At 67.4% G+C, this 112963-nt stretch carries 106 protein-coding genes (2 of these 106 cut by a window edge); 43 read left to right on the top strand and 63 right to left on the bottom strand.

The window, feature by feature from the left end; genetic code table 11:
- The 3 genes from QPR87_RS04705 to QPR87_RS04695 all read left to right on the top strand — a co-directional run.
- On the top strand, positions 1-733 hold the 3' end of the coding sequence (locus tag QPR87_RS04705) for an NnrS family protein (protein WP_502921597.1). The gene continues 1004 nt to the left of window position 1, outside the view; 733 of the gene's 1737 nt are visible here — the last part of the coding sequence; its start codon lies off the left edge, out of view; its stop codon occupies positions 731-733.
- A 156-nt stretch (positions 734-889) separates the two neighbouring features.
- On the top strand, positions 890-2107 hold the full coding sequence (gene chrA, locus QPR87_RS04700; protein WP_285048585.1) for a chromate efflux transporter: 1218 nt from the start codon (positions 890-892) through the stop codon (positions 2105-2107).
- Positions 2108-2289: 182 nt separating this feature from the next.
- Positions 2290-2559, top strand: a complete 270-nt coding sequence (locus QPR87_RS04695; protein ID WP_199766593.1) for a hypothetical protein — start codon at positions 2290-2292, stop codon at positions 2557-2559.
- 70 nt (positions 2560-2629) lie between these two features.
- Here the strand turns inward: QPR87_RS04695 and QPR87_RS04690 are convergent, their stop codons facing one another.
- The 6 genes from QPR87_RS04690 to QPR87_RS04665 form a co-directional block, all read right to left on the bottom strand.
- A complete protein-coding gene (locus QPR87_RS04690; RefSeq protein WP_285048582.1) occupies positions 2630-4069 on the bottom strand; it encodes an NAD(P)(+) transhydrogenase (Re/Si-specific) subunit beta in 1440 nt (479 codons plus the stop codon).
- Positions 4070-4082: 13 nt separating this feature from the next.
- Positions 4083-5657 (bottom strand): Re/Si-specific NAD(P)(+) transhydrogenase subunit alpha, encoded by a 1575-nt coding sequence (locus QPR87_RS04685; protein ID WP_285048681.1) that lies wholly within the window; start codon positions 5655-5657, stop codon positions 4083-4085.
- Positions 5658-5752: 95 nt separating this feature from the next.
- Complete coding sequence (locus QPR87_RS04680; protein ID WP_011750283.1) at positions 5753-6433, bottom strand: D-lyxose/D-mannose family sugar isomerase; 681 nt, start codon at positions 6431-6433, stop codon at positions 5753-5755.
- A gap of 10 nt (positions 6434-6443) precedes the next feature.
- Positions 6444-6890, bottom strand: coding sequence for a methyltransferase family protein (locus tag QPR87_RS04675; RefSeq protein ID WP_285048580.1), 447 nt, complete (start codon positions 6888-6890; stop codon positions 6444-6446).
- A complete protein-coding gene (locus tag QPR87_RS04670; RefSeq protein ID WP_285048579.1) occupies positions 6887-9034 on the bottom strand; it encodes a malate synthase G in 2148 nt (715 codons plus the stop codon). The genes QPR87_RS04675 and QPR87_RS04670 overlap by 4 nt, the downstream gene beginning before the upstream one ends.
- A 169-nt stretch (positions 9035-9203) precedes the next feature.
- Positions 9204-9908: a hypothetical protein gene (locus QPR87_RS04665; protein WP_104491011.1), complete on the bottom strand. Its 705-nt coding sequence runs from the start codon at positions 9906-9908 to the stop codon at positions 9204-9206.
- 167 nt (positions 9909-10075) lie between these two features.
- Between QPR87_RS04665 and pepN the strand changes: the two genes are divergently transcribed.
- On the top strand, positions 10076-12619 hold the full coding sequence (gene pepN, locus QPR87_RS04660) for an aminopeptidase N (RefSeq protein WP_285048578.1): 2544 nt from the start codon (positions 10076-10078) through the stop codon (positions 12617-12619).
- A gap of 71 nt (positions 12620-12690) precedes the next feature.
- Positions 12691-13578, top strand: coding sequence for a 1-acyl-sn-glycerol-3-phosphate acyltransferase (locus QPR87_RS04655; protein ID WP_502921596.1), 888 nt, complete (start codon positions 12691-12693; stop codon positions 13576-13578).
- A 152-nt stretch (positions 13579-13730) separates the two neighbouring features.
- On the opposite strand, the gene proB is transcribed toward QPR87_RS04655, so the two are convergent.
- Together proB and obgE are read right to left on the bottom strand one after the other, a co-directional pair.
- Positions 13731-14843, bottom strand: coding sequence for a glutamate 5-kinase (proB, locus tag QPR87_RS04650; RefSeq protein ID WP_285048576.1), 1113 nt, complete (start codon positions 14841-14843; stop codon positions 13731-13733).
- Positions 14831-15862: a GTPase ObgE gene (gene obgE, locus QPR87_RS04645; protein WP_230999817.1), complete on the bottom strand. Its 1032-nt coding sequence runs from the start codon at positions 15860-15862 to the stop codon at positions 14831-14833. The genes proB and obgE overlap by 13 nt, the downstream gene beginning before the upstream one ends.
- Before the next feature lie 144 nt (positions 15863-16006).
- On the opposite strand from obgE, the gene QPR87_RS04640 reads away from it, so the two are divergent.
- The 4 genes from QPR87_RS04640 (at position 16007) to eno (ending at position 19968) form a co-directional block, all read left to right on the top strand.
- Complete coding sequence (locus tag QPR87_RS04640) at positions 16007-16345, top strand: DMT family transporter (RefSeq protein ID WP_011750291.1); 339 nt, start codon at positions 16007-16009, stop codon at positions 16343-16345.
- A 62-nt stretch (positions 16346-16407) separates the two neighbouring features.
- Entirely contained in the window at positions 16408-17823 is a 1416-nt protein-coding gene (locus QPR87_RS04635; protein ID WP_285048575.1) for a protein adenylyltransferase SelO, read from the top strand.
- 18 nt (positions 17824-17841) lie between these two features.
- Complete coding sequence (locus tag QPR87_RS04630; RefSeq protein ID WP_011750293.1) at positions 17842-18624, top strand: endonuclease/exonuclease/phosphatase family protein; 783 nt, start codon at positions 17842-17844, stop codon at positions 18622-18624.
- Positions 18625-18690: 66 nt separating this feature from the next.
- The gene (eno, locus tag QPR87_RS04625) at positions 18691-19968 is read left to right on the top strand and encodes a phosphopyruvate hydratase (protein ID WP_011750294.1); all 1278 of its coding nucleotides are present in this window, start codon (positions 18691-18693) and stop codon (positions 19966-19968) included.
- 48 nt (positions 19969-20016) lie between these two features.
- Here eno and QPR87_RS04620 read toward each other — a convergent pair whose 3' ends face one another.
- Genes QPR87_RS04620 through cysS form a run of 3 tightly spaced genes read right to left on the bottom strand, consistent with a single transcriptional unit; the run spans position 20017 to position 23872 of the window.
- Complete coding sequence (locus QPR87_RS04620) at positions 20017-20832, bottom strand: squalene/phytoene synthase family protein (RefSeq protein ID WP_285048574.1); 816 nt, start codon at positions 20830-20832, stop codon at positions 20017-20019.
- Entirely contained in the window at positions 20829-22451 is a 1623-nt protein-coding gene (cimA, locus tag QPR87_RS04615; protein ID WP_285048573.1) for a citramalate synthase, read from the bottom strand. The genes QPR87_RS04620 and cimA overlap by 4 nt, the downstream gene beginning before the upstream one ends.
- 32 nt (positions 22452-22483) lie before the next feature.
- Positions 22484-23872 (bottom strand): cysteine--tRNA ligase, encoded by a 1389-nt coding sequence (cysS, locus tag QPR87_RS04610; RefSeq protein WP_011750297.1) that lies wholly within the window; start codon positions 23870-23872, stop codon positions 22484-22486.
- Between the two features lie 155 nt (positions 23873-24027).
- Here cysS and QPR87_RS04605 point away from each other — a divergent pair, with 155 nt between their 5' ends.
- Positions 24028-24369 (top strand): MmcQ/YjbR family DNA-binding protein, encoded by a 342-nt coding sequence (locus QPR87_RS04605; protein WP_011750298.1) that lies wholly within the window; start codon positions 24028-24030, stop codon positions 24367-24369.
- An 83-nt stretch (positions 24370-24452) separates the two neighbouring features.
- Here QPR87_RS04605 and QPR87_RS04600 read toward each other — a convergent pair whose 3' ends face one another.
- The 6 genes from QPR87_RS04600 to QPR87_RS04575 all read right to left on the bottom strand — a co-directional run bounded on the left by QPR87_RS04600 (position 24453) and on the right by QPR87_RS04575 (position 29773).
- Complete coding sequence (locus tag QPR87_RS04600) at positions 24453-24893, bottom strand: pore-forming ESAT-6 family protein (RefSeq protein ID WP_011750299.1); 441 nt, start codon at positions 24891-24893, stop codon at positions 24453-24455.
- A 98-nt stretch (positions 24894-24991) separates the two neighbouring features.
- Entirely contained in the window at positions 24992-26089 is a 1098-nt protein-coding gene (locus QPR87_RS04595) for an ABC transporter ATP-binding protein (protein WP_285048680.1), read from the bottom strand.
- 38 nt (positions 26090-26127) lie between these two features.
- Complete coding sequence (locus QPR87_RS04590) at positions 26128-26934, bottom strand: ABC transporter permease (RefSeq protein ID WP_011750301.1); 807 nt, start codon at positions 26932-26934, stop codon at positions 26128-26130.
- Positions 26931-27800: an ABC transporter permease gene (locus tag QPR87_RS04585; protein WP_011750302.1), complete on the bottom strand. Its 870-nt coding sequence runs from the start codon at positions 27798-27800 to the stop codon at positions 26931-26933. Before QPR87_RS04585 ends, QPR87_RS04590 begins: the two co-directional genes overlap by 4 nt.
- Positions 27801-27893: 93 nt before the next feature.
- Positions 27894-28319: a secondary thiamine-phosphate synthase enzyme YjbQ gene (locus QPR87_RS04580; protein WP_011750303.1), complete on the bottom strand. Its 426-nt coding sequence runs from the start codon at positions 28317-28319 to the stop codon at positions 27894-27896.
- A complete protein-coding gene (locus tag QPR87_RS04575; protein WP_285048569.1) occupies positions 28316-29773 on the bottom strand; it encodes a DNA recombination protein RmuC in 1458 nt (485 codons plus the stop codon). The genes QPR87_RS04580 and QPR87_RS04575 overlap by 4 nt, the downstream gene beginning before the upstream one ends.
- A 148-nt stretch (positions 29774-29921) precedes the next feature.
- Between QPR87_RS04575 and QPR87_RS04570 the strand changes: the two genes are divergently transcribed.
- The gene (locus QPR87_RS04570) at positions 29922-30470 is read left to right on the top strand and encodes an NADPH-dependent FMN reductase (RefSeq protein WP_011750305.1); all 549 of its coding nucleotides are present in this window, start codon (positions 29922-29924) and stop codon (positions 30468-30470) included.
- Positions 30471-30532: 62 nt separating this feature from the next.
- On the opposite strand, the gene rpoD is transcribed toward QPR87_RS04570, so the two are convergent.
- The 3 genes from rpoD to QPR87_RS04555 all read right to left on the bottom strand — a co-directional run bounded on the left by rpoD (position 30533) and on the right by QPR87_RS04555 (position 35233).
- Positions 30533-32527, bottom strand: coding sequence for an RNA polymerase sigma factor RpoD (rpoD, locus tag QPR87_RS04565; RefSeq protein ID WP_011750306.1), 1995 nt, complete (start codon positions 32525-32527; stop codon positions 30533-30535).
- A 141-nt stretch (positions 32528-32668) separates the two neighbouring features.
- Positions 32669-34609 carry a DNA primase gene (dnaG, locus tag QPR87_RS04560; protein ID WP_011750307.1) on the bottom strand — a complete coding sequence of 647 codons (1941 nt, stop codon included), beginning with the start codon at positions 34607-34609 and terminating at the stop codon, positions 32669-32671.
- Between the two features lie 39 nt (positions 34610-34648).
- Positions 34649-35233 carry a TetR/AcrR family transcriptional regulator gene (locus QPR87_RS04555; protein ID WP_011750308.1) on the bottom strand — a complete coding sequence of 195 codons (585 nt, stop codon included), beginning with the start codon at positions 35231-35233 and terminating at the stop codon, positions 34649-34651.
- 81 nt (positions 35234-35314) lie between these two features.
- Here QPR87_RS04555 and QPR87_RS04550 point away from each other — a divergent pair, with 81 nt between their 5' ends.
- Both QPR87_RS04550 and QPR87_RS04545 read left to right on the top strand, forming a co-directional pair.
- Positions 35315-35671 (top strand): hypothetical protein, encoded by a 357-nt coding sequence (locus tag QPR87_RS04550; protein WP_230999824.1) that lies wholly within the window; start codon positions 35315-35317, stop codon positions 35669-35671.
- Positions 35672-35694: 23 nt separating this feature from the next.
- Complete coding sequence (locus tag QPR87_RS04545; RefSeq protein WP_285048566.1) at positions 35695-36858, top strand: alpha-hydroxy acid oxidase; 1164 nt, start codon at positions 35695-35697, stop codon at positions 36856-36858.
- Positions 36859-36887: 29 nt separating this feature from the next.
- Here QPR87_RS04545 and QPR87_RS04540 read toward each other — a convergent pair whose 3' ends face one another.
- Positions 36888-37883, bottom strand: coding sequence for an acyltransferase family protein (locus QPR87_RS04540; protein WP_158659254.1), 996 nt, complete (start codon positions 37881-37883; stop codon positions 36888-36890).
- Positions 37884-38046: 163 nt separating this feature from the next.
- Between QPR87_RS04540 and QPR87_RS04535 the strand changes: the two genes are divergently transcribed.
- The 3 genes from QPR87_RS04535 to gluQRS all read left to right on the top strand — a co-directional run bounded on the left by QPR87_RS04535 (position 38047) and on the right by gluQRS (position 40971).
- Entirely contained in the window at positions 38047-38673 is a 627-nt protein-coding gene (locus QPR87_RS04535; RefSeq protein ID WP_011750311.1) for a 50S ribosomal protein L25/general stress protein Ctc, read from the top strand.
- Between the two features lie 115 nt (positions 38674-38788).
- Positions 38789-40129: a methylenetetrahydrofolate--tRNA-(uracil(54)-C(5))-methyltransferase (FADH(2)-oxidizing) TrmFO gene (trmFO, locus tag QPR87_RS04530; RefSeq protein ID WP_285048560.1), complete on the top strand. Its 1341-nt coding sequence runs from the start codon at positions 38789-38791 to the stop codon at positions 40127-40129.
- On the top strand, positions 40126-40971 hold the full coding sequence (gene gluQRS / locus QPR87_RS04525; RefSeq protein WP_502921595.1) for a tRNA glutamyl-Q(34) synthetase GluQRS: 846 nt from the start codon (positions 40126-40128) through the stop codon (positions 40969-40971). Before trmFO ends, gluQRS begins: the two co-directional genes overlap by 4 nt.
- Here the strand turns inward: gluQRS and hisI are convergent.
- Positions 40953-41318: a phosphoribosyl-AMP cyclohydrolase gene (gene hisI, locus QPR87_RS04520; RefSeq protein ID WP_011750314.1), complete on the bottom strand. Its 366-nt coding sequence runs from the start codon at positions 41316-41318 to the stop codon at positions 40953-40955. The genes gluQRS and hisI overlap by 19 nt on opposite strands.
- Before the next feature lie 60 nt (positions 41319-41378).
- On the opposite strand from hisI, the gene QPR87_RS04515 reads away from it, so the two are divergent.
- Positions 41379-41816 carry an iron-sulfur cluster assembly scaffold protein gene (locus QPR87_RS04515; protein ID WP_285048554.1) on the top strand — a complete coding sequence of 146 codons (438 nt, stop codon included), beginning with the start codon at positions 41379-41381 and terminating at the stop codon, positions 41814-41816.
- A gap of 355 nt (positions 41817-42171) precedes the next feature.
- Here QPR87_RS04515 and recG read toward each other — a convergent pair whose 3' ends face one another.
- The 4 genes from recG to sciP form a co-directional block, all read right to left on the bottom strand.
- Positions 42172-44286 carry an ATP-dependent DNA helicase RecG gene (gene recG, locus QPR87_RS04510; RefSeq protein ID WP_285048553.1) on the bottom strand — a complete coding sequence of 705 codons (2115 nt, stop codon included), beginning with the start codon at positions 44284-44286 and terminating at the stop codon, positions 42172-42174.
- A complete protein-coding gene (gene ligA / locus QPR87_RS04505; RefSeq protein ID WP_285048552.1) occupies positions 44262-46559 on the bottom strand; it encodes an NAD-dependent DNA ligase LigA in 2298 nt (765 codons plus the stop codon). The genes recG and ligA overlap by 25 nt, the downstream gene beginning before the upstream one ends.
- A gap of 156 nt (positions 46560-46715) precedes the next feature.
- A complete protein-coding gene (gene ctrA / locus QPR87_RS04500; protein ID WP_104491026.1) occupies positions 46716-47432 on the bottom strand; it encodes a response regulator transcription factor CtrA in 717 nt (238 codons plus the stop codon).
- 56 nt (positions 47433-47488) lie between these two features.
- A complete protein-coding gene (gene sciP / locus QPR87_RS04495; protein WP_285048550.1) occupies positions 47489-47800 on the bottom strand; it encodes a CtrA inhibitor SciP in 312 nt (103 codons plus the stop codon).
- 165 nt (positions 47801-47965) lie between these two features.
- Here sciP and mnmA point away from each other — a divergent pair, with 165 nt between their 5' ends.
- On the top strand, positions 47966-49135 hold the full coding sequence (gene mnmA / locus QPR87_RS04490; RefSeq protein WP_285048548.1) for a tRNA 2-thiouridine(34) synthase MnmA: 1170 nt from the start codon (positions 47966-47968) through the stop codon (positions 49133-49135).
- A 13-nt stretch (positions 49136-49148) separates the two neighbouring features.
- On the opposite strand, the gene QPR87_RS04485 is transcribed toward mnmA, so the two are convergent.
- The gene (locus QPR87_RS04485; protein ID WP_011750333.1) at positions 49149-49556 is read right to left on the bottom strand and encodes a SufE family protein; all 408 of its coding nucleotides are present in this window, start codon (positions 49554-49556) and stop codon (positions 49149-49151) included.
- Between the two features lie 191 nt (positions 49557-49747).
- On the opposite strand from QPR87_RS04485, the gene QPR87_RS04480 reads away from it, so the two are divergent.
- Complete coding sequence (locus QPR87_RS04480; RefSeq protein ID WP_285048547.1) at positions 49748-50194, top strand: hypothetical protein; 447 nt, start codon at positions 49748-49750, stop codon at positions 50192-50194.
- A gap of 302 nt (positions 50195-50496) precedes the next feature.
- Here QPR87_RS04480 and QPR87_RS04475 read toward each other — a convergent pair whose 3' ends face one another.
- From QPR87_RS04475 to QPR87_RS04405, 15 genes are all read right to left on the bottom strand, one after another.
- Entirely contained in the window at positions 50497-51042 is a 546-nt protein-coding gene (locus tag QPR87_RS04475) for a GNAT family N-acetyltransferase (protein WP_285048546.1), read from the bottom strand.
- Positions 51043-51154: 112 nt separating this feature from the next.
- On the bottom strand, positions 51155-51427 hold the full coding sequence (rpmA, locus tag QPR87_RS04470; RefSeq protein ID WP_011750336.1) for a 50S ribosomal protein L27: 273 nt from the start codon (positions 51425-51427) through the stop codon (positions 51155-51157).
- A 19-nt stretch (positions 51428-51446) separates the two neighbouring features.
- Positions 51447-51869 (bottom strand): 50S ribosomal protein L21, encoded by a 423-nt coding sequence (gene rplU / locus QPR87_RS04465; protein WP_350310441.1) that lies wholly within the window; start codon positions 51867-51869, stop codon positions 51447-51449.
- Between the two features lie 191 nt (positions 51870-52060).
- A complete protein-coding gene (locus QPR87_RS04460) occupies positions 52061-53122 on the bottom strand; it encodes a CaiB/BaiF CoA transferase family protein (RefSeq protein ID WP_285048544.1) in 1062 nt (353 codons plus the stop codon).
- Positions 53123-53547: 425 nt separating this feature from the next.
- Entirely contained in the window at positions 53548-53736 is a 189-nt protein-coding gene (locus QPR87_RS04455; protein ID WP_011750339.1) for a hypothetical protein, read from the bottom strand.
- Positions 53737-53905: 169 nt separating this feature from the next.
- Entirely contained in the window at positions 53906-55243 is a 1338-nt protein-coding gene (locus tag QPR87_RS04450; protein ID WP_285048542.1) for an LLM class flavin-dependent oxidoreductase, read from the bottom strand.
- 12 nt (positions 55244-55255) lie between these two features.
- The gene (locus QPR87_RS04445; RefSeq protein WP_285048541.1) at positions 55256-55984 is read right to left on the bottom strand and encodes an ABC transporter ATP-binding protein; all 729 of its coding nucleotides are present in this window, start codon (positions 55982-55984) and stop codon (positions 55256-55258) included.
- Positions 55981-56832 carry an ABC transporter permease gene (locus QPR87_RS04440; protein WP_011750342.1) on the bottom strand — a complete coding sequence of 284 codons (852 nt, stop codon included), beginning with the start codon at positions 56830-56832 and terminating at the stop codon, positions 55981-55983. Before QPR87_RS04440 ends, QPR87_RS04445 begins: the two co-directional genes overlap by 4 nt.
- A gap of 20 nt (positions 56833-56852) precedes the next feature.
- Positions 56853-57818, bottom strand: a complete 966-nt coding sequence (locus QPR87_RS04435) for a PhnD/SsuA/transferrin family substrate-binding protein (RefSeq protein ID WP_128493069.1) — start codon at positions 57816-57818, stop codon at positions 56853-56855.
- Positions 57819-58101: 283 nt separating this feature from the next.
- A complete protein-coding gene (locus QPR87_RS04430; RefSeq protein WP_285048538.1) occupies positions 58102-58902 on the bottom strand; it encodes an HpcH/HpaI aldolase/citrate lyase family protein in 801 nt (266 codons plus the stop codon).
- Complete coding sequence (locus QPR87_RS04425) at positions 58896-59729, bottom strand: HTD2 family dehydratase (protein ID WP_285048537.1); 834 nt, start codon at positions 59727-59729, stop codon at positions 58896-58898. The genes QPR87_RS04430 and QPR87_RS04425 overlap by 7 nt, the downstream gene beginning before the upstream one ends.
- Positions 59726-60832, bottom strand: coding sequence for a CaiB/BaiF CoA transferase family protein (locus QPR87_RS04420; RefSeq protein WP_285048536.1), 1107 nt, complete (start codon positions 60830-60832; stop codon positions 59726-59728). Before QPR87_RS04420 ends, QPR87_RS04425 begins: the two co-directional genes overlap by 4 nt.
- On the bottom strand, positions 60832-61995 hold the full coding sequence (locus tag QPR87_RS04415) for an acyl-CoA dehydrogenase family protein (RefSeq protein ID WP_074988165.1): 1164 nt from the start codon (positions 61993-61995) through the stop codon (positions 60832-60834). Before QPR87_RS04415 ends, QPR87_RS04420 begins: the two co-directional genes overlap by 1 nt.
- A gap of 106 nt (positions 61996-62101) precedes the next feature.
- Complete coding sequence (locus tag QPR87_RS04410) at positions 62102-62485, bottom strand: VOC family protein (protein WP_011750346.1); 384 nt, start codon at positions 62483-62485, stop codon at positions 62102-62104.
- A gap of 14 nt (positions 62486-62499) precedes the next feature.
- A complete protein-coding gene (locus QPR87_RS04405; protein ID WP_285048533.1) occupies positions 62500-63912 on the bottom strand; it encodes a hypothetical protein in 1413 nt (470 codons plus the stop codon).
- Between the two features lie 311 nt (positions 63913-64223).
- Between QPR87_RS04405 and QPR87_RS04400 the strand changes: the two genes are divergently transcribed.
- From QPR87_RS04400 to QPR87_RS04390, 3 genes are read left to right on the top strand one after another with little or no spacing between them, the layout of a single operon-like run.
- Positions 64224-64976: a class I SAM-dependent methyltransferase gene (locus tag QPR87_RS04400; protein WP_285048532.1), complete on the top strand. Its 753-nt coding sequence runs from the start codon at positions 64224-64226 to the stop codon at positions 64974-64976.
- Entirely contained in the window at positions 64973-65947 is a 975-nt protein-coding gene (locus QPR87_RS04395; RefSeq protein WP_104491040.1) for a LysR family transcriptional regulator, read from the top strand. Before QPR87_RS04400 ends, QPR87_RS04395 begins: the two co-directional genes overlap by 4 nt.
- Before the next feature lie 9 nt (positions 65948-65956).
- Positions 65957-67462 carry a fumarate hydratase gene (locus tag QPR87_RS04390; RefSeq protein WP_285048530.1) on the top strand — a complete coding sequence of 502 codons (1506 nt, stop codon included), beginning with the start codon at positions 65957-65959 and terminating at the stop codon, positions 67460-67462.
- 45 nt (positions 67463-67507) lie between these two features.
- Here the strand turns inward: QPR87_RS04390 and QPR87_RS04385 are convergent, their stop codons facing one another.
- The 12 genes from QPR87_RS04385 to dusB all read right to left on the bottom strand — a co-directional run bounded on the left by QPR87_RS04385 (position 67508) and on the right by dusB (position 83344).
- Positions 67508-68830, bottom strand: a complete 1323-nt coding sequence (locus QPR87_RS04385) for a TRAP transporter large permease (protein ID WP_285048529.1) — start codon at positions 68828-68830, stop codon at positions 67508-67510.
- A complete protein-coding gene (locus QPR87_RS04380) occupies positions 68827-69459 on the bottom strand; it encodes a TRAP transporter small permease (RefSeq protein ID WP_011750352.1) in 633 nt (210 codons plus the stop codon). Before QPR87_RS04380 ends, QPR87_RS04385 begins: the two co-directional genes overlap by 4 nt.
- 55 nt (positions 69460-69514) lie before the next feature.
- A complete protein-coding gene (locus QPR87_RS04375) occupies positions 69515-70522 on the bottom strand; it encodes a TRAP transporter substrate-binding protein (RefSeq protein ID WP_285048528.1) in 1008 nt (335 codons plus the stop codon).
- A gap of 460 nt (positions 70523-70982) precedes the next feature.
- Positions 70983-72290, bottom strand: a complete 1308-nt coding sequence (hflX, locus tag QPR87_RS04370) for a GTPase HflX (protein ID WP_285048526.1) — start codon at positions 72288-72290, stop codon at positions 70983-70985.
- A complete protein-coding gene (gene hfq, locus QPR87_RS04365) occupies positions 72291-72524 on the bottom strand; it encodes an RNA chaperone Hfq (protein WP_010394165.1) in 234 nt (77 codons plus the stop codon).
- 80 nt (positions 72525-72604) lie between these two features.
- A complete protein-coding gene (locus QPR87_RS04360; protein WP_011750355.1) occupies positions 72605-74227 on the bottom strand; it encodes a potassium transporter TrkG in 1623 nt (540 codons plus the stop codon).
- An 8-nt stretch (positions 74228-74235) separates the two neighbouring features.
- Positions 74236-75612, bottom strand: a complete 1377-nt coding sequence (gene trkA / locus QPR87_RS04355) for a Trk system potassium transporter TrkA (protein WP_011750356.1) — start codon at positions 75610-75612, stop codon at positions 74236-74238.
- A 333-nt stretch (positions 75613-75945) separates the two neighbouring features.
- On the bottom strand, positions 75946-77334 hold the full coding sequence (gene ntrX / locus QPR87_RS04350; RefSeq protein WP_011750357.1) for a nitrogen assimilation response regulator NtrX: 1389 nt from the start codon (positions 77332-77334) through the stop codon (positions 75946-75948).
- Positions 77331-79589, bottom strand: a complete 2259-nt coding sequence (locus QPR87_RS04345) for a sensor histidine kinase NtrY-like (protein WP_011750358.1) — start codon at positions 79587-79589, stop codon at positions 77331-77333. The genes ntrX and QPR87_RS04345 overlap by 4 nt, the downstream gene beginning before the upstream one ends.
- A gap of 85 nt (positions 79590-79674) precedes the next feature.
- Complete coding sequence (locus tag QPR87_RS04340; RefSeq protein ID WP_285048522.1) at positions 79675-81132, bottom strand: response regulator; 1458 nt, start codon at positions 81130-81132, stop codon at positions 79675-79677.
- 8 nt (positions 81133-81140) lie between these two features.
- Positions 81141-82298, bottom strand: coding sequence for a two-component system sensor histidine kinase NtrB (locus tag QPR87_RS04335; protein ID WP_011750360.1), 1158 nt, complete (start codon positions 82296-82298; stop codon positions 81141-81143).
- Positions 82295-83344: a tRNA dihydrouridine synthase DusB gene (gene dusB / locus QPR87_RS04330; protein ID WP_011750361.1), complete on the bottom strand. Its 1050-nt coding sequence runs from the start codon at positions 83342-83344 to the stop codon at positions 82295-82297. Before dusB ends, QPR87_RS04335 begins: the two co-directional genes overlap by 4 nt.
- Before the next feature lie 228 nt (positions 83345-83572).
- Between dusB and QPR87_RS04325 the strand changes: the two genes are divergently transcribed.
- From QPR87_RS04325 to QPR87_RS04310, 4 genes are all read left to right on the top strand, one after another.
- A complete protein-coding gene (locus QPR87_RS04325; protein ID WP_285048520.1) occupies positions 83573-84955 on the top strand; it encodes an L-serine ammonia-lyase in 1383 nt (460 codons plus the stop codon).
- Between the two features lie 126 nt (positions 84956-85081).
- Complete coding sequence (locus tag QPR87_RS04320) at positions 85082-85993, top strand: hypothetical protein (RefSeq protein ID WP_230999880.1); 912 nt, start codon at positions 85082-85084, stop codon at positions 85991-85993.
- A gap of 87 nt (positions 85994-86080) precedes the next feature.
- Complete coding sequence (locus tag QPR87_RS04315) at positions 86081-88276, top strand: YjbH domain-containing protein (protein WP_285048518.1); 2196 nt, start codon at positions 86081-86083, stop codon at positions 88274-88276.
- Positions 88273-88941, top strand: a complete 669-nt coding sequence (locus tag QPR87_RS04310; protein ID WP_011750365.1) for a YjbF family lipoprotein — start codon at positions 88273-88275, stop codon at positions 88939-88941. The genes QPR87_RS04315 and QPR87_RS04310 overlap by 4 nt, the downstream gene beginning before the upstream one ends.
- Positions 88942-89113: 172 nt before the next feature.
- Here the strand turns inward: QPR87_RS04310 and QPR87_RS04305 are convergent, their stop codons facing one another.
- The 4 genes from QPR87_RS04305 to QPR87_RS04290 all read right to left on the bottom strand — a co-directional run bounded on the left by QPR87_RS04305 (position 89114) and on the right by QPR87_RS04290 (position 91576).
- The gene (locus QPR87_RS04305; RefSeq protein WP_371862662.1) at positions 89114-89317 is read right to left on the bottom strand and encodes a hypothetical protein; all 204 of its coding nucleotides are present in this window, start codon (positions 89315-89317) and stop codon (positions 89114-89116) included.
- 214 nt (positions 89318-89531) lie between these two features.
- On the bottom strand, positions 89532-90314 hold the full coding sequence (locus QPR87_RS04300) for an iron chelate uptake ABC transporter family permease subunit (protein ID WP_011750367.1): 783 nt from the start codon (positions 90312-90314) through the stop codon (positions 89532-89534).
- 6 nt (positions 90315-90320) lie between these two features.
- Entirely contained in the window at positions 90321-91085 is a 765-nt protein-coding gene (locus QPR87_RS04295) for a metal ABC transporter ATP-binding protein (RefSeq protein WP_011750368.1), read from the bottom strand.
- Positions 91082-91576, bottom strand: coding sequence for a Fur family transcriptional regulator (locus QPR87_RS04290; protein ID WP_285048515.1), 495 nt, complete (start codon positions 91574-91576; stop codon positions 91082-91084). The genes QPR87_RS04295 and QPR87_RS04290 overlap by 4 nt, the downstream gene beginning before the upstream one ends.
- A gap of 81 nt (positions 91577-91657) precedes the next feature.
- Here QPR87_RS04290 and QPR87_RS04285 point away from each other — a divergent pair, with 81 nt between their 5' ends.
- Together QPR87_RS04285 and hemP are read left to right on the top strand one after the other, a co-directional pair.
- The gene (locus tag QPR87_RS04285; protein WP_285048514.1) at positions 91658-92680 is read left to right on the top strand and encodes a zinc ABC transporter substrate-binding protein; all 1023 of its coding nucleotides are present in this window, start codon (positions 91658-91660) and stop codon (positions 92678-92680) included.
- A gap of 180 nt (positions 92681-92860) precedes the next feature.
- Complete coding sequence (gene hemP / locus QPR87_RS04280) at positions 92861-93037, top strand: hemin uptake protein HemP (protein WP_010394206.1); 177 nt, start codon at positions 92861-92863, stop codon at positions 93035-93037.
- A gap of 25 nt (positions 93038-93062) precedes the next feature.
- Here hemP and QPR87_RS04275 read toward each other — a convergent pair whose 3' ends face one another.
- Entirely contained in the window at positions 93063-94535 is a 1473-nt protein-coding gene (locus QPR87_RS04275) for a pseudouridine synthase (RefSeq protein ID WP_285048509.1), read from the bottom strand.
- A 108-nt stretch (positions 94536-94643) separates the two neighbouring features.
- Between QPR87_RS04275 and QPR87_RS04270 the strand changes: the two genes are divergently transcribed.
- Complete coding sequence (locus QPR87_RS04270) at positions 94644-95093, top strand: nucleoside deaminase (protein ID WP_285048508.1); 450 nt, start codon at positions 94644-94646, stop codon at positions 95091-95093.
- Between the two features lie 95 nt (positions 95094-95188).
- The gene (locus QPR87_RS04265; RefSeq protein ID WP_285048506.1) at positions 95189-98623 is read left to right on the top strand and encodes a pyruvate carboxylase; all 3435 of its coding nucleotides are present in this window, start codon (positions 95189-95191) and stop codon (positions 98621-98623) included.
- Between the two features lie 362 nt (positions 98624-98985).
- Here the strand turns inward: QPR87_RS04265 and QPR87_RS04260 are convergent, their stop codons facing one another.
- From QPR87_RS04260 to QPR87_RS04250, 3 genes are all read right to left on the bottom strand, one after another.
- On the bottom strand, positions 98986-100035 hold the full coding sequence (locus tag QPR87_RS04260; protein ID WP_230999886.1) for a YeeE/YedE family protein: 1050 nt from the start codon (positions 100033-100035) through the stop codon (positions 98986-98988).
- Between the two features lie 70 nt (positions 100036-100105).
- Positions 100106-100447, bottom strand: coding sequence for an ArsR/SmtB family transcription factor (locus QPR87_RS04255; RefSeq protein WP_011750375.1), 342 nt, complete (start codon positions 100445-100447; stop codon positions 100106-100108).
- A gap of 107 nt (positions 100448-100554) precedes the next feature.
- On the bottom strand, positions 100555-100899 hold the full coding sequence (locus tag QPR87_RS04250) for a thioredoxin family protein (protein ID WP_041530452.1): 345 nt from the start codon (positions 100897-100899) through the stop codon (positions 100555-100557).
- A gap of 111 nt (positions 100900-101010) precedes the next feature.
- Between QPR87_RS04250 and QPR87_RS04245 the strand changes: the two genes are divergently transcribed.
- The 13 genes from QPR87_RS04245 (at position 101011) to QPR87_RS04185 (ending at position 112792) form a co-directional block, all read left to right on the top strand.
- Positions 101011-101748 carry a cytochrome c biogenesis CcdA family protein gene (locus QPR87_RS04245; protein ID WP_285048502.1) on the top strand — a complete coding sequence of 246 codons (738 nt, stop codon included), beginning with the start codon at positions 101011-101013 and terminating at the stop codon, positions 101746-101748.
- A 13-nt stretch (positions 101749-101761) separates the two neighbouring features.
- Positions 101762-102322, top strand: a complete 561-nt coding sequence (locus tag QPR87_RS04240; RefSeq protein WP_011750378.1) for a SoxW family protein — start codon at positions 101762-101764, stop codon at positions 102320-102322.
- A 115-nt stretch (positions 102323-102437) separates the two neighbouring features.
- A complete protein-coding gene (gene soxX, locus QPR87_RS04235) occupies positions 102438-102911 on the top strand; it encodes a sulfur oxidation c-type cytochrome SoxX (protein ID WP_011750379.1) in 474 nt (157 codons plus the stop codon).
- Between the two features lie 39 nt (positions 102912-102950).
- Positions 102951-103373, top strand: coding sequence for a thiosulfate oxidation carrier protein SoxY (gene soxY / locus QPR87_RS04230; protein ID WP_011750380.1), 423 nt, complete (start codon positions 102951-102953; stop codon positions 103371-103373).
- Between the two features lie 21 nt (positions 103374-103394).
- Complete coding sequence (soxZ, locus tag QPR87_RS04225) at positions 103395-103724, top strand: thiosulfate oxidation carrier complex protein SoxZ (protein WP_285048499.1); 330 nt, start codon at positions 103395-103397, stop codon at positions 103722-103724.
- A 36-nt stretch (positions 103725-103760) separates the two neighbouring features.
- Positions 103761-104633: a sulfur oxidation c-type cytochrome SoxA gene (gene soxA / locus QPR87_RS04220; protein ID WP_285048498.1), complete on the top strand. Its 873-nt coding sequence runs from the start codon at positions 103761-103763 to the stop codon at positions 104631-104633.
- Positions 104634-104751: 118 nt separating this feature from the next.
- Positions 104752-106446 carry a thiosulfohydrolase SoxB gene (gene soxB, locus QPR87_RS04215; protein WP_104491058.1) on the top strand — a complete coding sequence of 565 codons (1695 nt, stop codon included), beginning with the start codon at positions 104752-104754 and terminating at the stop codon, positions 106444-106446.
- Positions 106447-106468: 22 nt separating this feature from the next.
- Positions 106469-107761 (top strand): sulfite dehydrogenase, encoded by a 1293-nt coding sequence (gene soxC, locus QPR87_RS04210; RefSeq protein ID WP_104491059.1) that lies wholly within the window; start codon positions 106469-106471, stop codon positions 107759-107761.
- Positions 107745-108893 carry a c-type cytochrome gene (locus QPR87_RS04205; RefSeq protein WP_285048497.1) on the top strand — a complete coding sequence of 383 codons (1149 nt, stop codon included), beginning with the start codon at positions 107745-107747 and terminating at the stop codon, positions 108891-108893. Before soxC ends, QPR87_RS04205 begins: the two co-directional genes overlap by 17 nt.
- 3 nt (positions 108894-108896) lie before the next feature.
- Positions 108897-109607, top strand: coding sequence for a c-type cytochrome (locus tag QPR87_RS04200; RefSeq protein WP_285048495.1), 711 nt, complete (start codon positions 108897-108899; stop codon positions 109605-109607).
- Between the two features lie 55 nt (positions 109608-109662).
- Positions 109663-110925 (top strand): NAD(P)/FAD-dependent oxidoreductase, encoded by a 1263-nt coding sequence (locus QPR87_RS04195; protein ID WP_104491062.1) that lies wholly within the window; start codon positions 109663-109665, stop codon positions 110923-110925.
- 17 nt (positions 110926-110942) lie between these two features.
- Positions 110943-111854 (top strand): MBL fold metallo-hydrolase, encoded by a 912-nt coding sequence (locus tag QPR87_RS04190; RefSeq protein WP_285048493.1) that lies wholly within the window; start codon positions 110943-110945, stop codon positions 111852-111854.
- Positions 111854-112792, top strand: coding sequence for an MBL fold metallo-hydrolase (locus tag QPR87_RS04185; RefSeq protein WP_285048492.1), 939 nt, complete (start codon positions 111854-111856; stop codon positions 112790-112792). The genes QPR87_RS04190 and QPR87_RS04185 overlap by 1 nt, the downstream gene beginning before the upstream one ends.
- Positions 112793-112795: 3 nt before the next feature.
- Here the strand turns inward: QPR87_RS04185 and QPR87_RS04180 are convergent, their stop codons facing one another.
- On the bottom strand, positions 112796-112963 hold the 3' end of the coding sequence (locus QPR87_RS04180) for a YeeE/YedE family protein (RefSeq protein ID WP_041530453.1). Its footprint extends 894 nt past the window's final position; only the last 168 of its 1062 coding nucleotides appear in the window; the start codon falls outside the window, past its right edge; the stop codon is at positions 112796-112798.

Here is a 112963-nt window from a genome sequence, read left to right as displayed (position 1 = left end):
TTGCCTCGAGCCGCTTGCGACGGGCGGTTTCGGCCCCGCCGCCGAAAGCGCCGCGCAGCAGATGGCACCACTGTTCTTTGCGCTGCTCATCAGCCTTGTCGGCGGCCGCGCCGTTGCCGCCTTCACCCGCCGCTGGACCTCGGCATCCTTGGGCAACCCATCCTTCGCCGACCCACGCTGGCTTTCGGGCGGCGGGTTTCTGGCACTGCTCACCGCCATCGCGGCGCTGCTTCAGGATGCTTCGGTGCTTGCCGGGACGCTTCTTGTCGTCTCGGGCCTGCTGCAACTGGCCCGCATGCTCGCCTGGCGCAGTTGGCGCTGCATCCGCTATCCGGCGCTGCTGCTTTTGCATCTGGCCTGGCTATGGCTGCCCGTGGGCCTGATCCTGGCGGGCATGGCGCAGCTTTCGGCAGGCGGTCCTGGCATGGCCACGGCCCTGCACGCCATGACGATGGGCGCCATGGGCACGATGATGCTTGCGATCATGGGACGGGCGGCCATGGCCCGAAAGGGCGGAAGGCTGCTCGTGTCGCGCCCGCTTGCCGTCGCCTTCTGCCTTATTCACGCCTCGGCGCTGATCCGGCTGCGGATGTGCTGCGGCGATCCAGAGGCCTTGCTGCACCTCGCGGCATCGATCTGGATGGCGGGATGGGCGCTGTTCCTTTGGGATTTCCGCCATGCGCTGCAGGGACCGATCCCAAGGCCCGTTCTCAGCGCGCGCAATCGGCCCTGACGATCCGGCCGCCACAATGGAAAGCGCCGACAGCGCAGGACAGCCATGGCCCGGCCCGAATGACGGGTTTGAAGCGCGGGACATGGGTGACATATAGTCTCGGTGACGGGGCGGTTCACATTCCGGCCAGGGGAATTCGAGGGTGGGGCCGAAACCATGAATGGCAGCACGGATACGACCGCAACGAAGCAGGAGCAGGGCACGCCCGGAGAGGTCTTCGCCGCCTTTCTCAAGCTTGGCCTGACCTCCTTTGGCGGGCCGATCGCGCATCTGGGCTTTTTCCGCGACGAGTTGGTGATCCGCCGGAAATGGCTGTCCGACCACGCCTATGCCGATCTGGTCGCGCTGTGCCAGTTCCTGCCCGGCCCGGCCTCCAGCCAGGTGGGCTTTGCCCTGGGGCTGATGCGGGCCGGATGGCTTGGGGCCCTGGCAGCCTTTGCCGCCTTCACGCTGCCCTCGGCGATGATGCTGGTTGTCTTTGCCATGACGGCGAGCGCCGTTTCCGGGCCGGTTGGCGCCGGCGCCCTGCATGGGCTCAAGATCGTTGCCGTCGCCATCGTGGCGCAGGCCGTCTGGGGCATGGCGCGGACCCTGTGCCCGGATCGCGAACGGGCGAGCATCGCGGCGGGGGCCGTGGCCCTGCTGGCCTTCCTGCCCGGCACCTTCGGCATGCTGGGGGCCATCGTCCTGGGCGCCGGCGCCGGGCTGATTCTGTGCCGGGGCAGCGCGGCACCGATTGGCGGCCATGTCTCGATGCCGGTCAGCTACGGCCAGGCGGCGATCAGCCTTGTCGCCTTCGCGGCGCTGCTGGTCCTGCTGCCGCTGGTTGCCGGCGGATCGGGCAGCCTGGCCGTCTTCGACAGCTTCTATCGAGCCGGTGCGCTGGTCTTTGGCGGCGGCCATGTCGTCCTGCCGCTCCTGCAAGCCGAGATGGTCGATACGGCCCGCATTCCGGCGGATGCCTTCCTGGCCGGCTATGGCGCGGCGCAGGCGGTGCCGGGGCCGCTGTTCACCTTTGCCGCCTATCTGGGCGCGGTGCAGGGGCCCGAACCGCATGGCCTTGCGGGGGCGACCATCGCCCTTGTCGCGGTGTTCCTGCCCGGCTTCCTGATCCTGACCGCGATCCTGCCGTTCTGGGATCGGTTTCGGACGATGTCGGCGATGCAATCGCTCATGCGAGGCGCCAATGCCGCCGTCGTCGGCATCCTCGGCGCGGCCCTTTATGCGCCCGTCTTCACCAGCGCCATCGGCAGCATGCGGGATTTCGCCCTGGCGCTTGCCTGCTTCGTGACGCTCATCGCCTGGAAGGCGCCGCTCTGGGCGGTCGTGCTGCTGGCCGCCACCGGGGGCATCGCGCTCGCCCCTGCCGGCTGAACCGCGGCATGGTGATCGAGGCAAGCGGGCGGCATTGCAACCGTGTTTCGACCAATGGTCGAGCAAAGCCCCCTGCATACGCGCATGACTTGTATGGCAGACCTGTTCAAAAGGGCATATACTCATCGGCGGCGCCTGGGATTAACAATCCGCGTAAGATGTTGACCCCAAGCTTCCACCTCATGTACCTGCCACCCATCATCCATGACGCGCTGATCGATTCCGCCGAGACCGAGGGCTATGTCCCCGGCACCATCGAAAGCGTCATGCGCTTCGGTCCGCATTCACGCTGGCGTGCGGGAGTGATCGCCGCCAGTTCGGCCAAGCATTCGCAGGCCCTTGCCACGCGCTGCGCGCTGCTGATCCCGCGCAAGGGCAAGCGGACGCGCAAGCTGGCGCTGCATCCCTCGCTGCCGGCCGATGTCATCAAGTCGATGCTGGACGCAACCTGACCGACCCCGCCGGGCCAAGAAAAAAGCGGGCCGTTCGGCCCGCTTTCTTCGTTTCGCGCTGTCCGCCCCCTCACTCGATCATCGGCAGGAGCTGGTCGATGGATTTTTTGGCGTCGCCATAGAACATGCGGGTGTTTTCCTTGTAGAACAGCGGGTTCTCGATGCCGGAATAGCCGGTGCCCTGGCCGCGCTTGCTGACGAAGACCTGCTTGGCCTTCCAGACCTCCAGCACCGGCATGCCGGCGATGGGCGAGTTCGGGTCCTCCTGCGCCGCCGGGTTCACGATGTCGTTCGAGCCGATCACGATCGCCACGTCGGTATTCGGGAAATCCTCGTTGATCTCGTCCATCTCCAGCACGATGTCATAGGGCACCTTGGCCTCGGCCAGGAGCACGTTCATGTGCCCGGGCAGACGGCCCGCCACAGGATGGATGGCAAAGCGCACGTTCTTGCCCTTGGCACGCAGCTTGCGGGTCAGTTCGCTGACCGATTGCTGGGCCTGCGCCACCGCCATGCCGTAGCCCGGCACGATCACGATCTCGTCGGCATCGTTCAGTGCCGCCGCCACGCTGTCGGCGTCGATGGCCACCTGCTCGCCCTCGATCTCCATCGCCGGGCCGGTCTCGCCGCCGAAGCCGCCCAGGATCACGCTGACAAAGTTGCGGTTCATGGCCTTGCACATGATGTAGCTCAGGATCGCACCCGAGGAGCCGACCAGCGCGCCCACCACGATCAAGAGGTCGTTGCCCAGCGTGAAGCCGATGGCCGCCGCCGCCCAGCCGGAATAGCTGTTCAGCATCGACACCACCACCGGCATGTCGGCGCCGCCGATGCCCATGATCAGGTGATAGCCGATGAAGAACGCCAGCAGCGTGATCAGCGCCAGCCACAGCACCGGCGCGCCGGCAGTGCAGTAGAGGATCACCGACAAGAGCGACAGCGCCGCCGCACCGGCGTTCAGCATATGCCCGCCCGGCAGCTTCCTGGGCTTGCCGTCGATCTTGCCGGCCAGCTTGCCGAAGGCCACGATCGAGCCGGTGAAGGTCACCGCGCCGATGAAGATCCCCAGCGCCACCTCGACCTTGAGCATGGCGATCTCGGCCGGGGTCTTGTGCGCCAGAACCGCGGCGAAGCCGTGGAACTCGGCCGCCGCGTCGGCGGCGCGGGCGCGCAGCACCCGGCCCAGCTCGAACTGGGCGTTGAAGCCGATCAGCACCGCGGCCAGGCCGACGAGGCTGTGCATGGCCGCGACCAGTTGCGGCATCTCGGTCATCTGCACCCGCTTGGCCACGACCCAGCCGATGGCGCCGCCGATGGCCAGCATGACCAGCGTCAGCCCCCAATTGCCATGGCCCGGCCCGATCAGCGTTGCCACGACGGCCAGCGCCATGGCGGCAATGCCGTACCAGACCGCGCGCTTGGCGCTTTCCTGGCCCGAAAGCCCGCCCAGGGACAGGATGAACAGGACGGCCGCGACCACATAGGCGGCGGTGGTGAATCCGTATTCCATGCGCCCCTCTCCCTTACGACTTCTGGAACATGGCGAGCATCCGGCGCGTGACCAGGAAGCCGCCGAAGATGTTGACGCCCGCCATCAGCACCGACAGCGCCGCGAGAAGCACCACCAGCCAGCCGCCCGAGCCGATCTGCAGAAGCGCGCCGACGATGATGATCGACGAGATGGCGTTGGTGATCGCCATCAAGGGCGTGTGCAGCGAATGGCTGACGTTCCAGATCACCTGGAAGCCGACAAAGACCGCCAGCACGAAGACGATGAAATGCGACAGGAAGCTCGCGGGCGCGAACAGCCCCACCAGCAGCATCAGCACCGCGCCGACGCCGAGCAGCGTCACCTGGCTGCGGGTCTGGGCGCGGAACTCGGCGATTTCCTTGTCGCGCCGTTCCTCGAGGGTCAGTTCCCTGGGCTTTTCCTTGGGCTTCGCGGCGGCGATGGCTGCGATCCTGGGCGGCGGCGGCGGCCAGGTCACGTCGCCGTCGAAGGCGACGGTCGAGCCGCGGATCACGTCGTCCTCCATGTTCTGCACGATGACGCCGTCCTTGCCCGGCGTCAGGTCCGAGAGCATGTGGCGGATATTGTTGCCATAGAGTTCAGAGGCTTGCGCGCCCATCCTCGACGGGAAATCGGTATAGCCGATGATGACCACGCCGTTTTCGGTGACGATGCGCTCGTCCGGGACGGTCAGGTCGCAGTTGCCGCCGCGCTCGGCCGCCAGATCGACGATGACCGAGCCGGTCTTCATCGCCTCGACCATGTCGGCGGTCCACAGCTTGGGCGCGTCGCGGCCGGGGATCAGCGCCGTGGTGATGACGATGTCCATCTCGGGCGCGAGTTCGCGGAACTTCTCGAGCTGCTTTTCCCGGAACTCGGGGGACGAGGGCGCGGCATAGCCGCCGGTGGCGGCCCCGTCCTGGACCTGGTCCTGGAAATCCAGATAGACGAATTCCGCGCCCATCGATTCGATCTGCTCGGCCACCTCGGGGCGCACGTCGAAGGCATAGACCTGCGCGCCCAGGCTGACCGCCGCGCCGATGGCCGCAAGCCCCGCGACGCCGGCGCCGACCACCAGCACCTTGGCCGGCGGCACCTTGCCCGCCGCGGTGACCTGGCCGGTGAAGAAGCGGCCGAAATTGTTCGCCGCCTCGATCACCGCCCGGTAGCCGGCGATATTGGCCATCGACGACAGCGCATCCATCTTCTGCGCGCGCGAGATGCGCGGCACCATGTCCATGGCGATGGCGGTGACGCCCTGCTCGCGCGCCAGCTCCAGGAGGTCCGGGTTCTGCGCCGGCCAGAAATGCGAGATCAGCACCTGGCCGCGCCGCATCTGCCGCAGCTCGCCCTCGCTCGGCGGGCGGACCTTGACCACCACGTCCACATCGCCGATCAGCGCCGCGGCATTGGGCTCGACGGTGACGCCCGCCGCCTCATAGGCGGTGTCGGAAAAGCCCGCACGCACCCCCGCGCCAGCCTCGACGTAAACCTCATGCCCAAGCTTGCGCAGATGCGCCGCAGAGGACGGAGTCACCGCCACCCGAGCCTCCCCCTCAAAACTCTCCTTCAAAGCGCCGATCTTCACGAGGCCACCTCCCATGTTAGCGTCTTTCAGCGTTCCCCATAGCAGAGCGCAACAATCTTTCACAAGGGCGTGACGGCGCGTGCGATCCCGAAATGTTACGCCACGTCAGAATCGTAATCGCTGACCAGAAGGTGCAGCGGCGCCTCGTCCTCGACGACATTCGCGAACCGGCCGATCGGGGCTGCGAAGATATTATCGGTCAGGTCGTCGTTCACCGTCGAGACCTCGCCGATCAGCACCGGCCCGCCCTCGGCCCAGAACTCGTGCCAGTCGCCCGGGCGCAGCGTCACGGATTCGCCCGGCGACAGCCGCAGCACGCCGCCCGGCGCGATCTCGCGCGGGATGCCGTCGCAATCGACCCGGCAGGGCGCGTTGCGGTCCATGCGCCCCTGCGCGTCCGAGCCGCAAAGCCGGATCGCCAGCGTGGCACCCCAGCGGTTGATGATATCCTCGGTCTTGATGACATGGGTGTGCATCGGGCTGATCTGGTTTTCCTGCGAGATCAGCAGCTTTTCGGCATAGACCATGCCCCTGCCCGCCTGGAGGTCGGCCAGCCGGCCGTTGCGCAGGGTGAACAGGAACAGGCCCAGCCGATCGAAATCGCCCTGGCCGTAATCGGTGATGTCCCAGCCCAGCCGGCCCTCGCGGATGGCGGGGGTGGCGCGCGTGCGGAACTCCCCGGGGCTCCAATGCGCAAAGGGCGGCAGGTGAAAGCCTGCCTTGCCGATCAGCTCGGCCGCCTCGGCCATGATGCGGTTGATGCGCGAGCGTTCCATGATGCCCTCCCTAGATCCAGCGCCTGACCTGCATCCTATAGCGGTCATAGGCGGAACCGAAAGCGGCGGCGATGACGGCCTCTTCGCGCAGGATGAAGCGGCGTTGCAGGAACAGGGCGAAGGCGGGCACCGTGACCAGGCCCGCCGGGGTCCGCAGCGCCAGCATCAGCCCGGCCAGCAGAATCAGGTCGCCCAGATAGATCGGATTGCGCGAGAAGCGGAACGGGCCGGTGGTCACCAGCGCCTCGGGGCGGCGGCCGGGCATGACGGTGGTGCGCGCCCGCGCCATGGTCAGCGCCGCCCAGAGCATCAGGGCCAGCGCCGCCCCGATCAGCAAAAGGCCCGCCCATCGCAAGGCGACGGGCGGGCCCAGCGGGACCAGCCATCCCAGCACCGCCCCGGCCGATGCGAACAGCACCAGCCAGGCCGGCGGCAGGGCGGCCAGCCGCGCGATCACGCGGCCTTTTGCGCCTGCTCGGCCTTGGCCTGCAGGCGGCGGGCATGCAGCACCGGCTCGGTATAGCCCGAGGGCTGCATGCGGCCCAGGAAGACCAGGTCGCAGGCCGCCTGGAAGGCCACGCCGTCATAGCCCGGCGCCATCGGCGCATAGGCCGGATCGTCCGCATTCTGGCGGTCCACCACCACGGCCATCTTGCGGAAGGCGTCCATCACCTGCCCGTCCGATACGATGCCGTGATGCAGCCAGTTCGCCAGCGACTGGGCCGAGATGCGCAGCGTGGCGCGGTCCTCCATCAGCCCGACATCGTTGATGTCCGGCACCTTCGAGCAGCCGACGCCCTGGTCGATCCAGCGCACGACATAGCCCAGGATGCCCTGGCAGTTGTTCTCCAGCTCGCGGGTGATCTCGGCCTCGCTGTAGTTGCGGCCGCCGGCCAGCGGGATGGTCAGCAGGTCGTCCAGCCGCGAGGGCCGGCGCAGCGCCGCGATCTGGGCCTGGCGGGCAAAGACATCGACCTTGTGGTAATGCGTCGCATGCAGCGTCGCGGCGGTCGGGCTGGGCACCCAGGCGGTATTGGCGCCGGCCATGGGATGGGCGATCTTCTGCTCCAGCATCTCGGCCATCCGGTCCGGGATCGCCCACATGCCCTTGCCGATCTGCGCCTTGCCGGCCAGCCCGCAGGCCAGGCCGATATCGACGTTGCGATCCTCGTAGGCCGAAATCCAGGGCTGCGCCTTCATCTCGCCCTTGGCCAGCATGGCGCCCGCCTCCATCGAGGTGTGGATCTCGTCCCCGGTGCGGTCGAGGAAGCCGGTGTTGATGAAGGCCACGCGGTGCTTGGCGGCGCGGATGCATTCCTTGAGGTTGGCCGAGGTGCGGCGCTCCTCGTCCATGATGCCCAGCTTGACGGTATGGCGCGGCAGGCCCAGCACATCCTCGACGAAATCGAAGATCTCGCAGGCGAAGGCGACCTCCTCGGGCCCGTGCATCTTGGGTTTCACCACATAGATCGATTGCGTGACCGAGTTCTTCGGCCCCTCGCGGTCCAGGTCGCGCTTGGCGCAAAGCGCGGTGACCATGGCGTCCAGCAGCCCCTCATAGACCTCGCCCCCGTCGCGATCCAGCACGGCGGGCGTGGTCATCAGGTGGCCGACATTGCGCACCAGCATCAGCGCGCGACCCTTGGCGGTGACTTCCGAGCCGTCGGGCGCAGTGAAGGTCACGTCGGGATTGAGGCGGCGGGTAAAGGTCTTGCCGCCCTTCTCGACCTCTTCGGCCAGGGTGCCATCCATCAGGCCCAGCCAGTTGGCATAGGCCAGCGCCTTGTCCTCGCCATCGACGCAGGCGACGGAATCCTCGCAATCCATGATCGCCGACAGCGCCGATTCGATCACGATGTCCGAGATGCCCGCCTTGTCCTGCGCGCCGACCGGCGTGGACGGATCGATGACGATGCGGATCAGCAGCCCGTGGTTCTTCAGGAAGATGTCGGTCGGCTTTTCGGCCTCGCCGCGATGGCCGGCGAACTTGGCCCCTTCGCGCAGCGCCGGGACCAGCGCGCCGTCCTTGACCGACAGCCCCTCAATCGCGGCCCAGGAACCCTCGGCCAGCGGCGCGGCCGTATCGAGGAAATCACGGCCCCAGGCAATGACGCGCGCGCCGCGCGCGGCGTCATAGCCCTTGCCTTGCGGCAGGTCGCCCAGGGCATCGGTGCCGTAAAGCGCGTCGTAAAGGCTGCCCCAGCGGGCATTGGCCGCGTTCAGCGCATAGCGCGCATTGGTGATCGGCACCACCAACTGGGGCCCGGCGATGCTGGAGAATTCCGGGTCGGTCTCGGGGGTCTCGATCTGGAAATCCTCGCCCTCGGGAACCAGATAGCCGATCTCGGCCAGGAAATCGCGGTATGCGCCGGTATCCTTCGGCTCGGCGCGATGGGCGATGTGCCAGCCGTCGATGGCCGATTGCAGCTCGTCGCGCCGGTCCAGCAGCGCGCGGTTGCGGGGGCCGAACTCGTGGATCAGCGTCGAAAGCCCCTCCCAGAACCGGCGCGGCTCGACCCCGCTGCCGGGCAGCGCACGCTCGTTGATGAAGGCGGCAAGCGTCTCGTCCACCCGCAATCCTGCCTTTTCCACGCGACCCATCGCACTTCCCCTTGCTTCATGTCCGGCTGGTTTGGTGCACCGTGGTATGCCAAACGGCCGAATGTTTCAACCGGCCCAATCCTCAAGGATTCCGCAATTCATCCTTTCGGGAAAATTGAAAATCCGCCGCCCGGAAAACCGGACGGCGGCACGCACCCGCATGGGGCGATCAGTTGTTCGCGGGGGGCGTGGTGGTGGTTTCACCGGCCGGAGGCACGGTGGTCGCCGGCTCTTCCTCGACGGTGATGGCGTCGTCCAGCGCCTCGCCTGCGTCTTGCAACGCCTCGCCCGCAGCCTCGGCGGCGTTCTCGGCGGCATCCTGGGCGGCGGTTGCGGCCTCGCCCGCGGCTTCGGCAGCCTCTTGGGCGGCTTCGCCGGCAGCGGTGGTGGCATCCTCGGCCGCCTCGCCCATCGCCTCGCCCGCGGCCTCGGCACCGCTTTCGACGGCGGTGGCGGCTTCACTGGCAGCCTCGCCCGCAGCATCGGCGGCGTTCTCGGCAGCCGCGGCGGCGTCATCGGCGGCATCCGAGGCCGCCTCGGCCGGCGTCTCGGTCGCAGCCGGCTCGGTCGCGGTGGTGTCCGTTGCGGCGGGGGGTTCGGTCGTGGTTCCGGCCGGCGCGTCGGCGGTGCTGTCGGCGGGCTCGGTGGTGGTCACGGCGGCATCCTCGCCGGTCGTCGTGGCCCCTTCGCCGTTGCCCATGAAGTATTGCAGCACGAAATAGGCGATGGCCAATGCCAGCAGGATGCCGATGATCAGCGGCAGCGGAGAGGCGCGGCGCTCGACCGGCTCGACATAGGTTTCGGGGGCAGCGGCCGGTTGCTGGGGATCGGTGCCTTCCGTCCGCTTCGGATCGTTCGGGTCATAATGGGCCATTCAAGGTTCCTCGCTCTTTTGATTCTTGCTTTGCGACTGGTCGGCGCAGAAGGCGAGGCCCCCGGCTTGCGACCCGGCTATCCTGCGTCTAACACTTGGGTTTCGCACAAGTTCCCCGTGCCGTCGAATTTTTTTCGTCTGCCTATACCCTGCCTATAAGGTGCCGCATGACCGTCACGCAATACCTCGCCGATTGGCGCCCCTATCCCTACGAGATCGCCGAGACCCGGCTGGAGTTCGATCTTGCCCCGCGCACGACCCGCGTGCGCTCGCAGATCGACTTTCGCCGCAAGGGTGCGGGCGACCTGGTGCTGGACGGCGCGGGCCTGCAGACGCTGGCGCTGGCGATCGACGGCAAGCCGCTCGACCTCGCGCTTGCCCAGGGCGAGCGGCTGGCGATCCCCGCCGCCGACCTGCCCGACGCCTTCACCTTCTCGGCCGAGGTCGAGATCGACCCCGAGGCCAATACCGCGCTGGAGGGGCTCTATCTGTCCGGCGGCATGTTCTGCACGCAATGCGAGGCCGAGGGCTTTCGCCACATCACCTGGTATCCCGACCGCCCGGACGTGATGGCGCCCTTCCGCGTCACCATCCGCTCGGACAAGCCGGTGCTGCTGTCGAACGGCAACCCGGTCTTGCAGGGGGCGGGCCAGGCGGTCTGGCACGATCCCTGGCCGAAGCCCGCCTATCTTTTCGCGCTGGTCGCCGGCGACCTGGTGGCGGTCCCGGACGGCTTCACCACCATGTCGGGCCGCAAGGTAGCGCTGAACGTCTGGGTGCGGCCCGGCGACCAGGACCGCGCCGGCTATGCGATGGAATCGCTGATCCGCTCGATGAAATGGGACGAAGAGGCTTACGGGCGCGAATACGACCTCGACGTGTTCAACATCGTCGCCGTGGACGACTTCAACATGGGCGCGATGGAGAACAAGGGGCTGAACATCTTCAACTCCAAGCTGGTGCTGGCCAGCGCCGAGACCGCGACCGACGGCGATTACGAACGCATCGAGGGGGTGATCGGCCATGAATATTTCCACAACTGGACCGGCAACCGCATCACCTGCCGCGACTGGTTCCAGCTTTGCCTGAAAGAGGGGCTGACGGTCTTTCGCGACCAGCAGTTCACCAGCGACATGCGCTCGGCCGCGGTCAAGCGCATCCATGACGTGCAGACCCTGCGCGCGCGCCAGTTCCGCGAGGATGCCGGCCCGCTGGCCCATCCGCCGCGCCCGGACCACTATCAGGAAATCAACAATTTCTACACCGCCACGGTCTATGAAAAGGGCGCCGAGGTCATCGGCATGCTCAAGCGGCTGGTCGGCGATGACGGTTATCGCAAGGCGCTCGACCTCTATTTCGACCGCCATGACGGCCAGGCCTGCACCATCGAGGACTGGATCAAGGTCTTCGAGGACGCCACCGGCCGCGACCTGACCCAGTTCAGCCGCTGGTATACCGATGCCGGCACCCCGCGCCTGTCGCTGGCCGAGGACTGGCGGGACGGAACGCTGACCCTGAGCTTTAGGCAAGAGACCGCGCCGACCCCCGGCCAGCCCGAAAAGCCGCCGCGGGTGATCCCCATCGCGCTTGGCCTGATCGGCCCGAACGGCGACGAGGTGCTGCCGACCACGGTTCTGGAGATGACCGAGGCCGAGCAGAGCTTCCGCTTCGACGGCCTGGGCGCCCGGCCCGTGGTCTCGCTCTTGCGCGGCTTTTCGGCGCCGGTGACGGTCTCGCGCGAGATCGCGGCGGACGAGCAGGCGCTGCTGCTTGCGCATGACACCGACGCCTATGCGCGCTGGCAGGCGGGCCACGACCTGGCGCTGGATGCGCTGATCACGCGGGCCACCGGCGGCGAAGGCGGCGCCGAGTTCGGCCGCGCCATCGGCGGGTTGCTCGACGATGCCGAGGCCGACCCGGCCTTTGCCGCGCTCTGCCTGTCGCTGCCCGGCGAGGAAGAGATCGCCACCACCATCGCCACGCGCGGCGACATCCCCGACCCCGATGCGATCCATGCCGCGCGCGAGGCGCTGGCCCGCGACATCGCCTTGGCGCATGAACCTGCGCTGGCGCGGCTTTACGATGCGATGCAGACCCCCGGCCCCTATCGCCCCGATGCCGAAGGCGCCGCGCGGCGCAGCCTGCGTCTTGCCTGCCTGGGGCTTTTGTCGCGGATCGACGGCGGGGCGCGGGCCGAGGCGCTGTTCGGCGCCGCCTCGAACATGACCGAGCGGCAGGGCGCGCTGGAATGCCTGATCGCCAACGGCAAGGACAGCGAAGCGCTGGCCGCTTTCGCGCGGGAATTCGCCGACAACCGGCTGGTCATGGACAAATGGTTCATGGTCCAGCCCTTGCGCGCCGCACCCGGGCAGGCGGTGGCCCGGGCCCGCGACCTTGCCGCGCGGCCGGATTTCGACTGGAAGAATCCGAACCGCTTCAGGGCGCTGATCGGCGGGCTGGGTGCCAACCACGCCGCCTTCCACGCCGCCGACGGCTCGGGCTACGATTTCATCGTGGACTGGCTGATGCGGCTCGACCCGGTGAACCCGCAGACCACCGCGCGCATGTGCTCGGCCTTCGAGACATGGACGCGCTACGATGCCGGCCGCCAGGCCCATGCACGCGCGGCGCTCGGCCGGCTGGCGGCCATGCCGGGCCTGTCGCGCAATACATCCGAGATGGTTACGCGCATCCTTGCCGGTGGCGCCTGACCACGACCGAACCGCTCTTGCGGGCATCCTGCCGGCGCGGCAATACTGCCTCCATGGATGCCCGCGAGGACATGAAACGCCGTCTTGATCCGCTGATTGCCGAGCGGGCACCGTGGCTTTTTTCGGGCCGTCGCCATCACGCCCTGGCACGCCAGGCGCTGATGTGGCTCTTGCGCTATCCGCGCACGCTGGACCTGGCGGCCGAATACCGCGACCTGCCGACCGACGAGGTCATGCGCCGCATCGCGGGACTGATCCTGCGCGACCTGCGGGTCGAGGGGCTCGAGCATATCCCGGCCACCGGCCCGGCGCTGATCGTCTCGAACCACCCGACCGGCATTGCCGACGGCATCATGCTGAACGCGGTGATCTCGGCGGTGCGCGACGACCTGTTCGTCTATGCCAACCACGACATCCTGCGCATCCTGCCGCAATTCGACAGCCTGATCGCCCCGGTCGAATGGCGCGTGGAAAAGCGCAGCCATGCCAAGACCCGCGCCACGATGGACTACACGCGCGAGGCGCTGGGACGCGGGCGGATCGGCCTGATCTTCCCCTCGGGCCGGCTGGCCAGGCGCCAGGGACTGACGCTGCACGAACGCCCCTGGATGGCCAGCGCGGCGATGATCGCGAAGAAGTTCGACGCGCCGATCATTCCCTTGCGGATCCGGGCGCGGAACTCGGCGCTGTTCTACCTGCTGGACGCGATTCACCCGACCCTGCGCGACGTGACGCTGTTCAACGAGGTGCTGAACAAGGCCGGCCAGCCCTTCCGGGTCACCATCGGCGCGCCGATCCAGCCCGCGACCCTGCCCGGCCGCAGCGAGGACGGCATCGCGCTCTTGCGGGATGCCGTCCTCGCCCTGCCGGCGCCGGGCAAGAACGCCGTGCGCATGTCGCAGATCCGCGGGCTGTTCCAGCGCCGCCACGCGCTCGCCAAGCCGCACCCGATCGAGTAAGGGGCGACGCCTGCCCTGTGACCAACGTGGCAAATGAGTATTTATGGAACGAAGAAGCCCGGTGCCGCTTCCTGAAATTCAGCGCGGCACCGGGCTTCTTCGTTCTTCAAATACTCATGCGACCGCGACGCAGAGGTTGTCGCCCGGGAATATCACACCACCATGTCGTCGCGATGGATCAACGCGGCGCGGCCGGGATAGCCGAGGATGCCCTCGATCTCGTCGCTGCGATGGCCGGCGATGGCGCGGGCCTCGGTCGAGGAATAGCGCACCAAACCCGAGGCGAGCCGCCCGCCCTTGCCGTCCAGAACCACCACCGGGTCGCCGCGGCCGAAACGGCCCGACACGGCGGTCACGCCGGCCGGCAGCAGCGACTTGCCCTGCCCCAGCGCCAGCGCCGCGCCGGCATCGACGGTGATCTCGCCTTTAGGCTTCATCGCCGCGATCCAGCGCTTGCGCGCCGCCTGCGGGTCGGTGTCGGGCAGGAACCAGGTCACCCGCGCGCCCTGCGCCACGGCGGAAAGCGGGTTCAGCACCGAGCCCTCGGCGATCGCCATGGCGCAGCCCCCGGCCACTGCCGTGCGCGCCGCCAAAAGCTTGGTCTTCATGCCGCCCTTGCTGACGCCCGAGATGGGATCGCCGCCCATGGCCTCGATCTCGGGCGTGATCTGCCCGACCACCGGCAGGTGGCGCGCGGTGGGATCGGTCTTGGGGTTGGCGGTATAGAGCCCGTCCACATCCGAGAGCAGCAAGAGCTGGTCGGCGCCGCATGTCACGGCGATCTGCGCCGCCAGCCGGTCGTTGTCGCCGAAGCGGATCTCGTCGGTCGCCACCGTGTCGTTCTCGTTCACGATGGGCACCACGCCGAGGGCCAGGAGCGTCTGCATGGTCGCGCGGCTGTTGAGATAGCGGCGCCGGTCGGTGGTGTCGTCCAGCGTCACCAGAAGCTGCGCGGTCTTGACGCCATGCGGGGCCAGCGCCTCCTCATAGGCGCGGGCGAGCTTGATCTGGCCCACGGCGGCGGCGGCCTGCGACTGTTCGACCCGCAGCGGGCCGGCCGGCAGGCCCAGCACCTGCCGCCCCAGCGCGATGGCGCCCGATGAGACCAGCACCACATCCGTGCCCCGCGCCCGCGCCTGGGCCACGTCGTCGCAAAGCGCGCGCAGCCATTCGGCGCGCAGGCCCGCACCGTTCACCAGCAGCGCCGAGCCGATCTTGACCACCAGCCGCTGCGCGCGGCCAAGCTTAGGCGTCACGGCTGCCACGGCTTGTCTTCCCGATCCTCGGCCGGCTTGCGCGAGGGCGCGATCCGCGACCAGAGCGCGCGCAGCACCTCGGTCACGCCTTCGCGCGAGACGCCGGACATCAAGAGCACCGGGCCGCCGATCTCGGCCTCCAGCGCCGCCTTGCGCTCTGCCAGCGTCTCGGGGTCGAGCGCATCGATCTTGTTCAGTGCCGTCACCCGCGGTTTCTCGGCCAGCGCCGGGGAATAGGCCTCAAGCTCGGTCAGGATGGTGCGGGCATCAAGCGCCACGTCCTCGGCGGTGCCGTCGACCAGGTGCAGGAGCACGCGCGAGCGCTCGACATGGCCAAGGAACTGGTCGCCGAGGCCCCTGCCTTCGGACGCGCCCTCGATCAGGCCGGGGATGTCGGCCATGACGAATTCATGCCCGTCCACGCCGACGACACCCAGATTGGGATGCAGCGTGGTAAAGGGATAATCCGCGATCTTGGGGCGCGCGTTCGAGACCGCGGCAAGGAAGGTCGACTTCCCGGCATTGGGCAGGCCCACCAGACCCGCATCCGCGATCAGCTTCAGCCGCAGCCACAGCGTGCGCTCCACCCCCGGCTGGCCGGGATTGGCGTGGCGCGGGGCGCGGTTGGTCGAGCTTTTGAAATGCAGGTTGCCGAAGCCGCCATTGCCGCCCTTGGCCAAGAGCACCCGCTGGCCCGGCTCGGTCAGGTCGGCGATCACCGTCTCCTGATCCTCTTCCAGGATCTCGGTCCCGACCGGCACGCGCAGCACGATGTCGTCGCCCGAGGCGCCGGTGCGCTGCGCCCCCATGCCATGGCCGCCGGACTTGGCGAAGAAGTGCTGTTGAAAGCGGAAATCGATCAGCGTGTTCAGCCCCGGGGCGGCCTCGGCCCAGACATCGCCGCCGCGCCCGCCGTCGCCACCGTCCGGGCCGCCGTATTCGATGAATTTCTCGCGGCGGAAGGACACGCAACCCGCGCCCCCGCCGCCCGAGCGGACATAGACCTTGGCGAGATCGAGAAATTTCACGGGGTGGCATCCTTGCGGAGAAAATCAGGCAGAGGGTGGGATACGCGCTTGGGCCTCTCGGTTCAAGGGCGCGGTGCCGGGACGGCGTGACTTTCCCCGCCGGCCGGGCTAGACGGGCCTGTGCGACGAACGAGTGGAGACGCCATGCCGGCCCTGACCTATGTCACGCTTTTCACCGCCATCACCCTTGAAGTGGTCGGCACCACCTTCCTGCAACGCAGCGAGCAGTTCACCCGCCTGGTCCCCACGTTGCTGATGGGGCTGTGCTATGCAGGCTCGTTCTATTTCCTGTCGCTGGCCTTGCGCGCCATGCCGCTGGGCATCGCCTATGCGATCTGGAGCGGGCTGGGCATCGTGCTGGTCTCGCTGATCGGGCTGTTTCTTTTCGGCCAGAGGCTGGATTTCGCGGCGGTGATCGGCCTGACCATGATCGTCGCGGGTGTCGTCATCGTGAACCTGTTCTCGACCAGCGTGACGCATTGAGCCCGTTCCGCCCTTAACATTCCGGCAATCGCGGTTAGATAATGTCCGAATGGAGGGCCGCGATGATCCGCTTCGACAACAGCTATGCCCGACTGCCCGAAGGTTTCTTTACCCGCACCCGCCCGACGCCGGTGCGCGATCCCAAGCTGGTCGCGCTGAACCGGCCGCTGGCCGAGCGCCTGGGCTTCGACGCCGTCTGGCTTGCCGGCCCCGAGGGGGTGGCGATGCTGGCCGGAAACACCCTGCCCGAGGGGGCCGAGCCCATCGCCCAGGCCTATGCCGGCCATCAGTTCGGCGGCTTCGTGCCGCAGCTTGGCGACGGGCGCGCGGTGCTGCTGGGCGAGGTGGTCGCGCCGGATGGCGCACGCTTCGACATCCAGCTCAAGGGCGCGGGTCCGACGCCGTTCTCGCGCCGGGGCGACGGGCGGGCCTGGCTGGGGCCGGTGCTGCGCGAATATCTGGTCAGCGAGTTCATGGCGGCCTTCGGCATCCCGACCACGCGGGCCCTGGCGGCCGTCACCACCGGCGAGACGGTGATCCGCGAGACGCTGCTGCCCGGCGCGGTGCTGACCCGCGTCGCCGCCAGCCATATCCGCGTCGGCACCTTCGAGTTCTATGCCGCGCGCGGCGACCGGCAACGGCTGCAACTGCTGGCCGATCACGTCATCGCCCGGCACTATCCCGAAGCCTCGGGCGCGGCCGACCTGCTGCAGCGCGTGGTCGAGCGGCAGGCGGCGACCATCGCCGGCTGGATGGCGCTCGGCTTCATCCACGGGGTGATGAACACCGACAACATGTCGGTCTCGGGCGAGACCATCGATTACGGCCCCTGCGCCTTCATGGACGGCTACCGGCCCGACAAGGTGTTCAGCTCGATCGACGCCCATGGCCGCTATGCCTGGAACGAACAGCCGAACATCGCGGTCTGGAACCTGGCGCAGTTCGCCAGTTGCCTGGTGCCCCTGATGGGCAATGACGACGCGGCGGTGGCCGAGGCGACGCGCATCGTCCACAGCTTTCCCGAACTCTATCAGGCCGAATGGCTCAGGCGCTTTGCCGCCAAGCTGGGCATCGCCGCCCCACGGCCCGAGGACCGCGCGCTCATCGAGCGACTGCTGACGCTGATGGCGGCCGACGAGGCGGATTTCACCCGCAGCTTCGCCGGGCTGGCGGACGGCCGCGCGCGCGACGAATTCAAGGCGCCCGAGCAGTTCGACGCCTGGGCCGAGGGCTGGCAGGCGCGCATCCGCGACCTTTCCGACGCGGCGCAGGTCATGGCACGCGCCAATCCGTGCCGCATCCCGCGCAACCACCGCATCGAGGAAGTGATTGCCGCCGGGCGCGAGGGCGATTATGCGCCCTTCCATGCGCTCGACGCGGCGCTGCGCACACCCTTCGAGGACCGGCCGGAATGGGACGGCTATGCGCTGGCCCCGCAGCCCGACGAGATCGTCCGCCGCACCTTCTGCGGCACCTGAGCAGCAGCGAAAGGCCCCATGCCGAAAAGCCCCGACCACCTGAGACTGGCCAGCTATAACCTGCACAAGTGCCGCGGCATGACCGGCCCGCACGCACCCGAGCGCAACCTGCGCGTCATCGCCGAACTGGGTGCCGACGTGATCGCCCTGCAAGAGGTCGATTTCCGCTTCGGCGCCCGGCCCGAGGCGTTGCCGCGCGCGCTGATCGAAAAGACCACCGGCATGGTCCCCGCCCCCTTCCTGGGCACCGGCGAGAATTCGCTGGGCTGGCACGGCCAGACCATCCTGCTGCGCCCCGAACTGCGCGGCAAGGCCGAGATCCGCCGCCTGCCGCTGCCGGGGATCGAGCCGCGCGGCGCGCTGGTGCTGCGCCTGCCCGGCATCACGGTGGTGGCAGTGCATCTGGGGCTGATGCGCTCGTCCCGCCGGGCACAACTGTCGCGCATCATCGCCCAGGCGCGGCGCATCGGCCATGACCGCATGGCGCTGACCGGCGATTTCAACGAATGGCACGATTCCCGCGGGCTTGAGGCACTGGAGGCGCTGCGCGTCGTCACCCCCGGCCCCAGTTGGCCCGCACCCTTCCCGCGCCTGCGCTATGACCGCTTCGCCGTCTCGCGCAGCATCGAGGTGCTGGACTGCGGCGTTCTGGACAACGAGATGGCACGGGCGGCCTCGGACCACCTGCCGGTCTGGGCCGATCTCGCGGTCGATGCGCATGAAGAGGTGCCGCGCGGCTACCACCCGGCGCGCATCACCTCGCGCATTCCCGGCGAGGACGGGGTGGCCGGGGCAGAATGACGCTTTTCCGCAACTGCGAAGGCGGTTAAACAGCGCGAAAGCTCGTCAGCCAAGGGGGACGCAGACATGACGGCCATCATCGACATATTCGCGCGCGAGATACTGGACAGCCGGGGCAACCCGACGGTCGAGGTCGATGTGACGCTTGAGGACGGCACCATGGGCCGCGCCGCGGTTCCCTCGGGCGCCTCGACCGGCGCGCATGAGGCGGTGGAAAAGCGCGACGGCGACAAGGCGCGCTACCTGGGCAAGGGCGTGCTGGAGGCCGTAGCCGCCGTCAACGGCGAGATCGCCGAGAACCTGATCGGCGAGGATGCGACCGAGCAGGTCGCCATCGACCGCATGATGATCGAGCTGGACGGCACCCCGAACAAGGGCCGGCTGGGTGCCAACGCCATCCTGGGCGTGTCGCTGGCGGTGGCCAAGGCCGCGGCCGAGGCCTGCTCGCAGCCGCTCTACCGCTATGTCGGCGGTGCGGGCGCCCGCGTGCTGCCGGTGCCGATGATGAACATCATCAACGGCGGCGAACATGCCGACAACCCGATCGACATCCAGGAATTCATGATCATGCCGGTGGCGGCGGAGAACATCCGCGAGGCCGTGCGCATGGGTTCGGAAGTGTTCCACACGCTGAAGAAGGAGCTGTCCTCGGCGGGTCTGGCGACGGGCGTCGGCGACGAGGGCGGCTTCGCCCCGAACCTCAGCAGCACCCGCGACGCGCTGGACTTCATCCTCAAGGCCATCGAGAAGGCCGGCTACCAGCCCGGCGACGACATCATGCTGGCGCTGGACTGCGCCTCGACCGAATATTTCAAGGGCGGCAAATACGAGATGGCCGGCGAGGGCAAGTCGCTGAGCCCGGCCGAGAACGTCGCCTACCTGGAAGCACTGTGCAACGACTACCCGATCCTGTCGATCGAGGACGGCTGCGCCGAGGACGACTGGGACGGCTGGAAACTGCTGACCGACACGCTGGGCGGCCGCGTGCAACTGGTCGGCGACGACCTGTTCGTGACCAACCCGGCACGTCTGGCCGAGGGCATCGCCAAGGGCTGTGGCAACTCGCTCTTGGTCAAGGTCAACCAGATCGGCACGCTGACCGAGACGCTGGACGCGGTGCGCATGGCGGATCGCGCGCGCTATACCTCGGTGATGTCGCACCGCTCGGGCGAGACCGAGGACGCCACCATCGCCGACCTGGCCGTGGCGACGAATTGCGGCCAGATCAAGACCGGCAGCCTCGCGCGCTCGGACCGGCTGGCGAAATACAACCAGCTGATCCGCATCGAGGAAATGCTGGGCGCCACCGCCGAATATGCCGGGAAATCCATCCTGCGCGGCTGAGCCGGACGAGATCGGAACGCTGAAGGGCGGCCCCGGTGGCCGCCCTTTTCATATCCACCAGCGATGCGTCAGGGCAAAGGCGCCAAGCGCAAGCCGGCGGCGGAACTCCGAAGGCGCGGCACCGGCCAGTGCCTCGATCCCCCGCGGCGCGGCCTGCAAGGCGGCCCGCACGCCGGCGCCCGGGAACAGCACCGGCGCCAGCCGGCGCGGCACATGGCGACGCTGCGCCTTGGCCTCGGCGAGTTTCGCCCGGGCATGGCCGGCGATCTGCGCCAGCGCCCCGGGCGCGGCATCCCAAAGCCCCAGCCCCAACCCCTGCAAGGCCGGCAATGCGGCCAGCCAATGCGCCAGCCCCACCCCCTCGGCCTGCGCGGTGATGACGCTCGCAACCTCCGTGTTTTTCCGTTTTCCAAATACCCCGCGGGGGTCCGGGGGCGCGAAGCCCCCGGTGGTGCCATCCAGGGCCTCGGCCGCGAACTGCGCCAGCGGCACCGCCGTATCCCGCACATAGGCGACCACCGCATCCGGCCCGTCCAGCGGCTCGCGCGCCGCATCCCGGCGGCGGGCTTCGGCCAGGACCGCGAAACCGGCGGCGCGCGGACCCCAGGCTTCGGCCAGCGGCGTCAGCAGCTCATGCGATTGCGGCTTGCCCGCGCCGATATCCTCCAGCCGTTCGATCCACCATTGCAACCGCATCTCGGCGATCAGCGGCTCGGTCGAGGCCAGGGGCGCTCGCGCAAGCTCCAGGTTCAGCGCATAGAGCGTCATGAGCTTCGCCCGCGCCTCGGCCGGCGCCAGCAGGCAGATGCCGAAGCGGTCGGGATCGTGGTCGCGCAGCGCGTCGGCGCAATCCTCAAGGCTCATGCCGGCACCACCCCGTCGCGGATCAGCTTCCAGCGGATCGCCTCGACCAGCGCCTCGAAGCTGGCATCGACGATGTTGGGCGAGACGCCGACGGTGGACCAGCGATGGCCATGGCCGTCGGCGCTGTCGATGATGACCCGGGTCGTCGCCTCGACCCCTTCGCCGGTGATGCGGACGCGGAAATCGACCAGATGCATGTCGTCGATGGCTGCCTGATACGGGCCCAGATCCTTGGCCAGCGCCCGCCACAGCGCGTTGACGGGGCCGCGATCATGCCCCTGCTCGTCCAGGCTTTCGCTGACCGAAAGCATGCGCTCGCCGCCGATCTGCACCACCACCACGGCCTCCGAGACCGAGATGCGCTTTCCCAGCGCATTCTTGCGCCGCTCGACGGTGACGCGATAGCGCTCGACGGTGAAGTAATGCTGCATCCGGCCCAGCTCGGCCAAGGCCAGCAGCTCGAAGCTGGCCTGCGCGCCGTCATAGGCATAGCCCGCATCCTCGCGCGCCTTGACCAGGTCGAGGATGCGCGCCAGGGCCGGATCGTCGCGGCCGACCTCGATCCCCGCCCCGGCAAGGCGGGCGCGCAGGTTCGACTGCCCGGCCTGGTTGGACATCGGGATGATGCGCTCATTGCCCACCGTGGCCGGGTCGACATGCTCGTAGGTCGCGGGGTTCTTCAGGATGGCGCTGGCATGCAGCCCGGCCTTGTGGGCAAAGGCCGAGGCGCCGACATAGGGCGCGGCGCGGGTCGGCGCGCGGTTCAGGATCTCGTCCAGCCGGCGCGAGATGCGCGTGAGGCCGGCCAGCCCTTCGGGGGCGACGCCGGTGGCAAGCGCCGAGCGATAGGGCTCTTTCAGCAGCAGGGTCGGGATGATGCTGGTCAGGCTGGCATTGCCGCAACGCTCGCCCAACCCGTTCAGCGTGCCCTGCACCTGACGCGCCCCGGCATCGACGGCAGCCAGCGTGCAGGCCACCGCATTGCCGGTGTCGTCATGGCAATGGATGCCCAGCCGCTCGCCCGGAATGCCGCCGGCGATCACCGCGCGGGTCACCTCACCCACCCGCTCGGGCAGGGTGCCGCCGTTGGTGTCGCACAGCACGATCCAGCGCGCGCCGGCCTCCAGCGCGGCATGCAGGCAGGCCAGCGCATAATCGGGATCGTCGGCATGGCCGTCGAAGAAATGCTCGGCATCGAACAGCGCCTCGCGCCCCGAAGCCACCAGATGCGCGACCGAGGCGCGGATATTGTCGAGGTTTTCCTCCAGCGAGATCCCCAGCGCCTCGCGGACGTGAAAAGGATGCGTCTTGCCGACCAGGCAGACGGCGCGGGTGCCGGCATTCATCACCGCCGCCAGCACGTCGTCGTTATCGGCCGAGCGCCCGGTGCGCTTGGTCATGCCGAAGGCGGTCATGGTGGCGCGGGTCGCGGGCGCCTGGGCAAAGAAGTCGCTGTCGGTCGGGTTGGCGCCGGGCCAGCCGCCCTCGATGTAATCCACGCCCAGCCGGTCCAGCATCTGCGCGATCTCTGCCTTCTCGGCGGCGGAGAACTGCACGCCCTGGGTCTGCTGTCCGTCGCGGAGCGTGGTGTCGTAAAGATAAAGGCGCTGGCGCGTCATCGGGGTGGCCCCTTCGGCTGGCTGGTGTTCGGTTATTCGGGCAGTTTCGCGGCGTCGAAATCCGGGCCGGGCAGAAGCTCGACCCCGGCGGCGCTCATGCGGACCTCGACCCCCGCATCCAGAAGACGCTGCTTGAGCGCATCCACGGCCGAGAAATCCTTGCTGGCCTTGGCATCGGCGCGCAGCGCGGCCATGCGTTCGGTCAGCGCCGACAGGTCGGGGCCTTCGGCGATCCAGCCGCCCAGATCCTCGGTCAGCAGCCCCAGCATCCGGGCGCCGGCCAAAAGGCCGGGACCGTCGCCCTGCCCCGCCATCTCGTGCAAGGCCGCGATCGCCCCGGCGGTATTCAGGTCGTCGGCAAGCGCCGCGACGACGGCGGGGGCCGGGCCTGGCGCGGGCTCGACGCCGGCGACAAGGCCGCGCCAGCGGCGCAGCACGGCTTCGGCCTCGCGCGCCTTTTCGGCCGTCCAGTCCATCGGCTTGCGGTAATGGGTCGACAGCAGCACGAAGCGGATCACCTCGCCCGGGATACCCTGGTCCAACAGATCGCGGACGGTGAAGAAATTGCCCAGGCTCTTGGACATCTTCCTGCCCTCGACCTGCAGCATCTCGTTATGCAGCCAGACGCGGGCGAAATCCCCGTGCGGATGGGCGCAGCAGCTTTGCGCGATCTCGTTCTCGTGATGCGGGAATTGCAGGTCGATCCCGCCGGCATGGATGTCGAAGCTTTCGCCCAGCAGTTCATAGGACATGGCCGAGCATTCGATATGCCAGCCCGGACGGCCCCGGCCCCAGGGACTGTCCCAGCCGGGCAGCTCGTCGTCCGACGGCTTCCACAGCACGAAGTCCATCGGGTCTTCCTTGAAGGGCGCGACCTCGACCCGGGCGCCGGCGATCATGTCGTCCACCGAACGCCCCGAGAGCTTGCCGTAATCGGCATAGGAGCGCACGCGGAACAGCACATGGCCATCCCGGGCATAGGCGTGGCCGCCGGCGATCAGCGTCTCGATCATGGCGATCATCTCGCCGATGTAATCCGTGGCGCGCGGCTCGTGATCGGGCCGCTCGGCCCCCAGCGCATCCATGTCGGCGTGATACCAGCCGATGGTCTCATGCGTGCGCTCGCGGATCAGCTCTTCCAGCGTGCCGGGGGTGCCGGCCTCCTTGCGGGCCAGGGCGGTGGCGTTGATCTTGTCGTCCACGTCGGTGAAGTTGCGCACATAGGTGACGTGATCCGCGCCCAGCAGATGGCGCAGCAGCCGCACCAGCACGTCGATCACCACCACGGGACGGGCATTGCCCAGATGCGCCCGGTCATAGACCGTCGGCCCGCAAAGGTAGAGCCGCACATTCTGCGGGTCGATGGGCCGGAAAACCTCTTTCCGGCGCGTCCTGGTATTCGTCAGCCTGATCTCGACCATGACTTCCCCTTTGCGGGCGTCGTCAGGTCACCATGAACCGCCCGCCTGAATTTTCAGCCGGTAATGATGCAGCGGATGGTGGCGGTTCCTGCCTTCATGCGCCCGCCTTAACGCATTGTCTTGCCTATGCCAAGAGAGGCTGCAAAACTCCGCCCATGAGCCGCGAACTGGTCAACGAGATCTGCGCCGCACAGCCCGGGGCCGAGTGGTCGGATCCCTGGGGCGGCGGCCATGATTGCTGGAAGATCGGCGGCAAGACCTTTGCCGTCACCGGCGCCGTCGGCACCCATGTCTCGGTCAAGACCGACAGCGTCGAGATGGCCGAATTCCTGATCGAGACCGGCGTGGCCGAACGCGCGGCCTATCTGCATCGCAGCTGGGTCGCGCTGCCGCTCGATTCGGCACCGGACGAACTGGCGCATCGCATCCGCCATTCCTATCGCCTGGTGCGCGGCGCCCTGCCCAAGAAGGTGCAGGCCACCCTGCCGTCCTTGTGACGAAAATGGCCGGCCCCCGAAGGAGCCGGCCAGAGGCGAAGGGCCGAGCGACTGGCCCCGCGCCAGGAACGATCAGCAAAGCGTCAGGCCGGAACCTGCGAGGCGAGCTGTTGCAGCAAGCCTTCCATCTGCTTGCAGAGCGCCTCTTCGGTGGTGTTCTGCTCGGTCGCGGCATCGGCCAGCGTGCGCTCGACGCCCATGGCCGAGACGGTGCCTTCCTTGCCCTTGGCTTCGGCGGCATCGCCCATGGCGGTATCGCCCGCCGGGATCATCGCCAGAAGCTTGGTCTGGATCTCGACCGCCGTGCCGTCGATATGGCCCTGTTCCTGGCAATAGGCCAGGACGCCCAACTGGTTGCGCGCGCTTTCATAGGCGGCGCCATTGTCCTGCGCCGGCACCGCGGCAGGCGCCTCGGTCGTCGCCGGCGGGGCGGCGGGGTCGGCCGGCGCCGTCTCTTGCGCCAGGGCCAGGCCCGCGGTCAGGCCAAGGGCCAGGGTGGGCAGAATTGCGAAACGTGCGATCATCTCGATCTCCGTCTGTTGCGTTGTGCCGGGACTGTGGCACGCCCCAGCCGGGGCCGCAAACAGGGTCGGCGGAATGCCGCGGCCGCTTTCGCACCGGATCAGCGGAAAAGCACCAGCGACCCCGGAGACCAACTCACATTCGCGCGGGTGCCGACATCCTGCACCTCGCGGCCGAAGACGTTGCGCATGGCGATGCGGACCGGGCGCGCCTGACCGTCGAAGCCAGCCGAGCCGTCCAGCCGCACGTCGTAATAGGTCATGTCGCCGTAATAGACGACCTCGTCGACCACCCCTTCGGTGACCCGGTTCGCACCCTGCGCGCCGGACGCCACCAGCGAGACCGCCTCGGGCCGGAAGCCGACCGTCGGCCCCTGGTCGCCGGGATCGGCGCGGCTGACATTGGTCATGGGAATGTCGACGCGGCCCAGCCCCGGCGCCTCGATCTGCACCGCCCCGCCCGTCTCGCCCAGCACGCGGGCGGGCAGGAAGTTCATCACACCGATGAAATTCGCCACCCGGCGGCTGGTCGGGCGGGCATAAAGCGCCTCGGGCCCGTCGAGCTGGGCGATCTGGCCCTCGAACATCACCGCGATGCGGTCGGACATGACCAGCGCCTCTTCCTGGTCATGCGTGACCAGCACGAAGGTGATGCCGACCTGGCGCTGCAGCTTGATCAGCTCCACCTGCATCTGCTCGCGCATCTTGCGGTCCAGCGCCGAAAGCGGCTCGTCCAGCAGCAGCACCTTGGGCTTGAGGATCAGCGCGCGGGCCAGGGCCACCCGCTGGCGCTGCCCACCGGAAAGCGCATGGCTGGCGCGGGTGCCATAGCCCTTCAGCCCGACCATCTCCAGCGCCTCCTCGACCGCGGCCGCCTTTTCGGCACGCGAGCGCGGATCGCGGCGCAGGCCGAAGCCGACATTCTCGGCCACCGACAGATGCGGGAAGATGGCATAGGACTGGAACACCATGTTGGTGGGCCGCCGGTTCGCCGGCACCCGCTCCATGTCCTTGCCGTCGATCAGAACGGCGCCCGAGGAGATGTCCTCGAACCCGGCGATCGTGCGCAGGAGCGTGGTCTTGCCGCAGCCCGAGGGCCCAAGCAGCGAAAAGAACTCGCCGGCCCGGATGGTCAGGTCGATGCCGCGCAGCGCGTGATAGTCGCCGTAATGCTTTTGCACCTCGCGGCATTCGATCATCGGGCGCGCATCGGCCAGCCGGTCGAAACGGGTCTCGGTCAAAGGAAGCCTCCGGTATTCTTGGCGCCGGTCTTGGCGATGCCGCGACGGCGGAAATATTCGGCGATGGTCAGCAGCAGGATCGACATGATCACCAGCACCGTCCCCAGCGCCATGATCATCGGGATCTGCTTGGGAAAGCGCAGCTGGCTGAAGATATAGGTGGGCAGCGTCGGCTCGTTCCCCGCAAGGAAGAAGGCGATGATGAATTCGTCCAGGCTGATGGTAAAGCTCATCAGCAGGGACGAGATGATGCCCGGCATGACCAGAGGCAGGATCACCAGCCGGAAGGCGCTGATCCGCGTCTCGCCCAGGTCGTAGGCCGCCTCTTCCAGCGAACGGTCCAGCGAGTTGAAGGCGGTGGACAGGATCACCGTCGCATAGGGCATGCAGATCAGCGTATGGCCCAGGATCACCGTCAGGATGCTGAGCTTGACCCCCAGCGACAGGAGCACCACCAGAAGCGAGATCGAGACGATGATCTCGGGCAGCACCAGCGGCAGCATGATCAGGCCCATGATCGGGCCCTTGCCCGGAAACTCGAACCGGGTCGAGGCGCGCGCGGCGAAGATGCCGAGGCAGGTCGCCAGGATCGAGGCGCTGACGGCGATGGTCAGCGAATTGGTCAGCGCCCGGCGCAGCGAGGCATTGCCCCACATCTGGCCGAACCATTCCGTCGTGAAGCTTTTCAGCGGAAAGGCGATGATCGTGCCCGAGTTAAAGGCAAAGATCGGCAAGAGCAGGATCGGTGCATAAAGGAACAGCAGATAGACCAGCGCATAGGCGCGCAGCCCCCGCCCCTTCATTGCCGCACCCTCAGGAAGCGGCGGTTCAGGGCGATGAAGACCAGGCTGATGACCGCGACGATCAGCATGGCCGTCACCGCCAGCGCCGAGCCCATCGGCCGGTTGTCGAGGTCCAGCATCTGCGCCTGGATCATGTTGGCGATCATCGGGATCTTGCCGCCGCCGATCAGCGCCGGCGTGACATAGTCGCCGATGGTCGGGATGAACACGATCAGCGCCGCCGCCACGACGCCCGGCATGGCGAGCGGCAGGGTGACGCGCCAGAAGGTCATGGCCCGGCTTTCGCCCAGGTCGCGCCCGGCCTCCAGCAGCGAGCGGTCGATCTTTTCCAGCGCGATAAAGATCGGCAGGATGGCAAAGGGCGCATAGGCATGCGCCAGCGTGATGACCATCGAGTTCACGTTGTAGAGGATGAAGGTCAGCGGCTGCTCGATGATGCCCAGCGTCTTGAGCCCCGAATTGATCACGCCGTTATAGCCCAGGATCACCTTCCACAGGAAAACCCGGATCAGGTAGCTGGTCCAGAACGGGATGGTGATCAGGAACAGCCACATGGCCTTTTTCTGCGGCGAGACCGCGAAGGACAGGAAATAGGCCACCGGAAAGGCCAGCACCACGGTCGCCAGCGTCACCAGCGCCGCCACGACAAGCGAGCGCAGCATGATGCGGTGAAAGATCGGATCGGCCCAGACCGCGCGATAGTTTTCCAGCGTGAATTCGCGGATCACCGTCAGATAGCCGTCCTTGAAAAAGGAATAGGCCAGGATGGTCAGCAGCGGCGCGGCCAGCACCAGCACCGCATAGCCCAAGGGCGGCGCGATCAGGGTCAGGCCCTGGGCCGTCTGAGATCGGTTTCCTGACGCCATGCCCCGCCCTGTGAATCCCTGTCGCTCGGTGTCGCAGGTTTCCATATCCGCGCCGCGAGGAAAAGGGTTTTCCTGCGGCGTGGTTGACCGGCCTCACGCCGCCTGGAAATGCGCCGCCACCTCGCGCCGATGCGGGTGGGTGCGGTGCTCGACCAGATAGATGCCCTGCCAGGTGCCCAGTTCCATCCGGCCGCGCGCGACCGGGATTTGCAAGCTGACCGGCAGGATCGCGGCCTTGAGATGGGCGGGCATGTCGTCCGGCCCCTCGGCACGATGCGTCAGGTAGCCCATCGACGGATGATCGGCGGGCGGCGCGATGCGGTCGAGCCAGGCCAGCAGGTCGCGCTGCACGTCGGGATCGGCATTCTCCTGCACCAGCAGCGAGCAGGAGGTGTGGCGCACGAACAGCGCCACCACCCCATCCACGGCACCGATGCCGCGCAGCCAGGCGACGACCTGATCGGTGAAGTCGTGGCAGGCCGGGCCGCGGGTCTGGATGGTGAAGCGGGTGGCGCTCATTCCGCCGCCTCGCCCGGGGCCTCCAGCACGGCGCCGCCGTCATGGTCCAGCGCGATGCGCTTTTGCGTGCGCGCGCCCAGATCGCGCAGCATCTCGGCCTGGCGGATGACGTTGCCGGGGCCGCGGGTCAGCCGGTCCATGGCGGTGGCATGGCTTTTCTGCGCCCGGTCGAGCGCCGCACCGACATCCTCGACGGCCGAGACGAAACCGTGCAGCTTGTCGTAAAGCTGCCCGGCACGGGCGGCGATCTGCATGGCGTTCGATTCGCGCCGCTCGACCGTCCAGATGTGATCGACCGTGCGCAGGGTCAGCATCAGCGTGGTCGGCGTCGCCAGCCCGACCCGGTTCTCCATGGCGAACCGCGCCAGATCGGGATCGACGCGCAGCGCCTCGGAAAAGGCGCCTTCGACGGGGATGAACATCAGCACATAATCGACCGAGCTTTCGTCGATCGCCTGATAACCCTTGGCGGCAAGCCCGGCGACATGGGCGCGGACCGAGGCGACATGGCGGCGCAGCGCGGCGTCGCGGGTGGGCAGATCCTCGGCATTCACCGCCTCTTCATAGGCGTTCAGCGAGACCTTGCTGTCGATCACCAAAAGCTTCTTCTGCGGCATCTTCACGATCACGTCGGGCCGCCACAGCTTGCCGTCGCCGTCGCGATGGCTCGATTGCGTGTCGTAATGCGTGCCGGCGATCAGGCCGGAATCCTCGAGGATGCGCTCCAGGATCATCTCGCCCCAGGCGCCGCGCTTCTGGCTGTCGCCCTTGAGCGCGCGGGTCAGCGCCACCGCCTCGCGCGAGATGTCCTCGGAACGCTTGTGCAGATATTCGATCTGCTCGCGCAGCCTCGCGCGTTCCTCGTCCGTGGCCTTGTTGCGGGCCTGCAACTCGGTCTGGAAGCGGTGGACCTGGTCGCGAAAGGGCGTCAGCAGCGCCGAAAGCTGCTCGCCATGCACCTTCTGCATCTCGCCGCCCTGCGATTTCAGCGTCTCACTGGCCAGCAGGCGAAACTGGCCGGTCATCTCCTCGCGCAGTTCGCGCAGGGTGGCAATGTCGCGCTCGGCCGCCTCGCGGTCCTTTTGCGCGGCAAGCCGGGTCTCGGCCAGATCGCGCTCCAGTCGCGAGACCTGCTGGCGTTCGCGATGCAGTGCATCGGTCAGCCCGTCGCGCTCCTCGATCAGTTCCTGCAGGCGCTGGGTCAGCGATTCCGCCCGGGTCTCCAGCCGGCTCACGGCCAGAAGCTGATCGCGCAGGGCAGCCGATTCGGCCTCGCATCGCGCCTGCAACTCGCCCTCGCGCCGCCGGGCCTGCGCATCGGCCGCCTCTGCCGAACGCCGCGTTCGCCACAGCGCAACAAGGCAGAACGCCAAGACCGCCAGCGCCGCGACCAGCAACAGTCGCAGATTGCCTGCATCCGCCAGCCATGCCTGCATTTTCTCTGCCTCGCCCATCGGCCCTTGCGCCTTTCCCGGTCCACGGTCATACGCCGCTTGGCCGTCACTGTTCACCTTTTTCCCCCAGAATGCAAGCGCGGCTCCCCTTTCCTTGGCCGGATCGCACCCCTAGCCTGTCGCGGAAAACCGCAAGAGGAGATCAGGCATGGTCAAGACCGTCGCCGTCATGGTGGGATCGCTCCGCAAGGATTCGCTCAATCACAAGCTGATGAAGGTATTGCAGAAACTGGCCGAGGGCCGGCTGGAATTCCACCTGCTGCATATCGGCGACCTGCCGCATTACAACGACGACCTTTGGGCCGATGCCCCCGAATCGGTGCTGCGGCTCAAGGACCGGATCGAGCATTCCGACGCGGTTCTGGCGATCACGCCGGAATACAACCGCAGCTATCCGGGCATGATCAAGAACGCCATCGACTGGGCCACCCGGCCCTATGGCCAGAACTCGTGGAAGGGCAAGCCGGCCGCCGTCATCGGCACATCGCCGGGCGTGATCGGTGCGGCGCTGGCGCAGGCGCGGCTCAAGAACGACCTGCTCCATGTCGGCACGGTGATGATGAGCATGCCCGAAGCCTATATCCAGTGGCACGCCGAAGCCTATGCCGCCGATGGCAGCGTCACCGACGAAAAGACCGCGAAGTTCCTGCAAGGCTTCGTCGACGCCTTCGTGGACTGGATCGAGAAACACGGCTGATCCCGGCCGCAGAATGACAAAGGCCGCGCCCGGAAGCGCGGCCTTTTTGGTCGATCCGGCGGTTACTGATCCAGGAAGGACCGCAGCTTGCGCGACCGGCTGGGATGCTTGAGCTTGCGCAGCGCCTTGGCCTCGATCTGGCGGATGCGCTCGCGCGTCACGCTGAACTGCTGGCCGACCTCTTCCAGCGTGTGATCGGTGTTCATGCCGATGCCGAAGCGCATGCGCAGCACCCGCTCTTCGCGCGGGGTCAGGCTGGCCAGGACGCGCGTGGTGGTCTCCTTCAGGTTTTCCTGAATGGCGCTGTCCAGCGGAAGGACGGCGTTCTTGTCCTCGATGAAATCGCCGAGCTGGCTGTCCTCTTCGTCCCCGATGGGGGTTTCGAGGCTGATCGGCTCCTTGGCGATCTTCATCACCTTGCGGACCTTTTCCAGCGGCATCTGCAGCTTTTCGGCCAGTTCCTCGGGCGTCGGCTCGCGGCCGATCTCGTGCAGCATCTGGCGGCCGGTGCGCACCAGCTTGTTGATCGTCTCGATCATGTGGACCGGGATGCGGATGGTGCGGGCCTGGTCGGCGATCGAGCGCGTGATCGCCTGCCGGATCCACCAGGTCGCATAGGTCGAGAACTTGTAGCCGCGCCGATACTCGAACTTGTCCACGGCCTTCATCAGGCCGATATTGCCTTCCTGAATGAGATCAAGGAATTGCAGGCCCCTGTTCGTGTATTTCTTGGCGATCGAGATCACCAGCCGCAGGTTCGCCTCGACCATTTCCTTCTTGGCCTGGCGCGATTCCTTTTCGCCGCGCTGGACCTGGCTGACGATGCGGCGGAATTCCTCGATATCGACGCCGACATGCTGGCCGACCATGGCCATCTCGGCACGCAGGTTCTCCACCTGGGGGCGGGATTTCTCGAACAGCGCCTGCCAGCCGCGGCCCTTGTTCTGCATCATGCGCTCGACCCAGGTCGGGTCGAGTTCGCTGCCGCGATAGGCGTCGATGAATTCGCGCCGGTTGATGCGCGCGGCGTCGGCCAGCTTCACCACGTTCGAATCGATGGTGACGATACGGCGGTTGATGCCATAGATCTGGTCGACCAGCGCCTCGATGCGGTTGTTGTGCAGGTGCAACTCGTTCACCAGCGCGACGATATGCGAGCGCAGCACCTGATAGGCGCTTTCCTGCGCGGCCGAGAAGGTGCCGTCCTCGTTCAGCGTCGCCGACATGCGGTTGTCCTGCATGTGCGACAGCTCTTCATAGCCCCGTGCGATGGCCTCCAGCGTCTCCAGCACCTTGGGCTTGAGCGAGGCTTCCATGGCGGCCAGCGACAGGTTCTGGCCGTCATCGTCCTCCTCGTCCTCCTCGCGGCCCATCGGGTTGCCGTCGGCGTCGAATTCCTCCTCCTCGCGCGCGGTGCCGGCGGCGCCGGCGGTATTCGCGGCCGGGCGGGTTTCGGTCGGCAGCACCTCCTCTTCCTCGCCGTCCTCGTCCATCGCGCGGCCGAAGGTGGTCTCGAGGTCGATCACGTCGCGCAGCAGGATGTCTTCGTCCAGAAGCTCCTGGCGCCACATGGTGATGGCCTTGAAGGTCAGGGGGCTTTCGCAAAGCCCGGCAATCATGGTGTTGCGGCCGGCCTCGATGCGCTTGGCGATGGCGATCTCGCCCTCGCGGCTCAGCAGCTCGACCGAGCCCATCTCGCGCAGATACATGCGCACCGGGTCGTCGGTGCGGTCCAGCTTTTCCGTTTCGGTGGTGGCGACGGTCAGTTCGCGCGAGGTCGAAGCCGTGGTCGCCAGTTCGCCGCCCGGTTCGGCCTCATCGGCCTCCTCGTCGCTCTCGACCACGCGGATGTCCATTTCCGACAGCATGGACATGACGTCCTCGATCTGGTCGGAACTGACCTGTTCGGGCGGCAGGACGGCATTGAGCTGGTCATAGGTGATGAAGCCACGCTCGCGCCCTTCGGCGATCATGCGCTTGACTGCGGCCTGCGACATGTCCAGCGAAGGATCGTCGTCCTTGGGGTCGGGCTTCTGGTCGTCGTCGTTGGCTGCCATGCTGGCTCCCTTGAAGCGGTGATTCGCGAATCGGCGAATCGGGATCGGCTATCGGCCGCTTCTAGCGCGAATCGCCGGCGATTCAAAGCCTGCGACCCGGCTGCGGCCAAGGTGATTCGGCGCGGGTGATTCGCGCATCCTTCAGCGGCGCGGCTTGCGCCAGATCTCGTTCTTCAGCGCCGCCTCCAGGATGGCCCGATAGGCGTCGCTGTCCTCGCCCAGGTCCGACAGGTCGGCCAGCGAGGGATGGTCGGCCTGTTGCCGGGCACGGGCGGATTGCGCCATGCGCCAGGTCAGGCCCTCGTCGGCCAGCCCCTCGATCTCGGCCTCGGCTCGGGCGATTTCCTCGCGCGCGGAGCGGCGGGACTCGATCCGGTCCAGGGCGTTGGCAAGGATGTCCGCGGCGGCATCGCCGTCATGCGGGCGCAGGATGGCCGGGGCCGCCCTCACATGGGGGTCGGACATGATGCTTTCAAGGGCGCGCTGCCCGGCCTGCGACTGCGTGCCCGACAGGAGGTCGTGGATCAGCGCCGCACGGTCCGCGTCCTGCGGCTCCAGCCGTTCCAGCCGCGATTCGACCGGGGCGATCAGCCCGGGATGGGTGGCGCAGATCGCCAGCACCATGGCCTCGACCAGCGTCTCGGCCTCGTGCTCGCCCGCACCGGGCGAGGAAAGCCGCGAGGCCCGGGTCGGCGCCACCGGCGCCACGGGTTGGAAGCGGGCGCCACCGCCCTGCCATTCGCGTCCCTTCCAGTCGCGGGCGGGTCGCGCGGCCGCGGGCGCATCGCTGCGGCGCCGGTTGCCGAACAGCTCCCATTTCAGGTTGCGCAGCACGGCATGGTAATGGTCGCGGGTGTCCTTGTCGGGGATCTTCGCCACCGCCTCGCCAAGCGCCTTGTCCAGCGCGGCGCGACGCTCGGGGCTGTCGAAGACACGCCCCTCGGTCTCGCGCCGCCACAAGAGATCGACCAGCGGCCGCGCCTCGTCCAGCACCGCCGCCATCGCCCCGGCGCCCCGGGCACGGATCAGGTCGTCCGGGTCCTGCCCCTGCGGAAGGAAGGCAAAGCGCAGCGCCTGCCCCGGCCCGGTCATCGGCAGCGCCAGGTCGATCAGCCGCATCGCGGCACGCAGCCCCGCCTCGTCGCCATCCAGCGCGATCACCGGCTCGGGCGAGATGCGCCACATCAGCCGCAGCTGGTCCTCGGTGATGGCGGTGCCGAGGGGGGCCACCGCGCCTTCGAAGCCGGCGCGGACCAGCGCGATCACGTCCATATAGCCCTCGGCCACGACCAGCGGCCTGCCCTTGGCGACCGCCGCCCGCGCCGGGCCGATATTGTAGAGGTTGCGGCCCTTGTCGAAGAGCGGCGTCTCGGGACTGTTGAGGTATTTCGCCCGTGCGTTCGGGTCCATCGCCCGGCCGCCGAAGGCAATGCAGCGCCCGCGCCCGTCGCGGATCGGAAACGTGATGCGGCCGCGGAAACGGTCGAAGGGCGCGCCGCCATCCTCGGGCTTGGCCGCCAGCCCGGCCTCGACGATCAGCTGCTCGGCGATGCCCTTGGCGCGCAGGGCGTTGAACAGGCCCTGGCGCTGGTCGGGGGCGAAGCCGATGCCGAAGCGTTCGCAGGCGGCATCGTCCAGCCCGCGCCGCGCCAGATAGGCCCGCGCGGCCTCCGCCACGCCCATGCCCAGTTGCATGCGGAACCAGCGCACCGCCTGCTCCATGACATCGACCAGCTCGGTGCGATGGTCGGCGCGCTGCACCTGGCGCGGGTCGCGTTCCGGCATCGGCAGGCCCGCCTCGGCGGCCAGCAGTTCGACGGCCTCGATGAAGCCCAGCCCCTCGGCCTCGCGCAGGAAGGTCAGCGCATCGCCTTTCGCATGGCAGCCGAAGCAGTAGTAAAAGCCCTTCTGGTCGTCGACATGGAAGGAGGGGGTCTTTTCGCCGTGGAAGGGACAGGGCGCCCACCAGTCGCCCTTGGCCTGATTCGAGCGGCGCAGATCCCAGACCACCTTGCGCCCGATCACGCGCGACAAAGGCACGCGGGCACGGATCTCGTCAAGGAATTGCGGCGGCAGGCTCATGCCGCCTTATATCGGATCACGCCGGCCGGTTGCAAAGGGTCATGCGCCGACCGCGCCGCGCACCAGCTCCCAATAGACCTCGACCACCCGTTCCTGGTCCAGGCGCCCGCCCTCGCGATACCAGTTGGTGACGCCGGTCAGCATGGCGATCAGCGCCATGGTGGCCAGCCGCGTGTCGGGCACCGTCATCGTGCCCTCGGCCTCGCCGGCGATCAGGATCACCTCCAGCGCGTCCTCGTAGCGGCGGCGCAGGGCGGCGATCCGGCTGCGGTTGTCCGGCGTCAGGTTGCGCAGTTCCATATAGGACAGGAACACCGCCTCGGGGCGCTCCAGGCTGGTCTGGATGTGAAAGCGCAGGAACGCCTCCAGCCGGTCGAGCGCCGGGCGGGCGGGATCGTCGCGCCAGGCGGCCAGCAGCTCCTCCATATGCACCCGCAGCAGGTCGGCCAGCAGCGCCTGCTTGTCGGGCGTATAGGCGTAGAGCGCGCCGACCTGCACGCCCACCTCGGCCGCGATCTGCCGCATCGAGACCGCCGCATAGCCCTGGCGCGCGAACAGCTTGCGCGCCGTGTCGCGGATCAGCGGTCCGGTGATCTCTGCCCTTGAGCCCTGGGTTCTTGCCATGCCGCCTTCTAGGCGGCGAGCCGCGGCAAGGTAAAGAGCGCATCTTGCCCCCGCCGCCGCCCTGGGCCTATGGTCCGGCGCATGAGGACATTGGGGAACGGCATGGGGCGGATCTGGAGCGCGCTGGCGCTGGCAAGCCTGGCCGCATGCGGCGACACGGCGGGCGACTATCCGGCGCTGATGCCGACCGACCGATTGCTGGCCGAGCCCGCCCTGCCCGGCCATGCCGCCGATGCCGCCCGCGACCCGGCGGCGGTCGGCGGCGCGCTGGATGCCCGCGGGCGCTCCCTTGCCGGCCGCTCCGGCACGGGGCCGGCGGCGCATGACGCCGAATTGCAGCGCCGCGCCGATGCCCTGCGCGCCCGGGCCCGCGCGCTTTCGCAGCAATCCCTGGCCGAGGACTGCCCCGAAGGCAGCACCGACTGCCCGCCGAACTGACCCGCCGAACCGAGGAGAACACCATGCCGGTCATCACCTGCATCGACGACCTGAAGGCGATCTATCGCAGGCGCGTGCCGCGCATGTTCTACGACTACGCCGAAAGCGGCAGCTATACCGAGGGCACCTTCCGCGAGAACTGCACCGATTTCCAGCGCATCAAGCTGCGCCAGCGCGTCGCGGTGGACATGACGGGGCGCACCACCGAAAGCACGATGATCGGGCAAAAGGTCGCAATGCCGGTGGCGCTGGCCCCGGTCGGCATGACCGGCATGCAATGCGCCGATGGCGAGATCAAGGCGGCGCGCGCCGCGAAGGCCTTTGGCGTGCCCTTCACCCTTTCGACCATGTCGATCTGCTCGATCGAGGACGTGGCCGAGGCGGTGCAGGCGCCCTTCTGGTTCCAGCTCTACGTCATGCGCGACCAGGAATTCCTGGAGGCGATCATCGAGCGGGCCAGGCGCGCCAATTGCTCGGCACTGGTGCTGACGCTGGACCTGCAGATCCTGGGCCAGCGCCACAAGGATCTGAAGAACGGGCTGTCGGCGCCGCCGCGGCTGACCCTGCCGGTGCTGCTGGACCTGGCGACGAAATGGCGCTGGGGCATCGAGATGCTGCGCACGAAGCGCCGCCTCTTCGGCAATATCGTCGGCCATGCCAAGGGGGTGGGCGACCCCTCGTCGCTGATCGCCTGGACGGCCGAGCAGTTCGACCCGCAGCTCGACTGGGGCAAGATCGCCCGCATCCGCGACCTCTGGGGCGGCAAGCTGATCCTCAAGGGCATCAACGATCCCGAGGATGCCCGCATGGCCGCGGATTTCGGCGCCGATGCGATCATCGTCAGCAACCATGGCGGCCGGCAGCTGGACGGCGCGGTCAGTTCGATCCGCATGCTGCCCGAGATCGTCAAGGCAGTGGGCGACCGGGTCGAGATCCATCTCGACAGCGGCATCCGCTCGGGCCAGGACGTCTTGAAGGCGCAGGCCATGGGCGCCCATGCCACCCATATCGGCCGAGCCTTCATCTATGGGCTGGGCGCCATGGGCGAGGCCGGCGTGACCCGCGCGCTGGAGGTGATCCAGAAGGAGCTGGACATCACCATGGCGCTGTGCGGCGAGCGCGACGTGAAGGCCCTGGGGCGGCACAACCTGCTGATCCCGCCGGATTTCCTGCAAGCCTGGGCCTGATTCGCGCCAGGCCGCGGCGGCCACGCCACCTAGCGATAGGCGCGCTTGCTGCGCAACGAGGGCAGCAGGCGCGGCAGCAGCCGTTGGAACGCGGCGGCGATCAGCACCGGCACCGTCACGCCGACCAGCACATAGACAAACAGGCTCTTGGCGCCGAAATGGCGCACGACGAAGATCAGGAAGATGTGCAGGAAATAGATGCTCGCCGACCACAGGCTCAGGCTGACCGGCGCCTCGGGCAGTTCCAGCCGCAGGAAGGCCATGAACAGCAGGACGGCGGCGGGATAGGACAGGAACGGCAGTTCGGGCATGCTGAGGATCGACACGCCATAGGCCTGCATGGACATATAGGCCTCGACCAGCCGCAGCGCGAAGAGCCCGGCGATGATCAGCCACAGCGTCCTGGCGGAGGGCAGCGCATCCAGCCCCCGGTCGCGGACAAGCCCAGCCAGCGCGTAGCCGAAGGCAAAGAAGGGAAAGATCACCGTCGCGCCGTTCCTCGAAACGTCGAGGGGCAGGCCCGGCTCATGCAGGAAGGCCCAGAAGGCCAGCCCCGTGCCGAGCAAGGCGCAGACCAGCGCCGCGCCCAGCAGCGGCGCAAGACCCGTCCGCGTCCGCCTGCCCAGCCAAAGGAACGCGATCAGCAGCCCGGCGGCCAGGATCAGCCCGGCGACATACCAAAGATGCATCGTGCCCAGCAGCAGCACCTGCAGCGCGTCGGCCGCCGTGGTGTCGCGATTGACCCAGATCGGCGCGTAAAAGCCGATCCAGAACAGATAGAGCAGGATCAGCCCGCCCAGCCACCTGCCGGCCTTGCCGCGCGAATAGGTGACGAAGAAGCAATAGCCCGACAGGGTCGAGAATGTGGGCACCAGGCTGCGCAAGACGCCGTTGCCCAGCATGTAGCTCCAGGGAACCAGCTGATTCTGTATGAGGATGGAATGGGCCAGCACGACGCCGATCGCCAGCAGAACCTTCAGGTAGTCCAGTGAATGTATGCGGTGCAACTCGAAAAACCCCGGCACGACTTGAATTGCTTTGCTGCGTCTGCGTGCTTCTGGCAAGGGTTTTCGCATCGTAGGCCGGGCTTTTTTCACTTCACATCATCCCGGCGCCGCGCTATAGGCCCGACTTCGGCCATGCACCCTTGGAGGATGGCCGCCATTTTGTAGCACAAGGAAACCAACCATGGCCAAAGAGATCCCTGATCTGGTGGCCGAGGCACGCGCGGGGACAGGCAAGGGGGCCGCCCGCCAAGCTCGCCGCGAAGGCAAGGTGCCCGGCATCGTTTATGGCGACGGCAAAGAGCCGCAGCCGATCCAAATCGAATTCAACTCGCTGCTGACCAAGCTGCGCGCCGGCCGCTTCATGTCCACGCTGTGGAACCTGAAGGTCGAGGGCCAGGACGACGTGCGCGTCGTCTGCCGCGGCGTCCAGCGCGATGTGGTCAAGGACCTGCCGACGCATATCGACTTCATGCGCCTGCACCGCAACACGCGGGTGAACCTGTTCATCCACGTGAACTTCGAGAACCAGGACGAAGCCCCCGGCCTGAAGCGCGGCGGCACGCTGGTCGTGGTGCGCCCCGAGGTCGAGCTGGTCGTGACCGCCTCGGACATCCCCGAGCAGATCACCGTCGACCTGACCGGCAAGCAGATCGGCGACACCATCCACATCAACGACGTGGTGCTGCCGAAGGGCGTGAAGCCGACCATCGACCGCAACTTCGTCATCGCCAATATCGCCGCGCCTTCGGGCCTGCGTTCGGCCGATAACGAAGAGGCTGCTGCCGAAAGCGAAGCCACCGAAGCCTGATCGCGGGCCAGAGGCTGAACGGAATCGGGCGGCACCCCTTGCGGGCGCCGCCCTTTCTCTTGCCGCCATGGCCCGCGATTGCTAGGAGATCGCGCCTGACGCGAAGGGAAAAAGCATGGAACCGATCCATATCATCGGCGCGGGTCTTGCCGGATCCGAGGCCGCCTGGCAGATCGCCCGCGCCGGCGTGCCGGTGGTGCTGCACGAGATGCGGCCACAGGTCGCGACCTTCGCCCATCGCACCGGCGATTGCGCCGAAATGGTCTGCTCGAACAGCTTCCGCTCGGACGACGACCGCATGAATGCCGTGGGGCAGCTGCATTGGGAGATGCGGGCGGCGGGCGGGCTGATCATGGCCATGGCCGACCGCCATCGCCTGCCCGCCGGCGGCGCGCTGGCGGTCGACCGCGACGCCTTTTCGCAGGCCGTGACCCAGGCGCTGCAAGCCGAACCGCTGGTCAGCTTCCAGCCGGGCGAGATCAGCGACCTGCCTTCCGAAGGGCGCTGGATCGTCGCCACCGGGCCGCTGACCTCCGAGGCGCTCGGGAGGTCGATCCGCAGCCTGACCGGCGAGGGCTCGCTCGCCTTCTTCGACGCCATCGCCCCCATCGTCCATGCCGAAAGCATCGACATGTCGATCTGCTGGCGCCAAAGCCGCTACGACAAGGGCGAGACCGAGGAAGAGCGCACCGCCTATATCAACTGCCCGATGACCCGCGAGGATTACGAGGGCTTCATCGACGCCCTGCTCGCCGCCGACAAGACCGAGTTCCACGAGGGCGAGACCGCCGGCTATTTCGACGGCTGCCTGCCGATCGAGGTCATGGCCGAACGCGGCCGCGAGACGCTGCGCCACGGGCCGATGAAGCCGGTCGGCCTGACCAACGCCCATAACCCGGCCGAAAAGCCCTACGCCGTGGTGCAGCTGCGTCGCGACAATGCGCTGGGGACGCTCTACAATATCGTCGGCTTCCAGACCAAGATGAAATATGGTGCGCAAGTAGATGTTTTCCGGCGCATTCCCGGCCTGCAGGATGCCAGTTTTGCCCGGCTCGGCGGCATCCACCGCAATACGTTCCTGAATTCGCCGCGGCTGATCGACGACCGGCTGCGGTTGCGCGCACGGCCGCATCTGCGCTTTGCCGGCCAGGTGACAGGGGTCGAAGGCTATGTCGAATCCGCGGCCATGGGCCTGCTCGCCGGGCGCATGGCCGCGGCCGAGGCGCTGGGGCGCGACCTGCCCCCACCGCCCGCCACCACCTCGATGGGCGCGCTGGTCAGCCACATCACCGGCGGCGCCGACGCGAAGACCTTCCAGCCGATGAACGTGAATTTCGGCCTCTACCCGCCTCTGGACACGATGCGCGGCGGCCGGAAAGGGCGCAAGGACCGCTACCCGGCCTATACGGACCGAGCGAAAGCCGATTTTCAGCAATGGCTTGCGGGGGAAAGTTGAACCGGACCCGGTTTGCCCCCTCGCCGACCGGCCCCCTGCATCTGGGCCATGCCTTCGCGGCCCTGACCGCGGCACGCCTTGCCGATCCCGGCCAGTTCCTGCTGCGCATCGAGGATATCGACCAAAGCCGCTGCCGCCCGGAATACGAGGCGCTGATCGCCCAGGACCTGCGCTGGCTGGGCCTCGACTGGCCGCAGCCGGTCATGCGCCAGTCCGAACGCCTGCCCGCCTATCAAGCGGCCCTCGACCGGCTCGCGGCGCTTGGCCTGACCTATCCCTGCCGCTGCCGCCGCGCCGATATTCGTGCCGCGCTTTCCGCCCCGCAAGAAGGCGCGGCGCCGGTGATCGGCCCGGACGGCCCGGTCTATCCAGGCACCTGCCGCCATCGCCGCATGGCGGATGCCGGGCCGGATGACGCCATCCGCCTGAATGCCGCGCGGGCGCTTGACCATCTCGGGCTCGACGAGGTCGCATTTCATGACGAAAACGTAACCCCCGGCCTGCCGCATCGACTTTCGGCACGGGATTTCGTCGCTGGCGTCGGCGATATCGTGCTGGCGCGTCGCGGCATGGGCACCAGCTATCACCTCTCGGTGGTGGTGGACGATGCCGACCAAGGCATCACGCTGGTTACGCGCGGGAAAGATCTTCTGGATTCAACATGGATCCATATCATTCTTCAGAACCTGCTGGAACTTCCGGCGCCGCGCTATCACCATCACCGCCTGATCCGGGACGAGCATGGCAAGCGCCTTGCCAAGCGCGACGACGCCCGGGCACTGAGGCTTTTCCGCGACGAAGGTGCCAGCGCCGCGGAAATCCGTCAGGCACTGGGGTTCTGAGGCGCCATGATGACGACCTCCTGCCCCTCGCGAATGGCGGTATAGAAACAGCTGCGCCGGTTGGTGTGGCAGGCCGGCCCGGTCTGGTCCACCAGCAGCAGCAGACAGTCGCGGTCGCAATCCACCCGCAACTCGACCAGCTTCTGGACATGGCCCGAACTCTCGCCCTTGACCCAGAAACCCTGGCGCGAGCGCGACCAGTAGGTAACCCGTCCGCTATCCAGCGTCTGCCGCACGGCTTCGGCATTCATCCAGGCCATCATCAGCACCTCGCCGCTCTGATGATCCTGCGCGATCGCGGGAATCAGGCCGTTCGCGTCATATTTCAGGCTTGCGGTGTCGAACATCGGCTTTCCTTTCGGGCTTGCCGCACCTATCTAGACCCGACGGCAGCAAGGGAAAAGACCATGTCCGACAGCGACCTGATGCAGCTTTATTCGCGGCGCATCCTGGCGCTGGCCTCGGACATCCCGCATCTGGGCAAGCTGGGCCATGCGACGGGCAGCGCGCATCGCCGCTCGCCGCAATGCGGCTCCTCGGTCACGGCGCATGTGGCGATGCGGGACGGCCATATCGCGGATTTCGCGCAAGAGGTGCGGGCCTGCGCCCTGGGCCAGGCCTCGGCCGGAGTGCTGGGCCGCACCGCGCTTGGCCGCTCGCGCGACGAGATCGCAAAGGCCCGCGACGAATTGCAGGCCATGCTGAAATCGGACGGCCCCACCCCCACCGCGCCTTTCGACGAACTGGAAGCTCTGCTGCCCGCCCGCGAGTTCCCCAACCGCCATGCCTCGATCCTGCTGGCTTGGGAGGCGCTGCTGGGCGCGATCGACGCCTCGCCGGCCTGATCGCTTCTCTGTTCTCCAAATACTCCCCCGCCGGAGGCGCCTGCCGGCGCAACCGGCACATGCGCTCGAGAAAAGAAAAGCCGGCCCAAACGGGCCGGCAGTTGCGCGCATGATCGTCCGGGGGAAGGTTTCGGCCCCAGGCGAAGGGCCGTCGATTGCGCGGGGCAGTGAGGGGTCAGGCTGCCAGGATGGACGGCAGCGAAAACAGGATGATCGCGGTCACCGAAATCGCGACGGTGCCAAGCAGGTCAGAGAGGGATTCGCGGGTCATGAGGTCTCTCCACGGGTTGTTTATGATTTGTTCTCACGACTCGCGAACAAAGTAAAGAACTTTTTAAGAACATCGTACGAACATCTATCCGGCGGTGATCAGCCGGATGGCGCGGTCCTGCTCCATCAGCCACAAGAGCAGCCGCACGGCCTGACCGCGCTCGCTCTCCATGGCCGGGTCGCGCTCCAGGAAGCTTTGCGCATCCTTGCGTGCCAGCGCCATCAGCCCGGCCTGGCGTTCCAGGTCGGCGATGCGGAATCGCGGCAGGCCCGATTGCGCCGTGCCGATCACGTCGCCCGCGCCGCGCATCGCCAGGTCTTCCTCGGCGATACGGAAACCGTCCTCGGTCTCGCGCAGGATCGTCAGCCGCCGCCGTCCGGTTTCCGACAGCGGCTCGTGATACATCAGCAGGCAGCTCGACGCGCCCGAGCCGCGACCGACCCTGCCGCGCAACTGGTGCAATTGCGCCAGCCCGAAGCTTTCCGCCCGCTCGATCACCATGATCGTCGCCTCGGGCACGTCCACGCCGACCTCGATCACCGTGGTCGCGACCAGGATGCCGGCGCGGCCTGCGGCGAAATCCGCCATGGCCGCGTCGCGCTCGTCGGCGGGCATCTGGCCGTGGACAAGCCGCACCTGATCGCCGAATCGCGCCCGCAGTTCCTGGAAACGCGCCTCGGCGGCGGTCAGGTCGACGGCCTCGCTTTCCTCGACCAGCGGGCAGACCCAGTAGGCCCGCGCCCCGCCGTCCAGCGCGCGGGCCAGATGATCCACCACCTCGCCCATTCGCGCGTCCGAGATCACCGTGGTGCGGATGGGTTGCCGCCCGGCGGGCTTTTCATCCAGCACCGACAGGTCCATGTCGCCGAATTGCGCCAAAGCCAGCGAGCGCGGGATCGGCGTCGCCGTCATCACCAGCATGTCGGGCGGCTGATGCCCCCCCTTGGTGCCCAGTTCCATGCGCTGGTTGACGCCGAAACGGTGCTGCTCGTCCACGATGGCCAGTCGCAGGTCGTGGAACTCGACCGATTTCTGGATCACCGCATGGGTACCGACCAGGATGTCGATCCGCCCCTCGGCCAGGTCGGTCAGGATATTGGCGCGGGCATCGCCCTTGTCGCGGCCCGTCAGTGCCTCCAGCCGGATGCCGGCAAGCCGCGCCAGCGGTTCCAGCGCACGGAAATGCTGGCGGGCGAGGATCTCGGTCGGGGCCATCAGCACGCCCTGCCCCCCCGCCTCGACCGCGACCAGCAGCGCGAGAAAGGCGACCAGCGTCTTGCCGGCGCCGACATCGCCTTGCAGCAATCGGTTCATCCGCCGCGGGGAGGCCATGTCGGCGGCGATCTCGTCGACCGCGCGGCGCTGCGCCCCGGTCGGCGGCCAGGGCAACCCTGCCAGCACCTTTTCGCGCAGATGTCCGTCGCCCTGCGTGGCCAGCCCCGCCTGCCGTCGCCGGTCGCGACGCAACAGCGCCAGCGTCATCTGATGCGCGAAAAGCTCGTCATAGGCCAGCCGGGCGCGCGCCGGATCGGTCGGCGACAGACCCGCCGGCCCCTCGGGCGCATGGGCACGAACCAGCGCCGTCTGCCAGTCCGGCCAGCCCTCGCGCGCGACAAGCGCGGGGTCGATCCACTCCGCCGCCTGCGGCAGCCGCGTCATTGCCGCCTGCACCGCCTTTTGCACCACGCCCTGCGTCAGCCGGCCCGAGAGCGGATAGACCGGCTCGAAATCCGGCGGCGGGTCGGAGCCCTCGGCGCCGATATGGTCGGGATGCACCATCTGCGCCATGCCGTCGAAAAGCTCGATCTTGCCGGAAACCAGCCGCCGCGCGCCCGCAGGCAACTGGCTTTCGATCCAGTCCTTGCGCGGATGGAAGAAGACCAGCAGCAGATCGGCGCTGCCATCCGAGCAATGCACGCGCCAGGGCCGGCCCTTGGCGGTGGGCGGGCTGTGACGCTGGACGGTGATCGTCACGGTGACGATTTCGGGCGGATCGGCCTCGGCCAGCCGGGCGATGCGGCGGCGGCGGATGCCGGAATGCGGCAAGGTCAGGACCAGGTCGCGCAGCCGCATCACGCCCATCTGGGCAAAGGCTTCGGCCGCGCGCGGGCCGACGCCCGGCAGCGTCTCGACGCCCGCGAACAGCGGGAACAGCGCCGGCGGGCGGCCCGGCGTCACCCCTGGGCGATCGCCAGCCATTCGTCCTCGTCGATGACCTTGATGCCGAGTTCGGCAGCCTTCTTCGCCTTCGACCCGGCCCCCGGCCCGGCGATCAGCAGATCGGTCTTGGCCGAGACCGAGCCCGCGACATGGGCGCCAAGCGCCTCGGCCCGTGCCTTGGCCTCGGCCCGGGTCATCTTTTCCAGCGTGCCGGTAAAGACCAGCGTCTTGCCGGCAATGGCGCTGTCGGTGGCGCGCGCTTCGGGCGGCAGCACGGTCAGAAAGGACACCAGCCGGTCGATCGCCGCCCGCTCGCGCTCATTGGCAAAGGCGTCCGACAGCGACATGGCCAGCACCGGGCCGATGCCGTCGGCGGCGATCAGGCCCGTCCAGGCAGCGGTGGCCTCGGGCGACAGATCGACCTGCGCCAAGGCTGCGGCGCGGGCCTCCGAGGGACGGGCACGGCGCCCCTCGGCCCGGGCGGCCTCGCGCTCGGCCAGCGCGGCATCCTCGGCAACCCGATGCGCCAGCGCCGCCGGGCGAGCGGTGTCGAGCGCGATCTCCAGCGCCTCCCAGCTGCCGTAATGGCGGGCAAGATCCTGGGCGGCAACCTCGCCGACATGGCGGATGCCAAGCGCGAAAAGCAGCCGCGCCAGCGGGATCTCTCGGCGCTTCTCGATGGCCTGGAACAGGCTTGCGGCACTTTTCTCGCCCCAGCCCTCGCGGTTCTTCAACTGCGTCAGTTGGCCGGGGCCGTAACGGTCCTGCAAGGTGAAGATGTCGGCGGGTTCGGCGATCCAGCCGTCGCGGAACAGTTCCTCGACCAGCTTGGCGCCCAGCCCCTCGATGTCGAAGGCGGCGCGCGAGACGAAATGGCGCAGCTTCTCGACCGCCTGCGCCGGGCAGATCAGCCCGCCGGTGCAGCGGCGGACCGAATCGCCCTCTTCCCGAATGGCGGGAGAGCCGCATTCCGGGCAGGTGGTCGGGAAGGCATAGGGCTCGGCTTCGGAGGGGCGCTTGGCCAGGTCGACATCGGCAACCTTGGGGATCACGTCGCCGGCGCGATAGACCTCGACCCAGTCGCCGATGCGGATGTCCTTGCCGCCGCGGATCTCGCTGCCATCGGCGCCGCGGCCGGCGATATAATCCTCGTTGTGCAAGGTGGCGTTCGAGACGACGACGCCACCCACCGTCACCGGATGCAGCCGCGCCACCGGGCTCAGCGCGCCGGTGCGGCCGACCTGGATATCGATGGCTTCCAGCCGGGTCCAGGCGCGCTCGGCCGGGAATTTATGCGCAAGCGCCCATCGCGGCGTGGTCGAGCGCATGCCCAGCCGCGCCTGATAGGCCAGGTCGTTGACCTTGTAGACGACGCCGTCGATGTCATAGCCCAGCGTGGCGCGCATCTGCTCGATCTCGGCCCATGCCGACAGCATCTCGGACACCGAGGCGCAGATCCGCGTCAACGGATTGGTCCGGAAGCCGAATGCCTGCATCCGCCGCACCGCCTCCATCTGCGTGCCGGCGAAGGACGCGCTGACCTCGCCCCAGGCATAAGCGAAGAAGCGCAGCGGCCGCGCCGCCGTCACCGACGGGTCGAGCTGGCGCAGGGAACCCGCCGCCGCGTTGCGCGGATTGGCGAAGACGCGGCCGGTCTCGGATTGGTTCAGCTTTTCGAAATCCTCGTGCGACATGTAGCATTCGCCGCGAATCTCCAGCACCTCGGGATAGCCGTCGCCGGAAAGTTGCCCGGGAATATCGGCGATGGTGCGGGCATTGGCGGTCACGTTCTCGCCCACCGCGCCGTCGCCCCGGGTCGCGGCCTGGACCAGCCGCCCGCCTTCATAGCGCAAGGACAGCGACAGCCCGTCGATCTTCGGCTCGGCCGTGACCTCCAGCGGCGCACCGGATGCGAGGTTCAGGAATGAGCGCACCCGCTGAACGAAGGCTTCGACATCGCCCTGGGAAAAGCCGTTTTCCAGCGACAGCATCGGCAGGCGATGCGGCACCTTGGCAAAGCGCGTGTCGGGCGCGGCGCCGACCTGCGCCGTCGGGCTGCCGGAATGGGCGAGGTCGGGAAACCGCGCCTCGATCTCCTCGAGCCGGCGCTTGCTGGCGTCGTATTCCGCATCGCTGATGAAGGGCGCATCTTCCTGGTAATAGGCCAGGTTCGCCTGCGCCACCTCCTCGCTCAGCCGGGCGTGCTCGGCCTCGGCCGCCTTGGCGTCCAGACTGGAGACGGGCGGCAAGGCCATCGGCGGCGGCGCCCCCTCTGCTGCCGGAACCGCCCGATCCTCGTCATCTCCGGCCATCTGCCCTCCGCCTTCTGCCGGCCCTGTGGGCCGTGATCTGCGCAGCAGGTGATACCGGGGCAAAGGCCGGGTTGTCCAGCGCCCGGCCCCCTTTCCCATCGCCCTTCCTCCGGCCCCGCCTGGCCGGTCATCCTTGGACTAGCCCCCTGGGTCCGGTCAGGCGCGCAAGGCCATGCGTTCGGCGTTCTGCACCTCGGAGGCGGGATCGCGCAGGACATAGCCCCTGCCCCAGACCGTCTCGATATGGCTTTCACCATTCATCGCCGCCGCCAGTTTCTTGCGCAGCTTGCAGACGAAGACGTCGATGATCTTCAGTTCGGGCTCGTCCATGCCGCCATAAAGATGGTTCAGGAACATCTCCTTGGTCAGCGTCGTGCCCTTGCGCAGGCTGAGGAGTTCCAGGATCTGGTATTCCTTGCCGGTCAGGTTGACCGCGCGTCCGCCCACCTCGACCGAACGCGCGTCCAGGTTCACCACCATCTCGCCGGTCCGGATCACCGACTGGCTGTGACCCTTGGAACGCCGGATGATGGCCTGGATGCGGGCGACCAGCTCATCGCGGTTGAAGGGCTTGGTCATGTAGTCGTCGGCACCGAAGCCGAAACCGCGCAGCTTGCTTTCGGTATCGTCCGAGCCGGTCAGGATCAGGATCGGCGTATCGATGCGCGACATACGGATCTGGCGCAAGACCTCCATCCCGTGCATGTCGGGCAGGTCCAGGTCCAGCAGGATCAGGTCGTAGTCGTAGAGCTTGGCAAGGTCGATGCCTTCCTCGCCCATATCGGTGCGATAAACATTATAACTCGCATTCGTCAGCATCAGTTCGATGCTGCGCGCCGTGGTCGGATCGTCCTCGACCAGAAGGATTCTCATATCATTTCCTCTTGCTAACCAGGCTACCGGCAAAACTATTCCGCAAAAGGTTAATATCACGTTACCGGTTTATTTATCAAATTTGTCTCAATCTTAGGTTGTCTGAATTTTTGCAGCTGCGTGATTTTCAGCGCATTGCGGCCATGCCGGCGAAAGGCGCTGGCCCAGGCGTCGAACTCCTCCTCGGTCAGGCCATAGCGGCGAATCGCCTCGTCCCGGGCCAGAAGGCCATGATGCACGGCATCGACGACCGCGGCCTTGCGGCTGGCCACCCAGCGCGTCTGCGGTTCGGGCAGGTCGGCCCGGGTCAGGATGCTGCCATCGGGCAGGGTCACGATGCGCGGACCGGGGGTTTTCTTCAAAAACATCGGCAAGTCCCTGTTCTTCCTGCCTCCTTATGTCGGGAAGTTCTTAATCCGAGGTGAAGTCGCGCAGCGTTTTCCGCCCCCTGCCCTTGAGAATGGCTGGATTTTACCTATAAATGTCATGAACTGCGGGGCCAAAGCAGCGCGCGCCCGCGATAAGGACGATCCATGACAGCGCCAAGCCTTTCTCTGCGCCATGCCGCGCCAGCTTCGACCGTCAATTCGCTGGGCTTTCCCAAGCCGCCGGCGCAGACGCGCGTGGTCGTCGCGATGTCGGGGGGCGTGGACAGCTCGGTCGTCGCCGCGATGCTGGCCGCGCAGGGCTACGACGTGATCGGCGTGACCTTGCAGCTTTACGACCACGGTGCGGCGCTGGCAAAAAAGGGGGCATGCTGCGCCGGGCAGGACATCCACGACGCGCGCCGCGTGGCCGAACGCATCGGTTTCCCGCATTACGTCCTGGATTACGAGAACAAGTTCCGCGAATCGGTGATCGAGGAATTCGCAGACGCCTATCTGGCCGGCGCCACCCCGGTGCCCTGCATCCGCTGCAACGAGCGGGTGAAGTTCCGCGACCTGTTGCAGACCGCGCGCGAGCTCGATGCCGATTGCATGGCGACCGGGCATTACATCCGCCGCCTCATGGGTCCGAAGGGCGCCGAGTTGCACATGGCCGCCGACCCGGCCCGGGACCAAAGCTATTTCCTGTTCTCGACCACGCAGGAGCAGCTGGATTTCCTGCGTTTCCCGCTGGGGGGGCTGGCCAGCAAGGCCGAAACCCGGGCGCTGGCGGCGCAATACGGGCTTGCGGTCGCCGACAAGCCCGACAGCCAGGATATCTGCTTCGTGCCGAACGGCGATTATGCCAGCGTGATCGAGAAGCTGCGCCCCGGCGCCGCCGATCCGGGCGAGATCGTGGACATGGACGGCAATGTGCTGGGCAGCCATCGCGGCGTGATCCATTACACCATCGGCCAGCGCCGCGGCCTTGGCATCGGCGGCCTGGGCGATCCGCTCTATGTCGTGCGGCTGGAGCCCGATACCCGGCGCGTCGTCGTCGGCCCCAAGCAGGCGCTGGCGACGAAGATCGTGCCGGTGACCGAGGTCAACTGGCTGGGCGACGAGCCCTTCGAGGACGAGATCGCCGTCACCGCCCGTATCCGCTCGACCCACCCGCCGCGCCCTGCCATCCTGCGCGTGACCGGCAAGCACCGGGCCGAGATCGAGCTGCTGGACCCGGAGGAAGGCGTCAGCCCCGGCCAGGCCTGCGTGTTCTATGCCACCGAAGGCAGCCGCGTGTTGGGCGGCGGCTGGATCTCGCACCGGCGCGGCGGCTGATCCCGGCCGAGGTTCAGGCCGCCGCAGCCAGCAGGCGGATGCGCTCGACCATGGCTCGCAAGCCGTTCGAGCGTTGCGCCGAAAGATGTTCCTCCAGCCCCAGCCGGCCAAGCTCGGCGCTGGCATCGATCGCCGCGACCTCGCGGACCGGCACGCCGGAATAAAGCGCATGCAGGATGGCGATCAGCCCCCGCACGATCAGCGCGTCGCTGTCGCCCTGGAAGTCGAAGTGCCCGCTCTCGATCCGGGGCATGATCCAGACCTGGCTGGCACAGCCCTCGACCTTGGTGGCGGGCACCTGCAGGGACGGGTCCATCGGCGGCATCGCCTTGCCCAGCTCGATGACATGGCGGTAACGCTCCTCCCAATCCTCCAGGAAATCGAAGGTCTCGGCGATGTCTTCAAAGGCGGGCGTGGCCATCGGGGCTTCCTCTTGCGGCGGGCGAACTTGGCATAGCGCGATGGGGCCGCAAGGTCAAAGAGGCTTTCGCGCCCGCCCGACTTGTCCTATCACTGCGGCAAAGACTTGGGAAAACGGGGGCAGGCTTCATGCGGTCAGGAACCTTGGGCACTCTTGCCTGTGCGATGCTTGTGTTGGCCGGCTGCGGTCGCATGGGGGACAGCAGCTGGAACCCGTTCCGCTGGTTCGGCGGCGCGCCGGCGCAGCAGCAGACGCTGGAGCCGCAGGGCGGCTATCCGACCACGGTCCAGGATGGACGCCTGCCGCTGACCCAGGTCACAGGCGCGAAATGGGAGCCGCTCTACGAAGGGCGAATGCTGGTCGTGACCGGGCTTGCCCGCAGCAAGGGCTGGTGGGATGTCGCACTGGTGACCGAGGTGCCCATGCCGAGGGGACGGATCCGCCCAGACGCAAACGGCGTGCTGCGCCTGCGCCTGGTCGGCAAGCCGCCGCTGCCCGACACCTTCGCCGCCGCCAATCCGCCGCACCCCGCCAGCGATACGGTGACGGTCGCGCTGACCATTCCCAACGCCGCCCTGGCGGATCTGCGCGAGGTGGTGATCACCAGCGCCGGCAATGCCATCACGCTGCGCCGCTGACGCTGGGCGGTCGTGGCCCGGCAGCGCCATGGACTGCCAGCGCTGCATTCGGTGGCATGGTTGCGATATGAGTATTTGGAGAACGAAGAAGACCGCCGTAGTGCGATGATCTTCTTCGTTCCTGAAATACTCATGGCGACAGGGACGCAGCACCACTCGCCAACAGATCATCGGGCCATTGAAGCAAGGCCGCGATGCGCGCCATCCTTGCCCGGTGACAAGGCACGACATCGCTGCGGCCACGAAAAAGGCTCGCATGGTAACCATGCGAGCCTTTCGGAGTGCCGGCAATCGCGGACCAGTCAGGCCATCTTGCGCAGATAGGTCCAGGTTGGCACGCGGGCCTCACGCGCCACCGACCAGCTTTCCGCATCGCCGAGATATTCGAAGCCGCAATTGGTGAGCACCCGGGCCGAGCCGGGATTGTCCTGGAACGCCTCGGCGAACAGCGTGCGCGAACCGTGCGGATTGGCTTCGACCAGGGCCGAGACCGCCTCGGTCGCGAAACCGGTGTTCCAGAACCCAGCCCCGATCCAGAAGCCGAGTTCGGACTGTTCCTTGTCGATCCGCGTCAGCGAGACCACGCCCAGGACCTCGGCAAGCTTGTTGGCCGAGCCGTCGATGGCCCAGACATCCTCGTCCCGGTCATCCGACATGGCGCGGCGGACATAGGCTTCGGATGCACCGGGCGGCAAGGGGTGCGGGATCGAACGGGTTCCCTCGGCCACGCGTCGATCGGCGGTGTAATGCGCGATGAGCCCGGCATCCGATGCCCGAAGCGGGCGCAGGACGAAGCGCTCGGTCACGATCTCGATCTGCCGTGCGTCCGAGGAAATCAATTCGTTCATGTCGCTATTCTCCCCCAATTACTCGCAATCATATGGGTGCGCTTACCGAAAACACGAAGGGGACCGGCCTTGCCGATCCCCTTTTTTATAGCACCCGAGTGTTGAAATCGGCTTACTCGGCAGCCTCGAGATTGGCAGGAAGCACGGAAATGTAGGTGCGGCCCTTGAGGCCCTTCTTGAAGGTCACATGGCCGTCGGTCAGGGCGAACAGGGTATGGTCGCGGCCCATGCCGACGTTCTGGCCCGGCCACCAGGTGGTGCCGCGCTGACGCACGATGATATTGCCGGCGACGGCCAGCTGGCCGCCATAGAGTTTCACGCCGAGACGACGACCGGCCGAATCGCGGCCGTTGCGGGACGAACCGCCTGCTTTCTTATGTGCCATGGCTCAGTCTCCTTCTGCCTCAGTTGGCGTCTTCGGCCGAGGTTTCGGCTTCCGACTTCTTGGCTTTCGCCGGTTTGGCGGCCGGCTCGATCTTGGTGCGGGCGCCGACGGCAGGCTTCACGCCGGACTTGTCGCCACCTTTTTCAAGCAGGTCCGTGATGCGGACCAGCGTCAACTGCTGGCGGTGGCCCCGGGTGCGCTGCGAGGAGTGCTTCCGGCGACGCTTGACATAGGTGATGACCTTGTCGGCCTTGATGGTGTCGATGACTTCGGCCTGCACGGCCGCGCCTGCGACCAGCGGCGCGCCGACGGCCGAGCCGATCATCAGCACGTCGTTGAACTGGACCTTGTCGCCTGCTTCGGCGTTCAGCTTTTCGACGCGCAGCACGTCACCGGCCTGAACCCGGTATTGCTTGCCGCCCGTCTTGAGAACTGCGAACATTCCGTCTTTCCTTGCTCTGCCGCGTCCTTCGGCCCCCGCTTCGCGGATGTTCGGGGACGCAAGGCCCCGCCTTCGGACAGCGCACCCTTTGCCCGGGTGAGGTTCAAAATAAGATGCCGGCAACGGACATAGGCCCGGCCGGTCGCGGGTATATCGCGGATTCGGGCGGGCAAGTCAACCGGAATGGCGCCTCAGCGCCACAGATCGCGCGCCGCCTCGACCGTGATCCGCCGCCCCTCGCGCAAGCTGCCGGGATCGCGCGACAGAAGCGGTGCCGGGCGCGGATCGCGCTCGACATAGGTGCCTCGCGCGCGGTTATGCGGATGCCCAGGCGCCTCGTCGATGGAGAGCACCGGCGCGGCGCAGGCATCCGTCCCCTCCAGCGCGGCCGCCCAGTCGTCGCGGCTGCGGGTGGCGATGCGCGCGGCCAGGATCTCGCGCAGCGCCGCCCAGTTCGCCGGATCGGCACGGTCGGGCAGATCGGCCTCGGAGAGGTCCAGCCGCCGGACCAGATCGGCCCAGAACTGCGGCTCGATGGCACCGATGGCCAGAAAGCCGCCGCAGGCGCAGCGGTAGCAGCTGTAATAGGGCGCGCCGCCGTCCAGCAGGTTCGCCTGCCGCTCGTCGCGCCAGAGCCCGTTGACGCGCAGCCCCGAGATCATCGCCATCAGATGCGCCACCCCGTCGGTGATCGCGGCATCCACGACCTGCCCCCGGCCGGTCTCGCGCGCCCGCAGGATCGCTGCCAGCATCCCCGCGACCAGATACATCGAGCCGGCGGCGAAATCGCCGACCAGGTTCAGCGGCGGAACCGGGTGGTCGGCGGGGCCGATGGCGGAAAGCGCGCCGGTGATCGCCAGATAGGTCAGGTCATGGCCGGCCGAATGCGCCAGCGGGCCGGTTTGCCCCCAGCCGGTCATGCGGCCATAGACCAGCCGCGGGTTTTCCGGAAAGTCGCCGGGACCAAGGCCCAGCCGCTCCATCACGCCGGGACGCATGCCCTCGATCACGGCATCGGCGCGCAGGATCAGGTCGCGCGCGATCGCGCGGCCTTCGGGCGATTTCAGGTCCAGTTCCAACCAGTCGCGGCCGCGATCGAGCACATCGCGCTTGAGCGGAAAGATCTGCGGCGAGCCGGGCCGGGCGATGCGGACCACCTGCGCACCGTGATCGGCAAGCCACATGGCCGAAAACGGCGTCGGGCCGATGCCGGCGATCTCGACGACGCGCAGGCTGGACAGGGCTCCGCTCATGCCCGGCCTCCGGGCGATTGGCAGGCGGCGAGGAATGCGGATCCCCGGCATTCCCGGCGCAAACGAGACGCAATCAACCTGATCGAATTGAAATTATTGCGGTACATGCCCCACCTTATCAACGAAACCAGCCGATATCGACTGGAACAAAAGGGGATTTAGAATCCCCTTTTGCGGCTGCGTCCAAGTCTGAGCGACGCGGCTTCCCGCGCACCGAAACCGCTCGCGACACCTTGGTCGCGGCCTGGACCCAGCCGCGAGTCAGGGGGCATACCTGACCCGTCGCCCGGCTCTCGGATGCGACGTCGAGGATTGGTGCGCAACTGGTTTTTGCAGGCGCGCCGAAACCCGATGGCATCCGCGCCGGTCACCCTTAGGGCAAACCGACCGGCGCTTCCCGCGCCAGCCGCCAGACGCCTGGCGCGTCAGGCCATGCCGTCCTTGAGCCTTCGGGCGACATACCAAGTGATGGGCAGGGCCATGATCGCGCCCGCTGCGGCAGCCAGAAGAATGGCTCGCAGATCGTACAACCCCATTGCCAGAACCACGATCACGCCGATCCCGGCAAACGTCGTCAAACTGATAGACAGCAGCATCATGAAAAGACGGGTCATTTCATCCTCGGTCTGATTGCCAGACCATGCTAGGCACATTCGGATGCGATGCGCTTTGATAGGGATCAAAACAGCCGGCATCGGTGCGAAGAGCCGACGATCCAGGGCGCGACAAGACCCGCGCCCCCGGGCGCTTCAGGATGGGGAACGGCGCAGACGGCATCGGCCCTCATGCGGACCGGGCAAGGGGTTCGGAATGCCCGACCGGGCCAAGCCCGAAATGCTCGCGCAGCGTCCGGCCCGTGTAACGGGTGCGGAACAGCCCCCTTTTCTGCAACAGCGGCACGACCTGCTCCGCAAACAGCTCCAGTTGTTCATAGATGATCGGCGGCATGACGTTGAACCCGTCCGCCGCACCGGAGACGAACCAGTCCTCGATCACGTCGGCGATCTTTTCTGGCGGACCCGCGACCGTCAGATGCCCGCGCGCCCCGGCCAGGCGCTGCAACAGCTTCCGCATGGTCAGGCCTTCGCGCAGGGCCAGGTCGGCAATCCCCATGGCGCGGCTTTTCGACGCCTCCACCGCCGCCGGATCGGGAAAATCGGAGGCGCGCAGCACCCGGTCCAGCGGCACCGAGGTAAAGTCGTATCCGCCGAAACGGGCCGACAGGCGGGCAAGCCCCAGTTCGGGGCTGGTCAGCGCGTCCAGTTCCTGGAGCACCCGGTCCGCCTCGGCCTGGGTCGAGCCGATGGCGGCGCTTATGCCCGGCAGGATCACCACATCCTCGGCGCGGCGTCCCTTGGCCACCACGCGGGATTTCAGATCACCATAGAAAGCCTGCGCGGTGTTCTTGGCCAGATGGGCGGTAAAGATCACCTCGGCCCATTCAGCGGCAAAGGCACGCCCGTCCTCGGACTGGCCCGCCTGCACATAGACCGGGCGACCCTGCGGCCCGGCCGGGACATTGAGCGGGCCCAGCGTGGCGTGATAGGGTCCGCGATGATCGACGGGACGGATCAGGTCGTGATCGGCATAGATGCCGCCAGCCCGGTCGTCGATCACGGCTGCGGCTGGCCAGCTTCGCCACAGCGCATCCACCGCCTGCATGAAATCCTGCGCCATCGCGTAGCGTTCGGCATGACCCGCATCGGTGGTGCGGCCATAGTTCTGCCCGGCCTGCGGCGCCCATGATGTGACGATGTTCCAGCCCGCGCGGCCCTGCGACAGATGATCGAGCGTCGCGAACTGGCGCGCCAGCGTATAGGGCAGGCTGTAGGTGGTCGAGGCGGTGCCGATCAGCCCGATGCGGCGGGTCAGCGCCGCCAATGCCGACAGCAGGATGATCGGCTCCAGATGGCCCGAGGCCACCAGCCCGCCCGTCGTCGGCGCGACCAGCGCATCCGCCAGGAAGACGGCGTCGAAACCGGCGCTTTCGGCAATCTGCGCGGCTTTGGCATAAAGCTGCAGGTCGGTCAGGCTTTCGGGCGCTGAACCCGGGTGACGCCAGGCGCTTTCGTGATGTCCGCGCGGCATGAGGAACAGGTTGAGATGAAGCTGGCGCGTCATGGCGGCCTCCTGTCAGATATGTTCGGTTTCGACCCCCAGGCTGCGCAGCAGCCGGCGGCGCAGATCCTCGAAATCGGGATGGCTGGGGCGCCGCGGATGCGGCACGGTCACGCGGTGATCCTCGGCGATGACGCCGTCGCGCAGCACCAGGATGCGGTCGGCCAGCAGCACCGCCTCGTCCACGTCATGGGTCACGAGGACGATGGTCGGGCGGCTGCGTTCGACCAGCCGCAGCAGCAGGTCGTGCATCTTCAGCCGCGTCAGCGCGTCCAGCGCCCCGAAGGGTTCATCCGCCAGCAGCAGATCGGGGTTGCGCAGAAGCGAGCGGGCAAGGGCCGCGCGCTGTTTCTGCCCCCCGGACAGCGTGGCCGGATAGGCCCGCGCCTTGTCGCCGATGCCGACGCTGTCCAGCATGGACTGCGCGGCCTGCACCGCATCCTGTCGCCTGAGGCCAAGCGTCAGGTTGTCGATGACGCTGAGCCACGGCAACAGGCGCGCGTCCTGAAACAGGACCGAGACGTTCTTGGGCACGCTGTAGCCGCCCGACTGCCGGGCATCGTCATCCAGCCCCGCAAGCGCCCGGAGCAGCGTGGTCTTGCCCGAGCCGGATTCGCCCAGCAGCGCCACGAACTGGCCGCTGGGGATGTTCAACGTGATGTCGTGCAGCACGGGCCTGTCCCCGAAGGCGCGCGACAGGCGGCGGACGGCAACGGCCGGGCTGATGGCGCGATGCAGGGTCATGAGCCGATAGACCTGCGATAGCTCAGCGCGCGGGCCTCGACCATGCGCACCGCCGCGTCGGAAAGCAGGCCGAGGACGGCATAGATCAAGATGCCCACGACGATGATGTCGGTCTGGCCCCAGTCGCGGGCACGGTTCATCAGATAGCCGATGCCCGTCTGGGTGTTGATCAGTTCCAGCACCACGAGCGAGGTCCAGCACAGGGTGACCGCCAGACGCAGCGAGACGAAAAAGCCCGGCAGCGCGCCCGGCAGCGCGACGTTGCGGATGAACTCGGACCGGGTCAGGCCCAGGGTTCGTGCCAGCTCGACATGGCCGATATCGATGCCGCGCAGTGCCGCATGGGTGTTGACATAGACCGGCACCAGCACGGCGGTGAAGATGATGAAGATCTTCATCGCCTCGCCGATCCCCAGCCACAGGATCACCAGCGGGATCAGCGCCAGGGTGGGAATGGCCCGCTTGATCTGGACCAGCCCGTCGATCAGGGCCTCGCCGGTCATGGTCAGCCCCGAGGCAAGGGCCAGCACGACCCCCGCCAGAACGCCAAGGAACAGCCCCGCATAGGCCCGCCCTGCCGATGCCGCCAGATGCGGCAACAGGGTGCCGTCGGCGAACATCTCGAACCCCGTCGCGATGGCGGTCGAGGGCGCGGCGAGCGTATGCGGCGAAAGATAGCCCAGCCGCGCCGCCGCCTCCCACAGGACGACCAGCAGGACGGGCCCGGCCAGTTGCAATCCGCGCGGCAGCTTTCCCGGCGCCAGGCGATTGGAGGTGGTGGTTTTCCCGGTCCTGCCGGGCGCGGGGTCGAGGAGCGTCCCGCCGTGGCTGCGCGTCATGTCGTTCATGGCCGGGCCTTTCCGCTGCGTCAGCGCTCTGCGGCAATCAGGTCGTCATAGGATGCGACGAACGAGCCCGCGGCATCGAAGCGCTCGGGCAACTCGCCGGCTTCGTAAAGCAGGTCCACCAGCTTCTGGTGATGGGCGACGGCCTCGGTCGAGGTCTGGAAACGCGCGGGCGCCTGCGCGGCCAGGACGGCCGCGGTATCTTCGGGCGCAAGCCGCTGATAGTCGGTGTAGTAGGCCTTGCCCCAGTCCTCGCGGTTTTCATTCATCCAGTTGACGGAATGGATCGCCGCCTTGATGAACTCGCCGATGGCGGCGGCCTTTGCCGGATCGTCGAGCGCCTCGGGGCGGGCATAGAAATACCATGTCCCGGGCAGCAGCTTGCGCTCCTCGGGATCGGCGACACGGCTTGCGCCGATCTGCTTTTCCAGCCGGGTAACATGCGGCTCCTGAAGCACCGCCACGTCCACGGCATTCGTGCGAATCGCGTCCGGCAGGTCGGCGACGCGCAGCGGCACGGGCTGGATGTCCTTCAGCGTCAAACCCGCACGGTTCAGCGCCTCGATCAGATAGGCCTGACGCCCCGACCCTTCGATATAGCTGACCCGCTTGCCCCTCAGGTCCGAAAGCTTCCCGATCTCCAGCCCCGGCCGCGCGGTCAGCCAGTATTCCGAGCGTTCGCGGTCGACCGTCGCCACGATCGGCAGCAGCGTGCCCGAGGCGCGGGCCTGAATGGGCGGCGTATCCCCGACATAGGCCAGATCCAGCGCTCCGGCACGCATCGCCTCCAGAATGGCCGGCCCCCCGGCGAAATTCGGCAACTCAAGGCCGAAGGTGATTTCACCGGCCGCACCGCTGGCCTTCAGCAGGTTGGCGAAAAGCTCGCTCTGATCGGCGACGACAAGCTTCGTGCCCGGCGGCACCTCCTGCGCCGTCACAGGCGAGGCGAGCAGCAGGACAGAGGCTGCGACGGCGGCGATCCTGGTCATGATCCGTGGCAAAACTGGACATCCCTTGCAGAGTTCTGCGGGGATTTTTCGTTCTGCCCGGCGCGAGTTCAATCTCGATTTGGTTGATCGTGAATATTTGGTGTGCCTGTCATTCCAGACCCGCCGAGAATGGATTCCGCTTTCCCGGAACCCGCCCCGGACGACAAGAATTTTCTCGAATCGCGCAAAGCCCCATCCCCCGATCGGCAGGGACCGGACCCGGATCACGCCGGAAATCGCCCCGGATCCCATGGTGACCCGTCTGCCGCAGAGCAGGAGCAGTTCAGGATCGGCCGGCCCCTGAGCCGGCATCGGCCAGGATGGCGCGGGCGCGGATGCGCACCGGCTCGTCCACCATCGCGCCATCGACCGAGGCCGCGCCATCGCCCGAGGCGATCACACGCCGGGCCCAGTCGATTTCCTTTTCGGTCGGGACAAAAGCCCGGCGAACCTCGGTGATCTGCCTGGGGTGGATACAGAGCTTGCCTGTCATCCCGAGCGCACGGGCATGGGCGGCGTCGTCATGGCAGATCGACGGGTCATCCAGTTGCACCGTCACCCCGTCGATGGGAGCGGCAATACCTGCCAGACGCGAGGCCAACACCAGTTCGGACCGCACCGGCAGCAGCACCTCGCGCAGATGGGCGCAGGCAAGGTCGGCACAGAAATCGACCGAACCGAAGGCCAGCCGCGCGACGCCAGCCGCCGCCATGGCGCGGGCATTGGCAAGGCCGCGTGCTGTTTCGACAAGCGCGATCACCGGCACCCCGTCCAGCGCCGCGGCGACCCCGGCAACCATCTCCGCATCCTCGGCCTTGGGCAGGATCACACCGGCCGGGCGCAGCGCCGCCACCGCCGCCACGTCGGCCTCGTGCCATTCGGTGCCGCAGGCATTGATGCGCACGATCACCGGCAGGTCGGTGAAGCCCGTGTCCAGCGCCGCGCGCGCCCTGTCCTTCGCCTCCACCGCCACCGCATCCTCAAGATCCAGGATCACCGCATCGGCACCCGACGCGGCGGCCTTGGCGAAACGCTCCGGCCGGTTCGCGGGCACGAACAAAGGGGCGCGGATATCGGTCACCACGTCGCCCGCGCCTCCATCGCGACCGGCCCATCGGCATAGGACGTCCACAGCCTCAGCCCCTCTCCGTCCTCGACGGCGTTCAGCGTATAGTCGGCGATGTCGAACAGGGGGGAGAGAGATCGAAACTCGAACCGCGCCGGCCGCCGGCCGCTGATCTTCTCGGCGAATTGCACCAATTGCGTCGCCTGAAGCGGCCCGTGAACGATCAGGCCCGGATAGCCCTCTTCCTCGCGGACATAGGGTGTGTCGTAATGGATCCGATGGCCGTTGAAGGTCAGCGCGGAATAGCGAAACAGCAGCGGCGCCGTGGGTTGGACCACCGCCCGATGCGCGCCATGCGGGGCAGGCTCGAGCGTCCTCTTCGCGCCGCCGGGGGCATCGGCGTTGCGATAGACGATATCCTGCCGCTCCTCGACGACCAGGCGGCCGGCGCTTTCGATGCGGTGATCCACGGTGACGAAGCAGAGCACGCCGGTCCTGCCTTCCTTCACGGTCACGTCGCGGATGGTCGAGCGGCGGGTCACGCGCTCTGCCACCCGGATATCGTCGTGAAAGCGCATCGCGCCGCCGGCCCACATCCGGCGCGGCAGGGGCACCGGCGGCAGGAAGCCGCCGCGCGCCGGATGCCCGTCCGGGCCAAGCCCCGACGTGGGCGCGGCCGGGGGCGCAAGGCACAGGTGGATCATCACCGGGGCGGCATCCCCGTCCCGGGGCAGGCCCTCCAGATCGAAGGTAGCATTGAAGCGGCCAATGAGCGAATCGGTGACCAGCTCCGATTGCTCCTCGGAACGGCCGATCCACCGGCGCAGATGATCGATATCGATCATGTCGTCACCTCAAGCTTGTTCAGCTCCGGCACCGGGCCGTAGTCACGTTCTTCGCCGACGAAAATCGCGGCGGGGGCGGGGTAGCTGACCGGGCCCTTCGGGGTGTCGACGGTAATGCGGCGCAGATGCGGGTGGCGCGAGAGCGTTTCCATGTCGTTCACCGAGGCGAATGCCACATCCGCCGCCTGCAGGGCCGCTATCGCGTCCACGGCCGTCCTGCGGGCAAAGCCCTCGGCCACCGCCGCATCGGTCGCGGCCCGGTTCGTCACGCGGACGACATTGGTGGCGAACCTCGGGTCGCTGCCCAGCTCCGGCTTGCCCAGGAACACCGAGGCCAGGTTGCGCCATTCGCGGTCGCTTTGCACCGCGATCAGCACCTGGACGCCGTCCCTGGTGGTGAAGACGCCATAGGGCGCGATCGAGGGATGCGCCATGCCGATGCGCCTGGGCGACTTGCCGCCTTCGTGGTTCAGCAGCGGCACGGTCAGCCAGTCAGCCATAACGTCGAACATCGAGACCGAGATGTTGGCACCCTCGCCGGTTACGCCGCGCCGGATCAGCGCCTCGAGGATCGCGGCATAGGCGGTGGCGCCGGTGGCGATATCGACGAGCGAGATGCCGACCCGCGCCGGGTCGCCGGGGCCGCCGGTGATCGAGCAAAGACCGGATTCCGCCTGGATCAGCAGGTCATAGGCCTTGCGGTCGGCCATCGGGCCGCCCTCGCCGTAGCCGGTGATCGAACAGGTGATCAGCCGAGGCCAGTCGCGCTCCAGGCGCTCGAAGGAAAACCCGAGCCTGGCCAGCGCCCCGCGCTTGAGGTTCTGGATCAGCACGTCGGCGCCGTCCAGCAGCCGCGCCAGCTCGGCCTTGCCGTCATCCGAGGCCAGGTCCAGCGTGACGGCTTGCTTGCCCCGGTTCAGCCAGACGAAATAGCTCGACTGGCCCTTGGCGACATCGTCGTAGCCGCGGGCGAAATCGCCCTCGGGCCGCTCGATCTTGATCACCCGCGCGCCCGCATCGGCAAGCCGCGACGTGGTGAAGGGGGCGGCGACGGCCTGCTCGATGGCGACGACGGTCAGCCCTTCCAGAGGTAGCCGGGCCATCAGAAGCTCCTTGGCAGGCCGAGGACGTGTTCGGCGACATAGGACAGGATCAGGTTGGTCGAGATCGGCGCCACCTGATAGAGCCGCGTCTCGCGGAACTTGCGCTCGATATCGTATTCGCAGGCAAAGCCGAAGCCGCCGTGGAATTGCAGGCAGGCATTCGCGGCCTCCCAGCTGGCCTTGGCGGCAAGGTATTTCGCCATGTTGGCCTGGGCGCCGCAATCCTGATGCGCATCGTAAAGGCGGCAGGCTTCAAAGCGCATCAGGTTCGCGGCCTCGACCTCGATGAAGGCCTCGGCGATGGGGAACTGCACGCCCTGGTTCTGGCCGATGGGGCGGCCGAACACGTTTCGCTCGCTGACATATTTCACCACGCGGTCGGTGAACCAGTAGCCGTCGCCGATGCATTCGGCGGCGATCAGCGTGCGCTCGGCGTTCAGGCCGGTCAGGATGTATTTGAAGCCCCTGCCCTCCTCTCCGATCAGGTTCTCCGCGGGGATTTCGAGATTGTCGAAGAACAGCTCGTTGGTCTCGTGATTGACCATGTTGGGGATCGGGCGCACTTCCATGCCCGATTTCATCGCTTCCTTCACGTCGACGATGAAGATCGACATGCCTTCGGTCTTTTTCCCCACCTCGGACAGCGGCGTCGTCCGCGCCAGCAGGATCATCAGGTCGGAATGCTGCACCCGGCTGATCCAGACCTTCTGGCCGTTGATGACGTAGCGGTCGCCCTTCCTGACGGCCGTGGTCTTGATCCGGGTGGTGTCGGTGCCGGTGGTCGGCTCGGTCACGCCCATGGATTGCAGGCGCAACTCGCCCGAGGCGATCCTGGGCAGGTATTTCCGGCGCTGCTCTTCCGAGCCATGCCGGATCAGCGTATTCATGTTATACATCTGGCCGTGGCAGGCACCGGAATTGCCGCCCGCCCGGTTGATTTCCTCCATGATCACGGACGCTTCGGTCAGGCCCAGTCCCGAGCCGCCGTATTCCTCGGGGATCAGCGCCGCCATCCAGCCCGCCTTCGTCAGCGCATCGACGAATTCCTCGGGATAGGCCCGGGCCTCGTCGATCCTGCGGTGATATTCGTCCGGAAATTCGGCGCAAAGCGCACGCACCGCGTCGCGAATGTCCTGATACCCATCACTGCGATCGTGAATCATCGAGATCTCCCTGTGAACCGCATTCGCGGTCGTCGGGTCGGAGATTGCCGTCCAAAGGACGATATATCAAATATATGATGATGCTAGCAGACATAACGGAAAGAGATCACTCAGTCACCAACTCCGAGATTTCGATCAGGTTCAGATCCGGGTCGCGCAGGTAGATCGACCGCAACGGCCCCGTCGCCCCCGTGCGCCGCACCGGACCTGCGACGATGGCTGCGTCTTTTGCGCTCAGCATGGCGATGACATCGTCCAGGGGCCGGTCGGCGATGAAGCACAGATCCAGCGCACCGGGGACCGGCAGATGCGCCTTTGGCTCGAATTCGCGGCCCTTGACGTGAATGTTGATCTTCTGCTCGCCGAAACGGAGCGCCTTGCGGCCTGCGCCAAAGGTTTCCAGCCGCATCCCCAAGAGGCCGACATAGAATTCGATGCAGGCGCGTTCGTCGGTGGTGGTCAGCACCAGGTGGTCAAGACGGTCGATCATGGGCAACCCGCATTCTACATCGCTGCCGCAAGGATCAGCACCCAGACCGAGATCGTGCAACCCATCAGCAGCGCATAAGGTCCGTTCCAGCGCAGCCCCGCCTCTCGGGCGGGCACCCCGCCATAGCGTCCGACAAGCAGGACCGAAGCCGTGAAGGGCGATGTCGTGCCGCTGATCGCCCACCCTCCGGTGATCGCCGCGACAAGCGCCGCTGGATGAATGCCCATCGCCGCAGGCGACGGCAAAAGCGGCACGATCAGCGAAACCGAGAGTATCGGGTTCATGCCGAGTTGCCCGGCCAGGGGCACCAGCCAAACCATGGCAACCACGATCAGCAAGGGCGGCAGCACCGAGAAATCCAGCCCAAGGCGGGGCGTCAGGGGCACCAGCAGAAAGGCGCCCAGGCTGCCGATGAATGCCGCCATGAACAGCAGGACGATCTGGCCGCCATAGGCCGGAAGCTCTCGTCCCAGGAATTCGCCGAGACGATGGCCGACATGGCCCAGCCGTCCGGCGGGCATGCCCGCCCCCTGAAGCCAGATCCAGGCGATGGCGACGATGGGGGCGAAGGACATCACCGCACCGATGACATCAACCCCCGTCGCCTCGTGCAGCAAGGCGACGCCGACGACCACCGCACCCAGCAGCAGCAGCAACGGCCGCAGGTGAAGCAGCCAGCCTCCGGCGGGCACCGCGCGGACCGGCGCGGGCTGGGCGAGCCGCGGCTTGAAGACCGTGTCCAGCCCCCATCCCACAAGGATCATCAGCACGGCATTCAGCAAGCACGGCACCACCACGGCGCTCCAGTCCGCACCCGGCACCAATGTCAGGGTGATCGCCATGGAAAACCCCAGGGGCGACCAGCACAGCGTGGCGGCAAAGCCCCGGTTGATGGCGACCAGCATGCGCCGCAGCCGATGGCGTCGAAGCTCTGCATCGGCCTCGCGCGCGGTGCTTTCCGCAGCCAGCGAGCCAAGCAATGCGATGGAGCCGTAAAGCAGGATCAGCCCGAAAAGATGACCGCCGATGGTCAGCGCCACATAGCGCAGGCCCGGCCTTTGCCCGGCAAGGAAGCGGCCGCATTCCACGATCTCGCCCGAGCCCATGGCGGCGATGCGAATGGCCGTCAGGGCAGTATATAGCGCGACGACGAAGCTGCCGCGCTCGACCGCAGTCCAGGTTCCCTCGAACCAGTCGGGGCGGGTGGCGACCGCTGCGCCGGCCATGGCGATACCGACCAGGACGAAGATGATCGGCGCCGTGCGGTCGGCAAGGCTGAATGCGATGACACCGGCCAGCGCAAAGCCGCCGGCAAGCGCCGCAGCCGGCGGGCTGGCGCTGTATTCCCACAGGACCGTGGCAAGCATCGCACCGGCGGGAAGCAGCCCGGAAATTCCCAGGATGCCGGATCGAAGGCCCGGACTCATCCCGCGCAACGCTCCGGGCTTGCCTTCATGGCGGTTGGGAACTCCCGGGTCGAGGCAGGGTCCAGCATTTGCCGCAATCCTCTGGCAGCCATCACTGCCTCCGGCCCTGCGGCCAGACCTGGCGCATCTCTGCCGTCCGGTTCATTCTTCGCCCCCACGTTCCAGTGTCAGGATGCGGGACCTGGCAACCTCCCGTCCAATAAGATTACGACAAGCCGGCCATAACTTTCTTATATGATGCGGGACGTGATGTTTACTTGAAGTTTTGGCTCACACATGCTCCGCATATCGTCGGAAGGCAGGAGGATGAGATGCAGCACCCGAATCCACTGGAAAAGCCGGAAGATCTCCTGGCCCGGGCACGCTCGGTAAGCTCCGATACGGCGGGCGTCCTGATCACCAGCCTGCGCGAGGCAGGGGCGCGGCGCATCCTGGAACTGGGTTGCGGCGATGGCACGATCACCGCCCTGCTGCACGAGGCGGGCTTCGATGTCACCGGACTGGACCCGTCGGCCGAGGCGCTGGCGCGCGCCCGTGCCCGCTTGCCGTCGGTCACCTTTATCGAGGCCCATGCCGAGGCGCTGCCCGAGTTGCGCCCCTTCGATGCGGCCTGTTTCGTCAACGCGCTGCATCATGTGGAACCTTCCGCCATGACCGGCGCCGTCCTGAATGCGCTGTCCGTCCTGCGTCCGGGGGGGCTGCTTCATGTTGTCGAACCCCTTGCCACGGGCAGCTTCTTTCGCGCCATGCGCCCGGTCGAGGATGAATCCGCCATCCGGCAAAAAGCGGTGCAAGCCGTCGAGTCCCTGATTTCCGAGGGGCGGATCGTGTTGCGGGATCTCCGCCGCTGGACCCGCGAAAGCCGGTTCCGCGACCTGGAGGAGTTCGTGGATTACCTGGCCCGCGTCGATCCCGATCGCGCGGCGCTGGCGCAAGGCAATGCCGCGGCGCTGGCGCGGGCATGGCGCGACAACATCCGCGTCCGGGACGGCAAGGCGGTGCTCGTCCAGCCCCTGGTCTGCTGGACGCTGGCGCGGGCCGAGGATTCCGGGGGGCGACCATGATGGACATCCGCCAGCTTCGCTATTTCGTGGCCATCGTCGAACACGGCTCGTTCTCGCGTGCCGCCGAATTCCTGCATGTCGCCCAGCCGGCGCTGTCGCTGCATGTGCGCAACATGGAGGCCGGGCTGGACACGCCGCTGCTGTTTCGCAGCCCGCGCGGGGTCGAGCCGACCGAGGCGGGGGCGATCCTGCTGCGCCATGCCCGGACGATTCTCGACCAGCTTGCCGTCGCCGAGGAGGAGATCCGCGGCCATGAGAACGATCCCGCGGGCGAGGTCCGTCTGGGCCTTCCCGGCACGATCGGCGAGATCCTGGCCGTGCCGCTGATCACCGCCGTTCACTTGCGCTACCCCAAGATCAAGCTGCGCATAGCCGAGGCGATGAGCGGCTTCGTGCTGGAATGGATGCGAGAGGGCCGGATCGACCTTGCCGTGCTCTACGGTCAGGCGGCAGAGCACGGCATCTCGACCGAGGCCCTGCTGGAAGAGACGTTGCGGTTCTTCGGCCCTGCCCACCTGGCCGCAAGGGATGACCTGCCCGCACCCGGCAAGCCCATCCCCATGGCCGAAGTGACACGCAAGCCGCTGATCCTGCCCGGCGAAGGGCATGGATTGCGGGAATTGCTCAAGCGCCAGGCGCTTTCGGCCGCGCAGGAGCTGAACACCGTGATGGATGTCGATTCGTATAACAACATCAAGCTGCTGGTTGGGGAGGGGCTGGGGTATTCGGTGCTGCCCGAGAACGCCATTGCCCCCGAGATCGCCGAGGGCCGGTTGCTGAGCTGGCCCATCGGCGAGCCGGCGATCCGCCGGACCGTGCATCTGGCGCATTCCGCGGACCGGCCGATGACGAATGCGGTCACCGTCGTGCGGGCGCTTGCGCGCGAGATCCTGCGCGACCTGGTCCGCAATCACCGTTGGATCGGTGCCACGGTCCTTGCCGCCGAGGAACCCGCCAAGCCGCCCCCCTGAGGAACAGCCATGCCCGCGATCACCGAAGGCCATGTCATCGACAGCGTGGCCGACGCCCTGCAATTCATATCGTATTACCATCCGCGCGATTTCATCCGAGCGATGTCGGCGGCATGGGCGGCCGAGCAAAGCCCGGCGGCCAGGAACGCCATGGCGCAGATCCTGGTCAATTCCCGCATGGCCGCGATGGGGCACCGGCCGATCTGCCAGGATACGGGCGTCGCCAACATCACCGCCCGGATCGGCGTGCGGGCGCAACTGGACTGGGACCGGCCGCTGCAAGAGATCGTGGACGACGCCGTGCGCCGGGCGTATCGCAACGATGCCAATCCGCTTCGCGCCTCGGTCGTGGCCGATCCGTTCGGGCGGCGGCGCAACACCGGCGACAATGCCCCGGCCATGCTGCATGTCGAGATGGTCGCCGGCACCTCGGTCGAGTTCGACGTCTCGGCCAAGGGCGGCGGTTCCGAGAACAAGACGAAATTCGCGGTCCTGAACCCCTCGGCCGATGTCGCCGACTGGGTGGTCGGGACGGTCGAGGCGATGGGCGCGGGCTGGTGTCCGCCGGGCATCCTGGGCCTTGGCATCGGCGGCAGCGTGGACAAGGCCATGGTCATGGCGAAACAGGCCCTGAACCAGCCGATCGATGCGACCGAGCTGCGCACGCGTGGCCCCGCGACCCCCGAGGAGGAGCTGCGGCTGGAGATCATCGACCGGGTCAATGCGCTTGGCATCGGCGCGCAGGGCCTGGGCGGCATCACGACGGTCCTGGACGTGAAGGTTTGCAGCTTTCCGACCCATGCCGCCTCGCTGCCGGTGGCGCTGGTGCCGAACTGCGCGGCGACGCGCCATGTGCATTTCACGCTGGACGGATCCGGGCCGGCGCGGCTGGTTCCGCCCGATTTGTCCGACTGGCCCGAACTCGACTTTCGCGACGCCTGGAAGGACGCCCGCCGCATCGACCTGGACCGCCTGACCCGCGATCAGATCGCAAGCTGGCGGCCGGGCGAGACCCTGCTGCTGTCCGGGCGCCTGCTGACCGGGCGCGACGCCGCCCATCGCCGGATCGAGCAGATGCTGGCCGAGGGCAAGCCCCTGCCGGTCAGCTTTCACGACCGTGCGATCTATTATGTCGGCCCGGTCGATCCCGTCGGCGGTGAGGTGGTCGGGCCGGCCGGTCCCACCACCTCGACCCGGATGGACCGCTACAGCGACATGATGCTGGAAACGCTGGGCGTGTCGGTGATGATCGGCAAGGCCGAGCGCGGCCAGGAGACGATCGAGGCCATCGCCCGGAACGGCGCCGCCTATCTGGTCGCGGTGGGCGGCGCGGCCTATCTGGTCTCGCAGGCGATCCGCGAGGCACGCGTGCTGGGTTTCGAGGATCTTGGCATGGAGGCGATCCACGAATTCACCGTCAGGGACATGCCGGTCACGGTGGCGGTGGACGCGCGCGGCACCTCGGTCCATGCCAGCGGCCCGCGGCAATGGCGGATGCCGCCGCCCCGGGCGTGACGCGAAGGGACCGCTTTCGCAGCCCCTTCCTGTTCAGAACCGCAGTCAGAACCCAAGCAGGTTCGGCAACAGCAGGGTGATGGTCGGTATGTATGTGATCAGCGCCAGGAAGATCAGCGCGGTCAGCAGCCACGGAACCACCGCCACCGATACCTGCGTCAGCCCCAGCCGGGAGATCGCCGAGCCGACATAGAGGTTCAGGCCCACCGGCGGGGTGCAGAGGCCGATCTCCATGTTCACCACCATCATGATGCCGAAATGCACCGGGTCGATGCCCAGTTTCGCGGCCACCGGGAACAGGATCGGCGCCATGATCAGCACGATGGCCGACGGCTCCATCACCATGCCGATGACCAGCAGCATGACGTTGACGACCAGCAGGAACCCAACCCAGCCCAGGCCCAGGTCGACGATCCAGGCCGACAAGGCCTGCGGGATCTGCTCGGACGTCAGGATGAAGGCGAACATCACCGCATTGGTGATGATGTAGAGCAGCATCGCCGACATCGCGGCCGAGTTCAGCAGCACGCGCGGCACGTCGCGCAGCCTGATGTCCTTGTAGACGAAGACGGCGATGAAGAAGGCATAGACGGCGCTGACCGCGGCGGCCTCGGTCGGCGTGAACAGGCCGCCATAGATGCCGCCCATGATGATGGCGATCAGCATCAGGCCCCAGACCGACTCGCGAAAGGCCTTCCAGCGGTCGCGCCAGCTTGCGCGATCCAGGCGGGGATAGCCGTTGCGCCATGCCCGCCAGACGGTCGTCACTCCGAACATCGCCGCCAGGAGCAGCCCGGGCACGACGCCGGCGATGAACATCTCTCCGATCGAGGGGGCCATCACCTGCGCGCCATCGGGGCCGGTCACCATCATGCCCGAGGTCGCGACCGAATACATCACCATCACGATCGACGGCGGGATCAGGATGCCAAGGCCGCCTGCGGTCGCAACCGTCGCCACGCCGAACTTTGCCGGATAGCCCATCTGCACCATGGCGGGGATCATGATGGACCCGACCGCCATCACCGTCGCCGGGGAGGAGCCCGAGATCGCCGCGAACATGGCGCAGGACAGCACCGCCGCCAGCCCCATGCCGCCATACCAGTGCCCCACCATCGAGGTCGCGAAACGGATCATGCGCCTGGCCACGCCGCCATGGGTCAGGAAGTTGCCGGCCAGGATGAAGAACGGGATCGCCATGATCTCGAACTTCTCGATGCCGGTGAACAGCTTCAGCGCGATGCTGTCCATGGGGATGCTGGTGAAGCCGAACAGGAAGGTGAACACCGTCAGCCCCAGCGCGATCGAGACCGGCATGCCGGTGATCAGCAGCACCGACAGGATGAGGAAAATGATCAGCGCGGTCATCCGTGACCTCCCTTGGCGATATCGTCGGCCTCTTCCTGCACGCCTTCGACCGAGCCCATATCGTGATGGGCGACATGGCCGGTGGTCAGATACAGCCACAACGCCTGAACGAAGCGAAAGCACATCAGCGCCGAGCCGACCGGAACGGCCAGATAGACGATCCACATCTTGATCTCGAGATCCGGCGAGATCTGGCCGCCCTTCCAGGTGTGATAGACGAAATCCGTCCCGATCCAGGCAATGATCGCGGTAAAGATGATCCCGCCCGACATCGCGACGACGGTCATGGCCTTCTGCGCGGTTCCCGTCAGGCTTTGCACCAGAAGATCGACGCCGACATGGATGCCGATGCGCACCCCATAGGCCGCGCCGAACTTCGCCATCCACACGAACAGGTAGATGCAGGTCTCTTGCGCCCAGGTCAGCTTGAGCGAGTTGATCCATCTGAAGATCGACCGGGCCGTATCCTGCAGCCCGGGCATATCGTGGGCACGGGCCCAACCGACCAGGTCGGCGGCGGTGCCCAGCGAAAAGCGATGAACGACCGCAACGAAGATCAATGCGACGGCAAGGGCCATCAGCACCGAGATCAGGATTTCTTCGAAGCGGTCGAGGATGCGCAGAATCATAGCAAACCCCTCGTATGAAAAGGGGACGCGCTTAGGCGTCCCCTATTTGCGGCCGTCACTCGATCCCGAGTGCGGTATAGGTTTGCCGGATAAGATCCGCACCGACCCGCTTTGCCATGCTCTCATGCACGGGCTTGAGCACCTCGAACCATTCGGCCCGCTCTGCCTCGGTCATGTCGTGGAATTCGGTTTTTCCGGCATCGCGCATGGCTTGCAGGGCGGTGGCGTTCTCATCTTCGGCGATGTCATTGGCATAGGCCGTCGCCTCGGCCATCGCCTTTTCCAGATTGGCGCGCACGCCCTCGTCCAGCCCGTCCCAGAACGCCTTGTTCACGATGACGGCATAGCCGATATATCCGTGGTTGGAGACATTGCCGTATTTCTGCACCTCGTTGACGCGCTGCGTATAGGTGTTCGACGGCGTGTTCTCGGTCCCGTCCACGACGCCGGTCTGCAACGCCTGGTAGACCTCGGAAAAGGCCATGACCTGGGGCACGGCGCCAAGGGCCTCGAACTGCGCCTCCAGGATCTTCGAGGACTGGATGCGCATCTTCAGGCCCAGGAAATCGTCGGGATGGACCAGCGGCGAATTGGCGGTCATGATCTTGAAGCCATTGTCCCAATAGGCGAGCCCGATGATGCCCTTGGCCTCCAGTTTCCCCAGCAGGGCATCGCCGATCTCGCCCTCGGTGATCTTGCGCAGGTCGTCGCGATCCTTGAACAGCATGGGCAGGTCGAACAGCTCGAATTCCGGCACGCCCAGCGGCCCGAACTTGGCAAGCGACGGCGCCAGCATCTGCACCGCACCCAGCTGCAGGGCCTCGAGTTCTTCCTTGTCCTTGTAGAGCTGGCTGTTGGGATAGACTTCGACCTTCACCGCGCCGTCGGTATACTGCTCCGCCAGTTCCTTGAACCTGACGGCCGCCTTGCCCTTCGGCGTATCGGGCGCGACGACATGGCTGAACTTGATGACGATGGGGTTCTGCGCCAGTGCCGGCATGGCGGTGGACAAGGCGATGATGGCGGCCCCAGCCATTGCGGCAAAACTGCGACGAGTAAACATGAACTTCCCTCCCTGGTGCCGCATCGGCGATGCGGGCGTTCTCCTCACCGGCTGGCGGGCTGCGCTGTCGAAGCCTTCCTCGCAGGCATCCCTGGCCGGACAGGGTCGAGGATGCGCATAGCGGAACAGATACATCAAATATATGATCCGTATATCAGTCATATAATTATGATATGCCAGTTCGATCCTCTCGTGAGGGGATGCCATTCCCATCAGGGCCTTGGACCGCGCCGGCAGAGGCCGGGCGCGACATATCCGCACGCTGCCGATAGTGCCGTCACGTCCGGTTCCCAAGGCTTCCCGCTCTCGGTTTCCTCTCACCTGACCAGCAGATGCCGACCACCGGCGGAAAGGTCCGAGCCGGCCCGGAACATCTGCACGATCCTGACGGCACAGAGGATGCCCGGCGGCAGGGAGATTGCCCAACCGTCCAGCCCGACGTCACGCCGCGCGAGCGCCGTCAAAGCGCTTGGAAGGCCGCCTTCTGCCGATCCGTCCAGCGCAGGTGCAGGCGCACGCCATCCTCGGCCACCTCTTCGGCGGTGATCACGCCTTGCTCGTGCAGCCAGGCCCGGCGCCGCCCGTCCGAATGCGGCAGCACCAGTTCGGCCTCGCGGCGCGGCTCATCCAGCGCCTCTGCCAAGCGCGCCTCGATGGCGGCCAGCAGCGTATCCAGCCCCTCGCCCGACAGCGCCGAGATCGCCTGCACGCCTTGGGTCCGTGCGTCGGTGCGCTGAAGTGCGGCGCGGGTCTCCGGCGAAAGCGCGTCGATCTTGTTCCAGACCTCGATCAGCGGCACGTCCTCTTCGACGCCCAGCGAATCGAGGATCTCGCCGACATCCCCCGCCTGCTCCTCGGTCTCGGGATGGCTGATGTCGCGCACATGCAGGATCAGGTCGGCCGCCAGCACCTCTTCCAGCGTGGCGCGGAAGGCCGCGACCAGCTCATGCGGCAGGTCCGAGATGAAACCCACCGTATCGGACAGGATCACCCGGCGCCCACCGGGCAGCGTCAACTGCCGCATGGTCGGGTCCAGCGTGGCGAAAAGCTGGTCCTGCGCCAGGACCTCGGCCCCGGTCAGACGGTTGAAAAGCGTGGACTTTCCGGCGTTGGTATAGCCGACCAGCGCGACGATCGGATAGGGCACCTTGGCACGGGCCTTGCGGTGCAGCTCGCGCGTCTTGACCACGCGCTCGAGTTGGCGGCGCAGGCGCACCACCTGCTCGTCGATGGCGCGGCGGTCAGCCTCGATCTGGGTCTCGCCGGGGCCGCCGACGAAGCCAAGCCCGCCACGCTGGCGTTCCAGGTGGGTCCAGGCCCGCACCAGCCGCGTGCGCTGATAGGCCAGCGCCGCCAGTTCCACCTGCAAGACGCCCTCGCGCGTCTGCGCCCGGTCGGCAAAGATCTCGAGGATCAGCCCGGTGCGGTCGAGGATCTTGACGCCCCATTCCTTTTCCAGATTGCGCTGCTGGACCGGGGTGACCGGCCCGTCGATCAGCACCAGCTCGGCCCCCTCGCCCCCGGCGGCGGCCTCCAGGTGCTGGCCGATCTCCTCGCGCTTGCCCTTGGAGAACAGCATGCCCGGATCGGGATTGCGCAGCCGTGCCACTTCGGCCCCCGTCACCTCGATGGCGGGCAGCGCGTGGGCCAGCGCCACGGCCTCTTCCAGGGCCAGATCCGGCGAACGGCGGGTGCGCGAATTGCCCAGATCGGGATGGATCACATAGGCCCGGGTCGGGCGTTCGCGGGTTTCCGTCGGTTCGGCCAATCAGTCCTCGCCCTCATAGAGGCTGATCGGCTGCCCCGGCATGATGGTCGAGATGGCGTGCTTGTAGACCAGCTGCGACTGACCGTCGCGGCGCAGGAGCACGCAGAAATTGTCGAACCAGGTGATGACGCCCTGCAATTTCACACCATTGATAAGAAAAATCGTAACCGGAACCTTGCCCTTGCGCACATGGTTCAGAAAAGCGTCCTGGAGGTTCTGTTTGTCGCCGGCCATTCGGGGCACCTTGTTCTTTCTTATCGCGGGTTTTCAAGACTTAGGCGAGCGGGCAGCGGCTTGCAAGCATGTGATCCCGCCTAGCGACGCCAATATTCCGGCGAGACCAGCGCCAGGATCGCCAGCGTCTCGACCCGGCCGACGATCATGGCCCCGGCCAGCACCGCCTTGGTCAGCCCCGGAAGCCCCGCCCAGCCTGCCCAGGGGGCGCCCGCCATGCCGGCCGAGCCCTGGAAGGTCGGCGTCAGCGGAATGGCACCGGCAAGCTGGCCGGTATTGGTGAGCGCCGCGATGGACAGGATGGTCGCCGAATCGAATTCGATGCGTTGCAGCGAGATCAGCATCACCGTCACGGCGATGGAACTGGCGAAAAGCATGAAGAAGATGAAGGCGAGATAGGCCCCTTCGCGCCGCAGCCGCCGCGCCATCAGCCCGCCGCCGCCGACCGAGGCAGGATGCACGATCCGCTCCAGCTCGCGTTCGGAATGCCGCGCCAGCGCATAGACCCGCAGCAGCTTGACGCCGCCCGCCGTGGTGGCGACGCCCCCACCCATCATCGCAAGCCCCGCCAGCATCAGGCCGGGCGAACTGAGCCCCGACCAGTTGCGCGCGCCCTGCCATTCGACCGAGTTCCAGCCGGTCGTGGTGAGGTAGCTCAGCCCGTTGAAGATACCGCCCCAGGCGGCCGAGGCGGCGCTGTCGAGCGTGTCCAGGACCCCCTTGGCGCCGGTCGGAGAGACGCCGATGGCGCCGACGAAATGCCGCGCGAACAGCACGGCCGAGATCAGCAGCACCACGCCGGCCGCCATGCGCAACTCGGGATCGCCGACCCAGCTTTCGCTGGCCTTGAGCTCGCCGCCGCCCGGCCAGAAGCGGCGCGATAGTGCCGGGATCAGGAACAGGAAGATCACCACCTCGCCGGCGATGCCGCTGCCCTGCCCGGCCGGGCCCGTGACCGGGCTGATGCCGCTGGTCGAAAGCGTGCCCATGGCGCGGGTCAGCGCCACCAGCCCGGTCTCGCCCAGCATCAGAAGCAGCATCCACATCGACAGCGTCAGCCCGGCATAGACCGGCAGCACCACCCGCCCCGCCCGCATCACCCGATGCACCGGATCGGCCAGTTCGGTCTGGAAGGCGGGATGCGTCAGCGGGGCCAGGGCGTCCGGCCCATCGGCCGAGCGCGGCAGCCGCTCGAACCGCTCGCTGCGGCCATAGGGCGAGGACATGATCTCGAAGCCCCCGACCCGCAAGGGCGCGAGCAGCGCGATGGCCGCGACCAGCATGAACAAGCCCCCCAGCCAGCCGACGATCGCCCGCCACAGGTGCAGCGGCGCCGGCAGCAGATCGGCCGAGTAAAGCGAGGCCCCGGTCGTGGTCAGGCAGGAGATCATCTCCCACCAGGCGTTGAAGAAGCCGGTATCGGGCAGGGCCAGGGCAAAGGGCACGGCCAGCATGGCCGGCAACAGCACCATGGTTCCCAGCATGGTCAGAAGCACGCCGCGCGCCCGCAGGCCCTCGGGCCGGTCGGCCGTGGCAAGGCCCAGGATCGCGGCCAGGATCACGAACAGCCCCGCCGTCCCCAGGAAGATCGAGCCGATCTTGTGGCTGTCCAGCGCATGCGCATACAGCCCCGGCAGCACCATGGCCAGCGCACCGATGGCCCCCAGGATCACGATCAGCGGCAGGCGCAGCAAAAGCCCCATCCCCGGCCTCAGAAGAAGTCGATCGAGACCTGAAGCAGGCGCTCGACCTCGGGAATGTCGGAGACGAGCGCGAAGATCACCACGATGTCGCCCTCTTCGATGCGCAGGTCGCCCGTCGGCTTGACCACGCGCTCGCCCTTGCGCACGGCGCCCATCAGCGCGCCTTCGGGAAACTCGATGTCGCGCACCGCCCGGCCCGCGATGGGCGAGGTCGAAAGCACCTGCGCCTCGATCACCTCGGCCTCGGCGTCGCCGATGGAATAGATGTCGCGCACCCGCCCGTGCCGGATATGGCGCAGGATGGTCGAGACGGTGCTGGCGCGCGGGTTGATGAAGGCGTCGATGTCCAGGGGCTCCATCAACGACATCAGCGTCGGGTCGTTGACCAGCGAGATCGCGAGCTTGGCGCCGGCCTGCTTGGCGCGCACGGCGGCAAGGATGTTGGTCTTGTCATCATCGGTGATGGCCAGAACCGCGTCGGCGCGCGGCACGGCGGCCTCCTCCAGCAATTCGGCCGAGAGCCCGTCGCCATTGAGCACGATGGTGCGGTTCAGCGCATCGGCGGCATCCTCGGCCCGGGCACGGCTGCGCTCGATCAGCTTGACGCGGATGCGCTCGGGACGCGCTTCCAGCGATTGCGCGACGGCCAGGCCCACGTTGCCGGCGCCGATGATGACCACGCTTTCCTGCTTGGCCATGGGCTTGCCGAAAATCTCCAGCGTGCGCGCGACGTCTTCTGTCAGGGTGAAGACATAGACCTGGTCGCCCTCGAAAAGCTGGTCGCCCGGCTCGGGCGCGAACAGCTTGCCGCCGCGCCGCACCCCGGCCACGACGGCACTGAGACTGATGAACATGTCGTTGAGCTGGCGCAGGGGCGTGTTCAGCACCGGGCTGTCGGGCTCGAGCGAGATCCCCAGAAGATGCAGCCGCCCCTCCAGAAAGGTCTCGGCATCGAAGGTCGAGGGCGCCGAAAGCCGCTGCATCGCCGCCCGCGCCACCTCGCGCTCGGGGCTGATGACCACGTCGATGGGCAGGTGATCGGTGCGGTAGAGATCGGAATAGATCGCGTCCAGATAGGCCGAACTGCGCAGCCGCGCGATCTTGCGCGGCACCTGGAAGACGGAATGGGCCACTTGGCAGGTGACCATGTTGACTTCATCCGAATGGGTCGCAGCAATGATCAGGTCGGCGTCGCGCGCGCCCGCACGGTCCAGCACGTCGGGATGGCTGGCGAAGCCGGTCACGCCCTGCACGTCCAGCGCGTCGGTGGCCCGCCGGATCAGCTCGGCATTGGTGTCGATGATGGTGACATCGTTGCGCTCGCCCGCAAGATGGCGCGCGATATGCCAGCCGACCTGCCCAGCACCGCAGATGATGATCTTCATTCCGACCCCGGTTCATGCCCTTGGTGAGACGCGATCCTAGCGCGAGGCGCCAGCGACCGATACAGGGAAAACGCCGGCGCGAGCGCTGCACCGATGGCGCCGGCCGAACGATCGCATGAGTATTTATGGAACGAAGAAGCCGTTAAGCACTCCTTAATCTTTAGCGATCAGAATGGCCGCGCGGTACAGGCTGGAGAGCCGATGACCGCGAACGGAGAAGTCGCCCCGGCCATTTGGCCAAAACCTGTCCTGCCTGAACCGCGGGGGTGGCCGGGGCGCAACGCTTCGGCTTCTTCGTTCTTCAAATACTCATGCGACGGTGCGGCTCGCGCGTCATTTCCCCATCATCTCCTCCTCGACGCGCATGCCGCCGACGACGCCCAGCGACTTGAGCTTGCGATGCAGGGCCGAGCGCTCCATACCGACGAATTGCGCCGTGCGGCTGATATTGCCGCCGAAGCGGTTGATCTGCGCCAGCAGGTATTCGCGCTCGAAAAGCTCGCGGGCCTCGCGCAGCGCCAGGCTGGTGATCTGCGGGCCGAGCGCTAAGGCCTCGCTGGTGCCGGCGCTGCCATTCTGGCTTTCCAGTTCCGAGGGTTGGATCGGCCCGGTCCCGTCGCCCAGGATCAGCACGCGCTCGATCACGTTGCGCAGCTGGCGGATATTGCCCGGCCAGTTCATCGCCTGCAGCGCAGCACTGGTTTCCTCGGGCAGGGCGCGCTGCGGCAGGCCCTGGCTGGCGTGGAACAGTTCGATGAAATGCGTGGCCAGCATCGGGATGTCGTCGCGGCGCTCCGCAAGCGACGGCACCGCCACCGGCACCACGTTCAGCCGGTCGTAGAGTTCCTGCCGGAAGCGGCCGGCGGCGATCTCGGCCGCAAGGTCGCGATTGGTCGAGGAAATCACCCGCAGGTCCACCCGCACCTTGTCGGTGCCGCCGGCGCGCTGGAACTGCTGCTCGGTCAGCACGCGCAGGATCTTAGGCTGGGTGCCCAGCGGCATGTCCGCCACCTCGTCGAAATAGATCACCCCGCCATGCGCCTGCTCCAGCAGGCCCGGCTCGATGCCGCGTTCGGCGGTCTCGCGGCCGAACAGCACCTCCTCCATGTGCTCGGGCTCGATGGTGGCGCAGGGCACGGTGACGAAGGGCTCGCGCGCCCGCGGGCTCTGGGCGTGGACATAGCGCGCGGCGATCTCCTTGCCCGCCCCCGGCTCGCCGGTCAGCATCACCCGGCCGTTCGATTTCGCCACCTTGTCGAGCTGTTCGCGCAGCCTGCGGAAGGGCGCAGAATTGCCCAGCATCTCGGCCGCCCGTGCCTCGCCGCGCTTCAGCGTCGCGTTCTCGCGGCGCAGGCGCGCCGTCTCCATGGCGCGGCGGATCACCACCAGCAACTGGTCGATGTTGAAGGGCTTCTCGATGAAGTCGTATGCGCCCTGCTTGATCGCCGCCACCGCGATCTCGATATTGCCGTGGCCCGAGATGATGACCACCGGCACGTCCGGGTTGTTGCGCTTGACCTGCTTGAGAATGTCGATCCCGTCCATCTTGCTGTCCTTGAGCCAGATGTCGAGGATCATCAGCGCCGGCTCTGCCGCGTTCAGTTCGGCCACCGCCTGGTCGGAATTGGCGGCGAGGCGGGTCGAGAAGCCCTCGTCGCGCAGGATGTCGGAAATCAGTTCGCGGATGTCCCGCTCGTCATCGACAATCAGAATATCGCTCATTTCAGTGTTTCCTGCTCGTGTTTGTGGCGGCGCGCGGACAGGCGCACCGGCTGGCGCTCGCGCGGCAGACGGATCTCGGCCATGGCACCGCGGCCCTCGGGGGCATCGGTCAGCATCAGGCTGCCGCCGTGCTCTTCGACGATCTTCTTGACGATCGGCAGGCCGAGGCCGGTGCCGCCGGGTTTCATCGTGACGTAGGGTTCGAACAGCCGGGTGCGGTCGTCCGGCAGGCCGGGACCGTTGTCGGTGATGCGGATGGCAACGGAATCCGGGGCCACGCGCAGCTTGACATGGACCTGGGGAGTCCAATCTTCCGGTGGATTTTCCCGCAACTCGTCAATGGCCTCCCCGGCATTCTTCAACAGGTTCGTAAAGACCTGCCGCATCATGCCGGCATCGGCATCGACGATCACCGGCTCGTCGGGGATGTCCGAGACCAGAGCCCCTTGCAGTGCGTCGCGCTGCATCAGTTCGGCATCGCGCAGCAGCTTGGCGATGTCGGTTTCCTTGCGGTCCGGCTCGGGCATGCGGGCGAAGCGCGAGAATTCGTCGACGATCCGGCGCAGGTCGTTGGTCTGGCGGATGATGACCTCGGTATATTGCTCCAGCGCCTCGCGTTCCTCACCGGCGATGGGGCCGAACTTGCGCTTCAGCCGCTCGGCCGAAAGCTGGATCGGGGTCAGCGGGTTCTTGATCTCATGCGCCACGCGGCGGGCCACGTCGCCCCAGGCCGCCATGCGCTGCGCCGAGACCAGGTCGGTCACGTCGTCCAGCGCCACCACATAGCCCTCCAGCCCGCCGGCCGCGCCGCGGCGGATCGCCATGCGGACCAGCAGGCTTTCCACCCTGCCCTCGCGCGTCAGGCGGATCTCGTCCTGCACCGATTCATTGACCGACTGCGCCAGCCGTTCGAAGAGCGGCGCGAATTCCGGCACCGCCTCGGACAGCAGCCGGTCATGCGCCGTCGCCGGGTCCAGCCCCAGGAGCCGGGTGGCCGAACGGTTCAGGAAATCGATCTCGCCCGCCGCATCCAGGCCGATCACCCCGGCAGTGACCGAGGACAGCACGGAATCGAACAGCCGGCGCTGGTCGTCGGCGGCTCGGTAGCTTTCGACCAGTTCCTGCCGCTGTTGCTTGAGCTGCCGGGTCATGCGGTTGAAGCTTTCGCCCAGGGTCTGGATCTCGTCGCCCGTGTCGGGCGCAGGTATCTGGAAGTCCAGGTTGCCCTCGCCCACCTGCTCGGATGCCTCGGCCAGCCGGCCGATGGGCCGCGACAGCCGGTCGGCGAACCACAGGCCAAGCCACATCGCCGCCGCCACCAGAAGCAGCGCAAACCCAAGATAAAGCAGGGAAAACTCGAACAGGACCCGGCCGCGCTCCTGCTCCAGCCGCTGATAGTCGCCGACGGTCTGCCGGGTGTCGTCCAGCAGGCCCAAAAGGCTGCCATCCACGTCGCGGGTGACGTAAAGGTAGCGATCGGCCAGCGGCACCAGCGGCACCAGGGCGCGGAACTCGTTGTTCTGCCAATCCTCGATCAGCACCAGCCCGCGGGTCGCGGCCTCGTCGAACTGGACGGGCGAGGGCTCCTCATACCAGAACTGGTAGCTGCGCTCGCCGCGCGCGCGGATCGTGCCGCGGCCGTCGATGACATAGGCTTCGCGCAGGCCGCGCTGGATCAGCGCCTGGCCCTGCCCCAAGAGCAGCCGCAACTCGCCATCGTCCAGCATCGGGTTCTGCCGCGCCGCCTGGGTCAGCGCGCCCGCAAGCAGCTTGGCGTCGTTGGTCAGGTCTCGGCGATGCTCATCCTGATAGGCCTCGGCCGCCGCCAGCGAGGTCGAAACCACCTGCTGCACCCGGTTCGAGAACCAGCCCTCCAGCCCGATATTCACCGTCAGCCCGGCGAACAGCGCGACCAGCACGGTCGGCACCAGCGCGATGGTGGCAAAGACGCCCACCAGCCGCATGTGCAGCCGCGAGCCTGCGGCCGACTTGCGCCGCGCCGCGACGATCTGCGCCATGCGCGCCACGACAAGCCCGGTCAGCACGATCAGGTAAAGCAGGTCCGCCAGCAGCACCAGCCGCAGCACCGTGCCGCCCGAGGTTGAATCGGCAAACGGCCCCATCACCGCAAAGGTCAGCCCGGCCAGCGCCGGCCCCAGCAGGGCGAGGCCAAGCGTTGCGGTATTGCGATAGAGCCGCAGGCGCCGCAGCCGTGCGACGCGTTCCCATGTGCCCTTGGACAGCGTTCCCGCCACCTTGCCCGTCCTCACGGTTTCGCCGCTGTGTCCGCGGCCGTTCTGTGGCCGTTCAGCGACTCTCGCAAGGCCATCTGTGGCCGTTTTACATCAGTTTGCGGCGCCGTGTCACCTCGATATTCAGATCGGTCAGTTTCTTGCGCAGCGTATTGCGGTTTATGCCCAGAAGATCGGCACAACGCAGCTGATTTCCGCCGGTGGCGTCCAGCGCGATCTCCAGCAGCGGCTTTTCGATCTCGCGCAGGATGCGGTCGTAAAGGCCCGGGGGCGGCAGGTCGTCGCCGTGCAGGTCGAAATAGCGTTGCAGATGCATCTCGACCGATTGCGCCAGCCGCATGTTGGCGGGCTCGCCCAGCGGCGTGACCGGGGCGGCCGGGCTGATCGTGCCGGCGGCCGAGGTCGGCACGGCGGCCGGGGCCTGCGGCATGATGGGGCTGGATTGCGCCAGCGCGGTGCGGGCCTCGGCCTCGCTGATCTCGGCCGCCGCGGCGGTCAGCGCCAACCGCCGCATCAGGTTTTCCAGCTCGCGCACGTTGCCGGGAAAGGGATAGGCGCGGATCAGCGCCGTCGCGCCCTCGGAAAGCTTGCGCTGCGGCAGGCCCTGCGCGGCGGCACGGGCCAGCAGGTGCCGCGCCAGCGGCGGGATGTCGTCGACCCGCGCCCGCAGCGGCGGCACGGTGATCGTCACCCCGGCCAGACGGTAATACAGGTCCGCCCGCAGCCGGCCCGCGGCCACGTCCGCCTGCGGGTCGGGGCCGGTGGTCGAAACAAGGCGCGGCATCAGGTTGCGGCCGGGGCCGACCTCCCATGCCTCGATCATGCCGATCAGCCTTGCCTGGGCGGCGGCGTCGAAGCCGGCCGGGTCCTCGATCAGCAGCGTGCCGCCCTGCGCCCGCTCGGCGACGTTGTGGATGGCCTCTTCGGACAGGTCGGCCGCGGTCAGCACCACCAGCCCCGCCTCGCGCCGGTCGGAGAGGTCGTGGAACGAGCGGGCGACCACGGTCTTGCCCACCCCCGCCTCGCCGGCGACGATCACCGGCAGGTCGGCATTGAGCACACGCGCCACCATGCGAAACAGGTTCTGCATCGAGGGCGCATGACCGATCAGCGGCAGGGCCGGGTCGGCGCCGGCCTCGGGCGCGGGTGCCGCCGCGGCGGGCGCCGGGTCGGACCTGCGCACCCGGCGCGACAGCGCCTGGCCGGCCCGCGCCATCAGGTCAGGCAGGTCGAAGGGCTTGGGCAGGTAGTCGAAGGCCGCCGCCTCGGTGGCGCGAATGGCGGTGACGATGGTGTTCTGGGCCGAGATCACGATCACCGGCAGGTCGGGCCGCGCCTTGCGGATCGCCGGGATCATGTCGATGCCGTTGCCGTCGGGCATCATCACGTCGGTGACGACCAGATCGCCGCGCCCCTCCTCGACCCAGCGCAGCAACTGCGACAGCGAGCCGGTGGCATGGACCCGACAGCCGGCCCGGGTCAGGGCCTGGGTCAGGACCGTGCGGATGGTGCGGTCGTCGTCAGCGATCAGAACGGTGCCGTCCATGGAAAACCTCAGGCTTTGGGCAGTGAAATGCGGAAAACGGTGCGACCGGGGCGGGATTCCAGTGCGATCCAGGCGCCATGGTCGGTGACGATCTTGGAGACCAGCGCGAGGCCGAGGCCGGTGCCGTTCTCGCGCCCCGAGACGAAGGGCTCGAAAACCTCGCCCATGATGGCCTCGGGAATGCCCGGGCCGTCGTCCTCGATCTCGATCTGCAGGGGCAGGCTGCGGCCCTGCGGCTCGGCCTCGGTCGGCGCAAGGCGCAGGGTGCCGTCGTAGAGGCTGCGCAGGCGGATGGTGCCGCCCTGCCGCGCCCGACCGATAGCCTCGGCGGCGTTCTTGACGAGATTCAGGCAGACCTGCACCAGCTGATCGGCATCGACCAGCGCCGGCGGCAGCGAGGGGTCGTAGTCGGGCACGATGCGCAACCCCTTGCCGAAGCCCACCGCGGCCGAGCGGCGCACGCGCTCCAGTACGTCATGGATGTTCACGGCCGAGAGCCGGGGCGCCGAGGTGTCGCCGAAGCGTTCCACCTGGTCCAGCAATTCGACGATGCGGCGCGATTCCGCGACGATCAGGTCGGCGAGGTCGCGATCCTCGGCCTTGAGGTTCATGCCGATCAACTGCGCCGCGCCGCGGATGCCGGCCAGCGGGTTCTTGATCTCATGCGCCAGCATCTCGGCCATGCCGATGGCCGAGCGCGCGGCGGATCGCGCCGCCTGCCCCTGCCCCAGCCGGCCGCCGCCGTCGGCAGGCGCCAGCAGGATGACGGTGCCGCCCTCGGGGCTGGGGGCCTGGCCGGCATGGACGGTGGCGATGCGGTCGGAATGCCCGCCCGAGCGGTCGCCGATCTCGAAGCGCACCCCGGCGCGGTTCAGCGCCTCGTGCCCCTCGCGCATGCGTTCCAGGATCGCGCCGAGCCGGGGCACGATGCGCAGCCGCTTGAGCATCTCGGGCCCCTCCAGCGCCTGTCCCAGCGACGAGCGGCAGGAGATGTTCAGGAAAGCCTCGGCCAGGTCGTTCATCGCGGCGATGCGGCCCTGTGCGTCCAGGATGATCGCGGGCAGCGGAAGCGCCGACCAGTTCGGCCCGACCTCGGCCGGGACAAAGCCGCCGCCGGTCTCCATCTCGGGATCGGGCAGCATGTCGGACCCGGCCCGGCTGGTCATGAAGGCACCTCGGTCGCCTGTGCGTTGGCATGGACCGCATCGCCCGGCGCGGCATCGGCATCGCCGAAGCCGGCGCGGATCGCGGCCAGCGCAGCCTCGGGCGTGGGCGCGCGCAGAAGCTCGGCGCGGTTCGGGGCGCCGTTCGCCTCGGCATACCAGCCCAGGTGCTTGCGGGCGACGCGCAGCCCCAGTTCGCGCCCGTAAAGCGACAGGATGTCGTCGTAATGCTCGGCCACCGCCTCGGCCAGCCGCGCGCCCTGCGGCACATCCGGCGCGGGCGTGCCCCAAAGCTCATGCGCGATCTGCGCCAGCCGCCAGGGCGCACCTTGCGCGCCGCGGCCGACCATGACGGCCTCGGCGCCCGATTGCCGCAGGGCCGCGCGGGCCGAGGCCGCATCCACCACGTCGCCATTGGCGACCAGCGGCGGGCGGCCCGGCAGGTTCGCCACGGCGCGGATCGCCGCCCAGTCGGCACTGCCGGTATAGAACTGCGCCCGCGTGCGGCCATGCACGGTCAGCATCCCGACCCCCGCCCCGGCGGCGCGGCGCGCAAGGTCCGGCGCATTCAGGCAATCGCCGTCCCAGCCCAGCCGCATCTTCAGCGTCACCGGCAGGTCGGGCACCGCGGCGACCACCGCATCGATCAGCCCCAGCGCATGGTCGAGGTCGCGCATCAGCGCGGCGCCGGACAGCCCTCCCGTCACCTTCTTCGCCGGGCAGCCCATGTTGATGTCCACGATGCGCGCGCCCATGCCGGCCACGATCCGTGCCGTCTCGGCCATGGCGCCGGCCTCGCGACCGGCGATCTGGACCGAAACGGGCAGCGCGCCCTCGGTCAGCGCCTTTGCGCGCACGGCGGCGCGGGTCGAGGGGCGCGGCGTCACCATCTCGGTCGAGGCGACCATCTCGCTGACCATCAGCCCGGCCCCGCCATGGCGCGCGACGGCGCGGCGGAACGGCAGGTCGGTGATCCCGGCCATGGGCGCCAGAAAGACCGGCGGGCCAAGCCGCACGGAGCCGAGAGTGATGGGTTCGGGCAGTGTCATGGGAGAACTCGTAGGCCAGCCGGCGGGAATGCGAAAGAAAACGGCGCGTGCCCGATCGGCAGGCTTTCCTGCCGTGACGGAATTTGCCGCTTTTTCATGCTTGATGCCTAAATAGTCGGCAGGCACGGTTTCGTCAAATGTCGCGGAGCTTCAAGTCCGCTGTCGCAACCGCGCTGGCCTGTCGGGCGCGCGGCGGCTAGGCTTTCCGCGCCAGCCAGGGAGTGCGCGATGTTTCTTTCCGTCTTCGACATCTTCAAGATCGGAGTCGGCCCGTCCTCGTCCCATACCATGGGGCCGATGGTGGCCGCAGGACGCTTTCTGGACGCGCTGCGCGAACAGCCCTTTCGCGCGCACGGGCTGCGCGCCAGCCTGCACGGCAGCCTGGCCTTCACCGGCAAGGGCCACGCCACCGACCGCGCCACCATCCTTGGCCTGGCCGGATTCCTGCCCGAAACCATGGATGCCGAGGCGGCCGAGGCCGTGCTGGAGAAAAACCGCGAGACGAAGATCCTGTCGCCGCGCGACCTGGGCGATCTGGCCTTCGACCCGATGCGCGACCTGATCTTCGACTACGACCACGCCCTGCCCGGCCATGCCAACGGCATGATCCTGATGGCGACCGACGCCCAGGGCGACGTGATCTTTCGCGAGGTCTATTACTCGATCGGCGGCGGCTTCGTGCTGACCGAGGGCGAGTTGGCGGCGCGCGGCGACGACACCCGCTCGGATGCCTCGCCCAAGGTGCCCTTCCCCTTCGCCTCGGCGGCCGAGATGCTGGAGATGGCCGAAAGATCGGGCAAGTCCATCGCCCAGATGAAACGCGAGAACGAGCGGGTCTTTCGCAGCGATGCCGAGATTTCAGCCGGCATCCGCCGCATCTGGCAGGTGATGCGCGACTGCATGGACCGGGGGCTTGCGACGGGCGGCATCCTGCCCGGCGGGCTGTCGATCCGCCGCCGCGCCGCCGGCATCCACGAGGCGCTGAAGGCCGAGGCCGGCATGAACCTGACCGCGCCGCATGTCATCAACGACTGGATGTCGATCTATGCCATGGCCGTGAACGAGGAGAACGCGGCCGGCGGCCAAGTCGTGACCGCGCCGACGAACGGCGCGGCGGGCGTGGTGCCGGCGGTGATCCGCTATTGGCTGGACCATGTGCCTGACGCGTCCGAGCGCCAGCTCGACGAGTTCCTGCTGACCGCCGCGGCCATCGGCGGGCTGATCAAGCACAACGCCTCGATCTCAGGCGCGGAATGCGGCTGCCAGGCCGAGGTCGGCTCGGCCAGCGCCATGGCGGCGGCAGGGATCTGCGCCGCGATGGGCGGCACCGTCACCCAGGTCGAGAACGCCGCCGAGATCGCGCTGGAGCATCACCTGGGCATGACCTGCGACCCGGTAAAGGGACTGGTGCAGGTGCCCTGCATCGAAAGGAACGGCCTTGGCGCCATCAAGGCGGTCTCGGCCGCCAGCCTGGCGCTGCGCGGCGACGGCCAGCATTTCGTGCCGCTGGACGCCGCCATCGAGACCATGCGCCAGACCGGCCGCGACATGAGCGACAAATACAAGGAGACCTCGCTGGGCGGTCTGGCCGTCAACGTGCCCAACTGCTGACCGCGTGCGAAGAATCGCGCAAACCCGGGCCCTGGCGGCGGTCGGGGCTTGTCGGCGCTTGCCCAAGTCCCGGGCTTCCTGTAGCCAATCAGCATAAGCAAAACCCATGGAACCGGGACAGAGCAGATGAAATTCCGTTCGGCATTCGCCGTCCTCTCGATGACTGTGGCCCTTGCCGCCTGCGGCGAACTGCCCTTCCAGAAATCCGACGAGCCCGAGGCGCAGGGCCATTCCGGCCCGCCCACCGTATCGCCGCTGGAGCAGCCGATCGAGACGGGGACCGAAGGCAAGCCCATCGCCACCGCCGAGGCCAGCACGCTGAGCACCGCAATGTTCCGTGCCGCAGGCAGCGGCTGGACCGTGACCGCCGCCGACAAGACCGCCGTCTATGAACGCCCCGGCGCAAGATCGGTCGGCGTCACCGTGCGCCGCATGGTCTATGGCCGCGGCGTCGAGTTCATCGGCACAATGAACGGTTCGGTCTTTGCGCTGAACATCCAGGCGGCGGAATGCGAAGCCGGTGGCCAGAAGACCCCCTTCACCGCGCGGCTGCGCGTCGGCAGCCAGCGCCTGAGCGGTTGCGCGGCACCCACCGACACGATGCCCAAGGCGCAGGTCCGCGCCTCGTCCGCGGCGCCGAAGCCCAAGGCGCAGCCGAAACCGGCGGCGCCAGCGGCAAAGCCCGAAGCCGCACCGGCAGCCGAAGCCCCGACGACGGCTCCCGCGGCTGCGGCCACCGGAGCCACCGCCCCGGCAACCGCCACGCCCGAGACGACGGCACCCGAGACGGCGGCGCCCACCACGACCCCGGCGACCACCCCCTCGGCAGGCAGCCCGACCGAAGGCGCGGCAACCGGCACCCCGGCGACGGGGACCACCACGACCGACGCACCGGCTGCCGGGGCACCCTCGTCCACGCCCGCCGCCCCGTCCCCGGCTTCGGAAAGCCCGGCGGCAGGCGGCAGCGGGTCCGATACGACGGGCGGCGTCCCCGCCCCCGCGCTGATCCTGCCCGAACCGCCCGCACCAAGCGAATAAGCCACAGATCCGGGTGCCGCAGGACCAAGCCCGCGGCACCGAACCACCTGCCGCCCGCAGCGGGCCGCGACCTGAGAGGAGCCGCCGATGAGCGCCCATTCGATGCTTACCCGTCGCCTGCTGGCCTCGACCGTGCCGGTAGCGCTGCTTCTGGGTCTCGGCACCGGCCCGGCCCGCACCGATCCGATGATCGGCGATGTGCTTAACAGCTACGGCCTGCCCGGCGGGGTCGAAACCCCGACGGCCGAGATGCTGCCCGACGGAACCCTGGGCGGGACCGTATCCTATAACGAGCTGGGACGGCGCCACAACGTCGTGTTCCAGCTGCACCCGCGCATCACCACCGCGCTGCGCTATTCGCGGGTCGAGGGCATGAAGGACCATATCGAGGACCTGGGGGACCATATCTGGGACCGGTCCTTCGACATCCGCTTCCAGGTCCTGGACGAGGCGGGCTGGCGGCCCGCCGTCGCGGTCGGGCTTCAGGACTTCCTGGGAACCGGGGTCTATTCCGGCGAATACGTCGTCGCCAGCAAGACCATCACCCCGAACATCCGCGCCAGCCTTGGCGTCGGCTGGGGCCGCCTGGCCGGCAAGATGCGCGAATCGGATGACAACCTGGGCGGCAAGCCCAATGTCGACCAATGGTTCTCGGGCAGTCCCAAGGCCTTCGGCTCGGTCACCTGGCAGGTCAACGAAAAGCTGAGCCTGGTCGCCGAATATTCCAGCGACAAATACGCCCCCGAGACCGAGAGGGAGACGAAGGAAGCCCCGGGCAGCCAATTCAACCTGGGCGCCTATTACACCTTCAGCCCCAGCTATCAGCTTGGCCTCTATACGCTGGGCGGCGATACGTTCGGGGCGCAGTTCAGCTTTGCGCTGAACCCGCGCAACGCGCCCTTCCCCTCGGGGCTGGAAAAGGCGCCGGCCCCGGTGCGGTCGCGCCCCGCGCCCTCGGCCGATCCCGAAGGCTGGTCGGGCGCCTGGTCGGCCGATCCGACCGCACAGCCGGCGATCCAGACCGTCCTGGCCGATGCGCTGGCCGATGAGGGGCAGATCCTCGAATCCATGGCACTGTCGGCGAACCGGGCCGAGGTGCGCATCCGCAACACCCGCTATATCCAGCAATCCGAGGCCGTGGGCCGCACCGCGCGGCTGATGACCCGCGCCCTGCCCCCCTCGGTCGAGACGCTGGTCATCACCTCGAACTCCGAGGGCATGGCGACTTCGTCGGTGGTGCTGAAACGCTCGGATGTCGAGCGGCTGGAGAATACCGAGGCCGGGCGGATCGCCAGTGCCTCCGCGCTGGTCGATGCCGATCCGCGGCCGGGCGATCTGGTGGCGACGCAGGGTCTGTTCCCGCGCTTCCGCTGGAACCTCGGGCCCTATCTCGACATCGGCCTGTTCGACCCCGAGGATCCGCTGCGCTACGAAATGGGTGCCGAGCTCAAGGCCAGCTACGAGCTTGTGCCGGGCCTGGTCCTGTCGGGCAGCATGCGCCAGCGCGCCTTCGGGAACATGGACCAAAGCGGTCCCGCGATTCCGCCGGAGCTGAATGGCGGTGTCAGGGGCGATCACTACACCGCAGAGGAATACAAGGCCGATCCGAGCCTGGAGACCTCTCCCGACGGGGTTCCTCGCGTGCGCTCCGACACCCGGATGTATACGGGCCGGACCTCGCCTACCATCCCCGAGCTGACCTTGGCCTGGTATGCCCAGCCGACCGAGCAGGTCTATACGCGGGTGACGGTCGGCCTTCTGGAGCGCGCCTATGGCGGCGTCTCGGGCGAGATGCTGTGGAAGCCCGCCAATTCGCCCCTGGCCTTCGGCGCCGAGGTCAACCATGTGAAGAAGCGCGATTTCGACGACGTCTTCGGCTTCCGCGACTACGAGGTCACGACCGGGCACCTGTCGGCCTATTACGAATTCGCCAACGGCTTCACGGCACAGCTGGATGTCGGCAAGTATCTGGCCGGCGACAAGGGCGCGACCATCACGCTGACCCGCGAATTCGCCAACGGCTGGCGCGTCGGCGCCTTCGCGACCAAGACCGACATGAGCGACGAGGAATTCGGCAACGGCTCGTTCGACAAGGGCATTACCGTCTCGCTGCCGATTTCCTGGGCCGCAGGCACGCCGTCGCGCGATCGCGCAAGCAGCACGCTGCGGTCGCTGTCGCGCGACGGCGGGGCGCGCGTGAACGTGGACGGCCGGCTCTACGACAAGGTCCGGGACGCGCAATCGGTCAAACTCTATCAAGGCTGGGGGAGGTTCTGGCGATGATCACGACCCGCATCCACCGGGCGGTGCTGCCGGTGCTGCTGATCGCGGGCCTTGCTGCCTGCGGCAACGACGACACCGGCAGGGAGGCAAACCCCCTGCTGATCGCCGCCAGGACCGCCGGCAGCGCCGTGAGCGGGATGCGCGGCGGCGAGGCCGAACAGGCCCCCGCCGCCCCACGCACGCCCGAGCAGATGGCCGCCGAGGCGCTGCGGGTCAATCCCGCACCGCTGGTCATGGTCAACTTCGAATCGCTGGGCCGGACGCAGGTCATGGCGATGACCGGGCAGAACGGCGCGATGCGCACCTATATGGCGCCTTCGAAAGAGGCCCTGATCCTGCGCGACGGCATGCTGATCGGCACGCGGGGCCTGGGCAACGACCTCTCGGTCGTCGAGCCGCAGACCGAGGCGCTGATCCGCGCCGGCCGTTCGGGCTCGGCCCAACGCGTCATGCGCTATTACAGCGGCGACGGGCTGGAGCGCCCGCTGAGCTTCGACTGCACCGTCGGCCCGGGCCCGAAGCCCGGCGTGATCGTGGAAAGCTGCGAGGGCCACGGGGCGCGTTTCCAGAACAACTTCATGCCGCAGGGCGGGCATCTGCCGGTCTCGCGGCAATGGGCCGGGCCGCGGCTGGGCTACATCACCATCCAGACGCTGCGACCCTGACAGTCGCCAGTCAGAGGCAAGATGAAAAACCGGCCCACTTGCGGCCGGTTTTTTCATGCCCGGCCGTGCAGCGGATCACGACAAGGACGGGCAGCGGCGGACTGCAATAAAAAAAGGGCTGACCAATGGCCAGCCCCTCTGAGCTTTGCGAAACCCGGGTTCCGCTCAGCGATCAGTGGTCGTCGTCGTCCGAAGCGACGGCGGCAATGACGCCCAGCAGCAGCAGAGCCGGAACGACGAGGCCAGCGTTGGTCGAAGCGGGCTTCTCGTCCACGACAACCGGCTCGACTTCAACGACCGGGGCAACATAGCCACCGGCGAGAGCGGTCGAGGCCGACAGGCCAAGGGCCAGGGCGAAGGTAGCGAATTTGGTCATGATCATGCTCCGTTCAGTACTTTGACGGCTGCCGTTTCCGGCAACATCGCTGCGACAGTCGCATAATCCCAAGGACTTGGAAAGCGGTCTTGATCGGGAAATCATGCGCGCCCCGGGCGACTGTTGCATAATAGCCAACACCTGCACCGTTAGGCGAGATGCCGCCATCGGATCGGCGGAAACCCGCAAGTTTCCGCCCGCTCCGATACGTAGGTTATTTCCTGCAAACCACTAATGTCACGGCATAAATCGCTGCAGAAATCGCCACGATCGAAGGGCCTGCCGGCGTGTCCAGCCACAGGCTGGCCCAAAGCCCGCCGAGAACCGAAATGGCACCGATCAGGGTGGCGGAACCTGCCATCTGCTCGGGCGTTGCAGAGAATCCCCGCGCCGCCGCGGCCGGCACGATCAGCATGGCCGAAATCAGCAGCGCCCCGACGATGCGAATCGCGATGGCCACGACCACAGCCAGCGCCAGGGACAGGATCAGCCGCTCGCGCGCCGGATCGATTCCCGCCGCCATGGCCAGTTCCTCGTTCACCGAGGCCGTCACCAGCCGCTGCCAGCGCCAGATGAGCAGCCCCAGCACCGCCGTCGCACCGGCCCAGATCCAGGCAAGGTCGGCCCGCGTCACCGCAAGGATGTCGCCGAACAGAAAGGCCTCCAGCCCCACCCGCAGCGAAGGCACGAAGCTGACGCCCACCAGCCCCAGCGCCAGCGCGCTATGGGCCAGCACGCCCAGCACCGTGTCCATCGACTGGCCCCGCGCCGTAAGCTGCGCGACGATCAGCGCCATGGCGACGGCCACCGCCAGCGTGCCCAGATAGATCGGCAGCGAGAAGACAAAGCTCAGCGCCACGCCCAGAATCGCCGCATGGGCGGTCGAATCGCCGAAATAGGCCATGCGCCGCCAGACCACGAAGGAACCCAGCGCCCCCGTCGCCAGCACAAGGCCAAGGCCCGCCAGGGCGGCTCGGGTCAGGAAATCGTCAAGCATGGGACCTCAATGCGGATGGGCGCAGGCCGGGCCGTGGCGATGGCCCTCTGCGACATGGTCGTGGTCGTGATCGTGGTGATGCTGGTAAAGCGCCAACGTGCCCTGCGCCTCGCTGCCGAACAGGGCGCGATAGGCGGGGGCGGCGCTGACCGCCTGCGGCGTGCCCTCGCAGCAGATATGGCCGTTCAGGCAGACCACCCGGTCCGAGGCGCGCATGACCACCAAGAGGTCGTGGCTGACCATCAGCACGGCGGCGCGGGTTTCGGCCCTGACCTCCTCGATCAACTTGTAGAAGGCGACGATGCCGGGCTGGTCCAGGCCCTGCGTCGGCTCGTCCAGCACCAGAAGCTGCGGATCGCCGAGCAATGCGCGGGCCAGCAGGACGCGCTGGAACTGCCCGCCGGACAGCGCGGTGATCTGGCGGCCCTCAAGCCCCGGCACGCCGGTCCGCTCAAGCGCGGCGGCGGCCTGCGCATCGCCGACCCGGCGCGGCAGCGACAGGAAGCGGCGCACGGTCATCGGCATGGCCCGCTCGATATGCACGCGCTGCGGGACATAGCCGATGCGCAGCCCGGGCACGCGCTCGACCCGGCCCGAGGACAGCGAGACATGGCCCAGAAGCGCCCGCACCAGCGTCGACTTGCCCGAGCCGTTCGGGCCGACCACGGTGACGATCTCGCCCGGGCGGATCAGGAAATCGACATGGCTCAGCACCGGCAGATCGCCGCCATGGCTGACCGACAGGTCGGCGGCGCAAATCAGCGGCGTCACAGGCCGGCCTCGGTGCAGCGCGCGCAAAGGCCCAGCAGTTCGACGGTGCTGCGCTCGATGCGGAAGCCCGTCGCCCCGGCCAGCCCGTCCAGCGCCGCGCGCAACTCGGGCGCCTCGGCCTCGGCCACCTGCTCGCAGCCGCGGCAGATCAGGAAGGCCGGCGAATGGTCGCGCTTGGCCGAAAGGCAGGCGGCATAGGCGTTCAGGCGTTGCACGCGATGCGCGAGCCCCTGCTCCACCAGGAAATCCAGCGCCCGATAGGCCACCGGGGGCTGCTTGCCGAAGCCTTCGGCCGAAAGCCGCTCCAGCACCTCATAGGCGCCCATGGCGCGATGCGATTCCAGCAGGATCTCCAGCGCGCGGCGGCGCACCGGGGTCAGGCGCACGCCTTCGGTCCTTGCCTGCTCTTCGGCGCGGCGCAGCACCGCCGCCGCGCAATGGGCGTGGTCGTGCTCGTGAAACGGGTCGGGCGGGGATTCCGAAGTGGACATGATGTTATATCGTTACATTTTTGCTTGACGGGTTACGATATAACATAAATAACCTTGGCGTTTCCGCAAGTGAGTCCCGCCATGATCCGACCTTCCTCCCTTGTCCTTGCCGCTGCGCTTGGCACCGCCGCCCTGCCCGCCCGGGCCGAAGTCCCGCGGGTGGTGACCGATATTCCCGTCGTCGGGGCCATGGTGCAGCAGGTCATGGGCGATCTGGGCCAGCCCGAGATCCTGCTGCAGGCCGGCGGCGATCCGCACAGCTATCAGCTGCGTCCCAGCCAGGCCCGCAGCTTGCAGGATGCCGACCTGCTGATCTGGGTCGGCCCCGAGCTGACCCCCTGGCTGGAGCGGGCCGTCACCAGCTTTTCCGCGCAGGGCGAGATGCTGGCCCTGCTGGACCTGCCCGCCACGCATCGCCGGGACTATGCCGGCGGCGAGCATGAGCATGAGCATGAGCATGAGCATGAGCATGAGCATGAGCATGAGCATGAGCATGAGCATGAGCATGAGCATGAGCATGAGCATGAGCATGATGGACACGGCCATGCCGAGGAGCAAGCGCATCACGACCACGACCACAGCGGCACCGATCCTCATGCCTGGCTGGACCCGGCGAATGGGCAGGCCTGGCTTGCTGCCATCGCCGAGACCCTGTCCCGGCGCGACCCGGACAATGCAGGCGTCTATGCCGCCAATGCCGCGAAGGCCGCCGACGAAATCACCGCACTGGACGAAGAACTGAAATCGGCGCTGACCCCCACGCAAGGCAAGCGCTTCGTCGTCTTTCATGACGCCTATGGCTATTTCACCGAGCATTACGGGCTGGAGCCGGCCATTGCGGTCAGCCTTGGCGATGCCTCGACGCCCTCGGCCGCGCGGCTCAGGGCGATTCGCGACGAGATCGCCGAAGAGGGCGCGGTCTGCGCTTTCCCCGAGGCGAATCACGATCCGAAACTGATTGCCGCGGTGATCGAGGGCAGCGAAATCCGCCAGGGCGCCGCGCTCGACCCCGAAGGGACCGGCGCGACTCCCGGCGCCGGGCTTTATGCGGAGCTTCTGCGCGACATGGGCCAGGCGCTGGCCGATTGCCTTGGGGCGGACTAGGAACTGCCGGTAAATCCGCCCCATTCGGGGCGTCGGCAAGGCGGGCGCCCATGTGGCGCCCGCCTTTTCGCTTTCAAAACGACGGGTTATGTGGTGGGAAAATTCCCGACTATTTTCCTTTGACATCTCCTAGGAAATTTGTCAGGTTACACTCACCGCGACAGAAACGAGGAACTGGACATGACCGCGACCCGCCCCGCCGAATTCACGCGTCCCGGCGTGACCGCCCTGCAACGACTGCCCGAATATGACGCCGAATTGCTGACTGCCGGCGGCAATCAGGCGCTGATCGTATTGGGCGACCAGGTCTACAACCTGCGCATCACCCGCGCGGGCAAGCTGATCCTGACGAAGTGAACAGCCCCGGCAAGGGCGGCGCGATCTAGCCGCGCCGCGGCCCTTTTCCCTCTGGTCGCGCTCCCTTTCCGGGGGCGCGATTCGTTTTTGCGAAGCCCGGTTTCGGACCGGGTTTGCCGCCCGGCTTGCCCGTGGCCTTGCCGGGCTTGAAATCGCGGGCCGGCTTGCCTTCGCCGCGCGGCTTGAAGCCGCCTTCGGTGCGGGGCTTGAAGCCGCGCTCGCCTTCGGTCGCCCTGGCTTTGAAGCCCGGCTTGCCGGCGCGCTCGGGACGGTCGCCATCGCGGCGCGATTCGTCCCGCGGCCCCTTGCCGAAGGGCTTGCGCGCACCGTCGCGGACAGCAGGCTTGCCATCGCGATCCTCGCGCCGGGCAAAGGGTTTGCGCTCGCCATCCTCGCGTTTCGCAAAGGGTTTTCGCCCCCCATCCGGGCGCTTGCCGAAGGGCTTGCGTTCGCCATCCTCGCGGCGTGCAAACGGCTTGCGCTCCCCATCCTCGCGGCGCGCAAACGGCTTGCGCTCCCCATCCTCGCGGCGCGCAAAGGGCTTGCGGTCCCCGTCCTCGCGCCGGGCAAACGGCTTTCTCTCGCCATCCTCGCGGCGCGCAAAAGGACGACGCTCGCCATCCTCGCGCCGGGCAAAGGGCTTGCGGCCGCCCTCGTCGCGCGGCTTGCGCGGACGGGCATCGCCCTCGGCCGGCTTGGCCGCGCCGCGCTCGCGGAAACTGCGCGGCTTTTCCTCGGTCTCGCCGGTCAGGAGCCCGCCCAACTGGTCGCGCAGCACCTTGCGCTTGACCTCGCGCACCTCGTTCTCCTCGAGGCCGGTCAGCTTGAACGGGCCATAGCCGATGCGGATCAGCCGGTTCACGATCAGCCCGACATGGGCCATGGCGCGGCGGATCTCGCGGTTCCTGCCCTCGCGGATGCCGACGGTCAGCCAGGCATTGGCGCCCTGCTGGCTGTCGAGGTTGATCTCCATCGGCGCGAATTCCTCGCCCTCGATGGTGACGCCGCGGCGCAGCGGCGCGAATGTCAGGTCGTTGGGCTGGCCGTTCACCCGCACGCGATAGCGGCGCAGCCAGCCGGTGGTCGGCAGCTCCAGCCGGCGCTTCAACTCGCCGTCATTGGTCAGAAGCAGCAGCCCCTCGGAGTTCAGGTCCAGCCGGCCCACGGTCATCACCCGCGGCAGGTCGCGCGGCAGTGCGTCAAAGACGGTCTGCCGCCCCTTTTCATCCGAATTCGAGGTTACCAGGCCCAAGGGCTTGTAATAGAGCCACAACCGCGTCTCTTGCGGCTCCTCCAGCGGCTTGCCGTCGACGCGGATCCTGTCGGCGGGCGTGACGTCCAGCGCCGGGCTGTCGATCTTCTTGCCGTTCACCGTCACCCGGCCCTCCAGGATCATGCGCTCGGCCTCGCGGCGCGAGGCGACGCCGGCACGGGCCATCACCTTGGCGATGCGGTCTGCCTGCGGATTCGGGGCGGTTTCGGGGCTGTCTTCGGTCATGGCGATCTCCTGCGCATCTCTGCGGTGGCAAAGCGGGCTCTCTACGCCCAACGCAGGAAGATGGAAAGCAGTTCTTGCGCGCAAGGCAAGCCCACGCGAAAAGCGCGCATGGATTTTGCCTCGCACATGCCCGCCGCGCTCGATGAGGCCCGTGCCGCCGCCCGGCGCGGCGAGGTGCCGGTCGGCGCCGTCCTGGTGGGTGCCGACGGCGCCGTGCTGGCCCGCGCCGGCAATCGCACGCGCGAGATGCGCGACCCGACGGCCCATGCCGAAATCCTGGCGATCCGCGCCGCCTGCGCGCATCTCGGCTCGGAACGGCTGCCGGGCGCGAGGCTATGGGTGACGCTGGAGCCCTGCCCGATGTGCGCCGCCGCCATCTCGGCCGCACGGATCGAGGTGCTCTATTACGGCGCCGAGGACCCGCGTATGGGCGGCGTGCGCCATGGCGCACGGGTCTTCGACCATCCGCAATGCCATCACCGGCCAGAGATCATCGACGGCATTTCGGCAGAAGAATCGCGCCGGCTGCTGCAAGAATTCTTTCGCGAACGCCGCTGAGATGAGAAAACCCGCGTCGCGAAACCGTCGCGAAGGGTGCTTGCGCTGCACCGCAGCATAGTTAGGATGCCCGCCGGGCGAACATGGGGGGACTGATGTTCCGTAAGATTCTTATTGCGAACCGTGGCGAGATAGCGATCCGCGTGATGCGGGCGGCGAACGAGCTGGGCAAGAAGACGGTCGCGGTCTATGCCGAGGAAGACAAGCTGAGCCTGCACCGCTTCAAGGCGGACGAGGCCTACCGGATCGGCGGCGGCCTGGGGCCGGTGGCGGCCTATCTCAGCATCCCCGAGATCATCCGCGTCGCGAAGGAATCCGGCGCCGATGCCATCCATCCGGGCTACGGACTGCTCAGCGAGAACCCCGATTTCGTCGATGCCTGCACCGCAGCGGGCATCGCCTTCATCGGGCCGAGCGCCGACACCATGCGGGCGCTTGGCGACAAGGCCTCGGCGCGGCGTGTCGCCATCCAGGCCGGCGTGCCGGTCATCCCCGCGACCGAGGTGCTGGGTGAGGACATGGAGGCGATCAAGCGTGAGGCCGCGCAGATCGGCTATCCGCTGATGTTGAAAGCCTCCTGGGGCGGCGGCGGGCGCGGCATGCGGCCGATCATGGGCCCCGAGGAACTGCCCGAGAAGGTGCGCGAGGGAAGGCGCGAGGCCGAGGCCGCCTTCGGCAACGGCGAGGGCTACCTGGAAAAGATGATCCTGCGCGCCCGCCATGTCGAGGTGCAGCTCTTGGGAGACGGCCATGGCGGGCTCTACCATCTTTACGAACGCGACTGCACCGTGCAGCGCCGCAACCAGAAGGTGGTCGAGCGCGCCCCGGCGCCCTACCTGACCCCCGAACAGCGCGCCGAGGTCTGCGAGCTGGCGCTGAGGATCGGCCGCGCCGTCGGCTACCGCAACGCCGGCACCGTCGAATTCCTGATGGATATGGACAGCCAGGCCTTCTACTTCATCGAGGTGAACCCGCGCGTCCAGGTCGAGCATACCGTGACCGAGGAGGTCACCGGCATCGACATCGTGCAAAGCCAGATCCTGATCGCCGAGGGCGCGACGCTGGCCCAGGCCACCGGCGTCGCCTCCCAGGCCGGGGTGCATCTGAACGGCCACGCCCTGCAATGCCGGGTCACGACCGAGGATCCGCTGAACAACTTCATCCCCGATTACGGCCGCATCACCGCCTATCGCTCGGCCACCGGCAACGGCATTCGCCTCGACGGCGGCACCGCCTATTCCGGCGGCGTCATCACCCGCTATTACGATTCTCTGCTGGTCAAGGTCACGGCCCATGCCCAGACGCCCGAGAAGGCCATCGCGCGGATGGACCGGGCGCTGCGCGAGTTCCGGGTGCGCGGCGTGGCGACGAATATCGAATTCGTCATCAACCTCTTGAAGCACCCGACCTTCCTCGACGACACCTATACGACCAAGTTCATCGACACCACGCCGGACCTGTTCGCGTTCCGCAAGCGCCGCGACCGGGCGACGAAACTGCTGGTCTATATCGCCGACATCACCGTGAACGGCCATCCCGAGACCGCCGGCCGTCCCCTGCCGCCGGCTGAGGCGCGCATTCCCGTGCCGCCTGCGGCCAAGGCCGAGCCCGCCCCCGGCACAAGGCAGCTCCTGGAGGAACAGGGGGCGAAAGCCGTCGCCGACTGGATGCTGGACCAGAAGCGCCTGCTGATCACCGACACCTCGATGCGCGACGGCCACCAGAGCTTGCTCGCCACGCGGATGCGCTCGATCGACATGATCCGGGTGGCGCCGGCCTATGCCGCGAACCTGCCCGGCCTCTTCTCGGTCGAATGCTGGGGCGGCGCGACCTTCGACGTCGCCTATCGCTTCCTGCAGGAATGCCCCTGGCAGCGGCTGCGCGACATCCGCGCCCGCATGCCCAACCTGATGACGCAGATGCTGCTGCGGGCTTCGAACGGCGTCGGCTACACCAACTATCCCGACAACGTGGTGCAGGAATTCGTCCGCCAGGCGGCCAGGACCGGCGTGGACGTGTTCCGGGTCTTCGACAGCCTGAACTGGACCCCGAACATGCGCGTCGCCATGGATGCGGTGATCGAGGCCGGCAAGATCTGCGAGGGCACCATCTGCTATACCGGCGACCTGCTCGATCCCGCGCGCGCGAAATACGACCTGCAATATTACCTGAAGATGGCGCGCGAGCTGCGCGACGCCGGCGCGCATATCCTTGGCCTCAAGGACATGGCCGGGCTGCTGAAACCCGCTTCGGCCTCGATTCTGGTCAGGGCGCTCAAGGAGGAGATCGGCCTGCCGGTGCATTTCCACACCCATGACACCGGCGGCATTGCCGGCGCCTCGATCCTGGCCGCGGCCGAGGCCGGGGTGGATGCGGTGGACTGCGCCATGGACGCCTTCTCGGGCAATACCTCGCAGCCCTGCCTGGGCTCGGTGGTCGAGGCGCTGCGGCATACCGATCGCGACACCGGCCTGGATATCGAGGCGATCCGCCGGATCTCGAACTACTGGGAGGCGGTGCGTGAGCACTATGCCGCCTTCGAGAGCGGGTTGCAGGCCCCGGCCTCGGAGGTCTGGCTGCACGAGATGCCCGGCGGCCAGTTCACCAATCTCAAGGCCCAGGCGCGCTCGCTCGGCCTCGAGGATCGCTGGCACGAGGTCGCCCAGGCCTATGCCGAGGTGAACCGGATGTTCGGCGACATCGTCAAGGTCACGCCCAGTTCCAAGGTGGTGGGCGACATGGCGCTGATGATGGTGGCCCAAGGGCTGACGCGGGCGCAGGTCGAGGACCCGGCGGTCGAGGTCTCCTTCCCCGATTCGGTCGTCGACATGATGCGCGGCAACCTGGGCCAGCCGCCCGGGGGCTGGCCCGCGGCGCTGCAGAAGAAGGTCTTGAAGGGCGAGGCGCCGCTGACCGCCCGCCCCGGCGCGGCCATGCCGCCGGTGGATATCGAGGCCACCCGCGCCGAGCTGATCCGCCAGCTGGAAGGCAAGGCGGTCGATGACGAGGACCTGAACGGCTATCTGATGTATCCCAAGGTCTTCCTCGACTACATGGGCCGGCACCGGCAATACGGCCCGGTGCGGACGCTGCCGACGCGGGCCTTCTTCTACGGCATGGAGCCGGGCGAGGAGATCGAGGCCGAGATCGACCCCGGCAAGACGCTGGAGATCCGGCTGCAGACCGTGGGCGAGACCGACGAGAAGGGCGAGGTCAAGGTGTTCTTCGAGCTGAACGGCCAGCCCCGGGTGATCCGGGTGCCGAACCGTCTGGTCAAGTCGCAGACCGCCGCCCGTCCCAAGGCCGACCCGGCGAACGAGGGCCACCTGGGCGCGCCCATGCCCGGCGTCGTCGCCTCGGTCGCGGTGACGCAGGGGCAGAAGGTCAACCCCGGCGACCTGCTGCTGACCATCGAGGCCATGAAGATGGAAACCGGCATCCATGCCGACCGAGCCGGCGTGGTGAAAGCCCTCCACGTCAGGCCGGGAGAGCAGATCGACGCGAAGGATCTCATGGTCGAGATGGAGTGAGACGAGCCGGGGCGCGAAAGCGCCCCGGGCCGACCGGGAAAATCGTCGCCGGATCATGCCGCTACGGCACCATCCACGGAATGGCGCGGCAGGCTTGCAGAATGCTGCGAATAACGGCCAGAGCGTCCGCCGCAATACTGGTCTTTCCTGACGACAGTGACGAGCAGGTGCTCCCCGCACAGCAGGGCTGCAAAGGCGGCGGCAGACCCGTCATGCAGGAAATACCGGCCTGCTGCGCTGGTATCCCGGGAAACCAATCCGCTGACGGCAGCCCCTGGCGAATGGCCGATTTTCGCAGGGGCGATATCCGGCTTGCGGGCATCCTCGCCCCCCTTCTACCCGCGAAGCGCCGGGACGAAATTTCAGTCCACGGCGCCCTGAAAACCGCCGATCAGGCGCCGCAACCCGAATGCCGCGCCGGCCACGATGGCGATGAGGGTGACGGGCCCGGACCAGGCCAGGGCCGCGAAGGCCGAAACCCCCTGTCCGACCGAGCAGCCCATGGCCACCACGCCACCGGCCCCCATCAGGGCGGCGCCGCCGATCTGGCGGCCCAGTTCGCGCGGATCCTCGCAGGCCTCCCATTTGAACAGACCCCGGATCATCGAGCCGATCAGCGCACCGGCCATCACGCCCACGACGGAGCCCACGGAGAAGGTGATCCCGCCTGCGGTCGAGGTCATCAGGAAGATCAGCGTGCGACCCACCGGGGCGGTAAAGGACGGGCCCTCGATCTGCACCGCGCCAAGGCTGTGGTCGTAAAGCCAGCTGGTGCCGAAGAAGCTCCAGCTGACGGCCAGCCCGGCGGCCGCACCCCAGGCGATCATCTGCGGCCTTGCGCGCAACGGGGCATGGCCCAACCCCCAGGCCAGGGCCGAGACGCCGATCAGCGCCACCGTGACCGGCGCCGGCAGGCCCATAAGGCCCAGGTCGTGGACGATACCCTGCGGGCCGTTGGCCTCGGGCTGCGGGAACAGCAGGACGCGCAGCGGCGCCAGCGGGCCGGACAGCACGATGAAGCCGACGATGGCCATCACCACCACCACCACCAGCGAGCGCAGGTCGCCGCTGCCGAAACGCACCAATGCGCCGAAGCCGCAATTGCCGGCCATGGCCATGCCATATCCGAACACCAGCCCGCCGATGATCGAGGCCAGCGGGTTCCAGTGGATGGTATGGTAGAAGCTGTTCTCCAGCTCGATCCAGCCGGTCAGGGCCAGCGCCTGCGTCGTCAGGATCGCCACGCCAAGCACCACGCCCCATAACCGCAGGCGGCGGGAATCCTTGCCATAGACCGCCGATTCCAGCGCGCCGAGCGTGCAGAAGTCGCCCAGCCGAGCCGAAAGACCCAGCACGATCCCGCCCGCCAGCCCGACCAGGGCCGCAAGCACTCCATAGGGCAGCTCATCCATCGCGTCTCTCCCATTCCCGCGAAAGAACCCTTTCGCGGCCTCCTTGCGTCATCCCGCCCCCCGCGCCGGGTCAGCAATCCGTGCCGAACAGCTTTTTCAGAACGGTCAGCAAGTCAACGACCTTGGGATCGAGGATCGAGTAAAAGATCGTCTGCCCGTCGCGCCGCGCGCTGACCAGCCCTTCGTGGCGCAGCCGCGCCAGTTGCTGGCTGACGACGGCCTGGCGCGAGGACAGCAGGTTCTCGAGTTCGGTCACGCTTTTCGGACCGCTCATCAGATAGCACAGGATCATCAGGCGGCCATCATGGCCAAGGGCCTTCAGAAAGGTCGAGGCTTCGTTCGCAGCCGCGATCAGCGCGTCGAAATCGGTTTCCTGTTCCGGTTCGTGCCGGATGTTCTCGATTCCGCCCAAAGGCTCATCCCCATTCCTTTCGATCCCTAAATGCAGGGTAAGCCGGCGCACGGCAACCGAAACCGAAGGATTGGGCCAATTTATCGCGGCACCGATGGGCGGGGACGTCACGGTGCCGGCTCCGCCACGGCGATCAGTCCGGCCAGCAGGGGCCAGAAGAAATCCTCGCCCGGATAACCTTCCAGCCGGCCGGCCTCGACATCGTCGGCCGTCAGCACGAAGGTCGGGGTAAAGGTCACCGGCCGCGCCAGTTCCAGTCCGGGCGGCAAGGGCTCGCGCAGTTGCAGGCGCCGCACCGGCGCGGCCTTGCCTTCGTCGGTCAGCGGATATTGCGGCGCGATCTCGGTGTTCCAGCGGTCGCAATAGACACAGCCGGGCTGCTCGAACATCACAAGCCGCAATTCGGCCGCAGTCGCAGGCCATGCCGCGGCAAGAAATGCCAGCAGCGCCAAGGGCGATCGTCGACGGGATTGACGCCTGAATTTGAACATAGGAATATTCTAATATAATGCCGGCCACCGGGCAAGCACCGGCAGGATGGCAGGCTGCGGGGGGAGAGGCCGATGCTGGATGTCACCTATGGCGGAGCCGCGCTTGCGGGGCTGCTTTCGTTTCTGTCGCCCTGCATCCTGCCGATGGTGCCGTTCTACCTGTCCTACATGGCCGGGGTGTCGGTGCGCGAATTGCGCGACGGCGGCACGGTGGCGCCGGGCGCGCGCGGGCGGATGGTGCTGCGGGCCTGGGCCTTTGCGCTTGGCGTGACCACGATCTTCCTGCTGCTGGGGCTGGGCGCCACGGCGCTTGGCAAGGCCTTCGCGCAATGGAAGGAAACCCTGTCCTGGGCGGCTGCCGGGGTGCTGATCCTGTTCGGCCTGCATTTCCTGGGCGTGCTGCGGATCGGCCTGCTTTATCGCGAGGCGCGGGTGCAGACCGGGGCCAAGCCCTCGACCCTGGCCGGCGCCTATGTGATGGGGCTGGCCTTCGGCTTCGGCTGGACGCCCTGCGTGGGACCGGCGCTGGCGGCGATCCTGATGGTGGCCTCGGGCATGGGAGATCTGTGGCGCGGCGGGCTGCTGCTGGTGGTCTACGGGCTTGCGATGACCCTGCCCTTCGTGCTGGCGGCGTTTTTCGCGGGATCGTTCCTGGGCTGGGTCGCGCGCCACCGCGCGCTGATGGGACATGTGGAAAAGGCGATGGGGGTCATGCTGATCCTGTTCGGCATCCTGATCGCCACCAACTCCATGAATGTCATCGCCGACTGGATGATTCGCAACTTCGACTGGACAGCCACGCTTACCTGAGAGGAGCCCGACCATGAAACCGATCCGTGCCCTGGCCGCCTGCCTGTTGCTGGCCGCGACACCCGCAGCCGCGGTCGAAACCGGCGATGACGGCCTGCACAAGCCCACCTGGCTGCGCGAGACCTTCAAGGACCTGCGCGAGGATCTGGCCGAGGCCAATGCAGAGCAGAAGCGCCTGCTGATCCTGGTCGAGCAGCGCGGCTGCATCTATTGCGCCGAGATGCACGAGAAGGTCTTTCCCGACCCCGAGATCGACGCGCTGATCCGCGACGGCTATTTCGTCGTCCAGATGAACCTGTTCGGCGATGTCGAGGTCACGGATTTCGACGGCACCGCGCTTTCGGAAAAGGACATGGCGGTGCGTTGGGGCGTCATGTTCACGCCGACGATGATCTTCCTGCCCGAGGACGTTCCCGAGGGACAGACCGCCTCCGAAGCGGCCGTCGCCCTGATGCCGGGCGCGTTCGGCAAGGGCACCACCAGCGCCCTGCTGACCTGGGTTCGGGCGCATGGCTATGAAAATGGTGAGCATTTTCAAAAATTTCTTGCGCGCGAACTGGAGCGCAAGAACTAAGCCCGCCCTCACGCGCCTCGCATACATATAAATATTCATAAATTGCTATATTTATGTTGTCAGACCATCCGGCCTTTCGTTATCATCGGGTCAGGGAGAGCACAGGGAGGACAGCATGAGCAGCCATCTATGGCATGCGGCGGTGGTGGCGATGGCCATCGCCACGCCTGCCATCTGTGAAACGGCACCGAAGGACGTGGACTATGCCGAGGGCGCGGTCGAGGCTTCCCTGACCGGCGTTCCGGGCAATCCCGAGGAAGGGGTCCGGGTCATGACCACCAACGCGCTGGGCAATTGCGTGGCCTGCCACCAGATCGGGGCGCTGCCGGATGTCGAGTTTCCCGGCACCATCGCACCGCCGCTGGACGGCGCGGCGGATCGCTGGACCGAGGCCCAGCTGCGCGGCATCGTCGCCAACGCGAAGATGACCTTCGAAGGGACGTTCATGCCGGCCTTCTACAAGGGAGAGGGCTTTGTCCGGCCCGGCGACGGCTTTACCGGCAAGGCCGGGACCGAGCCGCTGGCCCCCATCCTCAATGCCCAGCAGATCGAGGATGTCGTCGCCTTCCTGGTGACGCTGAAAGAGTGACGCCTGTCCCGACAGGCCCCGAAAACCAAGGAGAAAACGATGATCCTTTCAAGACGCGAGGCGCTCTGGATCGGCTTTGGCGGCCTTGCCGCCGCCGTCCTGCCGGGCAAGGCCGCGCTGGCCGCCACCGTTGACGAGTTGACCGCGACCTTCACCGGCGGCGCGGCGGTGGGCGAAGGCGGGCTGACCCTGACCGCCCCCGAGATCGCCGAGAACGGCAACACCGTGCCGGTCGAGGTCAACGCGCCGGGCGCCGTGGCGGTCATGCTGCTGGCCTCGGGCAACCCCGAACCCGCGGTCGCCACCTTCACCTTCGGCCCCGCCGCCGCCGAACAGCGCGCCGCCACCCGGATCCGCCTGGCCCAGACCCAGGACGTGATCGCGCTGGCAAAGATGGGCGACGGCTCGGTCGTCAGGGCGCAGACCACGGTCAAGGTCACCATCGGCGGCTGCGGCGGCTGAATCCAGCAACAGGAGATTACGATGGCAGATGATGCAAAGCCCCGCGTGAAGGTTCCGAAATCGGCCAAGGCCGGCGAAACCGTGACCATCAAGGCGCTGATCTCGCACAAGATGGAATCGGGCCAGCGCAAGGATGCCGAGGGCAAGCTGATCCCGCGCTCGATCATCAACCGCTTCACCTGCGACCTGAACGAGGTGAACGTGGTGGACGTGGCGATCGACCCGGCGGTCTCGACCAATCCCTATTTCGAATTCGACGCCAAGGTCGATGCGGCGGGCGAGTTCAAGTTCACATGGTATGACGACGACGGCTCCGTCTACGAAGACGTGAAGCCGATCGAAGTCTCGTAGGCGCCGCAACAGGTCCAGATCCAGGGAGGAGACGCCATGCCGCGCTTTACCAAGACAAAAGGCACCTTGGCCGCCACGGCCCTTGGCCTCGCCCTTGCGGGCGCGGCCTTCGCGGACCCGGCCGAGGACGAGCTGGTCATCGAAACCGATGACGGCCCGGTCGAGATCGCGACCAGGACGACCCCGCCCGCCTTTCTGGCCGACACGTTCGACGAGATCTATTCGGGCTGGCTGTTTCGCGACGACACCACGCGGGATATGGAACGGGACGATTTCGACAACCCCGCCATGGTCTTCGTCGACCGCGGGTTGGACGCCTGGAACGCGGCCATGGGCAGCAACGGCGAAAGCTGCGCCAGTTGCCATCAGGGACCCGAGACCATGGCCGGGCTGCGCGCGGCGCTGCCGCGGGTCGACGAGACCTCCGGCAAGCTGATGATCCTCGAGGATTACGTCAACGCCTGCGTGACCGAGCGCATGGGCCTGGAGAAATGGGGCACCACCTCGGAGGACATGAAGGACATGCTGTCGCTGATCTCGCTTCAGTCGCGCGGCATGGCAGTCAATGTCGCGATCGACGGCCCCGCCGCCCATTTCTGGGAGCAGGGCCGGGAGATCTACTATACCCGCTATGGCCAGCTGGAAATGTCCTGCGCGAACTGCCACGAGGACAATTACGGCAACATGATCCGCGCCGACCATCTGAGCCAGGGCCAGGTCAACGGCTTTCCCACCTACCGCCTGAAGGATGCGGGCATGGTGACGGCGCAGCAGCGTTTCGTCGGCTGCGTGCGCGACACGCGCGCGGAAACCTTCAAGGCCGGCTCGGACGAGTTCAAGGCGCTGGAGCTTTACGTCGCCTCGCGCGGCAACGGCCTGTCGGTCGAGGGCGTCTCGGTCCGACACTGAAGCCCTGCGGCCGCCGGCGCGTCCGGCGGCCCGATCCCAACCTTCGAAAAGGGCATGTCCGACGCGCCTTGGCGCGGCGGGGAAGTCTTGCCCGAAACGCATGAGGAGTAACCGAGGAATGATTACCCGACGCGAGTTCTTCCAGGCCGCCATGGCCGCCTCGGCACTGGTCGGGGCCTCGGGCTTCGGAACCTGGTCGCGGGTAGCCGCGCAGCAGGCGCTGACCCAGGACCAGCTGCTGCAATTCGACGATTTCGGCAATGTGACGCTGATCCATGTCACCGACATCCACGCCCAGCTGAAGCCGATCTACTTCCGCGAGCCCGAGATCAATATCGGCGTGGGCGATGCCAAGGGCCAGGTGCCGCATGTCACCGGCACCGCGTTCCAGCAGATGTTCGGCATCGCGCCGGGCTCGGCCGACGCCTATGCGCTGAGCTACCCGGATTTCGAGGCGCTGGCCCGCGGCTATGGCCGGATGGGCGGCATGGACCGCGTCGCCACCGTGGTCAAGGCGATCCGGGCCGCCCGGCCCGACTCGATCCTGCTAGATGGCGGCGACACCTGGCACGGCTCGATGACCTCGTTCCTGACCAAGGGGCAGGACATGGTCAACGTGATGAACGCGCTTGGCGTCGATGCCATGACCAGCCACTGGGAATGGACCTATGGCACCGAACGGGTCAAGGAGATCGTCGAGACGCAGCTGAAGTTCCCCTTTCTCGGCGCGAACATCTTCGACGCGGAATGGGACGAGCCGGCCTTCGAGCCCTACAAGGTCTTCGAGCGCGGCGGCCGGCGCATCGGCGTGATCGGCCAGGCCTTCCCCTACATGCCAATCGCCAATCCGAAATGGATGTTCCCCGAATACAGCTTCGGCATCCGCGAGGAACGGATGCAGCAGGTCGTGGACGAGCTGCGCGGCGAAGGCGTCGATCTGGTCGTGCTCCTGTCGCATAACGGCTTCGACGTGGACAAGAAGATGGCCGGCCGCGTCAAAGGCATCGACGTGATCCTGTCGGGCCATACCCATGACGCCGTGCCCGAGCCGATCCTGATCGGCGAGACGATCCTGATCGCCACCGGCTCGAACGGCAAGTTCGTCAGCCGCGTCGATCTGGACCTGCGCGACGGCAAGATGATGGGCTTTCGCCACAAGCTGATCCCGATCTTTTCGGACGTGATCGCGCCGGATGCCGAGATGGCCGCGCTGATCGACGCCGAGCGCGCGCCCTTCAAGGCGCAGCTCGAGGAAAGGATCGGCACCACCGAAAGCCTGCTCTACCGGCGCGGCAACTTCAACGGCTCGTGGGACGACCTGATCTGCGACGCGGTGCGTTCCGAACGCGATGCGCAGATCGCGCTGTCGCCGGGCGTGCGCTGGGGCACCACGCTCTTGCCCGGCGATGCGATCACCCGCGAGGACATCCACAACGTCACCTCGATGACCTATGGCGCGGTCTACCGCACCGAGATGACCGGCGAGATGCTCAAGACCATCCTTGAGGATGTCGCCGACAACATCTTCAACACCGATCCCTATTACCAGCAGGGCGGCGACATGGTGCGCGTGGGCGGGCTGGCCTATGCGATCGACATCTCAAAGCCCATGGGCGAACGGATCGGCGCCATGGCGCTGGCCGATACCGGCGAGGCCATCGAGGCCGCGAAATCCTACACGGTCGCCGGCTGGGCCTCGGTCAACGAAGGCACCGAAGGCCCGCAAATCTGGGACGTGATCGAGACGCATATCCGCAAGATCGGCACCGTCCGGCTGCAACCCAACACCTCGGTCACCGTGACCGGGGTCTGACATCACGAAGGAGCGTTCGCCCATGAAAGACGAACCCACCGGGAACGGCAAGGATGCCGCGGGCACCTCGCGCCGTGCCTTCCTGCGCGCGGGCGCGGCGGCCGGGGCCGGCCTTGTCACCGGGGCCGGCATCGCCCGAGCCGCCGAGACCCCCGACCCGCTGATCACCGAGGTCCAGCCCTGGGCCACGGAGTTCGGCGAGGCGGTCGATGCCCACCCCTACGGCCTGCCGATCCATTTCGAATCGCATGTGAAGCGGCAATATGTCGAATGGCTGACGGAAAGCCCGGTATCCTCGATCAACTTCACGCCCATCCATGCGCTGGAAGGCACCATCACCCCGCAGGGCTGCGCCTTCGAGCGCCACCATTCCGGCGCCATCGAACTGTCCAAGCAGGACTACCGGCTGATGATCAACGGGCTGGTGGAAAAGCCGCTGGTCTTTACCTTCGAGGATCTGCTGCGTTTCCCCCGCGCCACCACCACCGCCTTTTGCGAATGCGCCGCCAATGGCGGCATGGAATGGGGCGGTGCGCAGCTGGAGGGCTGCCAGTATACCCAGGGCATGATCCACAACATGGAATATGTCGGCGTGCCGCTTTCCGTGCTGCTGGCCGAGGCCGGGGTGAAGCCCGAGGGGAAATGGCTTTACGTCGAGGGTGCCGATGCCTCGTCCAACGGCCGCTCGCTGCCGATGGAAAAGGCGATGGACGACGTGATGCTGGCCTTCTTCGCCAATGGCGAGGCGCTGCGCAAGGAACATGGCTATCCCGCCCGCCTGGTCGTGCCCGGCTGGGAAGGCAACATGTGGGTGAAATGGGTCCGGCGGCTGGGCGTCTATGACCAGGCGGTGGAAAGCCGCGAGGAAACCTCGAAATACACCGACCTGATGCCGGACGGACGGGCGCGGAAATGGACCTGGGTGATGGATGCGAAATCGGTCATCACCTCGCCCAGCCCGCAGGTGCCGATCCGCCACGGCAAGGGGCCCTTGGTGATCTCGGGCCTGGCCTGGAGCGGCAACGGCCGCGTCACCCGCGTCGATGTCTCGCTGGACGGCGGCAGGAACTGGACCACGGCGCGCATCACCGGCGATGCCAGGCCCAAGGCGCTGACCCGCTTCCACCTCGACATCGACTGGGACGGCTCCGAGATGCTGCTGCAATCGCGCGCCGTGGACGAGACCGGCTATGTCCAGCCGACCAAGGACGCGCTGCGTGCCATCCGCGGCCGCAACAACGTCTATCACAACAACGCCATCCAGACCTGGTGGGTCAAGGCCGACGGGGAGGTCGAGAATGTCGAGGTCGCATAAGCTGTTCTTCGCCTCGCTGCTGGCGGCATCGGCGCTTGCCGGCCCGGCCATGGCCGACAGGCTGGGACTGGGCCGCGAGGCCCTGCCCGAGGAAATCAGCGCCTGGGACGTGGCGGTCCTGCCCGATGGCCAGGGGCTGCGCCCCGGCTCGGGCGACGTCATGACCGGGGACGAGCTTTTCGCCGACAACTGCGCCTCGTGCCACGGCGATTTCGCCGAGGGGCTGGACAGCTGGCCCGTGCTGGCGGGCGGCGACGGCAGCCTGACCGACCCGCGCCCGGTCAAGACCATCGGCAGCTACTGGCCGCATCTTTCGACGGTCTATGACTATGTCCACCGCTCGATGCCCTTCGGCTCGGCGCAGACCCTGTCGGTCGATGATACCTATGCGATCACCGCCTTCCTGCTTTATTCCAACGGGCTGGTGGAGGACGATTTCGTCCTGACGCATGAGAACTTCACCCAGGTCGTGCTGCCCAATGCCGAGGGCTTCTATCCCGACGACCGGCCCGAGACGGAGTATCCGCTGTTCTCGAAAGAGCCCTGCATGACGGATTGCGCCGCCGCGGTCGAGATCACCAAGCGCGCGGTCGACCTGAACGTGACCCCCGAGGATGCCGACGGGCGCCCGGCCGGCACCATGCCCGACATCGGCGCAGGCGCCGCACCGGCCGAACCTGCCGAGCCGGTCGAAAAGAAGGCCGAAGCCGCGCCGACCGAGGCACCGGCACCGGCCGCCGCGCGCGAGAGCGTGGTCAAGACCGCCGCCGTCGCGCCCGAAGCGCCAGCCACGGCAGACACCGCCGCCGATCCGGCGCTGGTCGCGGTGGGCGAAAAGGTCTTCAAGAAATGCACCGCCTGCCACAAACTCGGCGAGGGCGCGAAGAACGGCACCGGCCCGCTGCTGAACGGCATCGTCGGCCGCCCGGCGGGCGAGATCGAGGGCTTCAAGTATTCCAAACCCCTGCTCGCCATGGCCTCGGACGGGCTGGTCTGGGACGATGCCGCGCTGCACGCCTTTCTGGAAAACCCCAAGGGCTTCATGAAAGGGACCAAGATGTCCTTTGCCGGGCTGAAGAAAGAGGACGAGCGCGCCGCCGTCATCGCCTATCTCGCCACGTTCGACGAATAGCGGATGAGATGGCGCGCCATCCCTGCTGCGCTGTCCATTGCGGTCGCGTCCGGCGCCTTTCCGGTCGCGGCCAGCGAGATCGGCGATCCGTTGCGCGGGGCCGAACTGTTCGCGGAGGAATGCTCCGCCTGCCACCGCATCGGACCAGGGGCGACGGATGCCACCGGCCCAAGGCTGAACGGCATCTTCGGCCGCCGCGCGGGCAGCCTTGCCGGCTTCAACTATTCCAGGGCGATGCTGCGCATGGGCAATGACGGCCTGACCTGGACCCTGTCGACGCTGGACGCCTATATCGAGAACCCGAAGGCGCTGGTTTCGGGCACGCGCATGGCCTATCGCGGGCAGGCCGATGCGCAGGCAAGGGGCGACCTGATGGCCTATCTGCGCGCCTATTCCGACCGGCCGCAGGACATCCCGGAAGCCGAGCCCACCGCCCGCGCCAGCGCGCCGGTCCTGCCCGGGTGGATACTGGCCTTGCAGGGCGATCCCGGGTTCGGCGAATACCTGTCCGCGGAATGCACGACCTGCCACCAGCGCGACGGATCGGATCAGGGCATCCCCTCGATCGCGGGCTGGCCGGAGCAGGATTTCGTGGTGGCCATGCATGCCTATCGGCAAAAGCTGCGGCCGCATCCGGTGATGCAGATGATGGCCGGGCGCCTGAGCGAAGAGGAAATCGCGGCGCTCGCGGCCTATTTCGCCACGCTCGAATGACCGAAGGCGGCCGGGGCAAAGGCCCCGCAGCCGCAAACAGGAAAGGAACGAGACCATGATCCTGACCAGACGAGAACTGATCGCCGGCAGCGCGGCCGCGACCGGCCTGCTTTATGCGCCCGCCGTGCTGGGACAGGGCAAGCCCAAGGTCGTCGTCATCGGCGGCGGCGCCGGCGGCGGCACGGCGGCGCGCTATCTGGCCAAGGATTCCCAGGGCGCGCTGGACGTGACGCTGGTCGAGGCCGATCCGGTCTATACGACCTGCTTCTTCTCGAACCTCCATATCGGCGGGCTGCGCGATTTCGACAGCCTCCGGCACGGCTATGACAAGATGGCCGCGGGCGGCGTGACCGTCGTCAACGACCGGGCGACGGCGGTGGACCGCGAGGCGCGGACGGTCACGCTGGCGGGCGGGCAGGTGCTGGCCTATGACCGGCTGGTGCTGTCGCCCGGCATCGATTTCGTCGAGGATTCGGTTCCGGGCTGGTCGCTCGACGCGGCCGAGATCATGCCCCATGCCTACAAGGCCGGGCCGCAGACCGAGTTGCTGAAGCGCATGATCCAGGCGATGCCGCAGGGCGGCACCTTCGCCATGGTCGCGCCCCCCAACCCCTATCGCTGCCCGCCCGGCCCCTATGAACGGGCCAGCATGGTGGCGCATCTGCTGAAGCAGACCAACCCGACGGCCAAGATCATCATCCTGGACCCCAAGGAGAAATTCTCCAAGCAGGCGCTGTTCGAGGAGGGGTGGGGAAAATATTACGACGGCATGATCGAATGGATCAATCCCGAGTTCGGCGGCGCCGATGTCGCCGTGCGGCCCGACAGCATGGAAGTGGTCGTCGAGGGCGTGGCGCAAAAGGTGGATTGCTGCAACGTGATCCCCGCCCAGACCGCCGGCCGCATCGCCGCCATCGCCGGGCTGACCGACGAATCCGGCTGGGCCCCGGTCCATCCCGACAGCATGAAGTCCCGCATCGACGGGAATGCCTGGGTCCTGGGCGATTCCAGCGCCCAGGGCGACATGCCGAAATCCGCCTTCTCGGCCAACAGCCAGGCCAAGGTGGCGGCAATGGCGATCCGGGCCGAACTGACCGGCTCGCGCCTCTTTCCGGCCAAATACTCCAACACCTGCTGGTCGCTGCTCGCGCCCGAGGACGGCGTCAAGCTGGGCGCCTCCTATGAGCCCAATGACGACAGGATCGCCAGCGTCGAGAGCTTCATCAGCGACACGGGCGAGGATGCCGCGCTGCGCCGGCGCACCTATGAGGAAAGCCTCGGCTGGTATGCGGGCATCACCGCCGACATCTTCGGCTGAACCGAAAGGAGAACCCCATGCACCTGAACCGCCGCCATTTCCTTGCCGCTTCCGCCGCCGCCCTGGTCCTGCCCGGCAGGCGGGTCTGGGCCGCCAGCACCCTGACCATGGGAACGGTGCGCGTCGACAGCCTGTCGGACGGGCATCTGGAACTGCCGCTGGACTTTACCTTCGCCGGCCTGCCCGAGGCCGAGATCGCGGCCCTGCTCGACCGGCACGGGCTGGCGGCGGACGGGCTGACGCCGCCCTGCAACCTGACGCTGCTGCGCGACGGCACGAACACCGTGCTGTTCGACCTGGGCGCGGGGCCGGATTTCATGCCCACCGCCGGCAAGCTGGCCGAGGCGCTGGAGGCGCTGGACCTGACGCCCGGGGATGTGACGCATGTGCTGATCACCCACGGCCATCCCGATCACCTCTGGGGCCTGCTGGACGAATTCGACGAGCCGGTCTTCGCCGATGCCGAATACATGATCGGCCAGGCCGAGTTCGACTATTGGATGGACCCGGCCACGGTCGAAAGCATCGGCGAGGACCGCGCCAGCTTCGCCATCGGCGCCTCGCGGCGGCTGGAGATCGTCGCGGACAGCATCCGCAAGCTGGCCGACGGCGAAGAAGCCCTGCCCGGCATCACCGCGCGGCTGACGCCCGGCCATACCCCCGGCCACCTGGCCTATGAGATCGCCACGCCCGAGGGCACGCTGATGGTCGTGGGCGACGCGATCGGCAACCACCACGTCGCCTTCGACCGCCCCGACTGGCCCGCGCCCTCGGACCAGGATCCCGCGCTGGCCGCCGCCACCCGCGTCGCGCTGCTGGAGCGGCTGGCGGACGGGGCCATGCCCTTCATCGGCTACCACCTGCCGCAGGGCGGGCTGGGACGGGTGGAAAGAACCGAAACCGGCTATCGCTTCGCGGAGGACATCTGATGCGCCGGCTGATCCTTTGCCTGATCGCCCTGCCCGCCCTGGCATCCGAGGACATTCCCGACCAATATCCGCAATCGGTGCTGTATTCGAAGCCGGTCGAGGTGATCCCGCATGTCTTCTCGGCCATCGGCGCCACGGCGCCGCCGACCTATGACAATGCCGGGCACAACAACAACCTGACCTTCATCGTGACCGGCGACGGCGTGATCGTGGTGAATGCGGGCGCCTCGTGGCAATTGGCCGAGGCGCTGCATGCCGAGATCCGCGCCGTCACCGACCAGCCGGTGAAACTGGTCATCAACGAGAACGGCCAGGGCCATGCCATGCTGGGCAACGGCTATTGGGCGGCGCAGGGCGTGCCGATCCTGGCGCATGAGGAAGCCGCCGCCGAATTCGCGGACGGTGCACCGCAGGACCTGGCCAGCCTTCGAAACTATGCCCGGGAACGGGCCGAGGGCACGGTGATCGCCCCTCCGACCGAGACCTTCACCGATCGCAAGGACATCGCCATGGGCGGCGTCGCCATCGAGGTGCTGCACCTGGGCCCCGCGCATTCGCCCGGCGATACCCAGGTCTGGATTCCGGAATGGTCGATGATGATCGCCGGCGACATCGCCTTTCACGAGCGCATGCCGCCGATCTTCGAGGGCACCTGCACCTCTTGCTGGATCGAGACCTGGGAGACGAAATTCGCGCCGCTCGCCCCGGCCCATGTCATTCCCGGCCACGGCCATCCGACGAATCTGGCGCAGGTCACGCGCCATACCCGCGACTATTTGGCCGACCTGCGCGAAAAGATCGGCGCACATATCGAGGAGGGCGGCGATCTGGCCGGCGCCTATTACGTCGACCAGTCGCGCTGGTCGCATCTCGACACGTTCGAGGAGCTGGCCACCAAGAATGCCGGCGTGGTCTTTGCCGAGATGGAGTTCGAATAGGGTTCAGGCCGGGGCACGTTTCCCGGCCTGATCGACCAGCAGATCGGTGATCGCGGCCCCGATCCACATGCACAACAGTGCAAGCCAGGCCGTCGCCACGAAGATCGAGCCGCCCGAAACACCGGCACCGATGGCGCAGCCCCCGGCCAGCATGGCGCCGAATCCCATCAG

The organism is Paracoccus sp. SSJ, assembly GCF_030234105.1.
Classification (GTDB): domain Bacteria; phylum Pseudomonadota; class Alphaproteobacteria; order Rhodobacterales; family Rhodobacteraceae; genus Paracoccus; species Paracoccus denitrificans.
This window is presented reverse-complemented; position numbering and strand designations above follow the sequence as displayed.

What these genes read in the sequence shown, in the direction of transcription:
- QPR87_RS04385 (WP_285048529.1), bottom strand. Translation starts at nt 68,830, where the DNA reads ATGACCGCGCTGATCATTTTCCTCATCCTGTCGGTGCTGCTGATCACC.
- QPR87_RS04375 (WP_285048528.1), bottom strand. Translation starts at nt 70,522, where the DNA reads ATGTTTACTCGTCGCAGTTTTGCCGCAATGGCTGGGGCCGCCATCATC.
- QPR87_RS04535 (WP_011750311.1), top strand. Translation starts at nt 38,047, where the DNA reads ATGGCCAAAGAGATCCCTGATCTGGTGGCCGAGGCACGCGCGGGGACA.
- QPR87_RS04605 (WP_011750298.1), top strand. Translation starts at nt 24,028, where the DNA reads ATGAGCCGCGAACTGGTCAACGAGATCTGCGCCGCACAGCCCGGGGCC.
- QPR87_RS04195 (WP_104491062.1), top strand. Translation starts at nt 109,663, where the DNA reads ATGATCCTGACCAGACGAGAACTGATCGCCGGCAGCGCGGCCGCGACC.
- QPR87_RS04425 (WP_285048537.1), bottom strand. Translation starts at nt 59,729, where the DNA reads ATGATCGATATCGATCATCTGCGCCGGTGGATCGGCCGTTCCGAGGAG.
- soxX (WP_011750379.1), top strand. Translation starts at nt 102,438, where the DNA reads ATGAGCAGCCATCTATGGCATGCGGCGGTGGTGGCGATGGCCATCGCC.
- QPR87_RS04360 (WP_011750355.1), bottom strand. Translation starts at nt 74,227, where the DNA reads ATGGGGCTTTTGCTGCGCCTGCCGCTGATCGTGATCCTGGGGGCCATC.
- QPR87_RS04335 (WP_011750360.1), bottom strand. Translation starts at nt 82,298, where the DNA reads ATGACCAGCCGGGCCGGGTCCGACATGCTGCCCGATCCCGAGATGGAG.
- rplU (WP_350310441.1), bottom strand. Translation starts at nt 51,869, where the DNA reads ATGTTCGCAGTTCTCAAGACGGGCGGCAAGCAATACCGGGTTCAGGCC.
- QPR87_RS04445 (WP_285048541.1), bottom strand. Translation starts at nt 55,984, where the DNA reads ATGACCCTGCATCGCGCCATCAGCCCGGCCGTTGCCGTCCGCCGCCTG.
- QPR87_RS04310 (WP_011750365.1), top strand. Translation starts at nt 88,273, where the DNA reads ATGATCACGACCCGCATCCACCGGGCGGTGCTGCCGGTGCTGCTGATC.
- QPR87_RS04695 (WP_199766593.1), top strand. Translation starts at nt 2,290, where the DNA reads ATGTACCTGCCACCCATCATCCATGACGCGCTGATCGATTCCGCCGAG.
- QPR87_RS04485 (WP_011750333.1), bottom strand. Translation starts at nt 49,556, where the DNA reads ATGGCCACGCCCGCCTTTGAAGACATCGCCGAGACCTTCGATTTCCTG.
- hemP (WP_010394206.1), top strand. Translation starts at nt 92,861, where the DNA reads ATGACCGCGACCCGCCCCGCCGAATTCACGCGTCCCGGCGTGACCGCC.
- recG (WP_285048553.1), bottom strand. Translation starts at nt 44,286, where the DNA reads ATGGCTGGCGATCGCCCAGGGGTGACGCCGGGCCGCCCGCCGGCGCTG.
- QPR87_RS04680 (WP_011750283.1), bottom strand. Translation starts at nt 6,433, where the DNA reads ATGGAACGCTCGCGCATCAACCGCATCATGGCCGAGGCGGCCGAGCTG.
- QPR87_RS04410 (WP_011750346.1), bottom strand. Translation starts at nt 62,485, where the DNA reads ATGATCGACCGTCTTGACCACCTGGTGCTGACCACCACCGACGAACGC.
- cysS (WP_011750297.1), bottom strand. Translation starts at nt 23,872, where the DNA reads ATGGTCGAGATCAGGCTGACGAATACCAGGACGCGCCGGAAAGAGGTT.
- QPR87_RS04665 (WP_104491011.1), bottom strand. Translation starts at nt 9,908, where the DNA reads ATGGCCCATTATGACCCGAACGATCCGAAGCGGACGGAAGGCACCGAT.
- QPR87_RS04635 (WP_285048575.1), top strand. Translation starts at nt 16,408, where the DNA reads ATGATCCGCTTCGACAACAGCTATGCCCGACTGCCCGAAGGTTTCTTT.
- QPR87_RS04325 (WP_285048520.1), top strand. Translation starts at nt 83,573, where the DNA reads ATGTTTCTTTCCGTCTTCGACATCTTCAAGATCGGAGTCGGCCCGTCC.
- trmFO (WP_285048560.1), top strand. Translation starts at nt 38,789, where the DNA reads ATGGAACCGATCCATATCATCGGCGCGGGTCTTGCCGGATCCGAGGCC.
- soxA (WP_285048498.1), top strand. Translation starts at nt 103,761, where the DNA reads ATGCCGCGCTTTACCAAGACAAAAGGCACCTTGGCCGCCACGGCCCTT.
- QPR87_RS04620 (WP_285048574.1), bottom strand. Translation starts at nt 20,832, where the DNA reads ATGAGCCTTGAGGATTGCGCCGACGCGCTGCGCGACCACGATCCCGAC.
- QPR87_RS04270 (WP_285048508.1), top strand. Translation starts at nt 94,644, where the DNA reads ATGGATTTTGCCTCGCACATGCCCGCCGCGCTCGATGAGGCCCGTGCC.
- chrA (WP_285048585.1), top strand. Translation starts at nt 890, where the DNA reads ATGAATGGCAGCACGGATACGACCGCAACGAAGCAGGAGCAGGGCACG.
- pepN (WP_285048578.1), top strand. Translation starts at nt 10,076, where the DNA reads ATGACCGTCACGCAATACCTCGCCGATTGGCGCCCCTATCCCTACGAG.
- QPR87_RS04380 (WP_011750352.1), bottom strand. Translation starts at nt 69,459, where the DNA reads ATGATTCTGCGCATCCTCGACCGCTTCGAAGAAATCCTGATCTCGGTG.
- QPR87_RS04600 (WP_011750299.1), bottom strand. Translation starts at nt 24,893, where the DNA reads ATGATCGCACGTTTCGCAATTCTGCCCACCCTGGCCCTTGGCCTGACC.
- soxB (WP_104491058.1), top strand. Translation starts at nt 104,752, where the DNA reads ATGATTACCCGACGCGAGTTCTTCCAGGCCGCCATGGCCGCCTCGGCA.
- QPR87_RS04305 (WP_371862662.1), bottom strand. Translation starts at nt 89,317, where the DNA reads ATGACCAAATTCGCTACCTTCGCCCTGGCCCTTGGCCTGTCGGCCTCG.
- QPR87_RS04245 (WP_285048502.1), top strand. Translation starts at nt 101,011, where the DNA reads ATGCTGGATGTCACCTATGGCGGAGCCGCGCTTGCGGGGCTGCTTTCG.
- QPR87_RS04260 (WP_230999886.1), bottom strand. Translation starts at nt 100,035, where the DNA reads ATGGATGAGCTGCCCTATGGAGTGCTTGCGGCCCTGGTCGGGCTGGCG.
- QPR87_RS04515 (WP_285048554.1), top strand. Translation starts at nt 41,379, where the DNA reads ATGTCCGACAGCGACCTGATGCAGCTTTATTCGCGGCGCATCCTGGCG.
- dnaG (WP_011750307.1), bottom strand. Translation starts at nt 34,609, where the DNA reads ATGAGCCTGCCGCCGCAATTCCTTGACGAGATCCGTGCCCGCGTGCCT.
- QPR87_RS04585 (WP_011750302.1), bottom strand. Translation starts at nt 27,800, where the DNA reads ATGGCGTCAGGAAACCGATCTCAGACGGCCCAGGGCCTGACCCTGATC.
- QPR87_RS04475 (WP_285048546.1), bottom strand. Translation starts at nt 51,042, where the DNA reads ATGAACGAATTGATTTCCTCGGACGCACGGCAGATCGAGATCGTGACC.
- QPR87_RS04340 (WP_285048522.1), bottom strand. Translation starts at nt 81,132, where the DNA reads ATGGACGGCACCGTTCTGATCGCTGACGACGACCGCACCATCCGCACG.
- QPR87_RS04570 (WP_011750305.1), top strand. Translation starts at nt 29,922, where the DNA reads ATGGTCAAGACCGTCGCCGTCATGGTGGGATCGCTCCGCAAGGATTCG.
- QPR87_RS04320 (WP_230999880.1), top strand. Translation starts at nt 85,082, where the DNA reads ATGAAATTCCGTTCGGCATTCGCCGTCCTCTCGATGACTGTGGCCCTT.
- QPR87_RS04300 (WP_011750367.1), bottom strand. Translation starts at nt 90,314, where the DNA reads ATGCTTGACGATTTCCTGACCCGAGCCGCCCTGGCGGGCCTTGGCCTT.
- QPR87_RS04555 (WP_011750308.1), bottom strand. Translation starts at nt 35,233, where the DNA reads ATGGCAAGAACCCAGGGCTCAAGGGCAGAGATCACCGGACCGCTGATC.
- hfq (WP_010394165.1), bottom strand. Translation starts at nt 72,524, where the DNA reads ATGGCCGGCGACAAACAGAACCTCCAGGACGCTTTTCTGAACCATGTG.
- QPR87_RS04400 (WP_285048532.1), top strand. Translation starts at nt 64,224, where the DNA reads ATGCAGCACCCGAATCCACTGGAAAAGCCGGAAGATCTCCTGGCCCGG.
- ligA (WP_285048552.1), bottom strand. Translation starts at nt 46,559, where the DNA reads ATGGCCGGAGATGACGAGGATCGGGCGGTTCCGGCAGCAGAGGGGGCG.
- QPR87_RS04265 (WP_285048506.1), top strand. Translation starts at nt 95,189, where the DNA reads ATGTTCCGTAAGATTCTTATTGCGAACCGTGGCGAGATAGCGATCCGC.
- QPR87_RS04190 (WP_285048493.1), top strand. Translation starts at nt 110,943, where the DNA reads ATGCACCTGAACCGCCGCCATTTCCTTGCCGCTTCCGCCGCCGCCCTG.
- QPR87_RS04415 (WP_074988165.1), bottom strand. Translation starts at nt 61,995, where the DNA reads ATGATTCACGATCGCAGTGATGGGTATCAGGACATTCGCGACGCGGTG.
- QPR87_RS04455 (WP_011750339.1), bottom strand. Translation starts at nt 53,736, where the DNA reads ATGACCCGTCTTTTCATGATGCTGCTGTCTATCAGTTTGACGACGTTT.
- QPR87_RS04630 (WP_011750293.1), top strand. Translation starts at nt 17,842, where the DNA reads ATGCCGAAAAGCCCCGACCACCTGAGACTGGCCAGCTATAACCTGCAC.
- eno (WP_011750294.1), top strand. Translation starts at nt 18,691, where the DNA reads ATGACGGCCATCATCGACATATTCGCGCGCGAGATACTGGACAGCCGG.
- QPR87_RS04580 (WP_011750303.1), bottom strand. Translation starts at nt 28,319, where the DNA reads ATGAGCGCCACCCGCTTCACCATCCAGACCCGCGGCCCGGCCTGCCAC.
- QPR87_RS04390 (WP_285048530.1), top strand. Translation starts at nt 65,957, where the DNA reads ATGCCCGCGATCACCGAAGGCCATGTCATCGACAGCGTGGCCGACGCC.
- QPR87_RS04575 (WP_285048569.1), bottom strand. Translation starts at nt 29,773, where the DNA reads ATGGGCGAGGCAGAGAAAATGCAGGCATGGCTGGCGGATGCAGGCAAT.
- QPR87_RS04240 (WP_011750378.1), top strand. Translation starts at nt 101,762, where the DNA reads ATGAAACCGATCCGTGCCCTGGCCGCCTGCCTGTTGCTGGCCGCGACA.
- QPR87_RS04460 (WP_285048544.1), bottom strand. Translation starts at nt 53,122, where the DNA reads ATGAGCGGAGCCCTGTCCAGCCTGCGCGTCGTCGAGATCGCCGGCATC.
- QPR87_RS04275 (WP_285048509.1), bottom strand. Translation starts at nt 94,535, where the DNA reads ATGACCGAAGACAGCCCCGAAACCGCCCCGAATCCGCAGGCAGACCGC.
- hisI (WP_011750314.1), bottom strand. Translation starts at nt 41,318, where the DNA reads ATGTTCGACACCGCAAGCCTGAAATATGACGCGAACGGCCTGATTCCC.
- QPR87_RS04290 (WP_285048515.1), bottom strand. Translation starts at nt 91,576, where the DNA reads ATGTCCACTTCGGAATCCCCGCCCGACCCGTTTCACGAGCACGACCAC.
- QPR87_RS04420 (WP_285048536.1), bottom strand. Translation starts at nt 60,832, where the DNA reads ATGGCCCGGCTACCTCTGGAAGGGCTGACCGTCGTCGCCATCGAGCAG.
- QPR87_RS04395 (WP_104491040.1), top strand. Translation starts at nt 64,973, where the DNA reads ATGATGGACATCCGCCAGCTTCGCTATTTCGTGGCCATCGTCGAACAC.
- QPR87_RS04315 (WP_285048518.1), top strand. Translation starts at nt 86,081, where the DNA reads ATGAGCGCCCATTCGATGCTTACCCGTCGCCTGCTGGCCTCGACCGTG.
- rpoD (WP_011750306.1), bottom strand. Translation starts at nt 32,527, where the DNA reads ATGGCAGCCAACGACGACGACCAGAAGCCCGACCCCAAGGACGACGAT.
- QPR87_RS04590 (WP_011750301.1), bottom strand. Translation starts at nt 26,934, where the DNA reads ATGAAGGGGCGGGGGCTGCGCGCCTATGCGCTGGTCTATCTGCTGTTC.
- QPR87_RS04435 (WP_128493069.1), bottom strand. Translation starts at nt 57,818, where the DNA reads ATGACCAGGATCGCCGCCGTCGCAGCCTCTGTCCTGCTGCTCGCCTCG.
- mnmA (WP_285048548.1), top strand. Translation starts at nt 47,966, where the DNA reads ATGACAGCGCCAAGCCTTTCTCTGCGCCATGCCGCGCCAGCTTCGACC.
- soxZ (WP_285048499.1), top strand. Translation starts at nt 103,395, where the DNA reads ATGGCAGATGATGCAAAGCCCCGCGTGAAGGTTCCGAAATCGGCCAAG.
- QPR87_RS04640 (WP_011750291.1), top strand. Translation starts at nt 16,007, where the DNA reads ATGCCGGCCCTGACCTATGTCACGCTTTTCACCGCCATCACCCTTGAA.
- QPR87_RS04655 (WP_502921596.1), top strand. Translation starts at nt 12,691, where the DNA reads ATGAAACGCCGTCTTGATCCGCTGATTGCCGAGCGGGCACCGTGGCTT.
- sciP (WP_285048550.1), bottom strand. Translation starts at nt 47,800, where the DNA reads ATGTTTTTGAAGAAAACCCCCGGTCCGCGCATCGTGACCCTGCCCGAT.
- QPR87_RS04595 (WP_285048680.1), bottom strand. Translation starts at nt 26,089, where the DNA reads ATGATCGAATGCCGCGAGGTGCAAAAGCATTACGGCGACTATCACGCG.
- QPR87_RS04670 (WP_285048579.1), bottom strand. Translation starts at nt 9,034, where the DNA reads ATGGGTCGCGTGGAAAAGGCAGGATTGCGGGTGGACGAGACGCTTGCC.
- cimA (WP_285048573.1), bottom strand. Translation starts at nt 22,451, where the DNA reads ATGACGCGCCAGCGCCTTTATCTTTACGACACCACGCTCCGCGACGGA.
- QPR87_RS04205 (WP_285048497.1), top strand. Translation starts at nt 107,745, where the DNA reads ATGTCGAGGTCGCATAAGCTGTTCTTCGCCTCGCTGCTGGCGGCATCG.
- QPR87_RS04200 (WP_285048495.1), top strand. Translation starts at nt 108,897, where the DNA reads ATGAGATGGCGCGCCATCCCTGCTGCGCTGTCCATTGCGGTCGCGTCC.
- QPR87_RS04690 (WP_285048582.1), bottom strand. Translation starts at nt 4,069, where the DNA reads ATGGAATACGGATTCACCACCGCCGCCTATGTGGTCGCGGCCGTCCTG.
- rpmA (WP_011750336.1), bottom strand. Translation starts at nt 51,427, where the DNA reads ATGGCACATAAGAAAGCAGGCGGTTCGTCCCGCAACGGCCGCGATTCG.
- QPR87_RS04405 (WP_285048533.1), bottom strand. Translation starts at nt 63,912, where the DNA reads ATGAGTCCGGGCCTTCGATCCGGCATCCTGGGAATTTCCGGGCTGCTT.
- QPR87_RS04450 (WP_285048542.1), bottom strand. Translation starts at nt 55,243, where the DNA reads ATGACGCGCCAGCTTCATCTCAACCTGTTCCTCATGCCGCGCGGACAT.
- QPR87_RS04185 (WP_285048492.1), top strand. Translation starts at nt 111,854, where the DNA reads ATGCGCCGGCTGATCCTTTGCCTGATCGCCCTGCCCGCCCTGGCATCC.
- trkA (WP_011750356.1), bottom strand. Translation starts at nt 75,612, where the DNA reads ATGAAGATCATCATCTGCGGTGCTGGGCAGGTCGGCTGGCATATCGCG.
- QPR87_RS04480 (WP_285048547.1), top strand. Translation starts at nt 49,748, where the DNA reads ATGGGGGACAGCAGCTGGAACCCGTTCCGCTGGTTCGGCGGCGCGCCG.
- ctrA (WP_104491026.1), bottom strand. Translation starts at nt 47,432, where the DNA reads ATGAGAATCCTTCTGGTCGAGGACGATCCGACCACGGCGCGCAGCATC.
- soxY (WP_011750380.1), top strand. Translation starts at nt 102,951, where the DNA reads ATGATCCTTTCAAGACGCGAGGCGCTCTGGATCGGCTTTGGCGGCCTT.
- soxC (WP_104491059.1), top strand. Translation starts at nt 106,469, where the DNA reads ATGAAAGACGAACCCACCGGGAACGGCAAGGATGCCGCGGGCACCTCG.
- QPR87_RS04440 (WP_011750342.1), bottom strand. Translation starts at nt 56,832, where the DNA reads ATGAACGACATGACGCGCAGCCACGGCGGGACGCTCCTCGACCCCGCG.
- QPR87_RS04545 (WP_285048566.1), top strand. Translation starts at nt 35,695, where the DNA reads ATGCCGGTCATCACCTGCATCGACGACCTGAAGGCGATCTATCGCAGG.
- ntrX (WP_011750357.1), bottom strand. Translation starts at nt 77,334, where the DNA reads ATGAGCGATATTCTGATTGTCGATGACGAGCGGGACATCCGCGAACTG.
- QPR87_RS04285 (WP_285048514.1), top strand. Translation starts at nt 91,658, where the DNA reads ATGATCCGACCTTCCTCCCTTGTCCTTGCCGCTGCGCTTGGCACCGCC.
- QPR87_RS04550 (WP_230999824.1), top strand. Translation starts at nt 35,315, where the DNA reads ATGAGGACATTGGGGAACGGCATGGGGCGGATCTGGAGCGCGCTGGCG.
- dusB (WP_011750361.1), bottom strand. Translation starts at nt 83,344, where the DNA reads ATGACACTGCCCGAACCCATCACTCTCGGCTCCGTGCGGCTTGGCCCG.